Source organism: Sphingobacterium sp. JUb20 (assembly GCF_004342035.1).
Classification (GTDB): domain Bacteria; phylum Bacteroidota; class Bacteroidia; order Sphingobacteriales; family Sphingobacteriaceae; genus Sphingobacterium; species Sphingobacterium anhuiense.
On sequence record NZ_SLYV01000002.1, the window covers coordinates 374,365 to 489,707 of the forward strand.

Sequence of the window (115,343 nt, forward strand, 5' to 3'; positions counted from 1 at the left end):
TAGTAGGAATAGTTGTATTTGCTTCAATTAATTTAGTCATCACACCACCCATTGTTTCGATACCTAATGATAAAGGAGTAACGTCTAATAATAATACGTCTTTCACTTCACCAGTTAATACACCACCTTGGATAGCAGCACCTAATGCTACAACTTCATCAGGGTTAACACCTTTAGAAGGCTCTTTTCCGAAGAATGCTTTTACTGCATCAACGATTGCAGGGATACGTGTAGAACCACCAACTAAGATGATCTCATCGATATCACCTGTACTGAATCCAGCATTTTTCAATGCAGAACGACAAGGATCAATTGTACGTTTGATCAAATCAGCAGCTAAGCTTTCAAATTTAGCACGTGATAAAGGACGAACTAAGTGTTTCGGGCCTGTTGCATCAGCAGTGATGTATGGCAAGTTGATTTCAGTAGAAGTTGTGCTTGATAATTCAATTTTAGCTTTCTCAGCAGCTTCTTTCAAACGTTGCAATGCCATTGGATCTTTTTTCAAGTCAAAGCCATTGTTTTCGTTTTTAAACTCGTCATTTAACCAGTTGATGATTACATTATCAAAGTCATCACCACCTAAGTGTGTATCACCGTCAGTAGATTTAACTTCAAATACACCATCACCTAATTCCAATACTGAAACGTCATGTGTACCACCACCACAGTCAAAAACAACAATTTTCATGTCTTTGTGTGCTTTATCTAAACCATAAGCTAAAGCAGCAGCTGTTGGCTCGTTGATGATACGTTTAACTGTTAAACCAGCGATCTCACCAGCTTCTTTAGTTGCTTGACGTTGCGCATCATTGAAGTATGCAGGAACTGTAATTACAGCTTCAGTTACTTCTTGACCTAAGAAATCTTCTGCAGTTTTCTTCATTTTTTGAAGAATCATAGCTGAAATTTCTTGAGGTGTATATTTACGGTCGTCAATTTCTACACGTGGTGTATTGTTGTCGCCTTTTACTACATTATAAGGTACATGTTGCGCTTCATTTACAGACTCATCATAAGATAAACCCATAAAGCGTTTAATAGAGTAAATAGTTTTAGTCGGGTTTGTGATCGCTTGACGTTTTGCTGGATCACCTACCTTACGCTCTCCACCTTCAACAAAAGCAACGATAGAAGGGGTTGTACGTTTACCCTCATTGTTAGCAATAACTACCGGTTCGTTACCTTCCATTACAGCAACACATGAATTGGTCGTACCTAAGTCGATTCCTATTATTTTAGACATATTATATATATTTATTTTTTACTAATCTGTTTGTTGTATACCTACCTAATCAACCCTTGTGCCAATCATTTTGTTTTGATGAAAATGAATAAAATTGACAAGTAAACGTCAGAATTGGTGACAAACTGTCATTTCTATGTTTCTTTATTTCGTCTGAATTGTGCAAATGGCAAAATTTTGTCATATTGTATCCCAAAATATAAAAGCTAATATATGCAGTTCGAAGAATACGTATCCTATTTTAAAGCTATCTTAGAAAATCCCGAGAATTATGAAGGTTATCAAGACGAAGAAATCTTTAATTACACCAAATTAAATTGGTCGAGAATGAATCGCTGGTTGAAAAAATTTGAACCCAATGCTGAAACAGCTTCATTTATGAACGGGATTGCAACCAAGCAACATTGGATCTTAATAACAGAACCATGGTGCGGTGATGCCGCTCATTCTGTCCCCATGATTTACCAGATGGTGAAGAGTAATCCATTGCTTGTTCTGGATATACAGTTACGTGATTCGGAACCTTATACAATTAACCAATATTTGACCAATGGCGGAAAGTCTATTCCTAAATTAGTGATTCGTAATGAGCAAGGTGATGACTTGGCTGTATGGGGACCGCGCCCTCAGGGCTGTACAGATCTATTTGTTATGATGAAAGGTAAAGGAGCTGAATTTAATGACATTAAAGAAGAGATTCAAAAATGGTATAATCAAGATAAAGGAGTTGCCATACAGGAGGAATTAGTTGACATACTTAGTCGATAACTGATTAGAGCAGATTCTTTAATAAAGAATCTGCTCTAATATTTGTCTTCTTTGTTGCGCATCACTGTTACCTCTTCCCCTAAACATACTGCCTGAAAGCAATTTGAAAAATTCGTTGGATGACATCTCTTTTGCTTTTTTATCTTTCCACGAACTTGAAACCTGATCAGTGGTGAATTTTACCTCAGTCGCCCAATAATTGATATGCATTTCAGGAACAACAAGTCCCAAGATCATTCCGGGCAATCCTCCTGTTAATACCGGCCCTCCTGAGACAGGAATCTCTTCTGAATAAAAAGCGATTAGATAGAGTGAATCTTTCGTCGCCCCATTTACACGTCTACATTCATACCCTGCAATTGTTCTAAACTCATCTGTGAATCGCCATGTGACATCCTGAAGACTATCTTTTATAATAATTTTTTCGTCAATTTGAAGCTGTACTTCAGAAAGCTTAGCTTTAAGGTTCTGAAAATAAGTTTTATCGCCCATTCTGTTGTTTCCTCTGCCCATGCCACGCATACCGCCACCTCCATTTGTGCCTGTTCGTTGATTTGCTCCTGCATTCCCTCGTCCTCCTCCTGAACCTCTTCCAACTCTTGTATTTGCAGGTGAGGTATTGGGTTTTGTTGGCGTTTCTTCTGCATTGGACTCCATCAATGTCTGGTTCTCATCAAACTTCAGAACAAAATTGGATGTAGAACTTTCTGGCATTTCATCAATATTTCCCATATACATCATACCGCCTCGATTGCCGCTATGTTTTGCCATCAATTCCCGCATTCTCGCTTTCGTATACACTACTTTCTCAAAATTGATGGTTCCTTTTGTTGCAAAGTAAGCATGTTGCGCAAATGCATCTGTGCCAAATAGCAAAAGAATGAAACCTATTAATAATTTAGTCATTTTTCTTTCCTAAGTTTTTGTTAAAATCCCATTTCAATCCAAGCATGAAATATTGAGTAAGCATCTGTTGTTGTGATTCCGAAAATTTACTGCTGTCAAATGAGCGATTGGTAGTATTGAATGTTTTAAAAATATCAAATGCTTTTAAGCTTAATTGTAGGTTATTGCTCATCAATTTCTTATTTAATTCCATATTCATATAAAATTGATTGATAGCTTTAGTGTATACTTTGTTCTTACCCGTATATCCGTAATTAATAACCTGCACCAGATCAAATTTAAAGGGTAGGAAGTATTTGATATCCGTATTGATATTTGCTCTCAGGCTATTACTGTTTAAATCAGGTTGTAAAAGAGTCTCCACACGATCAACACCTATATTCGTAAAGAAGTTGAAGTCAATAACCTTAGAATTTTGTTTATTTAATCCAAAACCTGCACTTGCATTGTAGTTCTTGGAATTGTTCAATACACCATTCAGAAAGTCGTAACTATTTCCATAGCTTACATTCGCATTTGGATTGAACTGAAGTAAATTATTAAATAAAGGTTTACTATAACCAGAGTATACTCTAGCGGACCAGTTTATTTTATCTCGTATGTTTTCATAATTACTGGTTGTCACCCCTTCAGAATCAAGGATTCTCTTATTTGCAATCGGATTATGTGTTGTTGTAATACCCGCATTGATATTGAAGCTCGAACTTCTTAAAATGCTAAAGGTATTAAAATTGAAATTATAAGAGTTTTCAGTGGATTTCTTTAAATCGGGGTTTCCTAATTGTACAAATAATGGATTTGTCTGTGGTTGTAAGGCTATCAATTGTCCGAACGTCGGAATTCTGTTCGATGTACCGTAGCTAAGCATCAAATTTTTGTTTAAAGACAATTTGTAATTAACATTCATATTCAGGTTATTATCCCAAAAGTTGCGATTGAGATTAATATCACGATAGCTGTCAATTAATTTTTGATTCCTATAGCTCATCGTATTTGATAGGTTAATATTGAGTTTGTCTTTAATGTTGTAGTTTAACTGAATATTTGCACCCTGATTGAAATTTTTGTTTTCTTCATTTTTAGAATATAATGAATCTAACAACGTATATTCACCCAGTCCATCGGCATTTAATGATCTATTTAGACTTTTTGAAACGTTACTGTTCATCGTATATCCTACAGTTAGGTACAAGTCTTGAAGTAATTTCTCATTTAAATTTAGAGAAGCACCGATTCGATTGTTTGTCGCTTCGTTTACACGTTTTTGATCTATAGTATCAGCTCTGTTAAGCGCGTTGTTTTTATAATAGTTTGTAATCGATTTTGTTTGACCAATAGATTCACTTTGTGATAATTGCGTATTAAACTGAACATTAATAGACCGTCCATTATTGTTTAGTCTTCTTCTATAATTAATACGGAAATCGGCATTATCATTATTTCCCTTTGAGCTGTTATTTTCATCAAAAGTGTTCGTTAGTGTAGTGTCATTAATGGTGATCCTACGGTTCGACGTACTTTTAGTATAGGTGTCTGATTTGCCTGCATTCAATTGAACGTCTAGATTTTGGATAGAATCGATTTTGAATCGTACCTGTGTTCTGACATTGTTATTTTTTGTATCGTTATCGGAGCTGTTACTTCCTATTGTTTCTTGTGTTTTGTCTTCAAATAATTCCTTAACGTTAGAAGTTCGTTCATTAGTAGCGCTGTTGTTGTTGAAATTATAACTGGAATTTAACGATAACCTTTTCTTTAGAAATACATTGTCATAATTTACGCCAATATTTTTATATTCAGGTTTACCTTGAATGCTGGCATTGGACCGGATCCTTGAATCATTTCCCCCTCCCATATTGTTCCAGTTTCCGGTTAGTCCTATGCGTTCAGAACGATTGAATTTAGCGGCAAATAAACCCGCATCAAATAAATGTTTAGTACCAATTGTAGCATTCGCATTTCCGAAAATACCTTTCCTAGCTTCTTCTTTAAGCACCACATTAACCGTTTTGATACGTACGCCATCATCCACTCCCGTTAATTCAGCTTCATCAGATTTTTTCTCGTATACCTGTACTTTGTCAATAGCATCTGCTCTAACATTGCGAATCGCAATTTTAGGATCATAACCAAAAAATTCTTCACCATCTATCAATACCTTTGAAACTGTTTTCCCCTGAGCAGTAATAGTTCCGTCCGAAGATACAGTCATACCGGGTAACCTTCGGAGAAGGTCTTCCAATTTTGCATTTTTTTCAGTTTCAAAACTACCGGCATTATATTCTATTGTGTCACCTTTAATTCTTATTGGTAGTTTTTGCGTTATAACAACCTCTTCAAGAACATTGGCTCGTGAACTTATCTTAATATCATGTAAATCAATCTTGCTATCTTCTACATTTATGATGTCACTGTATAGTTCAAATTTTGGATAAGTCACAAGTACGCGATAAGCACCTTTTTCTGGGGGTTGGATATTGAAATTACCTTCCTCGTTTGTGCGTGTAAATACTTTCAAAATAGAATCTTGTTCCGTAAGTAAGATTACTGAAGCATTGAAAAGGGGCTTGTTTTCGCCTCGATCTATAACCTTACCCTTAATAGAAGTTTGTGCGTAACTTAATGATGTGCAAAAAAATAATAGGAGGAAAAATATCCTGTTCATAATGCTATTTAGGTGAAGTTATGTGTCAAATATAGAATATTAACCGGTTCTTAATATTTGTGTAATCAGAATGTTATAAAAACAGAGCATTATTTACAATAATTAACATTTTTTGTTTTTTTATAATCTTTATCAGCAAGCTGTACATTGGGTAAAATAATAATTATTTCTTAACTTTCAGAAAAAATCCAAACATGAATATCGAAGAATTACGCGATTATTGCATAGCAAAAAATGCAGTAACTGAAGAACTTCCATTTGGTCCTGATACACTGGTTTTTAAAGTTGCTTCTAAAGTTTTTCTATTAGTTGGGTTAGATCAATTGGAGGGACTATCTTTTAATGTCAAGTGTGATCCAGAGTACGCTATTAGTTTGAGACAGGAATTTCTGCAGACAGTTTTTCCAGGATATCATATGAATAAGAAACATTGGAATACAGTTCATGCAAATCGTGAATTAACAGACCAAAAGTTATTGGAATTAATTGATCATAGTTATGATCTTGTGTTTGCATCATTGCCTAAAAAGATAAAAGAAAATCTTTAATAACAGTTGAATTTCCTTTAATTGTCAAGTTTTAGAGACAAAGGTCTTTTTTCTCCACGAAATTTAAGTTGTTACCCCAACAATCTTAACTTTGCGGATTCTAGTTGGAATGGCTTAGCAAGACATTCCTATTTATATATTCTCTCCAAATTAAATATTTGATGAAAAAAATAACTTTTTTATTCACCATGCTGTCTACTCTTTTGTTTGCCAGCTGTGTGAAAGATGAGGCTTTAAATATGGAAGCCGACATTACTGGGATTCATCTAAGTGATAATAAATTATTAAATGACGAAATCCTGCTGTTAGAACCATTAATTTCTAATAATGCTATAGTTTTATATGTGAGACCAGGTATTGACCTTACGGATTTAAAGATTGATTTTGATGTAACACCTGGAGCAACAGTTTCACTAATTACGGATTCATTACAAAAAGATCCGGAAGAAAGTGATGCAAAAAAGGCTATACTGAAGCAATATTTTGATAAAGGTGTATATTATAAAACGACTTCACAAGACGGTCAATTTTCAAAAAATTACCTCGTGAAGATGCGCCGTACTGAAGGAGGTTTGGTTCCTTTGAATTTTGGATTTGAACAGAGTGAAATAGATAAAGATAATAAGTATGTTACTTTTTATGATGTAATTGATGGTGTACCTTTTTATAATTGGGCATCTGGAAATGCAAGTTTTTCACTAACGTTAATGATTTCGCAAATTCCACCGACTCCCGAGGCCTATCCAACTAAAACTACTAAAGTCAGCCACTCAGGAGAGCAAGCAGTTTTATTAGAAACAAAAACGACGGGTTCGTTTGGAGCAATGTTTGGCAAACCCATAGCTGCAGGCAATTTATTTATAGGTTCATTTGATACAGGTCCTGTTTTAACGGATCCATTGTCTGCAACCCGTTTTGGTATGCCTTTTAATAAGATTCCTTTGTCATTAGAGGGGTATTTTAAATATACCGCTGGAGCAGTTGTAACAGATGAAAAAATGAATGTTTTGAACATGACGGATTCATGTGATATTTACGCTGTTTTATACAATAGAAAGGAACTGATAGAATCGCAAAAAGCGATAAAAAAACCATTAGATTATTTGACTGGTCACAATATTCTTAAAGATCCAAGTGTTGTCGCAATTGCTAAACTTCAAAATGGTGCACCAACCGCGGGAAATGATTTTGCCAAATTCAGTATTCCTTTCATTTATTCTGCAACAGTAGATGACGTAGCTATCGCTAGCTTGGATTATAATATTGCTATTGTGATGTCTTCAAGTAAATATGGCGATCGTTTTATAGGCGCAGTTGGAAGTAAGTTAATCATTGATGATCTAAAAGTAATTACAAAATAATGAATATGAAATATTATATAATCGCTTTAGTGGTTTCTACATTTACAATGATAGCACAAGCGGATGAAAAAGTGAAGCAGGATACTGTCGGAAATAATTTTAGTATTGATATCATTGCGGGTGGTAAAATCGGAGGAGCTGCTCCTTTATCATTACCAAAGGAAATTCGAAAAATAAATAAATATACCCCAGCAGTGCCATTTCTTTTGGGAGTTAGAGCAAATTATCAAATTGATCAAAAATGGGGAGTAATCTTAGGTTTAACATTTGAAGGTAAGGGCATGAATGCTGATGCTACCGTTAAAGGATATAAAACAACTTTTAATGCGAACGATGATCCTAATGAAAATATGCGAGGTTATTATACAGGTGATATTACCACAAAAGTGCACAACCTTTATCTTTCAATTCCAGTTTTAGCTACTTATAAATTATCTGAAAAGTGGAATGTTCAAGCAGGTCCTTATATTGCTTTTGCTGTCAAAAGAAAATTCTTTGGTGAAGCTACAAATGGCTATATGCGAAATGAGGTTCCAACAGGAGAGAAGCTAATTGTCGATGAGGCAGCATATGATTTTTCAAAAAGTGTTCGGAACATTGATGTAGGAGCGAGTTTAGGGACTTCTTATAATATCAATAAGAAATGGTTCGCTTTAGCACAGTTTGATTATGGCTTTAATAACATTATGAAAACCGGTTTTGAAAGTATTAGTTTTGGGATGCACAACATTTTTATGAATGTCGGTATTGGCTATAAATTGTAAATAATCTGAGTATTGACAAAAGATTATAGTTTTGCTATAACAAAAATAAGGCGCTACAGATTGATCTGTAGCGCCTTATTTTTGTTATAATACAATGTCTTTATTATTACATCTTCAAACCGATCTCTCTCAAACGTTCATCTAAATATTCACCTGCAGTATAATCAGGATAAGCTTTTGGATAGGTTTCGCTAATGCAAGAATCTAAACAAGCTAAGCTCATTGATGCTTTAGGGTGTAAGAAGAAAGGAATAGAAAAACGAGAATTACCCATTAATTCACGCGGTGGATTAACGACACGGTGTGTAGTTGATTTTAATTTATTATTTGTTAAGCGCTGCAACATGTCACCAACATTGATAACGATATCTTCGCCTTTAGCTTTAATAGGAAACCATTCACCGTCTTTTGTCATAACCTCAAGACCGTCAGCACTCGCTCCAATTAATAAAGTAATCAAATTGATATCTTCGTGTGCTCCGGCACGAACAGCATCAGGTGCTAATTCATCTGGATTTTGGATCGGAAAGTAATGGATTGCACGTAAAATAGAGTTACCGTTGATAACGAATTTTTCGAAATAATCTTCTTCTAGCTCCAAATAAGTTGCAATTGCTTTTAATAATTCACGACCAGTATCTTCTAGTTTTTTATATACTTCGGCGGTGATTTCACTGAATCGAGGTAATTCGGCAACTTCCGGATTATCAGGAAAATCAGTTTTACTATATTCTTCACCAACGATTGTTTGTCCTCTTTGCCAAAATTCTTTCAAATCTGGAGTTGTAGAATCTTTTGCTTTTTCGCGACCTTTTGTTGTATACCCTCTTTGTCCGGCAAGTTCAGGAAACTCATATTTCAATTTTGTTTCTGTCGGTAATGAGAAGAATGCGGGTACGATTTGATACAATTCGTCTATTAGTTCTTTTGATAGACCATGATTAGCAATAGTAACGAAACCAGTTTCGTTAAAAGCTTTTCCAATGTCTTGGATAAATTGACCGCGCTGTTCTGAATTCCCCTCAGTAAAGTTTAACAAGTCAAGTCTCGGTATATTAACTAAAGCCATACGTTTATGTTTGTTTATACAAAGGTAACCGATTTAATTTTGAATATAAAAACACAAATGTGAATAACTGTAGGGGTGTTTTACTTAAGTTGTTGGTTTGTAGTTGTTAAAAGTTTTCCACATTTTGATAATATGGCATATTGTTGATTATAATCGGTATTTTAATACCTTAGTAAGGGACTATTCATTTCCGTCAAATATTTATTAAAAATTTAATATTAACTATTTGAAATCCAAAAAAAATAAATTAGATTTGTTATGCTTGCATAGTAAATAATAAAGCAAATTATGAGTCAAAATAAAACAATCGATTATTTTTTAAAAACAGGTTGGCAGACTATTGCTAATAAGTATAACCAGATTGCGACGCAGTATGGTTTTACTCAGGCTGCTGGTTATATTTTAATTAATATCCATAAAGAGGGGACCCCCGTGTCACAGATCGCCAATTTAACAGGTGTGAAAACAACTAGTTTGTCTCGGGTGTTAAATAATTTAGAGAAGTTGGGATTTATTTATAGAGAAGCGAGTGCATCTGATAAGCGATCGGTTAAAGTGTATTTAACAGAGCTGGGTAAAGAAAAAAGAGAAATGGCAAAAAACGTCGTTCGTAATTTTAATCATTATCTCGAGGAAAATTTATCAGAGAAAGAGCGGAATCAATTGATGAAATCTTTAGCCAAATTAAATGAATTGGCGACTTCATATCAAGAAGAAAATAGTACCATCGATCAATAGTAAGCTTAGCAATTATTGATAATAAACAATTAGATAAATGAGTAGAAACATTAGAAAAGTAGCAGTATTAGGTTCTGGAGTAATGGGCTCTAGGATCGCTTGCCATTTTGCTAACATCGGTATGGAAGTATTACTTTTGGACATCGTTCCAAAAGAGCTATTGCCAGCTGAAACAGCAAAAGGACTTACTTTGGATAGTAAGTTCGTTCGCAATCGCATTGTCAACCAGTCTTTAGAAACGGCTGTAAAATCTAATCCATCTCCTATTTATAGTAAATCTTTTGTGAAAAGGATTTCAACAGGAAATTTTGATGATAATATGTCTGATATCGCATCATGTGATTGGATCATTGAAGTTGTCGTTGAACGATTGGATATCAAAAAATCTGTGTTTGAACGCGTTGAACAATACCGAAAACCAGGCACTTTGATTACTTCAAATACTTCGGGTATTCCGATACATCTTATGACGGAAGGTAGATCCGAAGATTTTAAAGATCATTTTTGTGGTACACACTTCTTTAATCCGCCACGTTATTTACAATTGTTGGAAATTATTCCTACCCCCCATACAAAAAAAGAAGTTGTTGATTTTCTGTTAGAATTTGGTGACAAGTTTTTAGGTAAAACAGTTGTTTTATGCAAGGATACACCAGCATTTATTGGCAATAGAATCGGTGTTTATTCAATGCTTGCTTTAACCCATCTCGTTGAACCGCTAGGTTTGACTGTGGAAGAAGTTGATAAGTATACCGGTCCAGCGATGGGTCATCCGAAATCGGCAACTTTCCGGACAGCTGATGTTGTTGGTTTAGATACTTTGGTAAACGTTGCTAATGGCCTCGCCCAGAATGCACCCAATGATGAAGCTAAGGGGGTATTTCAATTGCCTTCCTTTATAACTAAAATGGTTGAAAATAAGTGGCTAGGTGAAAAAACCAAAAAAGGATTTTACGAAAAAGTAAAAGATGCTTCTGGAAATTCAGAAATTCAATCTTTAAATCTGAAAACTTTAACATTTGGACCTCAAGGAAAGGTGAAATCTGCTACCCTGGAAGCTACAAAATTGGTGGAAGATATTCGCAAACGAATGAAAGTATATGAACAAGGGAAAGATAAAGCAGGAGAATTGTTCCGTGCCATGCATTATCCTTTGTTTGAATACGTATCTAATCGTGTACCTGAAATTACTGACGATTTTTTCCGTATCGATGATGCGATGCGTGCTGGCTTTGGTTGGGAGATAGGTCCTTTCGAGGTTTGGGATGCTTTAGGTGTTCGAGAGACAATAGAAAAAATTAAGAACGAAGAGAAACGTCTCCCAGGTCAACGTGGTGAAGTTTCACAATGGGTTCATGATATGTTAGACGCAGGTTGTGAGTCTTTCTATAAAATCGAAAATGGCGTTCGTCATTATTATGATATTGCATCAAAATCATACAAACCTATTCCAGGAACAGAAGATCTGATTGTTTTAGATCATATCCGTGAAAGCAAAACAATTTGGAAAAATTCCGGAGTTTCCATTATTGATCTTGGAGATGGAATTATCAATTGTGAATTCCATACCAAAATGAATACGATCGGTGGTGATGTAATTCAAGGTGTGAATAAAGCAATTGATTTAGCTGAAAAAGAATATCGTGGATTAGTAATTTCTAACGAAGGAAAAAATTTCTCCGCAGGAGCTAATATAGGTATGATATTCATGATGGCCGCTGAGCAAGACTACGATGAATTAAATATGGCGGTTCGTGCTTTCCAGAATACTTCTATGCGGATTCGCTATTCGTCCATTCCAGTAGTAGTAGCACCATTTCAAATGACATTAGGAGGAGGCTGTGAATTTTCAATGCATGCCGATTTTGTGCAGGCACATGCTGAGACATATATGGGCTTAGTTGAATTTGGAGTTGGTGTAATACCAGGTGGCGGAGGTACTAAAGAATTTGCTTTACGTGCTTCAGATGAGTATAAAGACGATCAAATTGTTCAAAATACTTTAAAAGATCGTTTTTTGACCATAGGAACAGCAAAAGTGTCAACCTCAGCTATAGAGGCCTATGAACTTGGATACCTGCAGCAAGGTAAGTATGCTATTACCATGAATAAAGCTCGACTTATAGCTGATGCAAAGGAAAAAGCTTTAGAATTAGCTAATGCAGGTTATATACAGCCCGTTCAAAGGACTGATATTAAGGTATTGGGAAAACAAGGATTAGGAATTGTCTATGTAGGAGCAAGTTCAATGCGTGCTGGAAATTATATCTCTGATCATGATAAAAAGATTTCTGAAAAATTGGGAAATGTTTTATGTGGCGGTGAATTATCGGCACCAACAGAAGTCTCAGAACAGTATTTATTGGATCTAGAACGTAAAGCTTTTCTTGGGTTATGTTCAGAACGAAAAACTTTGGAACGTATCCAATTTATGTTAACAAAAGGAAAACCGTTAAGAAATTAAATTATAGTATTTAGTACTTAGTATTTAGATATGCATCAATACAAGGAATTGAAAATATGGCAAAAAGCAATAGCTTTTGTTTCTGATATTTATAAGGTTACATCAATTTTTCCAGATAAAGAAAAGTTTAATTTAATCAGTCAGATTAATCGTGCCGCAGTTTCAATTCCTTCGAACATTGCCGAAGGAGCTGGTCGAAATTCAAAAAAAGAATTTATTCAGTTTCTTGCCATAGCACATGGATCTACCTATGAAGTCGAAACACAGTTAATTATCTCAAAAAACTTAGGTTATATATTAGAAGAAGATTTGGTAATTATTTTAGAGAAATTGAGCGAGTTGCAAAAGATGAATTATTCTTTTCAGCAAAAACTTACATCTAATTACTAACATCTAACTACTAACTACTCATATTATTATGGAAGCATACATTGTAGCAGGATATCGTACAGCAGTAGGGAAAGCACCTCGTGGAGGATTTCGTTTTATGCGTGCGGATGATTTGGCCGCTGATGTGATCAAGCATTTGGTGGCATCAGTACCCAACTTAAATAAAGAAGAAATTGACGATGTAATCGTCGGTAATGCAATGCCAGAAGCAGAGCAAGGATTGAATGTAGGACGTTTAATCTCGCTGATGGGTTTGCAAACGGATAAAGTGCCAGGAGTCACTGTAAACCGTTACTGTGCTTCTGGGTTGGAGACAATAGCCACAGCTGTAGCAAAAATAAAAGCCGGAATGGCAGATTGTATTATTGCTGGCGGAGTAGAGGTTATGTCAGGAATGCCTTTTGGAGGATGGAAAATTGTTCCAAACCCTGAAGTAGCAAAAGAAAATCCAGATTGGTATTGGGGAATGGGACTTACAGCCGAAGCTGTTGCAAAAGAATACGGCGTATCTCGAGAAGACCAAGATGCATTCTCCTTAAAATCACATCAAAAAGCTGTTGAGGCTATTAAAAATGGCCATTTAAAAGATGGCATTGTTCCGATTACAGTAAAGGAAAACTACTTAAAGGATGGCAAAAAATTAGAAACAAGAGAATATGTCGTTGACACAGACGAAGGACCAAGAGCAGATTCATCACTTGAAGCACTAGCGAAGTTGCGTCCAGTTTTTGCAGCTGATGGTGTTGTCACAGCAGGTAACTCATCACAAACTTCAGATGGAGCAGCTTTTGTTTTGATTGTTTCAGAAGAAAAAATGAAAGAATTGAACCTAAAACCGATAGCACGTCTTGTCAGTTATGCCGTGGCAGGAGTACCGCCACGTATCATGGGTATTGGACCTATTGTAGCTATACCAAAAGCTCTAAAAATGGCAGGATTAAAAAAAGAAGATATCGATTTATTCGAATTGAATGAAGCTTTTGCATCACAATCTTTAGCCGTTATTCGCGAATTGGGTCTTGATGAAGAAAAAGTTAATGTCAATGGCGGTGCCATTGCTTTAGGCCATCCATTGGGTTGTACTGGAGCCAAATTGACTGTTCAAATATTAAATGAACTGAAGCGTAGAAATAAAAAATACGGCATGGTAACCATGTGTGTCGGAACAGGACAGGGAGCAGCAGGTATTTTTGAATTACTATAGATAGCGCAAATTTTAAGACTTCGACAGGGCATATGAGATGTTCTTTATCGAAATCAAATCGCACATTTTGAGGATGACTTCAGCTTTTCATCCACATGTTTTGCAAATCGGACCATCTAAACTGATTTTTAATCGTAAAGATCAGTTAGGTGACTTATCGAGAGGTATTTGTTTTAAAAAATAGAATAATATTTAACAATAGAAGCAAAGAAATAAGGTTTTAGTCTTTATCCTTTGCACTTTAATCAGAAAAATTATGAGCAACACAATTAAAGGCGGAGAATTTGTAATTAAAGAGACATCTTATACAGATATTTTTATTCCTGAAGAATTTGATGAAGAAGCAAAGATGATTCGTCAGACCTGTATTGACTTTCTAGATACGGAAGTTCTAAACAAATTGGATCGTATTGACTCCCAGGAAGAAGGTTTGATGCCAAGTCTTATGGATAAAGCTGGAGAACTAGGAATGTTGAGTGTGTCCATACCAGAAGAATACGGGGGATTTGGTAAAAACTTCAATACATCCATGTTAGTTGCAGATGCGGTTGGGGGAGGATTCTCCTTTGCTGTGGCATTATCGGCACATACAGGCATAGGTACTTTGCCTATTTTATACTATGGAAACGCAGCTCAAAAAACAAAATACATTCCAAAATTAGCTACTGGGGAATGGAAAGCTTCTTATTGTTTAACAGAACCTAATTCAGGATCAGATGCCAACTCTGGTCGTACTGCAGCAAAATTAAATGCCGCAGGTACACACTATGTCATTAATGGACAGAAGATGTGGATTACAAATGGTGGTTTTGCTGATATCTTTATTGTTTTTGCAAAAATTGATGATGATAAGAATCTTACCGCTTTTATTGTTGAGAAAGATTTTGGAGGAATCAGCATGAACCCAGAAGAGCATAAACTGGGAATCAAAGGATCTTCAACCCGTCAGGTATTTTTCAACGATTGTGAAGTTCCTGTTGAAAATATGCTTTCTGAACGTGAAAATGGATTTAAAATAGCGGTTAATATCCTAAACATTGGTCGTATAAAATTAGGCGCTGCTACTATCGGTTCATCACGCATGGTGATTACACAAGCGATTAAATATGCCAATGAGCGAGTGCAGTTCAATTTACCTATTTCCAAATTTGGAGCCATCCGTTACAAATTAGCTGAAATGGCAACGCGATTATTTGCGACCGAATCAGCAGCATATCGTGCCGGTCAGAATATTGATGACACGTACGAATCATTAGTTGCAGGGGGGATGGATGAAGCCAAAGCAAAACTGAAATCTGTAGAACAATATGCTATCGAGTGTGCGATCATTAAAGTGTGGTGTTCAGAAATGTTAGATTATGTTGTGGATGAAGGCGTACAGATTTATGGAGGCATGGGATATTCAGCAGAAGCACCAATGGAACGCGCTTATCGAGACTCACGTATCAATCGTATTTTTGAAGGTACTAATGAAGTAAATAGACTGTTGGTCGTAGATATGCTTTTGAAACGTGCCATGAAGGGAGAGATTGATTTGATGGGACCTGCTACTGCAGTTGCATCAGAATTATTAGCTATTCCTGATTTTGGAGAAGAAGATGAAACACCATTTGCAGCAGAAAAGAAAATTATCGCTAATTTGAAAAAGGCAGGCTTATTAATTGCTGGCGCCGCAGTTCAAAAATTGATGATGTCTTTATCTAAGGAGCAGGAGATTTTGATGAATATTGCCGATATCATTGGTTATGTATACATCGCTGAGTCAGCGTTACTTCGTGCGGAGAAATTATATCATACAAAAGGAGTAGAAGCAAGTGCTGATGCAACAGATATGGCTAAAATTTATCTGTACTCAACCATTGATAAAGTGAATATTGCAGGAAAAGAAGCCCTAAATTCTTTTGCTGAAGGTGATGAGTTGAAAATGATGTTAGTGGGTTTACGTCGCTTTACAAAATCAGAACCATTTAATGTGAAAGATGCGCGTCAACGAATTGCTAAGAAGTTGATTGATGCCAATAAATATTGTTTTTAGGTTTTAAAAAGTGATTATAGGTTTAGAAGCCGAGATGAAAACATCTCGGCTTTATTATTTGGTAACTTTTTCGTTTACTAGTTGCCGGCATGGATAATATTTCTAAATTTGGGGTTTCTAAATTAAAACCTGTTTACATGTCATCTTCGAAATCATTCTCCTTAGCTGAGGATTGGGTAGTTGTTATCTTAGGATTAGGAATTGTCTTTTTAGCAATTTTTGGGGTCATTGTTCCTCAACCAAGTTTCAGCTGGAGCAATTTTTCAGAATTAGGAAACCAAGTATTTTCCATTCATAACCTGCAGGCAATAGCGACCCAATTTGGTCTAGTCTTTATTGTCGCCATTATCGGAGCTTCCTTATTAGGTAAGTCGGTTAAAAGCTTATTAATAGTTTTTCCGTCTGTCTATGTGTTAACCATGCTCGCACTCATCTTTGCTGGAAATTCACTCGTAAAAGACTATAATCTAGAAGCTGTTATTTTCAGTTTGGCGATCGGCTTGGTCATCAGTAATTTTTTCAATCTTCCTGATTGGTTTAAAAGTGCATTAAGTACAGAGTTGTATGTCAAAATTGGATTGATTCTTTTAGGAACAACAGTTATTTTTGGAGATATACTCAAAGCTGGTTCACTGGGACTTATCCAAGCATTAGTAGTGGTCATTTCAGTATGGTATTTTGCTTTTTGGGTTTGTAAAAAATTAAAGATTGATAAAGAAATGGCTTTGATGCTATCAAGCGCAGTATCTATCTGTGGGGTATCAGCAGCAATTGCAACATCTGGAGCAATTAAAGGAGATAGTAAAAAGTTATCTTACATTATTTCACTTGTATTGATCACGGCAATTCCGATGATGATTTTTATGCCTTATTTGGCGGATAAAATGGGACTGTCTCAAGAAGTAACAGGAGCATGGCTAGGAGGTTCAATAGATACATCGGGTGCTGTAGCCGCTTCAGGTAGTTTAGTTGGAGAAGAAGCCTTAAAAATCAGTACAATTGTAAAATTTTCACAAAATGTATTATTAGGAATTGCAGCATTTGCAATTAGTATTTATTGGAGCTATTCAAAGTCAGTTGATGATGAAACAAAGAAAGAGAAACCAACTTTGAAAATTATTTGGGAAAGATTTCCAAAGTTTGTCCTGGGTTTTATATTTGCATCTTTACTTTTCTCATTTTTTATTTCACCAGAAACAAATGTTGCGGTTAAAGGAAGTTTGAAATTTATTCAGGGACTTTGGTTTACCCTGGCCTTTACCTCAATCGGATTGGAAACTAATTTTAAAGACCTGTTTCAACAGGATAATAAAAAGCCATTGTATGCCTTTTTAATTGCACAAACATTTAATATTATTGTGACCTTAATTATTGCACTCTTGTTATTTCAGTAGACTTAGGAATACAATGATGGATAAGAAAGACCGATAATATATCGTCAATATCAACATTTCAAATAATAAAAAAGGATAACCAGATTTAGGTTATCCTTTTTTATTATTTCAGAATTTTCGTAACCTGATCAAATTCCTCCACAATGACAGGGGCAACAGGTTTGCTGAAAAACGAAACAATAACAATCGTTAAGAAACTCAAAATGAAACCAGGTATGATTTCATACACAGATTTGTAATCGTGAGGAATATACACCCATAAAAGTACAGTAGCACCACCCACCAACATTCCCAATAATCCTGCAGTGGCGGTTGTTTTTTTCCAAAGCAACGACAAGATGATAAGGGGACCAAAGGCAGCGCCAAAACCGGCCCAGGCATTTCCCACAAGATTTAATATGCTGTCTTTAGGGTTTAGGGAGAGCAGTAAGGCAATTATCGCTACAATAAGCACAGAAAGTCGACTTACAAGTAACATACGTTTAGGAGAAGCTGTTTTATTAAAAAAAGCTTTATAAATATCTTCTGTCATTGAGCTAGAGGTCACTAATAATTGAGAAGATATGGTACTCATGACAGCTGCTAAAATTGCGGATAAAAGAAAACCGCCAATTAAGGGATGAAATAATGCTCTCGAAAGATGGATAAAAATAGTTTCTGACAATTCCTTTGATTGATCAAATTGCAACATAGTAGCTTGATCAAACTTATATAAATAAGCTATTCCAAATAATCCCAAAAGTAATGCTCCACCAACAGTAAGAATCATCCAGCTAATGCCGATTCTTTTAGCTTTAGGGATATCTTTAACATCGCCAATAGCCATAAATCGCACTAAAATATGAGGTTGCCCAAAGTAACCTAATCCCCAAGCGAGTAAGGATACGATCGATACCGTGGTGGTACCCTTTAGTAAATCTAAATAATTAGCACCTTTATTATGTATGATATCCAATGTATTACCCAGTCCATCAAGTTGGAAAATCAGTACAATTGGAATGATGACAAGCGCGGTGACCATAATTGTTCCCTGCACAAAATCTGTTAAGCTAACAGCTAAAAATCCACCTAGGAAAGTATAAAGTACAACAACAAAAGTTGTAGCATACAATCCAGTATAGTAATCAATACCAAAAGCCGATTCAAACAATCTTCCACCCGAAACCATACCTGCAGAAGTATATAAAGTGAAAAACACTAAAATGAAAATTGAAGAGACAATTTTTAAGAGCTGGGTTTTATCTTTAAAACGATTCTCAAAAAATACAGGGAGTGTAATTGCATTTTGGGCAACTTCTGTATATACCCGAAGTCGAGGGGCTACAATAACATAATTGAAGTATGCGCCAATAGTCAGACCAATTGCAATCCATGCACTGGATAATCCTGAAAGATACATCGCACCGGGAAGTCCCATGAGTAACCAGCCGCTCATGTCTGCTGCACCTGCCGATAAAGCAGTCACAGCCGCGCCCATCTTGCGCCCACCGATCAAAAAATCATCGGAATTACTGTTTGACTTCCTCCAAGAGTAAATTCCAATTCCAATCATTAAGGCCATATATAAGCCAATAGCTATTAATTCATATTCATTCATAAGCATCTATTATTCTTTAAAATGTCATCAAATAATTGATAAAGACTATCAAGTTTTGATTGTACGAAGATACTACAATCAATTTGAAGCGATAGAATTTCAATAACTCGATATAAAAGTGAAACATAATATTAATCTTTTCTTGATTGTTTTATGGAATTATGTATCTTAAAGCATCAATTAAGCAAAGTAATATCCCGAGCATGACAGAAAAGGAATTATTAATACAATATCGAAGTACAGGAGATCTGGATCTTTTGGGTAAATTGTATGCTCCCTATATGTCATTGCTTTATGGTGTATGTTTTAAATATTTGCACGATGCCGAAAAGAGTCAGGATGCCGTCATGCAAATTTTTGAAGAATTGATTCGGAAATTGCGCATCCACGAGGTCGATAATTTTAAAAGCTGGCTTTACACATTTTCTAAAAATTTTTGCCTCATGCAGCTGAGGAAAGAAAAGGGAACGCAGTATGTTGATATTGATGAACAAGTTGCGGTTGGTCATGATTATTTAGATGAATCTGATCCCAAAGAATGGAGCGAAAGTCAATTTGAAAAATTAGAAATGTGCATGTTGACGCTAAAACCTGAACAGGAGCGTTGTATCAGGTTATTTTATTTAGAGCAAAAGTGTTATAAAGATATCGTAGCCCTTACCGGAATAGAAATGAATAAAGTGAAAAGCTATATTCAAAATGGCAAGCGAAATCTTAAAATTTGTATGGAGAGTAAGTAAAATGGAAAATAATTATCAATTATCCCGGATTCATAACTACATCAGTGGTCTGATGAATAAAGAGGAAATGTTTCAACTAGAGAAAGAAGCATTGGAAGATCCTTTTTTGCAGGATGCAATTGAAGGTTATCGTTTGCAAAAAGGAGTGGATGTACGACAATTGAGTTTGTTGCAACAGCGTTTAAACCGCCGTGTGGAGCAAACGATATCTACTCGTAATGCCCAGTTTTATACTTGGCAACGATTGGCAGTTGGATCAGCAGCAGCAGTCATTTTTGTCGTGCTTATCGCCTTTATTTATTTTAAGAATTTTAATACAAATAAAAGTAGAACGACAGAAGTCGAGCTGAGTTCCCCTGAAAATAAGATTGCGATTGAACCCCTCTTAACTGGTGGAGATGCCTCACCGATAGAAGGATGGAATGCATTTGAGCAATATCTGCAAAGAAATGTACAGGTGCGGGATTTAGGAGGTAAAATTATCCTGAATTTTGAAGTTGATAAAAATGGAAAATTAATAAATGTTAATTTTGAAGACGCACCCAATGAAGTTCTAAAAAAGGAGATATTAAGATTAATAGACAAGGGGCCCAAGTGGCATGGAAAAAAAGGTAAATTAATTATTAGCTTTCCTATAGAAAATCCTACCCAAGCTTTCAAGCCGACACATTGTTTTGGAATTGAAGAAAAAAGTAATTAAGAAAGACTATTTATTATTTTCCTGTATTGTATAATCCAAGGGGAGCATATTGCCAACTTTAGAATACCAGGCAAAAAAACCTTCCATTGACCATTGTATAGCAGGCGTATAGTTTCCTTGATAATTTATGACAATGGATGAATCGTCATCTATTTTTAAACGAGATGATTCATCATAAGCATTGTTAGAATTGAAATAATCGAGGTCTATTTTTTGGTTCCTATTTAAGATATGAATGTAATTTTGATGGTGAATTTCCTTTAATTGATTTCCCAAGCTTCCTTTTTCAAGATCAGATTCAGTTAACTGTTTTCCTAAGACGTCATAGAACTCAGGTTGCCGCATGATATTTTGATATTTAGTCACACTATCTTTGATGATTTCTGATTGCAGTATATAAAATGAGTTCCATTTACCTTCATATTTCGTATTGACCAGTGACGTTATTGTTTTTAGTTTTTCCTGGGCATCTTTTCTTTCTAGATTTTCTTTTTTAGTAAGCTCGCGGACTACATAACCATCCTCCTGCCATTTATGTTCATATAAACTTCGTATAAAGCGCATCATGGAAAGCTGGTAGGCCACTCTTCTTTGCTTCAATATACTCTTTGTAATCCGCTTATAATCTTTAAAATAGCTAAAACCTTCAAATTGAATTGTATTTTCAGAAAAGTTCGATCGAAAAGTAATGAGATCGTATGAGATCATATAACCCAGTTCTTTATTGTCTATTTGTATTGGCTCGTTCGCTATTACAGTTAATATTTTTGATGATTTATTATATCGGAATCGCAGTATATCTGGATTTAATATTTTCGTTTTTTGAGCAAACTTACTTGTTCCGATAAAGCTTTCCGTAAAATATTTACCCCACTTTGCCCACCCATCTTTTTCAAACGGGATAACACTAACTTCTTCTAGAGTAGTAATCTTACGTGTTAAATAAACCTTTACCTTTTCATAATTAGTAGTAGTAATTGTTTCAAATGCGGCCTCATATCCAATATTTGAAATGACCAGTTCTTGATTCTGAATAATTTTTTGGTGCAGTTGGAAACTACCATCCTTTGAAGTACTGGTTGCAGATGATGAATTATTGATATAAACAGTAGCTCCGTGAATAGGTTGCTTAGTTTCCCGATCCAATACAACACCTTTAATCACGCTTTGGGCGAAACTTGGAGAGAATGTATAGATTATGTATAATAAGAAGGATATGATTATTTTCATAGGCCAATTTTGGTTTAATTTACGAATATATCGTAGACTGTGAAAATAAATTTTTAAAAATTTGAGATTAAGAAGTTTAATAATAAGCTGCAATAAAAAAGGTCGACTGTTGGGTCGACCTTTTTTATTAATTAAAGAATATTTTTATTCCTCCCAACGGATTTTGTCCGCAATAGGAGATCGAATAGGTTCTCTAGCTTCTGTTTCATGGTGTCCTAAATAGAACAACCCAATGCACTTTTGATTCTCTTCTAAATTTAAGAAATTGCTTAAGTGATTGATTAATCCTGGAGTAGCCCAATAACCTCCCAATCCTAAAGAATGTGCCGCTAACCACATATTTTCAATCGCACAAGATGTTGCCGCCAGTTCTTCCCACTCAGGAACGTCACCAGTATAATTGACAATTAAAGCTATTGCAACTTTGGATTGCGTAGCCTTTTCACCCATAGTGATTTCTGTTTTTTCAAAGTATTTTTCTGGAGGAGTGACCGCTTTATAAATACGCGAAAGTTCAGTGCCTAGACGTAAAAGACCTTCGCCTTTGAAAATAGTAAAACGCCAAGGTTGCGTTCTTTTATGAGTAGGAGCAGCATTCGCCGCTTCTAAAATCGTTAAGATATCTTCTTTATTAACATCTTGATCCGTAAAATTAGCTTGAAAAACTGATCTTCGGCTCTGTATTGCTTTTAAAACTTCGTTAGATTGCATATATGTTATTTCCTTAAACGCGTTGAATATGTATGAAGTTAATGATTATTTTTCTTCCCAAAGAGATGCTACTTGCAAAATTGTTAAAACAGCTTTTTGCATATCTTGTTCAGATACCCATTCCTGTTTTCCATGGAAAGCGTGTCCACCAGCAAAAATATTAGGACAAGGTAATCCCATAAAAGATAAACGCGAACCATCAGTACCACCGCGAATACTTCTGCGTTCAGCCTTCATGCCAGCCCTTGTAATTGCTTCAATTCCAATTTCCATGATTTGAGGATATTGATCCAGAATTTCCTTCATGTTGCGGTACTGTTCCTTTACTTCGAACGTATAACTGCAGTTAGGGTATTGAGCGACTATAGATTTTGCAATAGCTTCAAGCTCAGATTCATGCTTTACTAAATTAGCTGTAAGGTGATCACGGATAATAAAATGGATTTCTGCTTTTTCCACTGTGCCCGAGATATTTGTCGGATGAACAAAACCATCTTTTTTATTTGTACTTTCTGGCGACAGGCGGTCCTGGGGTAAAGCCTCTATAATTGCACTAGCAATTTTGATAGCACTTTGCATTTTTCCTTTAGCAAATCCAGGATGAACGGAAACACCATGTATGGTTAATGTTGCACCATCTGCAGAAAAAGTTTCATCTTCTATCGTGCCCGCTTTTTCACCATCCATCGTGTATGCATAATCAGCAGCTAGGCGTTTAAGATCAGCTTTGTCAACCCCTCTTCCAATTTCTTCATCTGGCGTAAATAAGATTTTTATATCCCCATGCTTGATCTCAGGATGTTTCATTAATAATCGAGCTGCATCCATTATTTCTGCAATTCCCGCCTTATCATCGGCGCCCAATAGTGTTGTACCGCTCGCTGTAATAATATTATGACCGATTTGATTTGCCAGATCAGGATGTTCCGAATATTTGATGATAATACTGTTATCATCCGGTAATACCAGATCCTGACCTTGATAATCATGATGAACCAAAGGTTTAACATCTTTACCTGAGGAGTCAGGTGACGTGTCCATATGCGAACAGAAACAAATAGTAGGTACTTTTTTAGTACTATTGGAAGGGATAGTTGCATATACATAGCCATTTTCATCCATGGCTGCATCAGAAATTCCCAATGCCAGTAATTCCTCCACAAGAAGATTACCTAAATTTTTTTGCTTTTCTGTCGAAGGACAAGTAGGCGAACTTGCATCCGACTGTGTATCTATCTGTACATAACGTTGGAATCTTTCAGAAACTGAAAAATCACTGATGTTATTGATCTCGAACTTACTCATACTTTTTATATCATTAATGTGATTATGCCCTGCAAAATTACAAAAAATGTGAGCATTAGCGAATTTTGACTTTTATAGTTTATTATTTGTAAAACAATATTTTTTTTGTAAATTTAAAAAACTTAAAATTTGATTTCCAGTATGTTGCGTTTATTAAAAGCAATGTTTCTCCTTCTTTTTATCGCTCAGTTATTTTTACTTTTTAGTATGGATAATTCTATTAGACAATTGATCTATATTAGTCAATTTATATACCTTCTAATTCCGTTTTGGATTTTAATCAAGACAAAGAATCAACGAATCTTAAGAAAAGCATTTCAAATTTATCTGATTATTTGTGGGTTATATTATATGTTTTTCGCTTTAATACTAATGGGGAAACATGTGCAGATCACACCTTATTTTGGAGTAAATTTATTTGTGAAGTCTATCTTATTATTGATCGGACTTGCTACTATATACCAGTATAAAAATTGGTCCAGGCTATATTTTAGCCATATTAACAAAAGAAACGTAAAGGTGTAGACAGAATTAAAAATTCTGTCCAATACCTTATTTTTGATTATCAGCCCAGCCGAATACTTTTGATAGTAAATCCGTGTTTCGCGATCCACCAATATTTTCTCTGATCTTTAACTCTTGATCTGCTACTTTTACAAATAATCCATCGATAGCTTTTTGCGTAACGTAACCTGTTAAATTGGTTTCTACCTTTTTTGAAAATGGTAAATTGTTATAAGCAGTTGTTAATTGATTCCAGTAACCCGATACATTATTAGCCCCCATTGCCTTGTCTATAACAGGAGAAAATTTTGAAGTCAGTTCGGTCGAAGTATTTGTTTTAAAGAAAGTCGTTGCGGCATTTTGATTACCACTTAATAAAATATTGTAAGCATCTGTAATCGTCATTTTCGATAAAGAGTTGACAAAAACAGTCCCTGCTTCACTAACAGCTGTTTCCGCAGCTCTATTCATACTGCTGATAAACTGATCACACAAAGAACCCATACCTACTGCGCGAAGTGCTTTTTCTACTTTTTGAGCTTCAGCAGGCATTAAAATTTTGACTGCGGCATCTCCTAAAAATCCATCTTTTACAGAAAGAATATTAACACTGTTAGTCAATCCTTTAGCTAAAGCTTCTTTTATACCCGAAGTAGCTTCTTTCTTTGTAATATTTTTTACGACAGCCTGATTAGAGGGAACAACTTTACTCGTAGTAGTATCGCTATTTGTTTTATTTTGAGCAGATGTAGAATTTAAGATATCCTTTAACTTAGAAAGCCCTTTGGACTGAGCTTGAGATTGAGTTGCAAAGAATAATCCTGATGCAATAAGAGCGTATGATAAGATACTTTTCATGTCTTTTTTTTGTAAAACTACAAATTAGAACGCAAAAGGAATCTAAAGTTTAACGAAGAGTACGAATATTTACCGTATTTAGAAGGGTGAGTGGATACCCAAATGATCGTCTAACTCTTGATAAATCAAGGGAAAAGGTAGTTTAATTGCGCCGGTTTTAGACCGGCACAATATAATTCTGTTTTATAGCGATAAATCTACAATAACAGGAAAATGATCTGACGGAAATTTTCCCTGATACGTATCAGTCAATATTGCATAGTTACTTACTTTTGTTTTAGGAACAACAAAAATATGATCTATCCTTTCTTTCTGTTTAATACTTTTACCCCAGCCATTAAAAGAAGAGCTTGGTTCATAGATTCGAGGACTAACGGTATAACTATCGACCACAGTTTTGCTATTTGCTAAAGTAAAATATGCTTCATTATGTTCATCAACATTGAAATCACCTGTTAAGATTAAAGGAAGATTACCGGCTAATTCCTTTGCCTTAGTTAAGATCAATTTAGCACTTTCTTTTCTCGCTTCAACACCAACATGGTCAAAGTGCGTATTCATAAAAATAAATGATTTTCCACTTTTTTTATCCTTTAAAACTGCCCATGTGCAGATTCGTGGCAGTGCAGCATCCCAGCCTTTATTGGGTTGTTTTGTATCTGTCGCAGACAACCAGAAAGTTCCGCTTTTAATAGCGTCAAAACGGTTCTTGTTATAAAAAATTGAAGAATGTTCTCCTTTTTCTGCACCATCGTCTCGACCAACACCTATCGATTTAAAATCAGGAAGACGTTCTTGAAGATCTTTCACTTGGTCAATAAATCCTTCCTGTATACCGAAAATTTCGAAATTATGGAATTTAATCAAATTGGCTACAGCATCTCTGCGTTCATTCCACATATTACCAATATCATGATCATTTTTCTGTCTTATATTGTAGGTGGCCACTCGCATTTGCTGTGCAAGAGCACTTCCTAAACCCACAAGTAAAATAGAGAAAGCAAGAATAATTTTTTTCATTAACTTATTTTTTTATAAATGTGTTGTTCATATCTATGAACTGCTATACAAGGTTAATTATTTTTTGAGTAAAGTCTTTAAAAGCTCAGGTTCATTCGTTGTAATGTAATCAATCTTTTGACTGATCAGAGATTTCATATCATCTTCTTTATTAACTGTCCAAGCATTTGTCGTCAGCTTTAATGCTTTTGATTCTTGTAACCAGGTTGGGTTTTTCGTGAAAACACTAAGATGATAATCAATACCCGTTAAACCATCTTTTTTAATTTGATCAGGAGCAATATCGCCATTTAAATAGGCGACCTTAGCTTTAGGATCAAGTTCATGGATCTTTTTACAAGCATCATAACTGAAAGCAATATATTCAGTTACTTTTTCAGCTTTTAATTCTTTTACTAAAGCGACAGCTTTTTCAGCAGCCTCCAAGGTACGTTCAAGTCCTAGTTTATTAGTCTTCAATTCAAGAATTAATTTTAAACCTTTAAGCTTTAACCCTGCTTTGATATATTCCTCTAAAGTAGGAATTTTCTCACCATTTGGATGGCTTTTAGCCAATAACTCCTGGTAAGTAGCGGTCGCAATATCTATTCCGTAAAAATCATTATCATGATTGACAACAAGTACATTATCCTTTGTAAGATGTACATCATATTCCGAACCCCAAAGATTTAAATCCTTAGCGGCTTTTAACGAAGCAATTGAATTTTCCGGAACTTTCGTGTTTTTAAAAGCTCCACGGTGAGCAATGATTTTGGTTTGAGCATTTAATTCAGTGATTCCCATAACGGCCATAGTGGCAAGGATTACAAAAACTGTTTTTTTCATCGGATATAAATATAAAGTAGTATTCATGTTTTCTGGTATAGACGAATACTTTGTTTTACTTAGGAGTCTACGAGCTCTTTTTGTTTTAAATATAAAAAATAAGCGATCACAACCTGTTCGCATAGATTGCAATTTATTACGGGCTTAGTTTTACAGACTAAATTTAAACAAAAAAAATGGTACCTCGATAATTATCGAAAGTACCATTTTTGTGTAATTTCCGAGTTAAGGAAATATTAAGTTTTATTATTGTTATCGTTTACCTTCCCACTCAGCATAAAATTCATCTAAAAAAGAAAGCATAAATTCATGTCTTTTTTCAGCGATAGCTTGAGCTGCTTTGGTATTCATTTTATCTTTAAGCAATAAAAGCTTTTCGTGAAAATGATTAATTGTCGGTGCTTCAGAATGTTTGTAGCTTTCCTTGTCCTGATATTCTTGAACAGGGACATTCGGATTATACATTTCTCTGTTTTTATGACCGCCATAGTTGAATGCTCGAGCAACACCAATTGCACCTATTGCATCCAAACGATCAGCATCCTGAACAATCTCAAGTTCCTTAGAATGAAAAACGATTTCGCCAAGACTTGCCTTAAAAGACATGTTTAAAATAATTTTTTCAACATGTTCAATTACGTCTTTATCAACGCCTATAGAGGTTAAAAATTCACCAGCAACACGAGGGCCTATCGTTTCATCTCCATCGTGAAATTTGCTATCAGCAATATCATGTAATAAAGCGGCTAGTTCGCAAGTTTGGTAATCCGCCTCTTCCGTTTGAAGAATTAATTTTGTGTTGTTCCATACACGTTGGATATGAGACCAATCATGACCAGATTCAGCAAATTTTAATCTGTCCTGTACAAATGCAACCGTACTTTCAATAATCTTATTCATAAATTACTTTTGGTTTTTCGCGAGTTCCCTCGTATAATTCGTATTCTAATAAACGACAATCTAATTTACCGTTATAAAATTCAACTTTTCTAGAAGCCCGTAAGCCTATCTTTTTGGCAAGATCCGGATTTCCAGTAAAAATGTAACCTTTATAACCCTTGCAGTTTTGTTTTAGAAAGTCACCTACACGTTTATATGTTAATTCCAATTGACTATGATTACCAAGGCGTTCACCATATTCCGGGTTAAATATAGCAATTCCTTTTTCTTCTTGTGGTACAGTTGTGTCAGCAAAATCACAAACTTGAAAATCAATAAGCTGATCTACACCAGCAGTCTTGGCATTCATGATTGCAATATCTACCGCCTGTTGCGAAAGATCTGAAGCAATTATCTTCGGATTTGCTTTCTTATTGACCTGTTCTTTAAGATTTCTTCTTTCTTGAAAAAAGACTTCTTCATCGTAACCAATGAAATGCATAAACGAATAGTTCATGCGGTAAAGGCCAGGACGACGGTTGGTCGCGATCAATGCTGCTTCAATAGCTAAAGTACCAGAACCGCACATTGGGTTGACAAAAGATGATAGACCATCCCATTTCGTTGCAAGAATAGTACCAGCAGCAAGCGCTTCTAACATTGGTGCCTTTCCAGGGTGTTTACGATAACCGTGTTTTGCTAGCGTCTCACCGGAAGAATCGATAAAAACTTCTGCGCGGTCATCTTTCCAATACAGATGTATAACAGCTTTGTTTGCATCAGAACCCGAATTTGGGCGAATGTCCTTTTTTTCTTTGATACGATCAACTATGGCATCCTTAACTTTCAAATTCGCAAATAAAGGTGTCGTGATTGTTTCGTTATCGACATTTGAAGTCACAGAAAAATAGCCGTCAAAAGCAATAAGCTCTTCCCATGCGATGTCTTTCAGTTCATCGTATAGTTCCTGAGGGTTGGACGCTTTAAATTCTTTTATCGAATAAAGAATCTGAGAAGCAGTGCGCAAATTCAAATTTAACTTAATCGTTTCATTCAAAGTGTTAAATAATTCTACACCAGTAGAGAAAGAACGTTTGATCTCGAAGCCAAGTTCTTCGACTTCTTGTTGCAAATAAGGAGAAAGTCGCTTATTGCAAGTGATGATGATTTTATTGGGGGTGTTGAAAACTTCCATAATATTTGTACAAAGTTAGTTAATCTCTTACTCAAAAAATGCTTATTTTTACGGTTTAATATTTTTGATTATGGAAATTAGAGGAAAAGTACACGAAATAGGTGCTACGCAACAAGTAACAGAGTCATTTAAGAAGCGTGATATAATCGTGGCTTACGCTGAAAATCCGCAGTTTGTTGAATATATTCGCTTTGAAGCTACTCAAGACAGAACATCAATTTTTGATGGTTTGACTGTAGGTGAAGAAATTGAAGTTTCTTTCAATTTACGTGGTCGTCCTTGGACAAATAAAGAAGGTGTAACAACATACTTCAATTCATTAGTTGCTTGGAGAGTTACTAAATTAGCAAATACTGCTGCCTCAGCTCCTGCTCCAGGTTATGCTGAAATGCCAGCTCCAGTTGATTTATCAGGATCAAATGACGACGACGATTTACCTTTCTAGTCTTACGCGAATCTCAAATATAAAAAAGCTTCAATTAGCCCTGCGCTTATTGAAGCTTTTTTATTAACCAGAAATGTATTTGCCAAAAGGAATTTTACGAATACCGTATATAAGCATAATACTGATGGCAAGTGTAACAAAAGTTGCTAAAGGAATCTTTAAAAATGTGCCCACGGGTAATATCGGATGTACATAATTTAAAATCAGGATATGGCAGAGATATATTCCAAAACTATATTGATCGATCCATAATGCCCACTGGGGAAGTTTTAGATCACGCGATATTTTTTTGATGAATATAAATATACCGGTAGCAATCAGGACTGTATTCGGTGACAAATAACCGTATAAAAGTGGACGAAATTCATGTGCGCTTAAACTCATTTCATAAGTAAAATAAGCTGTTCCCAATGCAGCCATGATAAATAAAAACAAACACCACCATTTTATCTCCCTAAAATCTTTCACCTTCAAATAATAGCCTAAGATCAAGTACCCTGTATAACTCGAAAAAAATGTAAGATCGAATTTTGGTAGATAGGTTGAAAAGTTTTTGTTGAATATAAACAGCGTTATAAACCATAAAACTAAAAAAATCTCCAGTTCTCTCATAGATGAATGCTTTACGATCTTTTGAAGAAAAGGAATAGCAAGGTATAGACCCATGATCATATAGAGATACCAAAGATGTGCGTTCGCACCGTTTTTGAGTCTATAGACCAATGTAGAGATCAATTGGTCTATATTTAATTCCAGCACATTCGTGTTATAAAAAAAGTAAATAATAGTCCAAAAAAGAAAGGGATAAAAAATCTTAAGGAGTCTTTTTTTATAAAACTGTCCTGTATGTTCTTCTTTCGTCAGCAGGAGAGCCCCAGAAAGCATCACAAATATGGGGACAGAGAATCGAGTGAAACTATTTATCAGATTTGCATATTTCCAGTCAAACCCAGCTATATCAGTACTATTTAAGTAACCAGAAGATGCGTGTATCGCGATAACTGCAATGGTAGCAATAATTCGAAGGACACTGATATAGCTAAGTTTTTCGGTCATATTATCTGTTAATCTGCACTTGGGATTCTGTTCTTTTGTACAAATTGAACCAAGAATACACAAGCAAGTAAAGCGCCTATAGTGGCCATACCAACACCTACTAAAGAAGGAGTATTATACATTAAGCCATATGTAATGGGTATACCTCCTAAATAAGCTCCTAAAGTATTACCCAAGTTGAATGCTGCCTGACCACCCGCTGCAGCCAAAGTTTCAGCACCTTTAGCAGTCCGGATCAACATCATCTGTGTAGGTGGACCTATTGTAAAAGAAACCAAACCCGTAATAAAGGCCATAATGTATGCTGACCATTGAAATGGTGAAACAAAATAAACAAAGACTAAACATATCGCCATAGCACTAAAACTAGCAATGGCCGCTTTTGTCGGAGAGATGGTATCAGCCATTTTTCCACCCAATAAATTTCCAAAAAACATACCTATACCGATTAAAATCATAATAATAGGCACACGATTAGGGTCAAGTCCAGATACATTTGTAACCAATGGAGCAATATAGCTGATCCAGGCAAAAAGACCTCCAGTTCCGATTGCAATAATTGCCATCAGTAGCCATGCTTCTTGCTTTTTGAAAAAACTTACCTGTGCTATAATATTGTTTTGTTTAGAAGATTCAATTTTTGGTAACCAAAGATAAATCATTAAAAATGTTAGGAGGCCTAGTACACTGATGACACCATAGGTAATGCGCCAAGAGTAATGATGTCCGATATATGTTCCTAAAGGCACACCTGCTAAATTAGCAATCGTCATACCTGTAAACATAATCGATATTGCCTGCGCCTCTTTACCTTTAGGAGCTAATCTAGCTGCAACAACAGAACCTACACCAAAGAAAGCTCCATGTGGCAAACCGGACATAAATCTTGAAAGTTGCATGGTAAAATGGGTAGGAGATATAGCAAATAATCCATTAAAAATGAAAAATAGAACCATTAAAAAAAGTAAAACGTTTTTAGGAGGGTATTTTCCAGATAATAGTACTAATGTAGGGGCACCAACAACAACACCGATAGCATAAAGTGCTATTAAATGGGCAGCTGTTGGAATATCGATATTTAAGTCTTTTGCGATGTCTGGTAAGATTCCCATCATAGAAAATTCTGTCATTCCTATAGCGAGACCTCCAAATGCCAATGCAATAATTCCTTTATTCATATTTTTTTGCTCAGATAGTGACGAGCGTGTCGTTAATGATAGAAAAAGCCATTTAAAAAATTAAATGGCTACACGTTTATTCTTTTTTATTGCCAGCGTTTCTGCGGGACACAAATTACATCCTTTGTTTTACGTAATATGATAGGGCGCTGATCATATTTATTTTCTAATACTAGAGAATCTTTAGAGTGGAAAGCAACTTTAAACCTTGGTAAATATTGACCTTGGCGATAGCACCCAGATACTTTTTGTTTGCCATTTTCTTTGACGTATATACCATCGACAATGACACTGTCACCACGTACAACATAAATACCTTTAGCATATTCGATCCAAGACCCATTATTATAACAGCTATCTGATATCTGCTTTGTTTTAGCATGGACATACATGCGTGCATAAATGGAGTCACAGGTAAAACGGAAATGTGTGAGCGTATATTGTAACATTTGATCTTGGTCGGCAATACTGTCTTGTTTCCATTCCCCTTGCAAATAACCAGCACCCTCAGATTGCATTTCCGAATTGAATTTGCAACTTCCAAATAGCAAAAGCATACCCATTGCTAAAAATAGGTATGCTTTGATATTTTTTAATTTATTTAAAAATGGAATCATAGCCTTATTTTAAGCTACCTACCATTTCTTCAGGTTTTACCCACTCGTCAAATTCTGCAGCAGTTACATATCCTAATGCAATAGCCGTTTCTTTTAATGTCGAGTTATTTTTATGTGCTGTCTGTGCAATTTCTGCCGATTTGTAGTAGCCTATTTTAGTATTCAAAGCCGTTACCAACATCAAAGAGTTATCAACTAATTCTTTAATACGAGCATAATTTGGTTCAATACCACTTGCACAGTGCTCTTCAAATGATACACAAGCATCTCCGATTAATCGAGCTGATTGTAAAAAGTTAGACGCCATTAAAGGTTTGAATACATTCAATTCATAGTGACCTTGAGTACCACCGATAGTAATAGCTACATCATTACCCATTACCTGAGCAGCAACCATTGTTAAAGCCTCACATTGAGTAGGGTTAACTTTTCCAGGCATGATCGAAGAACCAGGTTCATTTTCAGGAATAATAATTTCACCAATACCAGAGCGAGGACCAGAAGCCAACATGCGGATATCGTTAGCAATTTTATTTAACGAAACTGCTAATTGTTTTAATGATCCGTGTGATTCAACAATGGCATCATGCGCAGCTAAAGCTTCGAATTTATTCTCAGCAGTAATGAAAGGATGACCAGTAAATTCAGCGATATATTTTGCTACCAGAACATCATATCCAGCAGGTGTATTTAATCCCGTACCAACTGCAGTACCACCTAATGCTACTTCTGCCAAATGCGCTAAAGTATTTTTAACAGCTTTGATACCATAATTCAACTGTGCTACATAGCCTGATAATTCTTGACCCAATGTTAAAGGAGTTGCATCCATTAAGTGAGTACGGCCAATTTTAACAACATTCATGAATTCAGCAGATTTTTTTGCTAATGTATCACGTAGTTTTTCAACACCAGGAATTGTTACTTCAACAACTGCTTTATAGGCCGCTATGTGCATTCCAGTAGGGTAGGTGTCATTAGAAGATTGTGATTTGTTCACATCATCATTCGCTTTTAACACAGGCTCACCTTCTCCAATTTTGAAACCAGCTAATACCTGAGCACGGTTTGCAATTACTTCATTTAAATTCATGTTAGATTGAGTTCCCGAACCTGTTTGCCAGATTACCAATGGAAATTGATCGTCCAATTTACCAGCTAAGATCTCATCACAAACTGCAGCAATAGCATCACGTTTCTCAATAGGTAATACACCTAATTCAGCATTTGCATAAGCAGCAGCTTTTTTCAAGTAAGCAAAACCTTCGATAATTTCATGTGGCATAGATGCAGCAGGACCAATTTTGAAATTATTGCGTGAACGTTCTGTTTGAGCACCCCAGTATTTATCTGCAGGTACTTGAACTTCACCCATGGTATCTTTTTCTATTCTAAATGACATAGCGTTTGATTTTTTTAATATAACAAAGTTAAGTAAAAATATAGAGAACAGGCATTCAAACACTTCATCTTAGTAAAATTTGAATGTCATAGTATCTTCAAATGTTGTTAACCATTCAGTCGTTTGGTTAATTGTTCATTGATATGATGGAAAACTTGAATTGGTTTTAAGGTACGCCAAGAAAGATCATTGAGGTTTCCTCCAAAATTGATATAATAATCAATATTATTTTGCATAAATTCTGTGATGACATGTGTCCTAAAATTAACAGCAGCTATCCAACCATCATCAATATCTTGAAACCATTCTTCATAATAAGTATCATCTGAAGCATGAAAATTAAGAATATTTTCACCAATTAATATAAAATGATTAATACCCGAAGCGATCATCAGATCAATCACTTCACGCTTCAGGATCATAATGTCATTATCAATGGCATCATTCCATTCCCCGATCAGTTCGATGATGCAAAATTGCTTGTCATAGTCTACAAATAGGACTTTCAAATATAAAGTATGTGAACCAAAGTCGTCCCACTGGGGGTGTAAAAGGAAATTATAAATCTGTTTATTGTATTCAAATTCATTATATATCGTTCCGTAAAAAGGAGACTGTTCATCTTCCGATGCGATATAATCATGTCTCCAATTGTAAAAAGGTTCAATTTCGTGCATTTTGGCAGATTATTTGATTGTTACAAACACAAAGTTGAGAAAACTTTCACATATTAACCACTTTTAACGACTTTTGTTTTAATCCAAAAATCAACTCATATATTGTGGTTTTAATGGATAAAACTTAGTATTTTTGAAGCATCTTTTCATATGCAAGGAAGTATAAAACGGAATATTTTTGTGGCAGCAACATACGCAGGGGTTTTACTCGTGGGGCTATTGCTTGGGCAAAAATATGCCGATGAACAAGGTAATAAACAATCAACTTCTATTCTAGCAGGGGGACTGACCGGTAATTCTGAAAAAGTTCAATATCTGGTTAATTTAATATCGGACAATTACGTTGATAAAGTAAGTTTAGATACGATTCAGGATGAAGCCATTCAGCATATCATTACCCGATTAGATCCTTTTTCAACCTATTTAAAACCCAATGAACGTTTAGCACAAGCAGAGGCTCTGGAAGGAACTTTTGATGGTATTGGTGTTGAGTACTTTAATCTTAACGATACCTTGCTTGTTGTCGGAATGATCTCAGCCGGTCCTGCAGAAAAGTCTGGAATGAAGATTGGAGATCGATTGGTCAAAATTGCGAATCGAAATATAGCTGGCGTACGTGTGACAGAAAATGAAGTAGACAAGTTGATTCGAGGTAAAAAAGGATCTACAGTAGACATCATTGTGAAACGAAATAACGAAATTTTGACAACTCCGCTCAAAGTTGTTCGCGATCAAGTATCTGTGAGTACATTGGATGCATCCTATATGATAGCTCCTAAAGTAGCTTACGTAAAAATAAGACGCTTTGGGCATCAGACTTCTGAAGATTTTAAAATCAAATTGCGCGATCTTCGAAAAAGTGGAGCGCAAGATTTAATTTTAGATTTGAGAGGCAATGGCGGCGGTTATGTACATACAGCTATTGAAATAGCCAGTATGTTTTTTAAAGATAAGCGTTTACTGATGTATACTGAAGGAGCCAATGAATTGCGAAGGGATTATTTCTCAAAAGAAGCAGGTGATTTTAGTGAAGGTCGCATCGTAATACTTATTAATGAAGATTCAGCTTCCGCAAGCGAGATCGTGACAGGTGCGCTACAGGATTTAGATAGAGGTACAGTAGTCGGTCGTCGTTCCTATGGCAAAGGATTAGTTCAAGAACAATTTGACTTTGCCGATGGCTCTGCCGTTAACCTGACAGTAGCACGTTATTACACCCCTTTGGGCAGATGTATTCAGCGCAAATATACGCGCGCAAATTACGATCAGTCTAAGTATATGACCACATTTGACCTATGGACGTTGGATACCGAATTTAATCCGCATGATTTATATACCACCAGTAAGGGGAAAATGCTATTTGGGGGAGGTGGAATTCAGCCCGACGTTCTCATTCCAATAGATTCCAATGAAATCAGTGCTAAATATAGAGAGATATATCATTCCAATAGTATACAAGAATTTGTTTATGATAGGTTTACAAAAAAATTGCCAGCTTATTCCATAGAAAATTTCTTGAGTGGTTACAATTTGCCTGACTCCGAGTTTAATGATTTCATTTCCTTTTTATTAAAAAAAGGAATAGCTGTGAACAAACTTGAAGCAGATCGTCTGCATCAAATTATTCAGTCAGATATTGAGGCACTAGTAGGACGTTATTATTTTGGTAGAGAAGCTTACTTTAAGATAAAAAATAGAAAAGATCATTTTGTTGCAGGAGCATTTCGTGCATTGGGAATTCAGATGCACTAAAGGTGCTTCAATTTCAAATCGCTCCAGATAGGGTAGTGGTCTGATAATTTTCTTTTAACCACATGATAATTTAAGATATCAAAATTGGAACTGGCAAAAATATAATCAATTTGAAAGATCGGCAATAATTCATAATGCGTCACTCCCCAACCCGATCCTTTTTCTTTAAATGCATTGTGGAGCCCCTTACTCACCCGATTTACTGAATAGCTCATAGGAGTATCATTAAAGTCACCCATTACGATAAAAGGGAAAGGACAAGCGTCCATATGTTTTTTTAAAGAACTCGCCTGTTCACTTCTAAATTCAAAAGCATTTTTAAGTTTTCGTCCAATGCGACGTGTAGCGGCATTATCAGTCTCCTTTTTGGATGATGGATTTTGAAAAAATTCCTTTTCATCATTTTGAAGAGCAAAAGATCTGAGATGAACATTGTAGACGCGGATAGTACTATCATTTTTTTCAATATCTGCGTACGAAATGCGGTTGATACCATAGTCATTATCTAAGATATTACCAGAATTTATAATCGGATATTTGGAGAATATGGTCATTCCATAAGCCTCATAATCATTTTTGGCACTTTCTGCAAAATAATGATAGTCATAGCCTAGTTTGCTCTTAAACTCATTAGAGATGACATATTTCCCTTTTATTTTACTGTAATATTCTTGGAAACAGACAATGTCAGGTTTAATACTGTCCAATATCTTTATCGCATCATTTTTGAAGTTTTTCTTTGAGTCGTTGATATCTTTAAAAAGATGGGCATTGAAGCTAAGTACGCGGATCTGATCAGATGCTTTTTGAGTTATTGGAGAGCTCGAACGTAAATTCCAATGTTTTGTTAGCAGTGGCCAGCCAAGTAAGATCGTTGCTAAAGAAAATACAATCATTTTAGGTTTTCTTAACAACCAATAAGCGATAAAACCAATATTGACAAGTAATATCGGTAAATAACCTAAACCAAAAAATGCAATAGGCCAAACTGTCTTAGGATTGATGAAAGAAGCAGAATAGCTAATCAATAAAGCAACAATAGCAAGAATGTTAAAAATGAAAACGGTCCTGCTTAAATAGCCCAATTTTTTTTTTAACAATACACGCTTAACCATCGATCTTATTATTATTGCTTGCTTTGAAAAGAATTTCTTTTTCGTGTGAACTTAGACTATCATAGCCTGTTAAGGATATCTTATCCAAAATTTGATCGATCTGATCCTGATTGGGCAAATCATAACGATGATGCTTTGATTGTTGTGCACCATTCCCAACGACAACTTTCATTTTTGCGGATCTTTTCTGTTTTCTTTTAAATACTTTAGACCAGTCCATGCCCGATTGCAGTGCATAAATAAATCCCATTCCAAAGAGAATGGAACAAAAATAACTGATGGCCGCAGGTCTATTCGTAAGAATAAAGAACAAAAACTGGATTGCAAAATAAATGATAGCGATAGTCTTTAATTTAACATTCCCAAACAGCAATAGTCTAAGTTCATATTTTGGAACTAAGGTAGCTGTAGCAGCTAAAATTGCAGCTAATCCAAATGCTCCAGTGCTCAATGGAGGATTAATCGTATTGGAGAAAAGAGCAAGGTGTGAGAAGACTAAAAAGATCAGTCCCGACATGATAGCGGAGACAATGTAAATGAAAAGAAACTGTTTCCTATTTAAAAAATTAAAGAAAATAGTACCTAACCAATATAGCCATAAACAATCAAAAGCAACGTTGAAAAGGCCTGTATATAGAAAGTTATACGTAATTAGAGACCACGGTTGCTGGATGAATGCCTGAAAATTTGTTGGTAAACTTAGTTTATCTACGCTCCATTGAAAAAGAGGGAAAGAAATAATCTTCAGCTCAAAAAGGAGATCAAAAAAATAAATCAGAATAAATAGGAAAACCTGTCCACCAATAATAAATGGAATGGGAGAGCCTGAACCGAAGGTTGTCCTGATAAAGTTTTTGAACGAGTTTTCCCTCATCTTATAAAGTTAATTAATATAATCCTTTTTTTATACCCCAAACCTTTAATAGTATATAACCAAATAAAGCTCCACCGACATGAGCTAAGTGTGCAACAGAATCGCCCGGTCTAGATATACTCATATAAATTTCGAGAAGAATAAATCCCCCTATCATGTATTTGGCTTTAACGGGTACTGGTATAAATAAGAATTGCAATGGTAAGTTCGGAAATAGATAAGCAAATGATAAAAGTATTCCGTAAACAGCACCTGAAGCACCTAACATTCTAGTCGTGTATATTTCTTTAACAAGGTTTGGATTGCTAGAAGCTAAATTAGAAAGATCTAAACTATGATGCAGAGGAAAAAATGAACCCGTAGCATTGTACAGTTCAATGCCCTGCACACCCGATTGTAATAACCAAGCACCCAAACCCGAAAGTAAATATAAATTTAGAAAACGTTTAGGTCCTAAAACCTGTTCAATAAGGGAGCCAAACATCACAAGTGAAAACATATTAAAAAAGATATGTGATAGATCCGCATGCATAAACATATGGGTGATGACCTGCCAAATTTTGAAAAAGGGTGAATCTGGATAAAATACTGGAAGATAATTGTACGCCATTGGACTTAGATTAGAACCAATAAAAAATACAATATTGACTATTAATAAGTTCTTGACAACAGGTGTTAATTGTGGAAACATAATTTTTATTTTCTAATTTTTACTAAACTTTTCTAATAGTTCCTGTAAGGTAATGGTAATAACGATTGGTTTCCCAAAAATAGAGATATTTGGAGACTCACAAGCGAAAAGCTGATCAATAAGTTCTGATATCGCATTATTATCCAGAAAAGTACCTGGTTTTATTGCCGCATTGCGCGCTAAGCTTTTTGCTAAATTCTCACGTTTCTCAATTTTGAAATCATTAAGATTGTTCTTATAATCTTCTAAGATCTGTTCAATAATTTTACGTTCGTCAATTCCGGTACCTAAATCTGCAGGTATTCCGTCAATGATATAGCTGTTTTTTCCAAATGAACGAATTTGAAACCCTAAACTTTGAATATCTTCCAATAAATCTTGCATCAATTCATTATCTGAAGGATTTAAATCAATACTTTGAGGAAACAGACTCTGTTGACTCAAACCTTTATGTTGATCAAGCTGTGATTTGAACTGTTCAAATAAGATGCGTTCATGAGCAGCTTGTTGATCGATCAGCATCACACCAGAATGAATTTGTGAAACAATGAATCGATTATGGATCTGAAAAAATTGTTTCGTTGTCGCTTGACTTTTTATACCTTGTATCTGATGAATTGGACGGTCTTGTTGTTCGTGCTCTAAAGGCAGTTGCATCGATTCATCCTGTTCAGTAATTTGATATAAAGTATCCCAATTTTGAGGAATGGCCGTTTTCTTTTCAAAACCTGCGAGATAATTATCTGATCGCGAAAATGTCGTCTTTGTAATCTGATCAGGTTCAAACGGATTAAAATCAGGATTAAAATTCACCGTAGGTACAATGATCTCGTCCAAAGGTTTTGGCGTGATCATGTTTGAGAAACCTGTTTCTTGTTCAAAATCCAAAGAAGGCGCGATATTATATCGTCCCAAAGACCTTTTAACAGCAGATCGGATGATCGCGTAAATTGCCTTTTCATCTTCGTATTTAATTTCCGTTTTCGTTGGGTGTACATTGATATCAATCTTTGAAGGATCGATGTCAATGAAAAGTACATATAAAGGAAATGTTTCTGCTGGCAGAATTTCTTCAAAAGCATTCATCACAGCATGATTCAAGTAATGGTCTCTGATAAATCGCTTATTAACAAAGAAGAATTGTTCCCCTCTTGTTTTTTTAGCAAACTGAGGCTTTCCTACAAAACCATTTACTTTTATGATCGTGGTATCCTCTTCTACAGGTACTAATCGCTGATTATACGTGTTGCCAAATAGATGAACAATACGTTGTTTCAATGTTTCCGCAGGTAAATGAAACATTTCATTACCATCACTATGTAACGTCAAAAAGATTTCAGGATTAGCTAATGCTATCCGTTGGAACTCTTCAATAATATGACGCATCTCGACCGAATTGCTTTTTAAAAAGTTTCGGCGTGCAGGTATATTGTAAAATAGATTTTTAATGGAAATATTGGTGCCAGCAGCGACAGCTTCTGGTGCTTGATTGATGATTTTAGAGCCCTCTATCTCTACGACAGTACCCAATTCATCCTCAAAACGACGTGTTTTTAATGTCACATGTGCAATGGCAGCGATGGAAGCCATTGCTTCACCTCGAAATCCCATTGTACGAATGGCAAACAAATCTTCTGCTTTACGAATTTTGGAAGTAGCATGTCGTTCAAAACAAAGACGTGCATCCGTCACGCTCATTCCACAACCATTATCAATCACTTGAATTAATGATTTTCCAGCATCTTTGATGATCAATTGTATCTTGTCAGCCCCAGCATCAATAGCATTTTCAATCAATTCTTTGATCGCCGCGGCAGGTCTTTGTACGACTTCACCCGCTGCAATTTGATTGGCAACATTATCTGGTAATAATTGAATAATATCCGACATATGACGCGAAGTTACGAAATTAATGAGGAATGCTTTTAATTCCGTTAGAAAGTTGTCGTATAAATTACATTACTTATTAACTTTCATGAGTTAGATTTGATACGTAATACTTACGTATCAAATCTAACTGTTCGTTATTGCATTTCCAGTTTAAGGAATCGAGCCGTTTCGCTCTTTTTATTTTTGATTAACTCTTCAGGCACACCTGCAAATAAGACATTACCGCCTTCTTTACCACCTTCAGGACCAATGTCAATCACCCAATCAGCACATTTAATAACATCGAGATTATGTTCGATGATTAAGATCGTGTTACCACGGTCAACTAATCGGTTGATTACGCCCATCAATACATTAACATCCTCAAAATGCAAACCCGTTGTCGGTTCATCTAAGATATAAAATGTATTTCCGGTGTCTTTCTTGGAAAGCTCTGTCGCCAATTTAATCCGTTGTGCTTCCCCGCCCGATAATGTTGTTGAAGACTGTCCCAATGTAATATAACCCAAGCCAACATCCTGTAATGTTTTAATCTTACGATAGATGGAAGGAATATTTTCAAAGAAAATGACTGCCTCATCAACACTCATATCCAGGATATCTGAGATGGATTTACTTCTGAAGCGAACCTCCAAAGTTTCTCTGTTATAACGTTTTCCATGACATGTTTCACAAGGAACCTGGACATCAGGAAGGAAATTCATTTCCACAACCTTCATTCCACCACCTTGACAAGTTTCACAACGACCGCCTTTCACATTAAATGAAAAACGTCCCGGTTTATAACCCCTTATTTTCGCTTCAGGAAGTTGGACAAATAAAGTTCTGATATCTGAAAATACACCCGTATAAGTAGAAGGGTTTGATCTTGGCGTACGACCGATCGGACTTTGGTCTATTTCAATGACCTTATCGACATGCTCCAGACCTTCGATACTTTTGTAAGGAAGTGGAATACCTTTTGCACGGAAAAAATGTTTATTTAGAATCGGATATACCGTACCGGTAATCAAACTTGATTTACCAGAACCCGAAACACCCGAGACAAGAATTAATTTTCCAAGTGGAAAATCAACAGAAACATTTTTTAAGTTATTTCCTGTTGCACCTTTTAAAGATAATGTTTTTCCGTTTCCAGCTCTTCGTTCTGAAGGAATAGCAACCTCTTTTTTCCCATTTAAATAAGCTGCAGTTAGTGATTTTGATTTCAGGATATCTTTCGGTTTTCCTTCAGCAACCACTTGACCACCATTGACACCCGCGGCAGGTCCCATATCAATAACATAGTCTGCATTTAAGATCATGTCTTTATCATGTTCAACAACCAGCACTGAATTGCCGATATCACGTAAATTTTTTAAAGAATTGATCAGACGCTCATTATCTCTCTGATGGAGACCGATGCTCGGCTCATCCAAGATGTATAGAACATTGACAAGTTGGGAACCTATTTGTGTCGCAAGTCGTATACGTTGCGCTTCACCACCAGATAGCGATTTAGAAGAACGATCTATAGTCAGGTAATTTAAGCCTACATCCAGTAGGAAACCTAAACGCGATTGTATTTCTTTTAATATTTCGGTAGCAATGATCTGTTGACGTTCATCTAAAGAAGCGTTTACATTTGAGAACCATTCATATAGCGATTTAATATCCATATGTGCCAGTTCATAAATGTTTTTACCGGCAAATTTAAAATGTAGTGATTCCTTTTTAAGCCTTGCACCTTCACAAGTTGGACATACAATCTTTGATCTGAAATCATCTAAAGAAGACATATCATCACTAGATTTACCAGACTGCTCCTCTAGCATTTTGAAAATACCAGAAAACTCAATGCGGTAATCACGTACATCGTAACTGCCGTAGGAAACAGCAACTGAAATAGGCTCCTCAGCACCAAATAGTAACGTGTCGATTTGCTCTTCTGTCAACTTCTCTAGCGGTGTTGTCAAAGAAAAATCAAGTTTTTTAGCCACAGCTTTCAACACTTGGAAGTTCCAGGTCTCCTTTGCAGGTCCTAAGGGAGCTAAGCCTCCTTTTTGAATGCTTAATTTTCCATCAGGGATAACTGTGTTTTTGTCAATTTCAAAAATATATCCTAGGCCATCACATTTTGGACAGGCACCGTATGGGGAGTTAAATGAAAAGGTATTAGGCTGCGGTTCATCGTAAGAAATACCTGATTCGGCATCCATGAGATAGCGGCTGAAAAATTGCTCCACATTTTCTTGATTGGCTACCTTAATAATTCCTTTTGCTGTCTTCATCGCTTGCATAACAGATGTTTGCAACCTTTTTTTATCGTCGGCAGTAACCTTTAGGCGGTCGATCACAATTTCAATATCGTGTATTTTATAGCGGTCTACCTGCATTTTAGGCGTTAAATCTACGATTTCTCCATCTACACGGACTTTAACATAACCCTGTTTACGGATTTGCTCAAACAACTCACGGTAATGACCTTTACGCCCTTTGATCACGGGAGCTAAAATATTCAAAGCCTGTCCATCAAAATCGGTTAAAATACGATCAACAATCTGGTCGTCAGACATGCGTTGCATGCGATTGCCTGTAACATAAGAAAATGCTTCACTTGCGCGAGCAAATAGCAAACGCATAAAATCATACACCTCAGTGATGGTGCCGACAGTAGAACGCGGATTTTTGCTTGTTGTTTTTTGTTCAATAGAAATCACAGGACTCAAACCAGAAATTTTATCTACATCCGGTCGTTCCATACCACCTAAAAACTGACGGCTATAAGCGCTGAATGTTTCCATGTAACGCCTTTGGCCTTCCGCGTATATGGTGTCAAAAGCTAATGACGATTTACCACTGCCACTTAATCCTGTAATAACAACCAATTCGTTTCGAGGAAATGAAATGTCAATATTTTTGAGGTTATGTACACGTGCTCCAAATACTTGAACTTCACTTTGTTCACCTAAATCAGGTGTGATTTTCTTTGTCATGTAACCGCTGTTTTCTTCCAAACGCAGATGAATTTCTGCAAACATGCAAAATTACTTATTTTTAATGAACTTTAAGAGTGCTCATCTCTTTATTATTGTCACGCTATTGCAAATCTATACCCTAAGTAAAAGGTATAATTTGTATTTTGCCACCACAAAAGTTATATGAAGAAATTAGACGTTACTAAACAAGAAAAAGAATCCTTAGAAGAAGCAATACAATTTTGGGAAAAGGAAAATGTAATTGATGCATCGACAGCAAAAGCTATGGTCGATAGCATTGACGTCAAAAGCTTTGATTGGAAGCGCCTAGCACGGTATGCATTTTGGGTTGCCTTAGCATCTTTGGTATTTGCAGTTTTTTCTTTAATGACTGATACTGCATTTCTCAAATTTGTAGATACACTGTACGAAGCGCCCAATATTTTATTCTGTCTCTTTTTTGGTGCTTTAGCTGTATTGTTTTATACCCTCGGCTTTCGTTACAAAACAAAATTTCCTAATAAAAATCTTTCTATTGAAACCATGATGTTGATAGGTGTTTTTTCGACAGCAGCATGCATCGGATTTTTAGGAAAGGTATTGGATAAGAATAGTATGCACTATTCTTTACTGTTTCTATTATCAGTCCTCATATACGGATATCTCGCGAACCGCTTAAAATCTAAGCTCATATGGGTATTTATGCTTGTTGCATTAGGAATCTGGTTTGCGACCGAAACAGCATATCATAGTGATTGGGGATTTAAGTTCTGGGGAATGAATTACCCACTACGTTTTACTATTTTTGGATTAATGCTGACATTAATTGCTATTTATGTGCAGCCACGGTTCAAAAAACTAGTAGAATTTCAACCGCTAAGCTACCTCATTGGCTTACTATACTTAATGATTTCATTGTGGTCTCTTTCTATTTTTGGTAATTATTCAGATTTCTATGAATGGACTTTAGTAAGACAGTACCACATCTTTTATTGGGGTCTGTTGTCGACAGCAGTAGCCGCAGGTCTCGTTATCTATGGACTGAAGATGAAAGACAATACTACAAGAGAAATTGGTTTTGTATTTTTTGTATTGAATGTCTACACAAGATATGTAGAATACCTTTGGGATAATATCAATCGTGCAATCTTTTTTCTTATTTTGGCAGTATCATTTTGGTTTGTTGGTCGTTGGGCAGAAAAATTATGGCAAAAAAGAGAAGATAGTTTAGATACCTAATATCACGATATAAGTACCAAGCGCGCATATTAAAAGGAAATGTTAAAGCCTACACCTCTTGAAGAAGTAATGTGTAGATTTAAATCATGTTTGAGGTACTTGCGTAATCTCGTAATGAAAACATCCATGCTGCGGCCATTAAAAAAGTCACTGTTACCCCAGACTTGCTGTAAGATTTCTTCCCTTGTCACAAGAGATCCATTGCGTTGACATAGAAACTGTAAGAGCTTCGCTTCTCTTTCTGTTAGTTTAAATTGTTCCAGTGGGTGAGTGAGGAGTAATCGCTGAGGGAAAAATTGATAACTACCAAGTGTAATTGATGTGATCTGATCAGTTTTTTTATTACGCTTTAGGATATTTTGGATTCTTAATACTAATTCCTCTGGATCACAGGGTTTTGTAAGGTAATCGTCAGCGCCAATTTTTAAACCTGTTATTTTATCTATTTTTTGTTCTTTGGCGGTTAGGAAAATAAAAGGGACTTCAGGATAGTATTCTTTGATCTCCTGTGCTAATGTGAAACCGCTTTTAACGGGTAACATTACATCCAAAATTAACAGATCGTAAGGAAGTATATTTTCAGCAAGCAGTAATTCCGCTGGGCTTTGCATCCAGTGCACATCATATCCGGAAAGCTGTAAATAATGCTGCAACATAAATCCGAAATCAGCATCGTCTTCAATTAACAAAAGTTTATTCATGGGGAATTATAATATTAAAAGTAGTTCCTATATTGATTTTGCTAGTAACGTCTATTTTGCCTTGATGACGCCCTACAATCGTATTGACCAGATATAATCCTAGTCCTAAACCCTTGCTATCATGGATATTATTTTTTTGTATGCGGTAGAATTTCTCAAAGATATGAGGAATTTCTTTTAAAGCCATTCCTATCCCATTATCACGTACTTGGATTTCAAATAAATTCTTGTTCGTGGAAATTGATACACTCAGATGAGTAGCACCATACTTGATGCTGTTATTCATAAGATTGACAATAATGGTCGTAAAATCGGATTCGTTAATTGGTATTTCGATTGTTGAAAACTCATTTATATCAAATTTTATATGAGGATGAGCAAGTTTAAAATCAGCAAGTATCATTTTCACTTGATCAAAGGTAATGGGAATGTCTGCATCTTTTTTGTCACTTTCATGCAAAGGTTGTAAAGTGTTTTCAAGACGTTCCACTTGACGTTCCATAACGGCTAGAATGGTAGGATCAGGTTGTTTTTGAATTGTTTTTAAAGCTACTTTAAGCGTTGCAATGGGCGTTTTTAGTTCATGCGAAATATTGTCAACGGCATCATGCAACTGACTAATCTTTTTCTGTTGCTGTTTTAAATTCTGATATGTTCGATAAAATAAGAATAATAAAGCCAATAGAATCAATGTTGAATTGAAGAGTAGGAATGCTAACTCCTTAAAAACAATCCAGTTGATATTGACCACCTCAAACGTTGATCTTCGAAGAACAAGAAAACTGTACTGTTTATCTTCCTGCTCAGCAGTGATTGTTGACTGTTCTTTCGTTAACTGTTTAACAGTTTTTTCAGTAGACCAGGTTCCAGAAGATAACTCCAATGGATGCGTCATTTCACCACTTGTTTTATAGACAATTATTGGCTTTTTGATCAGTTTTTCTTGAGCGTTTTGAAAGGTGATTTGTAGAATCTCTTTTTGTAATCTTACCTGAAAACCTAATGGGGAAAAAAGACTATCTACATAATGTGTCAACGCTTTCTCAGTTTTATTTACTTTATCAGCATAACTGCTTTCCAGCGTTGCAAGCGTAATTTTTTTCTGAGCTAGTTGTATGTAGTAAGAAGTTGCGTCTTGATTATTAAGGAGATCATTGTCGAATAGAGCGTCAGTCTCATCTATTTTTCCTAGTTTCTCTTTTGTTAGCGAATATATCTCCCTTTTCTTCAATTGAAAAGAATTCAAGAGCAAATAGGATTGAATGCCAATAAGGATAACAAAGAGGATTGTGAAAAAATAAATATAGTTTTTAGACTTAAGTTCCATATACAAATATAGGTTGCGATTTTGAATAAATAGAACCTTAACCTACCATTAACTCTTTATTAACCATCGCTCTCCACTACTTGAGGCAACTTTGTAGCAGCAATTTAATCAAGTATGAAGTATCTAATTATTCTATTATTATTATTATTATTATTATTATTACCTTTTCTTGGACAGGCTCAAGGGAAGCGTTTATCCGGTGGTGTCTGCGATCAAAACGAAATTCCTTTGAAAGGAGCAACTGTCATTTTATTGGACAGTATAAGTAAACCCATCCACACATTAAGACTCGACACTGCCGGTAGGTTTGATTTTGTAATAGAAGACAACTGGCTATACCGTATGGCAATATCCCATTTAAATTATCAGAGCCGAGAATTGAATTTTCGATCAGATACCTTACAAGTTCCATTATTAATAAAGTTAAGTCCTAATGAGTCGAAACTGGAAGAAGCACAAGTAACCGGTAAAAGACCAAGGGTTACTCGAAAAATTGATCGTTTAGAGTTTAATGTGCAAGGAAGTAACCTATCCGGATTGAACAGTTGGGATATTTTGAAACGGACACCTATGGTTATGGTAAGTGGAAGTAGTATAGCTGTACGTGGAGACAAAAAAGTAGTTGTCATGATTAATGAAAGAAAACTGATGATGAGCGGGGAAGAACTAAAAACGTTACTCGAAAATACAGCAGGATCGGATGTTCAATCTATTGAGGTCATTACAAGTCCACCTGCAAAATATGAAGCGGAGGGAAGTACTATTATTAATATAAAACTCAATAAATCGCAACTATTTGGGTACAGAGGTACGCTACTGGCATTGGCAGAGCAAAGTAATTATGGTAAGCAACTATTTGGACTGACCCAATACTATAAAAATGAAAAAGTTAATGTTCGCGCCACTTATAATTTTGGAAGAGGGACATATGCGCGCTATGGAACCGATTTTGTCTACTATCCGAATGATCAAACTTCCTGGGAAAGTGTTATGACCCGTATCGATAAAAATAATAGCCAAAACAGTTACGTGTTTTCCTTTGACTATACGCCCGATACAACCTGGAATATCGCCATAGGCTTGAATGGGTATTATGGGCCAAAATCAACTGGATTATATGAAGTGCCGACCTCCATTTACAATAAGGAAGGGCTAATGGAGTCCTATTATTTGACGAAGAACGATCATATAGAATCGCGTAAAACCAATAATTTTTATCTGCAGGTCAATAAAAAAATAAATTCCAACTGGAATGCAAATTGGTCTTCCTATTTTACAACAAATCGTAAATCTAATCTACAGGATGTATGGACAGATCTACAATTTAAGAATCAAGATCCTAAAAGTACGCGCTTTCTGAGTGACAATGCTACACAGAACCAATTATTCACAACACAGCTCGATCTTTCTGTAAATATGAATAATATTGCCATTGAGTTTGGAGGTAAGTTTAGTGCTGTGAAAACGAAAAGTACCTTAATGTTTTCAGATGATGCTTCAGGAAGTTTTGAGCCTCGATCAGATAAGAGTAATATTTTTGATTACGATGAACAACAGGCAGCTGTATATGGATCAATAGCATATAAATGGCGAAAATGGAGCTGGAAAGGAGGTTTGCGTCTTGAAAATACGGCATTGGAAGGAGTCGTCTCAGAACCGGAAGACCGGAATAATCAAAATTATTGGGTACTCTTTCCAACCTTCTATGCTCAGTACCAAACAGATCAGGAATACCAATGGGGGTTTTCTTACGGTAAGCGTATCAGCAGACCTGCTTATTCGTGGTTAAACCCGGCGAAGTCCTATTATAATCTTTTTTCTTATTTTCAAGGGGATCCGCGGTTGAAGGCTACAATTATTCATAATCTCAATATTACGTTAACGAAAAAAGAATGGAATGTAGATTTATTTTATCGATATGAGCAATGGCCGTCCATGGAGATTGCTATTCAAGATAATATAAATCATCAATTGATCTATCATTACACGAATATTCGAAACGGGCAGGGAGCAGGTGTAGATTTGGGTAAAAGTTTTCAATTATTGAAAAATTGGAGTTTAAACGCACAACTGGAGGGGATGTACAATGTCAATAATTATCAAGGTAGCGATATGCAATTGTATCGTAATCGAGTGTGGATGGCCAATGGAAATTTTAGTTCAATTTTCGTGCTGAATAAAGAAAGCGACTGGAACCTTGAGCTTGGAAACACCTTCGAGTCGCCTACCATACAGGGACCTTTTAAGATCACAGGTTATTCTAGTACCTATCTGATCACGAGCCGTAAGTTTTTTCGTAAACGGTTTGAAGTCAATCTTTCTTTTATGGATATTTTTAAATCGGAAAGACAAAGGGTATCTTCAAAATATGCGGACCAAAATAATTACTATAACGATTATCGAGATACACGCAAAGTCAATATAACATTACGCTATCATTTTGGCAATCAGAAGATAAAGAATAATTCCAGTATGCCTAAAAAGACGGAAGAGCAGGGAAGATTATAAGATTTAAGTATAAAGCGCCCTTTATTAAAAAAAAGGGGAATCTCCCCAAGTACAAAAAAACCAGATATCAATAGTTATCTGGTTTTTGTATGTTTTTATTTTACAATGCGTAAGTTCAGATTATGAGCTAAGCATTCCACTATTATTAATTGATTTTGAGTGAATAGGTGATATTGATACCACCTGCGGCAAGCATATCATGTACCGAACAGTATTTTTTGACCGCCAATTCTGCTGCCTTTTGAGCTTTAATTTCATCAATAGCACCTTTTAGATAAAAGCTAATGTGGATATCTGTAAAGATATTTGGAATTTCCTCGCGGCGTTTTCCCTCAACCTCAACTTGTATATCTTCAATTTCCTGACGCTGTTTCGTCAAAATAGAAGAAAGATCAAATACACTACATGAGCCTAGTGCCATTAAGACTAATTCCATCGGGCGAACTCCTTTGCCTTCTCCACCAATAGCTTCTGAACCATCAATATTTACTTTTACATTGGATAGTTCACTTGCTGCTTCAAAGTGAACTGCTTTATTTTGACGATTTAGTGTTACTTTCATGATTGAATCTCCTTGTATATACAAATTTAATGAAATTTGCTTTCATTAACAATATAATTGCGCTGACACGTAAATAACATCACTTGTTATTACTTTTTTCTTACAAAGCGGTTATATACATAATAAGATATACTTATTACCCTAAACACATCTAATTGAGGATAAACAATAAAAAGGGTGATCATAATTATGATACACCCCTTTACCAAACCATTTATTAATATTCTTATGGAAGTTTTACACCTCTATAATCAGATATATTTAACCTCGGAACTTGAGCACCGTACGTTTTATTGATGGCTTCAATAAATACATTTGCCATTAAAGCATTTCCAATAGGTGTCAAATGAATACCGTCTAGCGAAAATCCATTTCCGGTGATATATTTAGCACTTACCGATAGACCATCGATGCGGATGCCATTTTTAACAGCTGTTAAAAATGCATTGACATCTGCGACAGCTAAGCCTTTTGACGCGGCGACCGATTTAATTGCGTTATTGAAATCATTGACACGCGCTACCACTTCTGCCGCTTCTTTTGTATCCAAAACATATTGATCTGCAACAGGATTCAGCGGGTGTAATCCGTAAGGTATTTTGTTTTCATTAGGTACACCTAATAGTCCTGCCGATGAAAAAGGGAGGACAAAGAAATCTTGATCCGTAGCAGCACGCGGGCCCGTCTTAGTTGCGATGTAAATATCAGTCACTTTGGTTGAGCTTGCCGCATTTACTGCAGCTAAGAGGGCTTGACGTGTTACTGTTGTAAAATATGGAACTGCTGTTACATCAGGAATCGTTGCTAACACACCTTTTTGTTTTCCTTTTGTAAGTTCGGTCACATATTTGTTTAAGAGACCTGTAAATGTTGAAACTTCTGTTAACACAGTTGTAGGGTCTACTTTTCCTGTTATCGGATTAATTTTTACAACACCACCATTTGTTGCCCAACCTAAGGCGTCATTATTTCCCAGAGAAAAAGTAAAGAACGTGTGGTTTTGCGTTGTAGAATACGTGTAATAATCCATTGTTGGTGGAGTGCCTTCTGGCAATAGACGTTCGAAGTACATATTTCCAGCTGCTGTTCCTATGCCAGGTGCAAAAGCCATATCCATACGCATACCCGGTACCCCTAAATTATTGATCGGATCAGTAAATTTCGTTAATAATTTTGGACTAGCTGAGCGGTAAGCTAATTTGTCTGTAACCTGTTCTGTTACTGGTTGGCCATTGACCAATGCTTTAAGACGAATATAGCCCGATCCATTGGACTGCTCCTCGCTAAAAAATGGAGATTTGAACTCGCCTCCGCCTACTTTTTGAAGTTGTTCTGAGATGAGCAATGGAAAAGCTACTTTTTGGCCATCAAGATATAGTCCCCCATCAGCGAATCCTGCAGAAAGAGAATTTCCAATGGCAATATATTTACTAAAGTCAGCTTTTGTTCCTGCTGAAGGTGTGAATTCGTCGAGAGATGGTTTACATGCTGTGATACTCAGTATCGCCAATGCAACTCCTATATATAAATTTCTTCTGTTCATGATAATAACATTTTTAATATAAATGCTTAAAATTTGTACGTCAATCCAATACCTGGTGCGTAAATATTCGTCGTATACGTTCCTGATAAATGGCTGTCTACATTATTTGCTTCGCGAGGTAATATTCTCTGGTATGCAAAAGAGCCTGTTAGATCAAACTTCTGATTCATTTTGTATGTGAAACCACCAGCAATCAGTACACGGTTGTTATCAGGAGTTTCTGGATAGACATAATCTTTACTCACAGGTGTTGCGATATAACCACCACCTATACGGAGTTGTAATTTCTCTGATGGCAAGTATTCGATACCCGCTTTAATAGAACCTGCTTTTGTATAATTCTTAGGGGAATGCGTGTCAGGAGTATTTGCACCACTATAATCAAAGTTTAGTTCTTTATAAATATCGTAATTGATCACCGTTCCATCCACAGCCATTTTCACTTTGTCACTGATCGGGAATGTTACACCAACAGCAAAAGTAGATGGTAGAGGAAGTTCGGCGCTAAATTTACTATCTGGTGGAAATGTTCCTTGCGCCGCTTCAGGTACTGTGAATTTAGCATCTCCATCTTTTAATTTCGTAACAACTTTAGATCGGTAGCTCATGGAAATGGCAAATTCTTCATTTAAGTTGTAGTGAACACCGACATTATATCCCGTTCCAGTACCGGTTCCTTTTAATTCAGCCAACCCTGATGACCCATCTTGGAAATAAACGGGAACAGCACTTTGTAAATCCACAGAACCAATGTTATACACAAAACCCCCACCGATACTGAAGTTATCCGTTAATTTGACACTGACGGTAGGTTGGATGTATATAGCGCGTAACGACAAACTAACTAAACTGTATTTACCTGTCCATTCAGTGCCCCAGTCTACGGCACCTCCATAAGGTGTATATATTCCTATACCCGCTTTCCACCACGTATTTTTAGGTCCTACTGTGGCAAAAACAGAAAAAGGTGGCGTTATCTGATTTTTAGTATGATCCACCACAGAACTTCCTGTTGCTTGAAAAGCAGATTTAAACATAACACCATTTCCGTTTACAGAAACCGCATTGTGGCTCATTTTTGAAAGTGCTCCTGGGCTATAAAAGATGGAAGATTCATCTATAAAGTAGGCAGAACCTGCACCACCCATACCGACAGATTTTGGACTCTGAAGATTGACTTGAGATCCCTGTGCTAAAAGTAAAGACGGCGATACACAAAGCAAGGTAATTAGTAACTTCTTCATATACATCAAATTTGGTTTATCGTTTGTGTTTGAATTACAATGCTAACATAGTAAATTTTTGTGGCTTTTCGATATTATTTTGGCGAAAATTGATAAATATTTATTTTGAAAGAATGTGTATTAATAAATGTGATTTTTGTAGTAAGATTAACAGGAAATCATTAAATTGCTAAAAAAAATAATTATGGCAACAGTAGCATTCAAAGGTGGAGCAGTTAATACGGTTGGAAATTTACCAGCAGTAGGAAATCAAGCTCCAGATTTTAAATTGACAGCAGGTGATTTATCTGATAAATCATTAGCAGATTATAAAGGAAAGAAAGTAGTTTTAAATATTTTCCCAAGTGTAGATACAGGTACCTGTGCAGCATCTGTTCGTGCTTTCAATAAAGCAGCGTCAGGATTAGAAAATACAGTGGTGTTATGTATTTCCAAAGATTTACCATTTGCTCAAGGACGTTTTTGTGCAGCGGAAGGTTTGAATAATGTGGTTACATTGTCGGAATATAAAGACAGTAATTTTTCAGATGCATATCAATTGCGTTTTTCCGATGGCCCTTTAGCGGGTTTATTGAGCCGTGTAGTCATTACATTGGATGAAAATGGTAAAGTTTTATATGAAGAGCAAGTTGCGGAAGTGACAGAAGAGCCAAATTACGAAGCTGCATTGGCATCTTTGAAATAAGCAGATCATAAATAAAGAATAGAGCCATCTTCTTGGAGATGGCTCTATTTTTTTTATTTAGTTTTTTCCAATGCCTGTAAGATATCCTGGATAATATCTTCCTGATCTTCTAAACCAACCGATAGACGCACACTACCCGGTTGAATACCAAGGTTTAGACGTTCATCCTCTGTTAATTTCGAATGCGTTGTAGAAGCAGGATGGGTAGCGATTGATCTTGCATCCCCTAAATTAGAAGTATATAAAATCATATTTAATTCGTCTAAGAAACGGAAAGCTCGCTCTTTTCCACCTTTAACAACAAAAGTGACAATACCACCACCGCCCTTCATCTGTTTTTTTGCAAGCTCATATTGCGGATGGGAAGGAAGAAATGGATATTTAACATCTTCAATTTCTTCGTTTGTTTCCAAAACTGTTGCTAATGCTAATGCGTTGCTGCAATGTCTATCCATACGTAAGCCCAGTGTATCTAAGCTTTTAGAGATGACCCAAGCATTAAAAGGAGATAAGGAAGGACCAGTATGGCGAATGAAAAACATTAATTTGTCAATCAATTCCTGTTTCCCTACAACTAATCCACCGAGGACACGACCCTGACCGTCCATATATTTTGTAGCAGAATGAATTGACAAATCAAAACCATACTTTAATGGTTTTTGAAGATAAGGTGTTGCAAAGCAGTTGTCAATGGCTAAAATAATATTTGGATATTTTTTCTTTAAAGAACCTAACCATTCTAGATCTACTAATTCCAGACCAGGGTTAGAAGGTGATTCCAGGAAAATAATTTTTGTATTCGGCTGAATGGCTTTTTCCCATTCTTCGGGATCGACCGCATCAACATACGTTGTTGTTACTCCCCAACGAGGGAATAGTTGCGTAAATAGTTGGTGAGTTGAACCAAAAATAGCGCGTGACGAAACGATATGGTCACCACTTTCAACAATACCTGCAAAAGAGGCAAAGACTGCTGCCATACCCGAAGAGAAGGACAGCCCAGCTTCTGCTTCCTCTAGGATACAAACTTTGTTAATAAGCTCTGAAGTATTTGGATTGGCATAGCGGGAGTATATCATTCCTTGCTCTTCATCAGCAAAAATAGCTCTTCCCTGTTCTGCGCTATCAAAGATAAAACTAGAAGTAAGATATAGGGGCACCGAATGCTCACGTGTTGCAGAACGATCGGCTTGTTCGCGGATGATTTTAGATTGATCTTTGTTCATGATGAGGTAAAGGTACAAGTTGTAAATTTTATTTTTTATATTTTATCAAATAATTTTGCGTAAAAAATAATCAGTAGAACAACTTAGGTTTTGTAAATTTATAGGATTCCAATCTCAAATAACAGCCTATCATACAGTTAAATCGGTTGCAGCGCTATTCATTCACTTTTGTCAATATTTATTGAATCTTAAATAAGTACTATTAAAAAGCTAGGATAAGTGTGGTATAGGTAGATGTGAAGCTTTAAATTTTGATAATTATCATAGTTTATGATGTATTATGAAGGTATAAAAAGAGCGGAAGTGTATGGGTACATTTCCGCTCTTTTTATTATTGCCGAATGATTTTTTATTTTTGAGGCATATGTTTCGCCATTTCATCCATAGAGAATCCTAATCCTTTAGCAACTCCTAGTCCTAAATTCATGTCGGCTCTAAACCAATGGCACAATTGACGCATAACAATTTCATCTCGTTTTGGTCCTTCAATTCCAGACATAGCACCTACTATATTTTGAATGAGATGTTCTTTCTGTTCAGCATCCAATAAACGGTATAAATCACCAGGTTGTGTATAATGATCATCCTCACCAGGAGCGTTGCGGTCATAATTATCAGCCACTAGACTATCTACTTGCAATGCAGGTTCCTTGTAGGATTGATCTTCGTAATGACCATCAAAACTATTTGGATAATAATTTGGTGCTGCCCCTTGATTCCCATTGACAGTCATCTGACCATCACGTTGATAATTATTAGTCATAAAAGGACATCTGTTCACAGGAATCTGTTCATAATTTCCCCCTAGTCGATAACGTTGAGCATCAGGGTAAGATAATATACGTCCCTGTAGCATTTTATCTGGTGAGAATCCAATTCCATCTACAATATGTGCCGGAGCAAAGGCCACTTGTTCTACATGAGCGAAGTAATTATCTGGGTTTTGATTTAATTCCATTTCACCAACCTCGATGAGAGGATATTCTTTCTGTGACCATACTTTTGTTAAGTCAAATGGATTCCAACGGAATGTTTTAGTCTCCGATTCTGTCATGACTTGGATATAAAGCTTCCATTTCGGAAAATCACCATTCGCAATTGCTGTATGTAAATCACGTTGTGCATAATCCATATCTTTAGCGCGCATTTCATCAGCTTCTGCACCTGTCAAATTTTTTATTCCTTGTTGTGTTCTGAAGTGGTATTTGATATAGACACGTTCATTTTGCGCGTTGATCATAGAGTACGTATGACTTCCATAACCGTGCATATGTCTGAATCCAAATGGCGTTCCACGATCGGACATCAAAGTCGTTACCTGGTGCAACGATTCGGGATTGAGTGACCAGAAGTCCCAGACCATGGTTGGCGATTTACAGTTTGTATGAGGATCTCTCTTTTGAGTGTGAATAAAATCAGGAAATTTTTTAGCATCCTTGATAAAGAAGACTGGCGTGTTATTACCGACCAAGTCGTAGTTTCCATCTTCGGTATAAAATTTAACAGCAAACCCACGTGGATCACGTTCGGAATCTGCCGAACCTCTTTCTCCTCCGACGGTTGAAAAGCGAATGAATAATTTTGTTTGCTTTCCAATGCCGTTAAAGAGTTTTGCTCTTGTGTATTTCGAAATATCATTGGTTACGGTGAAAGTACCATAGGCGCCAGAACCCTTAGCATGTACAATACGTTCCGGAATACGTTCTCGGTTGAAATGAGCCAGTTTTTCATGGAGGAAATAATCTTGTAATAGCACCGGACCTCTTGGGCCTATTGTCATCGTATCTTCGTAGTTTACAACAGGAGCACCCGATGCTGTTGTAATTTTTTTGTTTCTATTGTCTTCCATTTTTAAAAATTTATGAGTTTTCCCCTATTGTTCTACAACAAATTTAAATGAAATGAATGAGCTTATCTTATTGATAATCTTGATGCCTTATCAAGATTAGTGATGACTATTTTGTATATGTAATATAAATATAATCAATCGATTGCTTGAGGAAAATGATTTTGTTAGATTTTTAATACCCTAAAATTAAACTATATTTAAAACTTAAAACCTTTATCTAATTATATGTTTACTTTTCTATTCTCTAGTCTTCTCTGGGTAAATGGTAGTTTTTTGCTATCTGAACCGGTAAATCCACCAAAACCTTATGGAGCACTTCCTTCCGAACGGCAGTTGAAATGGCATGAAATGGATATGTATTGTTTAATACATTATACACCAACTACCTTCCAAAATAAGGAGTGGGGATATGGTGATGCAGATCCTGCCATCTTTAATCCTTCGAATTTTGATGCCAATCAAATTGCTAAGGCAGCGGCTTCTGGGGGCTTTAAAGGGCTCATCTCTGTTGCAAAACATCATGATGGCTTTTGTTTATGGCCTACGGCAACGACAACATATAGTGTAACGTCATCTCCTTGGAAACAAGGAAAAGGGGATATGGTTAAAGATTTCATGACTGCGACGCATGCAAACAACATGAAATTTGGTGTTTATCTTTCTGCCTGGGATCGAAACGATACCAGATACGGGACAGTTGCCTATGCAGATGCATACCGGGCACAATTGACCGAGTTAATGTCCAATTATGGTGAATTGTTTACTTCTTGGCATGATGGCGCCAATGGTGGAGATGGTTATTATGGTGGTTTAAAAGAGAAAAGGACGATCGACCGCAATACCTATTATGCGTGGGAGGAGAAAACTTGGCCAATCGTTCGTAAACTTCAACCGATGGCCATGATTTTTAGTGATGTCGGTCCAGATATGCGTTGGGTAGGAAATGAAAGTGGATTTGCGGGAGAAACCTCATGGGCTACTTTTACGCCGGAAGGCCTAGATGGGAAAAAAGCAGTTCCTGGATTGGTAAATGAAAAAACACTGACTTCAGGAGTCAGAAATGGGAAATACTGGATTCCTGCGGAATGTGATGTACCACAACGACCAGGGTGGTTTTATCATGCCGAGCAGAATGCGAAAGTAAAAACACCAACTGAACTGTTTGAGATCTATCTGAAATCTGTAGGTCGTGGTGCAAATATGAATCTTGGATTGGCACCGATGCCATCAGGACAACTGCATGAAAATGATGTGAAATCACTTGAAGCTTTCGGAAGAAAGGTGAAAAAAACGTTTGAAAATAATTTAGCAAAAGATGCGCAGATTACGGCAACAACTACTCGCGATCATGAAACTGGAGAATACGGGACGAAATATATTATCGATAATGACCGCTATAGCTATTGGGCAACCAATGATGATGAGCATCAAGCTGCTCTGGAAATTAAATTGAAATCAGCGCAAACATTTGATATTATCCAGATCAGAGAAAATATTAAATTAGGACAACGTCTGGATAGTGTTTTAGTTGAGCAGAAAGTGAATGGGCAATGGACCTTGCTCACTAAAGCTACCAGTATCGGAGCAAATCGATTAATGAAACTGGCGAAGCCCATTACAACGGATGAACTACGAATTCAATTATTTGCACCTGTAGCGATTACAGTAAGCGATTTTGGTTTATTTAAAGAATTTGATGAACCTTTTGAATTTGAGGATACTGGATTCAAAAAATTAAGTGCAAGGCAGTTTACGGCAGCAGCTTTTACGGAATCGGCAAAAGCAATAGATAATAATGCGGAAACTTTTGCAACAGTCACTGCTTATGAAAAAGGATTTGTTTTTGAATTGAAAGAAGCGATTAACGGTTTTGGATACTTACCTCGTCAAGATGGTAAAACAATCGGTACAGCTACGAAGTACAAAATTTACAGCAGTCAAAATAAACAGCAATGGGAACTTTTGAAGGAAGGTGAATTTTCAAATATCAAAGCAAATCCGATTTTACAGCAAATCATTTTTGACGATGTTGTAAAAGTAAAATACATCAAATTTGTTCCAACGGAAACGTTAACCAAAAATGTATTCACAGTAGCATCCTTTGAATTATATTCTAAGTAAGAAATGAAAGGTATAACAAAATCAACATTATTTGCGCTTGCAGCCATCACTTGCTTGCAGGCGCAAGCGCAAAAAAGAGACGCTTTAACCATGTGGTATGACAAACCTGCCAACCGCTGGGAAGAAACGCTTCCTTTAGGCAATGGGTTAATCGGAATGATGCCTGATGGGGGTATTCAGTCTGAATCATTGGTATTAAATGAAATTTCCATGTGGTCGGGTTCTGCCGAAGACCCTAATAATTATAACGCATATAAGAGTGTCAGTGAAATTCAGAAGTTATTGATAGCTGGAAAGAACAAAGAAGCAGAAGAACTGGTCAATAAGAATTTTGTCTGTAATGGCCAAGGATCTGCTTTCGGAACCGGAGCCAATGCACCTTTTGGTTGTTATCAGAATTTTGGATTTCTAAAATTCAATTTTAAACTAAGTGCTGAAGGTGTTTCAAATTATGAAAGATCCTTAAATATTGGAAATGCAACCGCGCAGACTTCTTTTACTGTAGGAGGAGTGGATTATAAGAGGACTTATTATACTTCTTTTGATCAAAATGTAGGTGTTGTACACTTAACTGCTTCAAAGAAAAAAAATATCAGTTTTGCTATTGCCTTAGAAAGAACTGAAAATATTGATTCTTATCAAGTTCAAAATGGGGAGATTATTTTGCAGGGTTCTTTGCCAGACGGTAAAGGTGGCAAAAACTTACAGTTTGCGAGTAAAGTGAAGATTAGATTTAAGGGCGGAAAACTAACGGATGATGGTAAGCAATTGATCTTGACAGGTGCCGACGAAGCTACTGTTCTTTTTGCAGCGAGTACGAATTACTATGGAACTGATCCACAACAGGTGATCAGCCAGAATATCGCTACTGCTGAAAAAATAGCACAAGAAAAGCTCTATAGCAATCATAAAAAAGCATTTGCAAACAAATTTGATCGTGTTGCTTTAACCATCGCAGATGATCAGACTAAGGTGAATATTCCGACTGGAAAACGTTTACAGCAATTTTTTGAAAATCCAGCCTTAGATAATGGATTGGCCGCATTATATTTTCAATTTGGCCGCTACTTGAGTATTTCAAGCACAGCTCCCGAACACAAGAATGCATTACCTCCAAATTTGCAGGGATTATGGGCACATCAGATTCAAACACCTTGGAATGGGGATTATCACTTAAACATCAATGCACAAATGAATCACTGGGGAGTGGAAGTAAGTAATCTATCTGAATACCATACCCCTTTTATTGCCCTGATCAAGCGTATTGCAAAGACAGGTGAAAAAACGGCTAAAGCTTATTACAATGCGCCAGGATGGGTCGTTTATATGATGACAAATGTTTGGGGTTTCTCAGCACCCGGAGAAAATGCATCTTGGGGGGCGAGTACAGCTTCAGGATGGTTATGTAATCACCTGTGGGAGCATTATCAATTTACTCAGGATAAAGCCTATTTAAAAGAAGTTTATCCTGTATTAAAAGGAGCAGCAGAGTTTTACGATTATATTTTAGTTAAGGATCCTAAGACCGGCTGGTTGGTTACTTCACCTTCAGTTTCTCCAGAAAATGGATTTCGTCTTCCAAATGGTGAAGTCGCTTCAGTAGTGATGGGACCTACGATTGATAATCAAATTGTTAGAGAACTTTATGGGAACTTGATTCAGGCGGATAGTCTTCTGCAATTAAACGATCCTTTTATTCAAAAGTTAAAAGATAAGTTGACACAGATTCCACCAGCAGTAGTGGTAAGTAAAAGCGGCCGTGTGCAAGAATGGTTGGAAGATTATACTGAAATAGAACCAAAACATAGACACGTTTCACATTTATATGGATTATATCCGGCTCATTTCATCTCACCACAACAAAATAAAGAGTGGGCAGAGGCCGCGCGTAAAACATTAGAAGTAAGAGGAGATGAGGGTACAGGCTGGTCTCGGGCATGGAAGATTCTTTTCTGGGCAAGGTTGCAAGATGGTGACCATTCTTTAGAAATTTTAAGACAATTGCTCAAACCAGCTTTTGTGAATGAAACGACCTACCAAGGAGTCGAAGCAGGTACTTACCCTAATCTATTCTGTGCACATCCGCCATTTCAGATAGATGGTAATTTTGGCGGTTCTGCTGGAATTGCGGAAATGCTTCTTCAAAGCCATTCCGGATTTATTCACCTACTGCCGGCATTGCCAAAAGCATGGAAAGATGGCGCCGTAAAAGGATTGAAAGCTAGAGGAAATTATACGGTTGATATGACTTGGAAGAATGGGCAGATCATCGATTATAAAATAACGGGACCAAATAAAACTGTTGTTAAAGTATTAAATGGATCGACATACGAAAATTATAAAATAAAATAATTTATAAATAAAATTCTGTAAATTGGTTGTAAATTCATGATGAGTTTACAACCAATTTTTTTATGAACCAACCACTTTACTATTGTCTGATATGTTTCGTCTTTTTTATAAGTTCATGTCAGTCCAATCCAGAAAAAAAGCAGGATAAAAAAGGAACACCAATTGTCTATAAAATTACGGGGTCTTTAAATCCCGAAGTAAATGGTACCGTTTATTTGCAAGATCACGATAATTCCATGCAGCAGTTTCGTCGAGCTAAAGTAGAACAAGGCAAGTTCGTTTTAGAAGGCGAGTTGGTCATTGATGCATTTTATGATCTGATCATCAGGTCCGATTCGGGAGCTGTGAAATCCTTTAATTATAGCACGCCCCTTTATGTGGAAGCTGATGCTGATTATGATGTTGCTATCAAGGAAAAAGGCGATCATTTTAGTCTTGAGGTAAAAACAAATTCATTGACGACAAATGAACTGATAGCATTCAATAAAAACAAAGAAAAAGTACAGCACGAATTAGATGAACAGCTTGCCAAATACAGCGACGAAACTGCTGCTTTGAATGCTAAACTCATGACCTTTAGCAGAGGACAAGAGTCTGTCTATAATCAAACCATAGATAGACTTGAAGAAATAACAAAACAGTCGAATGAAATTCGGGCCAGCAAAGATGATAAAAGATTTTACGAAGAATATGTTTTGAATAGCAAACAAAAAGCATCATTTCTGATTCCCTATTCCTTTAAGTACATCAGCCTGAATAAGGAGAATTATAAAGATTATGATCAAATTTTAGCACATTTAGATCCTGCGATTCAGAAACACCCACTTGTTAAAGCAGCTGTTGCAAAAGTAGATGAAGTCAAGAATTATTATGATAATATGCCTGTTTTTCCGGCTATTACTTCTCGTAATCTAAAAGGTGATTCTTTGAAGTTTGACCAGCTAGTAGATAAGAAAATGATAATTGTTGCGATTTGGTCAAGTAAAGGCAAAAATTCAAAAATGGATTTACCGGTTTTAGTACGCAAAGAAGCCGAATTGAAAAAAATGGGTGTTGAAGTTGTGTATTTGACCGATGATGAAGATTATGAACGTTGGAGGGCAAGCAATCGACAAATCGGATTAGGAATGAACAGTTATTTGTTAAACGTAACCGATCGTGATTTTATCGAAAATAGCTATAATGTTATTGGAACCCCAAGGTATTTATGGCTGGATCCAAAATCAAGAACTGTTATTGAATTGGCAGGTGCAGATCCAACGTTACCAGATTTTATTAAAAATGTCAAGAATAAATTATAATACAATTTACGTTTATTGTCCGCTATAATGTTTAAATTTGAATAATTAAACAATATCTGTTTTTTTTGTAGCTATTTGTAAGAATGAAAATTGTTCAGTTTACCGTTCCTGTTCCCAATCAAGGTTCCGTTTGTGTACAAGAAGATCTGTTGGTTGAATTTTACAGCAACTATCATCGACATAAAGAAATCCAACTGACATACATTCTAAAGGGGGAAGGTACTTTTTTGATTGGCAATTTTACACATCAATTCAAACAAGATGAAATTTATATTGTAGATGCCGATGAACCGCATATGTTTCAACGATCTGAGCTAGTTCCTGATCCTGATTTAAAAGAGCAGATCCATGCGATTCATATATTCTTTGATTACGCCCGGTTTAAAGATTTCTTACAATTGCCGGAATTGACAGAAGTCCGTTCATTTCTAGAAAATATTAATGTAAGTAAAAAACTGGACGCTGCTTCAAATCCAGGGATCAAACGTAAGTTTTTACAGATTAATGAGACGGATGGGTTAGATCGTTTAACGGCATTTATGGGGCTTGTCGATTATTTAGCTGAAAAAGTAGATCTATGGACTTCACTTTATACAGGGATTCCTCAAAAAAAGTATTCTGACGCAGAAGGGATTCGCATTAATGATATTTTTCAGTATACATTTAAGCATTTTGAGAAAAAGATAGCCTTGGAAGATATCGCGGCAATTGCCCACATGACACCGCATGCTTTCTGTAAATACTTTAAAAAACACACCCGAAAAACTTATATTACTTTCCTCAATGAAATTCGCATTGAGCAAGCTTGTAAAATGCTGATACATGGTCTTTCTGAGAATGTATCGGATATCGCTTTTAAAACCGGCTTTAATAATGTGGTGAATTTTAATCGTGTATTTAAAAAAATCACGAAGGTATCTCCCAGTGAATACCTGATGCAGCACAAAATTAAAGACATGAACTAATACCTAATCAATACCTATCGTAATGAATATCAGATTACAGCATTTCCTTTTTAGTTTTATATTTTTATTTCTCCTGTTTCCCAATTGTTTTGCACAGCGTTATGCGATCGATACGTTGCAATATCAAGGTACTGATCAAAAGGTTGTTAATCTTGTGATCCTGGGCGACGGTTACACACAGGCGCAGTTGCTGGATTTTGAAGAAGATGCTAAACGTTTCACTGCTTACTTTTTTCAAACAGAGCCCTTTCGTCAGTACAGTAATTACTTTAATGTATTTGCGATTAAAACACCGTCTCTAGAATCTGGAGCTGTACATGCTTGTGCTGCCAGTGACTGTGTACACGGCAATACGGATTTGAGTCAATATCCAGCCCGCTTTAATAAGTTTACAAAAAAATATCCAGTTCCTATTGCATCACCTAATACCATCTTTGGAAGCAGTTTCGATAACGGAGGACTGCACCGGCTGGTGGTACCACAAAAGTATCAGGTTATAGAGCAGGTATTAAAGGAGCATATTCCCAATTATACACAAGTTGTGATTTTGGTAAATTCTCCCTTTTACGGTGGTTCAGGTGGTAAGTATGCGACAGCAACCGTTAACTTTATGAGTAATGATATTGCTGTTCATGAGATCGGTCATTCTTTCTCTATTTTAGCCGACGAATATTGGGCAGGTAATCAATATGCAATTGAAGGTCCTAATCGTAGTCAGGAGTCTGATCCGACAAAGGTTCCATGGAAGCATTGGGTCGGGACACAAGGTGTTGGTGTATATTCTTACGGAGGATCAGGATCAAAGTCGACTTGGTTTAGACCGCATGAATTTTGTAAAATGCAATACTTGGTGGCTCCTTTTTGTGCTGTTTGTCAAGAAGTTTTTGTAGAGACCATACATCATAAGACAAATCCAATTCTAGCTACCCTGCCAGTCGCGAGTAAACCCCTAGATGCAGATAGCATGTCTGTTTTCTCTTTAAAATTGTTAAAACCATCCCCCAATACACTTGAAGTGAAATGGTATCTTAATAATCGGTTAATTGATCAAAATATTGACTCTATTTATTTGAATATGGGTATGCTTGAAGTGGGGGTAAATGAATTAAAAGCGATTGTGAAAGATACAACTTCATTAGTTCGTATCCATTCTCATCAACAGCATGTTTATGAAACGGTATGGTCTATTAACAATAAAATGGACCGCGCACTCGCAATGCCAGTTTCAAATTGGGGCGATACGCTCGAGACCTGTTATAATGGCGGACAGGTACTATCCATAAAACATGCAAGTCGTGGATTGACTTACAATTGGTATAGCGAACATCAATTAACAGTTCCTTTCGCTACTGGAACGAATGTGAGTGTCAATAATATCCATGAATCTACTGTTTATTTCGTGGAAAGTATGTGGCAGGGCAAAAAATCTGAAAAAAAGAGAATATTAGTTAAAGTTTTTGATAAAGTTGAAAAGCCAAAAGGTGCGAAAGTACGATTCGATAAGAAGTTGAATAAAATTCGTGTTACTTTGAACGAAAAGATTGATGATCGTTACAATTACTTGTGGTGTAACGAAAATGGTACATTATTATATGAATGGGATGAGTTTAATGGCGAATATGTTTCTCCAAAAGGAAATAACAATGAATTACTGTTAAATAAATCGAATTCAAATTCAAAAATATATGTGCTAAAAGTTAATAAAACAACAACGTGCCGTAGTGAAAAGTTAGAGATTTTAATTTCAAAGTTTTAATACTTTACTTAAGTAGGTATCTTTAAGGTTATTTATATATTATAAACCATAGATATTTTATGAAAAAGAATGTTAAATTTAATTTTAACATATTTTCTCTCGTATTCATCTTTTTATTAGCCGTTGCTTCATCATGTCAAAAGAACAAGAAAATTTCAGATGAATTAGACGAAAATGTGTTCTCAGTAAAGTTCAAAATTAAAGATTTTGAAAGTATTGTATCGCCGCTTCAAAAGGCAAATGGCACTAGGAAATTAGTTTCTTCAAAAGCTTCTGTTAATTCTAAGGAAGAAACTTTATTTAAATGGGACTTCGATCTTGGAAATGCAGATCCTATTATTGCATTTAATCCGTTACCTGTTATTGATTATAATAATGGGAAAGTTGATTACGGTTTTACCGCAGGATGGCCTACTACAGGCAAATCAATTAGTTTTAGAGGGGTGGAGTCAATCCTTTTTAAACTTCCCGTACAGCAGATCGAATTGCTCAGTAATCTGAGTCTAGATGTGAATAGTTCTGGGACAGGTCCACGTGCCTTATTGATCGATTATTCGACCGATAGGGGTTCAAACTTTTCGAAATTGTCGGATACGATTCACTATCCACTGGATTTAACAAGCACCGGTATATCAAAGCTCCCAATCTCTCAATCTCTGAATGCGATACCGGTTATGGGTAAAGAGGCCGTTTGGATACGTATACGTTTGTATTCCGGTAAACGCCCGCCTGGAAGCATTTATAATCCGACCAGCAGTACATTTAAACTTGATAATGTTTTGATTACTGGAGTTGTGAACGATACAGCATTACAAAACAAATTATATTATCATATTTATAATGCTTCAGGTAATGAACTGGTCAAACAGGGCGGTATCTCAGCAGCGGAAACTTTTGCGGTTGATCTGCCATTGGGGACATATTATTTGAGTGTACTGACAAAAAATTCCAATAGTCCTATCGTGTTTGCTAATAGTACCAATCGCAATGGATTTTATATCAGTAATTCATTTATGGAGAAGGAAGCCGAGATTTATGCCGTTCGAGATACCTTTGAGGTTAAACAGTCTATAGAAAGGACATTGCTATTAAAACGTTTATACAGTGAGGTGAAAGTAGAGTTTACCGATATAGTTGATTTAAGTCATATTGATAGTATCCGAATACAGCAAAAGCATCCCAGCTTTTATTATTATCCCTTTAGTAACAGCAGCAACAGTCAGTTGGATGCGACTTTCTTGAAGATCGAACCCAATTTTACAGAGAATAATAAAAGTTTCTTTTTTAATCAATTTATGGGGTTTCATGATACAAATAAAACCATCAAGTATGAACTCACCGTTTACGAAAAGGGATCTGTTATTCGATCATTTGAATTAAAAAGTGAAGTTAAGAATAATATGCAGGTTCTTTTTAAGGGTTTATTATTAGAAGAAATCAATCCTGGACAAGGATTTATAATACGGAAGAATGAAAAATGGGATGGAAACGTCGATGTTGATTTTTAAAGTTAAACATCGACAACCTACGTTATTTAATTAAATTTCGAAACAAAAAAAGAGCTTGCTGTTCAACAGCAAGCTCTTTTTTTATTTATTTAAGAGATTACAATACTTTTTTCAAAAGTGTGTTCCAACCAACTAGATCAGCAACAAATTTCTCTAAGTCTGCAATTGCTACACGTTCCTGTTGCATGGAGTCACGGTGACGGATCGTAACCATATTGTCTTCTAATGACTGATGGTCTACTGTGATACAGATTGGCGTACCGATTGCATCTTGACGACGGTATCGTTTACCAATTGAATCTTTTTCATCATACTGTACATTGTAATCCAATTTTAATACAGCCATAATCTCACGTGCTTTTTCTGGAAGACCATCTTTTTTTGTTAAAGGTAAGATGGCCGCTTTAACAGGTGCAATTGCAGGAGGGAATTTCAATACGACACGTGAATCTTGCTTTTCAGGTGTTGAAAGATCTTCTTGAACCAATGAATTACATAGAACTGTTAAGAACAGACGATCTAAACCGATAGAAGTTTCGACTACGTAAGGGATATAGTTCTGATTGATCTCTGTATCAAAATATTGCATTTTTTTACCAGAGAATTCTTGGTGTTGTTTTAAATCAAAATCAGTTCTGGAGTGGATACCTTCAACCTCTTTAAATCCAAATGGGAAATTGAATTCAATATCTACTGCCGCATTCGCATAATGAGCTAATTTATCGTGATTGTGGTAACGGTAGTTATCAGGGTTGAAACCTAAAGCTAAATGCCATTTAAGACGGGTTTCTTTCCATTTATTGTACCATTCCATTTCTGTACCTGGGCGAACAAAAAATTGTAATTCCATTTGTTCAAATTCACGCATACGCATAATGAATTGACGAGCAATAACTTCGTTACGGAATGCTTTACCAATTTGAGCAATTCCGAAAGGAATTTTCATGCGGCCAGTTTTTTGAACATTTAAGAAGTTAACAAAAATACCTTGAGCAGTTTCGGGACGTAAGTATACTTGTTCAGCACCATCTGCCATAGCACCCATTTGGGTAGCAAACATCAAGTTGAACTGACGTACATCAGTCCAGTTTTTAGTTCCAGAAACAGGACAAACGATATTGTGATCTTCAATAATAGTTTTTAAACCAGCAAGATCATCAGCATTCAAGGCAACGTTCAATGCTTCTAATAGCGCAGCCGCTTTATCAGTTTTACCATCTGCTTCGTAACGCGCTATTTTATCTTCGATCAATTGATCGGCACGGTAACGTTTCTTAGAATCTTTGTTGTCGATCATGGGATCATTAAACCCGTCCACGTGGCCTGAAGCTTTCCAGGTCGTTGGGTGCATAAAGATCGCAGCATCGATACCGACAATGTTTTCATGCAATTGCACCATGGATTTCCACCAATAGGTCTTTAAATTATTTTTTAATTCAGAACCTAATTGACCGTAATCATAGACAGCACTTAAGCCATCATATATTTCACTTGATTGGAATACAAAACCATATTCCTTTGAGTGGGATACTATACTTTTAAAGAAGTCGTCTGTTTGTTTGCTCATAAGTAGCAAATATAAATATTAGTATTTAGATTTTAGATAGTCGTACTTAGATAATGATAATCGTGTGCAGGCCATGTATATAAATGCAAGTCCGCTAACTCTTTTATCATGATTCTAGTACTGTTAAGTATTATTTTATAAGATCGCGAATTTGTTGAGACGCATTCTTATTGTCCACCTTTTTAATGATGTGAGCAATATTTCCTTGTTCATCAATAACAAATGTTGTGCGTGCAGTTCCCATATACTTTTTACCGTACATGTTTTTTTCTACCCAAACACCATAATCATTGACAATTTTCTGATCTTCATCAACCAGTAATTGGAAGGGAAGTTCATGTTTGTTGATGAACTTTTGATGAGAAGCTTCTCCATCGATACTTACCCCGACAATTTCAAATCCATCTTTCTTTAAGGATTGGTAATTATCTCTAAAATTGCAAGCCTCTGTTGTGCAACCTGGTGTATTATCTTTTGGGTAGAAATATAAAATCACCTTCGTTCCAATAAAATCTGACAAAGAAATACTTTCTCCATTTTGGTTCTTAGCCGTTATTGCAGGCGCTTTCTGTCCTATTTCTAATGTAGCCATATGTGTTATTAATTAATCTAATGAACAAGATACTGATTATCTGGTGAAACTTGCTTCATAAACTCTGACATTATCTTTCCAGTCTTTTACCTCGAGCTTAAAGCTATGTTTTCCGGATCCTAAAGTGGATTCGAAGTTATGCCAGATATGACGATTTTTTGGGTCATATTTCATCAGCACCCATTCGCCATCAATATATGCATTAAATGACTGTATACCGGATAGGTTGTCTGAAATGGTAAAGTCAATTTGCTTTTGTGCACCGACATTTTTATTGTTAACGAGATTGCGGGCTGTGATGGTTGGAGCTATCGTATCAACGGCTACATAGAAGTCACCAAAACTGCGTACCGATGCTGTTATTAAACCATTTTCATATTTTCCACCCTGTGCACCACCATCTGTTGAAACGAGAAGAGCCTTACTGTACAGTTCTTTCGTCAGGTCGGCAGTTGGCCTAATACTTAATGTGTAAGAGCCAAATACAGGCGTAAATTTATTATGGACGCGATGTAATTGAGAATAACCGTTGGCTGGTTTTTGACCTTCACTATAAGTAAAGTTTAAATTGTCATATAGCGTATTTTTGGGTATGGTTACTTTAACATTGTCTGCTTGGTAAATGTTGTCCAGTAGGAAGTTGAAGTATTTACCAGCGTTTGACGGATTGTTTTTGACTACATAGTTTGCATTTCGTTGCACTTCGAAATTTATTTCTGTGGCATTGCCCTGAACATCTTTGACAACATAACGAACCTGATGTACTTTATCATCTTTAAGTTCCATAACACCGCTGTTGTCCAATTGTGCATAGATATCGATTGGATTTCCGGGTTGCTTAAAACTCTTTTGTACACGTACATTTGATTTTTTCCAATAAGGATAATCGATATAGGAATGGATAGCACGGGTCTTATCAAAAGGAATAGCTTCGAAGAGTACTGTACTGATATTTTTATTATCTAAAAATAATTCTATTGAATATACACCGTAAGTAAAGGAGATTCCTTTACGTCTATCTACGGTATTGATACCTAAACCAAATTTACCATTAACAGGAATCGGTAAACTACCGGCAAGACTATAATTTCCATTGGCCAATGCTTTTACCGTCTGATGCCTACGGGGTGTATTTTCATCGAAAATTGGATTGTCCAGATCATACAGCGTTACACCTCGTATGATAGGTTTAATACCATCTGGAAATGTAAGTCCAAAAAGCTGTGTGTTGAAAGGAAGCTGCTGTTTTGTATCGCGAATTTCAAAATGAAGATGTGGACCTGCAGATCCTCCTGTATTTCCTGAGTTTGCCAGAAGTTGTCCTTTCTTCAAATTGAACTGACCAGGTTTTAGAAATAGGTCGACGTCAAAACGTTTTTGTTTATACTGCTCTGCTTTTATAAAAGCATTGAGCTCATTATTGAAGCTTTCTAAATGTAGGTATACAGAAGTATAACCATTGGGATGATCGAGGTAAATGGAATTCCCTCCACCACCGATCTGTACACGGATACGCGAAACAAAACCGTCTGCAACGGCATATACAGGTATGTTTATTTTTTGTTGCGTCCGATAGTCGTCACCGCCATGGAAATGTGTTGCTCTCAATTCTCCGAATGAACCCGAGGCTTGCGGAGCAATATCCATAGGCGGTCTAAAATAATTTTGAGGGTATTGACGATGTTTGATGATATCCTGTGCATGGAGTGTGTTGGAAACAAGCGCAAACATCCCGATTATTGCTATTAATTTTTTCATAGACCTTACTTTATGGTGCAACTAAACATTTGTTTCTCACCAATAAAACCAACTAAAGTATCACCGATTACAACGGGACCAACTCCTGCAGGAGTACCTGTGTAAATAAGATCTCCCTTTCGTAAAGTAATGAACTTGGAGATATAAACGATCAAATCGTCATAAGAAAAAATCATATCTTTTGTATTTCCCTGTTGTACGGTTTCTTTGTTTTTCAATAGGGAAAAATCAAGATTTTTAAGATCATCAATCTCTTCCTTTGGAATTAATGGACTGATGACTGCTGAGCCATCAAAAGATTTTGCTAACTCCCAGGGAAGACCCTTCTCTTTGTGTTTTTGTTGTATGTCTCGCGCTGTGAAGTCAATACCGAGTCCGATGGCATCAAAATATGTGTTTGCGAATTTTTGGCTTACATGTTTTCCTTCTTTACAGATGCGTAATACGATTTCCGCTTCGTAGTGAATATCGTTCGAAAACTGTGGATAATAAAAGTCTTTGTTATCCTTCAATAAAGCGGTGTCGGGTTTCATGAATACAACGGGCTCTTGTGGGATAGGGTTGTTCAGTTCTTTAGCGTGGTCGACATAGTTACGGCCTATAGCAATGACTTTCATCTTGATCTTTCTTAAAGTAAAGCACCTGGATATATGCGTTGATGGTGCGGAATGTACAAACTTAGCAAATGTAGAAAGTAATTCAAATTGATTCGGATCAAATTGGGAAAGTGTTATAATTTAATAGGGTATTAAAAGGGAGTTAATAGGGGGATAATAGGGGGGTAATAGGGGTATGGCCCTACTAACTCCCTATTAAAACTGACTAAAGAATGTTTTATACCTAAATTAATGTATAATTTTGTATATATTTGGTATTGAGGAGTGTAAGAGGATTTGAAAACCAAATAACTATTTAAACCAATGGCAATTCAAGAGAACGGTCCTAATGGACCTTTTAAAGGTAAAGTAGGTTCAGTATATGGCTATAAGCTCAATGGTCAAAATATTATAAGAGGTGCTCGAAATAAAAATAGAAAGCCTCCAACCGAAGCTATGTTAATGAATCAGCAGAAGATGAAGGTTGCGAATAATTTTATTGTATCTGTAAAAGCTTTAATGCAGTATGGCTATCGTCATCTAGCTCCAAAGGGAAGTATAGTCGGACCATTTCAGACAGCGCAACAACATATCTTAAAGGACACGATGGAGCTGGATGCTGATTGCCAATATTATGTTAATGTTGAAAAAGTTTTTGTATTTAGAGGTCCGCTTTCTCCTCCGAAAGGTTGTTCTGTTGAAAGGCATGGCAAAATGTTGCATATGAAATGGATCTTTAATACCGATTATAAGGATAAAATGTACAAAATGAGCTTCGCATTATTTAACACAAAAGAATTTATGCAACTTGACATCGGTGTCGCTGAGGTTAATCAAGGCTCTTGTACAGTACCATTAATTGGATCTTTTGACGAGAAAACTCCCATTCACGTATATTTTGGAATATGGGATTCGTACCTTGATTTAAATTCCGATTCGGTGTATTGCGGTATAGTTGAGTAGGAATTGCTCTTTGGTTTGACTATTTTTAAAACATGAAAGATTTAAAAGCCGTATTTTTTGATTTTGATGGGACCTTGGTGGATTCTGAACGTTTTTATTTTGAAGCATGGAAGCCAATTCTTAAGTATCATTTTTCAATTGATTTAGATTTTGAGACTTGGATTCAACATTTTGCAGGACATACTTTAGCGCGTAATCTATTGACGATGAAAGAGCTCTGGGACGTAGAGGTAAAGGAAGAATTTATGTGGAAAACCACCAGGGAAAATTATGCGCAACAAGATATGCTGAGTATACCCCTAATGCCCCATGCAAGAGAATTGATTCATTTTTTGGTTGAACAGGATATTCAGATCGGATTAGTGACTTCTAATTTTAGGCCAACTGTAGATCGCATGTTGACACATTATGATTTACATGAGCATTTTTCCTGGTTTGTAACACGTGAAGATGATGTTAATCCAAAACCTAATCCATCTTGTTATGAAAAAGCATTACAGTTATCGGGCTTTAGTAGGGAAGAGGTCGTTGCTATAGAAGATACTGCAACAGGAGCGAGAGCGGCAATCGATGCCGGATTGAAGTGCATTGCTGTCACCAAACAAAAAGCTGAGCGTGATCGTCTGGATTTTGCAACCTATCTTTTTTCAGACTTAAAAGAGGTTAATGCTATCCTGAGGTAGCTTTTTGCATTTTTGTTACAAAAAATTAATCGTTTTAGCTTTGTTATTTTTAATATTATCTTTAATATTACAGCAGTAAGAACACCTTATTATGATGAATCGAAGAACCCTTGTTAAGCAATTGTTTATTATTGCGGGAGGAATTGCTCTATTGCCATCCTGCCTTCGTGAACAAGGAGGGGCATCTATTGTGCTCCAAAATATTAAGTTATCTGCAACAGATGAAGATTTCCTAGCAAAATTAGCTGAAATACTGATCCCTAAGACCGACTCGCCTGGTGGATTAGAGCTGAACTTACATCTGTTTGTAATGAAAATGGTTGATGATTGTGAAAGTCCAGAAAACCAAAAGGTATTTGTAAAGGGCATGCAGGTATTAAAGGACAATTCCGAATCGCAGACTCCAGAGGAGCTTTTAACCTCGATAACAACTTTGGAGGGTCAAAAGGAGGGAGATGAAGTTGCTTTTTTTAAGATATTCAAAAATCGGGCTATTCAAGGATATTTAAATTCTGAATACGTGATGAAAAACAAGTTGATATACAAATTGATTCCTGGGCCTTATCAAGCCGCGGTAAAATTGAAAGCGTAAATGGCAAATATTAATATAGACAGTCAAAAAGATAGAACCTACGATGCAATTGTGATTGGATCGGGGATTAGCGGTGGTTGGTCTGCGAAAGAATTGTGTGAAAAGGGATTAAAAACTTTGGTATTGGAGCGTGGCCGTGATGTCAAGCATATCAAAGATTATCCGACAACCAATATGAATCCCTGGGAATTTGAACATCGTAATGAGATGCCTTATGCGATCAAAAAGGAGAATCCGATCGTTAGTAAATGTTATGCTTTTCATGAAGATGCTGCTCATTTTTTTGTAAAAGATAAAGAGCATCCTTATGTGCAAGACAAACCTTTTGATTGGATTCGTGGTTACCAGGTAGGTGGCAAATCGTTGTTATGGGCAAGACAGACACAGCGTTGGTCAGACTTTGATTTTGAAGGCCCAGCCCGCGATGGTTTTGCTGTTGATTGGCCGATTCGATATGCCGATTTAAAGCCATGGTACGATTACGTTGAGAAATTTGCTGGGATTGCAGGAGATAAGGATGGATTACCGGAATTGCCTGATGGCGAATTTTTACCGGGCTATCCACTTAATATGGTTGAAAAATATTTCAAACAATCCGTTGCATCCAAATATCCTGAGCGGAAAGTAATTTCGGCACGGTGTGCACATCTTTCGAAGCCTAATCAGATTCATTTTGATCAGGGACGTGTGCAGTGCCAAAACCGTACATTATGTCAGCGTGGCTGTCCTTTTGGAGGCTACTTTAGTTCCAATGCGGTGACATTGCCATGGGCAGCAAAAACGGGTAATATGACCTTGCGTCCTTTTTCAGTTGTACATTCTATTTTATATGATGAGCAAAAAGGGAAAGCTGTTGGCGTTCGTGTTATAGACACCAATACGAAGGAAGAAATCGATTTCTATGCGCGCGTTATTTTTGTTAATGCGGCAGCAATTAATACAAATTTGATTTTATTGAATTCTAAATCAAATCGTTTCCCGAATGGATTGGGTAATGACTCTGGTGTATTGGGCAAATATGTTGCTTTCCATAATTATAGTGCCCGGATTTATGCGGAGTATGAAGGATTGCAGGACTATACAACGGAAGGACGAAATCCTGCGGGCGGTGGTTATATTCCACGGTTTAGAAACTTGCATAAGCAGGAAACAGATTATCTCCGCGGATATGCCGCAGGTTTTGGAGCATATCGGGGTAAAGACAGTGACCGAAGCGGAGCAGGTGAATCGTTAAAAAATAACTTACTGAATCCAAAGCTTGGAAATTGGCAGGTTGGCTCTCACATGATGGGCGAAACTATACCAAAAGAGTCTGGACAGGTAACCTTGGATACAAAGAAAATGGATGATTGGGGAATTCCTCTACTCCATATTGCTGTCGATTATGATGATAACGATGCAAAGATGAAGAAGGATTATCTCGATACAATGGAGGATATGTTCCAGACTGCTGGGTTTAAAAATATCCGACGTGATGACGGTAGCCAGGCTCCAGGTCTTGATATTCATGAGATGGGTGGAGCACGAATGGGATTGGATCCTAAAACATCGATGCTGAATAAATGGAATCAAGTTCATTCTGTACCCAATGTATTTGTTACAGACGGTGCAGCAATGACTTCAACTTCTACACAAAATCCTTCTCTAACATATATGGCTTTTTCGGCCCGTGCGGTGGATTATGCTGTAAATGAGATGAAAAAAGGAAATATATAAAAAATTTTAAAGATTAAGTTTTTTGAAAAAAAAACTTAATCTTTAAAATTAAAGCACTAATTTAAACCAATCTTAATTATCACAAATTAAGATAAACCAAACCAAATATCTTCACATCCGGTTTATGATACGGCTTAAGGAATGATATTTACAATTTATTTGCTAAAACGATTAAACAAATTATGATATGATGACCAATTTATGTTCGATACTAAAATGAAAAACTGAATACCCTTTTATCCATTATAATTAACAAACTGAAGTAATAATTTTGTCTGAGTGTCTTTGAAAGGGAATTCTAGTACAATAAATTTTTACTCTAAATAGCTAAAACGATTAAACTATTATCAAGCTAAGGATACCTATGCTTGAAATTTTAGATGTACTGGCTATATACGTTGTATAATTAAAAACCAATAAACAAACATGTTTCTTCTTTTAAACGGTTGAAACAAATAAATAAATCTAAAATCACTTTAAAAATTATGAACAAATTTGACGCAAGAACATTTTTGCAGTTGAAGAAAAATTCTAAATTGTTTTTTTCTTTAGCTGTTATTGCTGGATCTATGCAACAGGTAAATGCCTCGTCCGCTACTTTGTCGGGGTATGCGCATGTATCAAAAGCAAAAGAACTTGTTACTAAGCAAGGACAGGTTAGTGGTAAAATTGTGGACAGTAGCGGAAACCCAGTTTCGGGTGTAACGGTTTCTGTTAAAGGAACTTCTGTAGGTACCCAGACTTCTGAGACCGGTAGCTTTAGTATTAATGCGAAAGTAGGGGATATGCTGGTCATATCTTCAGTTGGATTTAAGACCGCGGAGACAAGAGTAAGTAGTACCTCAGGTTTAACCATTCGATTGGAATCTGCCGCAGATGTGCTGGATGAAGTCGTGGTAGTCGGTTATGGTACTATGCGTAAATCGGATGTGACAGGATCTATTGCAATGGTGAAAGGTGCTGATATGATCAAAGATCAAAACTTTAGTCCATTGGACAATTTAAGAGGGAAAGCATCGGGGGTGAATATTTTCTCTAATTCCAGTCAACCTGGTGCTTATGGCAATAAAGTAATTATTCGTGGTATGGGTACTATCAATTCTTCATCAAATCCACTTTATGTAGTGGACGGCGTGGTGATGGAAGATTTTCAATTGCTAAACCCCAACGATATCGAAAGTATTGAAGTATTAAAAGATGCTTCCTCTGCCGCAATTTATGGTGCTCGTGGTGCCAATGGGGTAATTTTAGTAACTACTAAGCGTGGAAATAAAGATGGAAGACGCACTATTAGTTACCAGGGATCAACCAGTGTTAGTTCTCCACAGCGTTATATGGATCTTCTGAATGCGCAGGAGTGGACAGATGCCTTTATGATTGGATTAGAGAATGAGAATAAATATCAGGCTAAATTTTTAACAGAGAAGAATCCAAACTGGAAACCTTGGTCTTTAGATAGAAAAGACTGGTTTAATGATCCCGATTATTTTGATGCCAATGGTAATCCGCTTTATGATACCGATTGGCAAAGAGAGGCAACTCGAACTGCGATCTCTCAAAATCATCAGTTGAGTATGCAACAAGGTGATGAAAAATCTTCTGTAGGTGCTTTTTTAAATTATACGGATCAACAAGGTATCGTTAATAATACATTCAGTAAGCGTTTGAATGGTAAGATGGCTTACGATTCAAAGCCAACTTCATGGTTATCAACTGCGGTGAATTTAAGTGTGAATCATACTTGGGGTCGATATACGCCTGAAGATGGAGGAGGCCAAGATGCCCGTCGTACCATGATTGAGATGCTTCCTTGGCTTCCTGTACGGGATAAATTGGGTGTGTATACAAATTCGGCTTCTTCTAAAATTGCTGATGTACTGGGTTTCGAAGGTATGGCTAATCCTGTTTCAATCTTAGAACTGCAAAAGCGTACACGTTACAATACACAGATTTTTGGTAATGCAGCCTTGACATTTCATTTGGCAGAAGGATTGGACTTGAAAACACAATTTGGTGTTGATAGCCATCAGAAAAGATATCAGGGATATTCATCGATTACTTTGAATAATATTTCTAGACCGAATGGATGGGCAGAAAGAGAGCATACGAATACTTTTTATTGGCAAGAAGAAACGTATTTAACCTATAATAAGCAGTTTGATAAGCATCGTATCAATGCCATGGCTGGTTTATCTTGGCAAGCAAGAACCTATGATTTTGATAACTCAAGAACAGAAGGATTTTTTGATGATTTTTATGAAACAAATAATATGGGAATCGGAATTTTACCGGCTCCTCCAGGATCAAATTGGAACAAGTGGGCAATGAATTCTTATTTCTTAAGAGCCTCCTATTCTTACGATAACCGTTATTCAGCGACTGTTACAAGTCGTTATGATGGTTCTTCTAAATTTGGTAAAAATAATAAATATGCCTTCTTTCCATCAGCTGGTTTAGCCTGGAACGTATCCAATGAGGATTTCTTGAAAGGGAACGAATCAATTAGTAATTTGAAATTGCATACGAGTTACGGATTGACTGGTAACTCAGAAATTGATCCATATAAATCTTTAGCTATTGTTGAGGCTGGAACAATTTTACTCAACAATAATAGAGCGCCATATTCTTTTGTGAGTACCATCGCTAATCCGGATTTAAAATGGGAGAAAACAGCCCAATATGATATTGGAGTGGAGTTGGGCTTGTTTCAAAATCGTTTAAATTTTGATGTGTCTTATTACCATAAAAAGACTACGGATCTATTGCTAGATGCACCTGTTCCAACAGCTTCAGGATTTAGTACGGTTATGAAAAATATTGGCTCAGTACAAAATCAAGGTTTAGATATAATGATCTCGGGAACTGTAGTTTCCAATGAAAACTTCAGCTGGAAATCTTCGCTCAACATGAATTATAATAAAAATAAGGTGTTGAAATTGGGTGAGAATAATGCCGATATCTTAATGAACAGTTGGGTTGGTGGTCCTAATAGCGTAATTCGAGTTGGAGAAAATTTAAATAGTTTTTATGGTTACCGTAGATTGGGTGTGTACACTCAAGAGGATATCAATAATGGTACTGCTACCCTAGGTCAGTTCGGAAGACCAAAGCGTACGACAGAAAAAGAGATTATTGGAAAAGGATTACCAGATTGGACAGGTAGTTTCATCAATAATTTGAAGTACAAAAACTTTGATTTTACGTTAGATCTTCAGTTTGTAAAAGGAGTAGAAGTAATGCAACAGTTTTATCATTCTACTTATGATCGTTTTGGAATTACCAATGGTTTAAAAGAGATCTTGACAGATGCGTATAACGGTACAAATCCCAATACGATGGAGCAGGCGATTTATTTAAGTAATGGAGGACATGCTGATCAGGATACGAATGTCGACGATTCGTGGGTAGCGGATGGTTCGTATATCAGAGTTAATCTCATCCAACTTGGATATACCTTTAATCCGGATGTATTGAAACGTGTAGGGATGTCTAATTTAAGAATATATGCAAATGCTAATAATCCATTCTTATTCACATCCAGTGATTTCAAAGGATATGACCCAGAAAGTACTTCTCAAGGAACTGGTAATTTTGGTCAAAATATGACATTTTTTGCTTATCCAAGAGCGAAGACTTTCTCTTTAGGTGTGAATGTAACTTTTTAAATCGTAGAACTTATCAAAATGAAAAATAAATTAGTAATGTTGTTATTGGCCGGAGTGACTTTGACAACTTCCTGTAATAAATTTTTGGAAGAGAATCCACAATCAAATTTATCATTAGAATATTATTATCAAAATGCTGGACAGGCGGAGGGAACAGTAAATTCTCTTTATCGTCGTGGAGCTCCCCAACGTATCTCTTATGCAAGCAGTGCTTATATCGGCCCTACCGCATCAGTGAGTACAATGTTGACCGGATACTTTACCAATAGCTATGAGGGCCAAGAACGAATTTGTTTGTTTTCAAGGGAATTGACGCGTCAGAATAATACAAACTTGATTTCTGGTACGATGAATACCATTTGGGATGACAGTTATAAGGCTATTAATATTGCTAATGCGGGTCTAAAGTATATTCCTAATATTAACATGGCAGACGCCGCAAAAAATCGTCTGATTGGAGAAGTTAAGTTCTTTAGAGCTTTTAATTACTTCTATTTAGTAAAAACATTCGGTGCAATACCTTTATCTATTACTGCTAATGAGACTTTAAAGGATGATCTTTATTTAGAACGCACACCAGCGGCGAAAGTGTATGAATTAATTGAAGCGGATCTTAAAGAAGCTGTTGAGGTATTACCTGCGGCTAAATTTGCTCAAAATGGCCATAGAATCACGAAGTATGTTGCAGCAATGACTTTGGCGAATGTATATTTACAGCAAGGAAAATTTGCAGATGCTGCTACAGCAGCTAAAATTGTTGTTAATTCAGGCCATAGCATGACTGTCAATACCGATCTAGGTATGAGTAGTGCCTATAATCGTTTGCGTAGTACGGATGACTTGGATGAAGTGATCTACGCTCAGGAATATGACGCAAATATAAATAGTGGAAGTTGGTGGCCAACTTATGCCTTTAACTCTTCCGCAGTATCGGTATTAGATAAATATTCGATCTTTGAACGTGTTTTTGGTCCAACAAAACAATTTTTGAATGTGTATGATACAAAAGATCTTCGTATTCAACCCAATCAATTTTTTCACTGGAAATATACAAATCCAATTAATGGTAAAGTTTGGGAATCTACTGATGCAGGTATTTGGTATTATTTTGATGAACAAGCGTTATTAACTACTGGTAAAGCAACAAAAGATTGGAACTTTTATCGTTACCCTGAAGCTTTATTGATTGCCGCTGAAGCAATTGCTAAAAGTGGTAGTGTGACTGCTGAAGCAGCGGGCTACTTAGCGCAGGTTAAAGCTCGTGCAAATACAGAAGGTAAAACTGTTGCTCAATTTACTTCTGATTTACAAGGTTTATCTGTTGATCTTTTTGTGAAAGAATGTTGGATTGAACGCTTGAGAGAATTTCCATTAGAGTTCAAGATGTGGGATGATATTGTAAGGACGAAGATGTTTCCTGTTATCTCAACTACTGATGCTGGTAAAATAGATTTTGTACCCCTTATTGGTGCTAAAAATGCATCAGGTGCAGTATTTAAAGAGTCTGATCTTTTGTGGCCTATATCGCCGGATGAAATTCAAAGAAATAATAAACTAACGCAAAACGAAGGTTATAAATAGTATAATGAGGCTGTCCAATCAAATTGGACAGCCTTTTTTAAGGATCTAATTATGAGAATATTTAGTTTTTACCTACTTTTTAGTATTACACTTTTGGCGAATGGTTTACAGGCACAGGAAAAAGTACACTTTGATGTTGCAGCCGCGCAGACTATGAAACAGATTTATCATTTATTTGGAAATGTTGAAAACCAGCTTCTATTGGAAAGGTTTCCTTTTGATGAGGGTTTTAAAGCCGATTATTTGAATAACACCGAACAAGCATCGCAGCAAAAGAAATATGCTTATCTATGGCCTTTTTCGGGTAGTTTTTCAGCTGTTAATGCTTTGATGGAGTTGCCCAAGAAAAAAAGAGAATTTCAGAATATACTCGATCAAAAAGTATTGGTCGGCCTTGCGGGGTATCGTGATCAAAAACGCCTTCCTGTGGGATATGCATCATACTTAAATAACGCTCCTGTTTCCGATCGCTTTTATGATGATAATATCTGGCTCGGTATTGATTTTACGGATAGTTATTTGTCGACGAAAAAACAAGATTATCTTACTAAAGCGAAGGAAGTGTGGGCGTTTGTGATGAGCGGTGAAGATGACCTACTTGGTGGTGGTATCTACTGGTGTGAACAAAAAAAAGAATCTAAAAATGCATGTTCTAATGCCCCTGCGAGTGTATTTGCGCTTAAGATGTATGAAGCAACGAACGATAACCATTATTTGGAAGAGGGCAGGAGACTTTACCATTGGACCAAAGAAAAATTAGAAGATCCTAATGATGGCCTTTTTTGGGATAATATGAGCTTAAATGGACATATAGATAAAGCAAAATACTCTTATAATTCGGGTCAGATGTTGCAAGCAGCGGCTTTATTGTACCGGTTGACTCAGGAGAAGCAATATTTGATGGATGCTCAAAAGGTCGGAGAAGCCTGTTATTCTTATTTTTTTCAAGATGTCACAGGACAAGAATTTAAATTGTTAAAAAACAGCAATCTATGGTTTCATGCTGTGATGATGCGGGGATTTATCAGTCTATTTGAACAAGATCATAATCCTAAGTATTTGGCAGTTTTTGCTAATAATCTGCAATATGCCTGGAACCATATGCGGGATGAAAAAGGTTTGTTCTATACGGACTGGACACTTAAAGATAGGAAGGAAACGAAAGGGTTGCTAGATCAGTGTGCATTTGTAGAGATGTATGCGCGACTGGCAAAACTTGGATACTAATAAAAAAATAGGCTGATATAATCAGCCTATTTTTTTATTAAATTATAATACATTGATTCTTTTTCCATCCCATCCCACAGCCTTGACCTGTGTTGTACCTTTTGGAGTATGAACGGTTGTGCTGGAGACGTCATTAGACCCAGCTCCTACAAATGCAATTTTTACAAGTTTATCACCTGCATAGGTTTCAAATGCTACAGCATTTTTCCAAGCGCTGTTTTGAACAATGATTTTATCTTCTTTTTTCTCGAAACCAGAACCTTCGATCCCGTTTAAGGGCAGTCTATTTTTATAAATTGAAGTGCTGTTTGCAGTAATATAATGTAATACCGGTGTGGAAGGTTTCTTATACTTAGATGCATACTGTTTTACGGCTGCAATATCAGCTGCTGTGATGGTCATCTGTGCGCAGGTATAATCATCTACCCAAAGGTCAATAGGGATAAGCATTCCAGACTGTTCAAAGAAATCTGTGAGATCTAATTTTGATGCATCACATGCGTTTTTGATAAACTCGAGTTGGTAGTATGCGTCTTGTTTAGTTGCTGTTGCTGGAGCATTAATTGCTTTCGTGAAGATATCACCATAAAAGTTTTTGTTCTCCCATGAATTTCCTTTTCCTGCGACATTGAAGTACAGCTGTAATTGCCAAAGTGGAACTAGTTTTACGAAGTGATCGCCGCCCCAATCACGTGGACGTTGGCGATCCCACCTGTCTGGACCGGCTTGTGTTAACCAGGGTTGACGGTGTACAAATGCAGATTCCATATAAGCAGTGATACGGCCTCCAATTTTAGGCTCATCATAGTCTTTTAAGCGTTCTCGTTCTAATTTGGGACTATGGCTGTTATACGTATATTGTGTCCATACGGAATAGATGTTATTGGTTACCTCTGTTGTACCTACCCATTTCATATTAGGCCTTACTTGGTTGACATGACCAAACTCATGCGCTACTCCCCAAGAATTTTTCCTAAGATTAGCCACATTTGCGACATCTTTCATGGTATTATCGTGAAATGCAGCGCCGATACCATCAGCATGCATAAATCCTTGCCAGATAACACGGCCAAACATTCTGTTCTTCGGAACTCTTTTTGTTTGTGTCAACCCCATGATTTGGTGCTGGATACCAATTATAGAATCATAAAGTTGGATCAGTTCTACGCCTTGATGGGGGGCATTTTCTTGTAATGATTTTACCGAATATGCAAGTTGTACTTGTTTTCCTACAATATCTAAGATGGGTCCAGAAGCATTTGCTAGCATACGATCCCAATCTTTATTGGTATGCTTACCTCGTTCAAATACATCATTCACTTTTCCACCAAGTATGTGAATGTTGATCTTTTTTGAAGATACTTTGTCTTCTGTGAAATATTGAATGTAAGCATTTCCTTTATTTTCAATTTTCAAAGCATTATAGCCTTCTTTTAGATTGTAGTCTTTTTGTTTGAAGTTTTTATCATCCCAGTTTGTTACGCGTAGCGCAATAGGGCTTCCATTGGTTTTTCCAACCCATACAATAGCTTCATCTCCTGCTGTGAAATAAATACCAGTAGGATTTTCATATTGGGAGTAAGGGCTTGTTTTAAGTCGCTTGCTTAGGCTATTGGGAGATTGATAATTTGTATAAGCGCGTAAACGTTTTTGAATGGGGTAAGATCCTTCTTTTAATTGTCTAGCAGCCTGCTTTAATATCAAATTATTGATATTTTCAATGTCCTGATCTCTGGCATTCTTTTTTACTTGACTGTAATCGTCTTTTGCAAATACTTGGCTATACTGTTGCTGAGCGTAAGACTGTACAGTTATTACAGTTATCAATAAAAAAGTAAATAGTTTATTCATCGTTATTGAATTGGTTTGAAGGTAATTTCAAATATAATCCAAAAGATAGCTTTATTTATGACCTTCATTTAAGACAAACGATTGTGTAATATAGGTTTTACTATTTATAATTTTTTCCATATTTCTTCGGTTACCCACACGGAGTTTGGAAGTTGATATTTCACTCTTATCTGGTGGTCTTTTTCTGTTTTGGAATAAAATAAGATATTGGTTATCCCTTGCAGTGATTTATCATATGAATAATCGATGTCTTCATATATCTGATTATTTAATGCTGTAAATCTACCTGATAATTGTTTGGATCCATTTGAACTGGTAAATATGAAGGATCGATCTGCGTTATACTCTTTTATATTGCCAAAAGAAGTTTTTCTCTTGGTACTGTGCTCTGTCCCATCGGATAGAATCCGAATGTTAGCGATTTCAAGAAGTTTCCATTTACCGACTAAAAGTTTATCAAATCCTGCTGAAACAATGACTTCTTCCAGTTGGTTGGCGGGCCGTGGGATTAATTTTAAAGTTGTTATCTCGTGAGTAAGATCGCTGGTTTTTATAGTGAGCATGTTATAATTGAGATGCGATATTCGTATATTTTTACTTTGTGTATTTCCTAGACCTGCAATTCCATTTTCATCCGAAACGGTTCCATTATTTTCCTCTTCTAAAAATATACTTGCTTTGGGTATGGGGTTTGATGTTGTGGCATCAAGCAGAATAATTTTTTTTAATTGGGCTTGGCACAGATGGGTGCAACATAAGTATATAATTAAAAAGCTTAGAAATACAAGTGTGCCTGAAGGCTGTTTTTGCAATGTGGTCATAATCGTCAGGTTTAGGTTATCTACCTGTATGACTACGACGGATTCAATTAGTTTAAAATAAAAATTCCCTTTACATAATCTGTAAAGGGAATCGCTATAATGGAATTTAGATAGTTATACGTTGACCGTAGCATCCATTTTAAAATCGTCATCTTTCAAGTGTACGATTTCCATTGATTTTTCGTAGTTTGTTGATTTCTTCGAGAAGAAGTCATGTTGCGTTGTTTCTGTATTTAGGCCATTTAAAACAATTGGGTTCACCTGCTTCACTTCAAAGATCGGATCAAATCCAAGATTCATTAATGCCTTATTACCGTTGTAACGAACATATTCTTTTACCTCTGCTGTTAAACCAACTTCGGTATAGATTTCCTCTGTATATTTCATCTCGTTATCGAACAATTCGTTCAATAAATTGATGAATTTCTGTTTCACTTCTTCTTGATTTTTTAGTTTTTTGAAGACTTCTTGTGCCATTAATCCAACGAAAACACCGTGGATAGACTCATCGGCAATAATTTTTTTGATGATATCTGCTGAAGCAACCATTTGTCCTTGACCACATAACCACAATGGTAAGAAGAAACCTGAATAAAATAGAAATGACTCAAGAAGCACTGAAGCTGCCAGTGTCATAAATAATTCTTCATTTGTTGGATTCTTTTTGTCTAATACATGGTAATAAGAGTCAATGGTGGATGCTTTGAATTGCAAAAATTTATTTTGTTCAACCCAACCAAAAATATCATTGATTTCGTTTGTAGTAGATACCGTTGTAAAAATAGTCGAATATGATTTTGCGTGGATCGCCTCCATCATACACATATACGATAATACAGCCTTATTTTGTAACGATTCTGTATGTTCGATGATTTTTGGCATTCCTGTATGGCTCTGTAAAGTATCTAACAAAGTCAATCCGCCCAATGCTTTTTTGTAGCATTCTTTCATTTCCCAGCTTAATCCTTTCCAACTATCAATATCTTTTGAAGGGATATATTCGGTATCAATCCAGAATTGTCTAATATTTTGCTCCCAAAACATCAAGGCATAATCATTATCTGGCGTATTCCAGTTTACAGCAGTATATTGTTTACTCATTATTTTACAGCGAGAATTATTGAATGTATATGTTAATAGCGCTATTCAAAAGTTTTAATAACTTTTGAATAGCTTATGGGTTTTATTTTAAATGAAGTTTATGCTGAACAAGAAACACAATCTTCAATAGATGACTTACGTGTACGCGTATAATACAATGATTTTAATCCTAATTTATGTGCATAAATGTAGTATCTAGATAGATCACGTGTATTATCTTTAGAATTTGTATGTAAAATAGTACTTACTCCTTGATCAATGTGACGTTGGATTACAGATACTAATTTAAGTACCTTGAATTGATCCATGTCGTATGCCGATTTGAAGTAGAAGTAATTATCATTTGTCAAATAAGGCATTGGGTAATAGGTTGTACTATCTCCATATTCGCGAACTTCGATGATATCCACAATCGGCATAACAGAAGCGGTTGCGTTCATGATATAAGATGTAGATTGGTTCGGTGCAATAGCCAAACGATAAGCATGATAAATACCGTGCTCTTGAACTTCTGCTTTCAATTTTTCCCAATCTTCAATTGTTGGAATATGTACTCCTTCAAATAATTCTTTAACCTTATCTGTTTTTGGCAAATAATCGCGTTCTGTATATGTGTTGAAATATGATCCATCTGCATAAGCTGACTTTTCAAATCCTACAAATGTTCTTTGACGGTCACGTGCGATTTCCATCGATGCTTCCAAAGAGTAGAAGTTCATCATCATAAAGAATGCATTGGCAAAGTCTAATGCTTCCTCCGATTCGTACATAATAAAGCTTTTCGCTAAATAACCATGTAGATTCATAGCTCCAAGTCCTACTGAATGTAATTCTTTATTTGCTTTGGCGATAGAAGGAACCATTTTGATATCTGTTACATCAGATACCATTGTTAAAGCACGCATTGCTAATTTAACAGATTCTTTAACACGCTTATTATCCATTACGGTAGCAATATTCAAGGAACCTAAGTTACACGAGATACCATATTTGATTTGATCTTCTTCTCCGTAGATATTTATTTCTGAAACTTCAGACACCTGCATGATCTCAGTACATAAGTTTGAGAATTTTACTTTACCAATGCCATTCAATGCATGAGCACGGTTGGTGTTTTCTTTGTAGAAGATATAAGGATAGCCGGACTCTTTTTGTGTCTGTGCAACCTTTACTAACATGTGACGGGCGTTGATTTTCTTTTTCTTGATATTCGGATTGGTAATCAACTCTTCGTACATCTTGTCCATATCCATTTCATCCAATGGAATGCCGTATTCCAGCATCACAGTATGTGGATATATTAAGTAACAGGCTTCATCTTTTTCAGCTAATTCCATGAATTTATCAGGAATAATGATACCTATAGAAAGGGATTTGATACGTACTTTCTCATCCACATTGATTTTTTTACAGTCTAAGAACTCTTCAATGTCAGCATGAAAAATGTTTAAGTATACAGCTCCAGCACCAGGACGCTGACCCAGTTGGTTGGCATATGAGAAAGTATCTTCCATGATTTTCATGATTGGAAGAACACCTCCTGCGCGACCTTCAACTCCTTTGATGGCTTCGCCACGAGCACGAATTTTCGAGATATTGAATGAAACTCCGCCTCCGATGGAAGATAATTTCATTGCTGAATCAACCGCATAGCCGATACCATTTAAATTGTCACCAATTTCATCTAAGAAACAAGAAACCAATTCTCCAGAACGTTTTTTACCTGCATTTAAGAATGTTGGTGTTGCTGGTTGATATTCTTGATTGATGAATAATTCGGCATAAGCAATTGCTTTTTCTACACCTTCGTGACGCGCTAAAAATAAAGCTACTGCTACGACACGGTCTTCATAACGTTCTAAGAACTTTTCTCCAGAATCGTCTCTTAACGCATAGCTTTGGAAAAATTTAAACGCAGCCATGAAAGAGGCAAAGCGGAATTTTTTTGCGAAAACAAAATTATAGACCGTTTCCATTTCTTCGTATGTAAACCATTCGTAGAAATTGATATAGTAATTTTGCTCAATTAAGTAATCGATTTTTTCTTTTAAAGTATAAAAGAACACCGTGTTCTTATTTACATACTCTAAAAAATAGGCACGTACGGCCTCTTTATCTTTATGTAAGCTAAACTCGTCATCATGTTTAATCATGATTTCGTTGTTAAGCAATATCCAGTTTTTTGCTACCTCGTTTGCTACCATCGCAGTTGTTCTTTATGATGTCAATAAATTGGTTAATATCCTCCATTGTACCAGACAATTCAAATTTGAAAGCCAATGGGATGTCAAAGTCAGCTGAAATTTTATCCGCGGCAAGTCCAAAGTTCTGTCCCCAGTTGCGGTTCCCGCTCGAAGTGACCGAATATATTTTAGACGCGTTTGCTGTCATAAATATGCGGGTCGTTTCGGGCATTTGTCCGAAATTAGTTGTGAACGTTACGAGATGCCCCGATTCTTCAGCAATAAGATCTGCGGTTATTTTATGAGCATGCCAGCCTGTGATTTGGGTAAGCTTGTCCATAAAACGTTGCACATTTCCAGTTTTGCTATCGTAATAAATATGTATCATGGATTATAAAAATTTGATACCAGATTATTATTATAATGCGATCGCTCCTAATTCTTCAGGCTTAAATCCAATGATACGGTGTTGAATTTCGTCATTTTCCAAAACGATTACGGTCGGAACTGTGCGAACTTTAAATTTTGCAGCTAAATCTGGTTGGTCAAATGGGTTGATAGACTCATATTTGATACCTTTTTGATCTAGATATGCAGATACTTGCGCACAAGGTGCACAATCGTTTTTCTCGAATTTGATGATTCTTGCCATGATTATACTTAAATTTAAAAATCGCGCTTCCTAAAAGAAGGCGAGTTGAGTTGAATGATTTTAACAAGTTTGAGAAGCCTAATTTCCCAACTCTAACAAATATCATAAATTTAATTTGAAGCTGTAATTTGACTTTTCCACATTGGTGGAAAAAAATGATCGATATAGGGCTTTGCGCATGCGGAATATTTGTATTCGCTTGGTTATCAATATTAATTTAATGTTGATAACTTTAGAAGATAGAAAATATCTGTATTTTAAGAATGTTTTTTTAGTCTAATATTTATGTCATAAAGTGACTACACTTTCTTGGTTTAATCTAATTATTTACTATATTTTGACAGCTTATTATATTAAAATATATATATGAAAAAATTACTTTGCGGTTTACTATTTTTATTATCTCTGGAAGCCTCCGCTCAAGAGAATGTCACTTTCCAAAAACCTTCTTCCGAAATTTTAGCCTTAGCTGATTTTATACGCCCTCCACAGATACGAATATCAAATGATCATAATTGGATCTTATTTTTATATCGACCTACTTATAAGTCTTTGGCAGAATTGGGGCAGGAAGAGATGAAGCTGGCCGGTCTTCGTATCAATCCGGCAACAAATGTTGAAAGTGCAGAAACCTTCTTTAATAAATTTTCTTTAAAGAAAATTGCTGATGATAAGGAGATTACAGATTTTAGAGGCATGCCTGCTAATCCTTCATTGGCAAATTTAACGTTTTCACCAGATAATACGAAATTAGCTTTTACCAATACAAATACTACCGGTACGGCTTTATTTATATTAGATTTAAAATCATTGCAGGTCAAACAATTGACATCATATGTGTTGAATACGTTATTAGATGCACCTTATAAATGGTTCCGTAATTCTGAACGTTTGTTGATTTCAACACTACCAGTAAATAGAATAAAATTAATTGACCAAACAAAAGATTTGCCGACCGGACCAGTTGTTTCGACAAGTGATGGACAGGTGTCGCAATTGAGAACATATCAGGATTTGTTGAAAAATCCACAGGATGAGACTAATTTTGAAACATTGGTTCAGTCTGAATTACAAATTGTAGATCTAGAAGGTGCAGTTCAAAAGTTTAGTGATAAAGCAATTTTTGCCGGGACCTCTTTTTCTCCAAATGGCGAATATATTTTAGTGAATACGATTAAAAAGCCTTATTCTTATATTGTACCTTATTCTAGATTTCCCCAGGAAACAGCTATTTACGACCTGACAGGGAAATTAATTACGAAGGTGAATGATGTTCCTTTGATAGAAGTTATGCCTAAGGGTTTTTCTGCTACACGTACAGGCCGTCGGAATTTGCATTGGAGAGATGATAAACCGGCAACTTTAGCCTATGTTGAGGCTTTGGACGGTGGTGATCCTGGGAAGAATGTTGAATTCCGTGATGCTTTATATACATTGGACTTTCCTTTTACCTCATCCCCTAAATTGATCACCAAAACCAAAGATCGCTTTGCTGGTGTCATCTGGGGAAATGATGAATATGCAATGGTCAGTTCGCAATGGTATGATACCCGTAATGTGAAAACATTTTTGATTAATCCAAGTTCTGGAGCGTCAAAATTGATTAATGACCGCAATAGCCAAGATATCTACAATGATCCTGGGGATGTGTTTAAGGCACGTAATAACTTTGGAACGTATCCGATGTCAATTCAAAATGATAAAGTGTTTTTAATAGGGAAGGGATTTACAAAGGAAGGGGAATTTCCTTTTGTGGATGAGCTGGATCTAAAGAGTTTAAAGAAAAAAAGACTTTACACCGCTAAAAAATCAGATCTTCAAGAACGTATTATTCAGCTTATTGATCCGAAAACGGGAGACATGATGGTTTCTCTGCAATCTGCTTCGATGTTCCCAAATTATTTCAAAAAGAATATTAAAACAGGAAAACAAAAGGCATTGACACAGTTGGAAAATCCATTTACTAATTTAGAAAAAGTACACAAAGAGATCTTGAATTATAAACGTAAAGATGGTGTTGATCTTTCAGGTACGTTATACCTGCCTGCAGGTTACGATTTTAAGAATAAGGAAAAACTTCCTTTGTTGATCTGGGCTTATCCAAGAGAATATAAAGATAAAAATACAGCTGGCCAAAGTACTGCAAACCCGAAAGAATTTACCTATCCGAGTTATGGATCATTTATTTATTGGGTGTCTAAAGGGTATGCCGTATTGGATAATGCCGCATTCCCAATTGTTGGCGAGGGTACTCAGGAACCAAATGATACTTTTATTGAACAGCTTGTTGCGAATGGTGCAGCGGCAATCGATGCGGTCGATAGTTTAGGCTATATTGATAGAAAGAAAGTGGCTGTTGGAGGACATTCTTACGGTGCTTTTATGACCGCACATCTTTTATCTAATTCAAATTTATTTGCTGCCGGAATAGCAAGATCTGGTGCTTATAATCGTACGTTAACTCCTTTTGGATTTCAAAGCGAACAACGTAACTTTTGGGATGACCCACAACTGTATATGACCATGTCTCCATTTGTAAGTGCTGATAAGATGAAAACTCCTTTATTACTTGTACATGGGGGGGCAGATAATAATCCGGGTACCTTTACATTACAGACGGAGCGTTATTTCCAAGCATTGAAAAATCTTGGAGCTCCTGTTCGTATGGTTATTTTACCGCGTGAGGCACATGGTTATGTTGCAAAGGAGAATATTTTCCACCTATTGTGGGAACAGGATAAGTTTTTAGAAAAATATCTAAAAAACAAATAACCCTTAGTAAAAAGCCAGATAAAAATTATCTGGCTTTTTTAATACTTATGCGTTTTTAACGCATGTCAAATGTTATTTTACAGTTTGATCTCTTTTGAAATTCTTAATTAGCGTGCAGCTTTGACTTGTACTGGTAGTAAATGATCGCCCCATATTAATGCAATTTTACCAGATTTATCCACATCAATTTTAAATTGTTCCTGTGGTGTAGTGCTTGTTGAATTTCTAACATTTACGCGTAATGCATCTTGTGCTTGATCATATTTTGTTCCCCATTGATTCCATGTTTTATTGAAAATAACAATTGTTTCTTGTTCACCGGGAATAGTATATAAGCTATATTTTCCTTTTGTTAATTTTTTACCTTCAATAAGGACGTCTTTATCAAATGCTACTGTTGTTGCTTCATTTGCACCCGTACGCCATATTTCTCCAACTTTGACAATATCAACACCAATTTGTCTACCTTTTAAAGATGGACGGCTGTAGTTTACATCAATGTTTACACCATCACTAGTAGTGACTTTAACACTATCAGGTGGGCTAGGTCTCTTGGTTTTATCAGTTTGTCCAAATACAGTGGTACAAATGATCGTTAACATAAATAAGATAGCTGTTGTTTTCATAATATTTTTTAATTAAATATACATAAAAATTTAAAGTAAAAAATTGATAGTAAGCTTTTTAAATTAATTTCTTGTATTTAGAGATATCGATACCACAATTTTAGTTTTGTTGATCCATAGGTAGATCGTATGGTAAAGTTTTGGTATAAATGAGGAATAGTTGTACTTGGAGAAGGCTATAAATAAATTTTAATACAAAAAGGGGAATATGTGTTTTGCATATTCCCCTTTTATTTTTTCTCATTAAGCACTTAAACGAGGTATTCAAATAAGGTTTGATCTTTATTTAATTCGATATATTCAAATTTGTTTTCCGTCATTCTTTGTAACAACGATTGGTAATCTGCCGGGTTGTTTAGTTCGATACCAATCAAGGCTGGACCACGCTCGCGTTCGGTTTTTTTGATAAATTCGAAACGGGTAATATCATCTTTGGGGCTTAATACCTCGGATACGAATAGTTTTAAAGCTCCTGGGCGATTTGGGAAACGTACAATAAAGTAATGTTTATATCCTTCATATAAGAGTGATAATTCTTGGATTTCACTCATACGGTTGATATCATTATTGCCTCCTGAAATAATACAGACAACTTTTTTTCCTTTTATTTCATCTTTATGAAACTCTAATGCCGCTACCGAAAGCGCTCCGGCAGGTTCTACGACGATTGCATCTTTATTATATAGCTCTAATATGCAGGTACAGATTTTTCCTTCTGGGATCGATCGGATATCATCTAAATATTCGCGGCTGATCTCGAATGTAAGGTCTCCAACTTTTTGAACAGCAGCACCATCGACAAATTTATTGATCTTCTCGAGTTCGACAGGTTTTCCCGCTGTAAATGCTGCCTGCATAGAAGCTGCTCCTTGTGGCTCTACACCATAGCATTTGATATTGAGATTTTTGTTTTTTAAATAGTAGCTCGTTCCTGCAGAAAGTCCACCACCACCGATTGGAATAAAAACAGCATTAACATCTGGTAAGTCTTGTAAGATTTCTACGGCTACTGTTCCCTGTCCTTCAATAACCTTTGGATCATCAAAAGGAGGAATGAAGGTCATGTTATTTTCTTCAGTATAAATGCGAGCCGCTTTCTGACAGTCATCAAAAGTATCTCCGGTCAATATAATTTCGATATTGCCATTGCCCCACATTTCTGTTTGTGTTATTTTTTGTTTTGGTGTTGGGCCGGGCATAAAAATAACACCTTTAATATCGAGCTTTTTACAAGAGAAGGCAACTCCCTGTGCATGATTGCCAGCACTTGCACAAACGACACCACGCTGCTGCTCTTCTTGGCTCAGTGAAATTATTTTATTATATGCTCCTCTTAATTTGTATGATCTAACGATTTGCAGGTCTTCTCGTTTCAGATAGACATCTGCGCCATATTTCTCAGAAAGATAAGTGTTGTATTGCAAAGCTGTGCGATTGACGACGTCCTTGATACGATGGTAAGTGCTTTCTGAGTCGATTTGTAAATTAGAAAAATCTAAACTCATTTTGTTCTATTATGATTAGGTGATTGTTTTTTTTATTCAAATAAAAAAACGTCATTTCGACTTAGAATAAAAGTAAATAAGTTTTTTGACTTTTTACTTGCAAATTTATTCTTTGTCAAAATGACGTTTTAATAAGTTTTTGTGTTATTAAACGCTTTCTGCGAATAAACTTCTGAGATCATCGTCGCAAATATCTTTTTTGGCATCTGCTAGAATTAGGAAGCGCTCATATGTTTCTGCAAGGGCTTCTTTTTCTAAGGTGTAACCGAGACGTTCTAAGTGATGCTTTAAAGCATGACGACCGGAACGAGCGGTTAAGATAATACCTGCTTCTTCTAATCCCACATCTTCGGGACGAATAATTTCATAAGTCTCACGGTGTTTTAAGAAACCATCTTGATGAATACCGGAGCTGTGCGCGAAGGCATTACGCCCAACAATTGCTTTATTAGGTTGTACTGGCATATTCATCATTTCACTTACTTTACGTGAAAGGTAAGTGAACATCTTGCTGTCAATATTTGAAGTTAGGTTACCGAAAGACTGATTATGAACTTTTAGAATCATAGCCACTTCTTCCAAAGAGGTATTTCCAGCACGTTCGCCGATACCATTGATGGTACATTCTACCTGACGTGCACCATTTTGGATTGCAGCAATGGAATTTGCTGTTGCTAATCCTAAATCATTATGGCAATGTGCAGAAATAATCGCTTGATCAATGTTTTTAACATTTTCTTTCAAAAACTTTATTTTAGCGCCATATTGATCAGGTAAACAGTAACCGTTCGTATCTGGAATGTTGACAACAGTAGCACCTGCGGCAATAACTGCTTCGACCATTTGCGCTAAGTAAACTAAATCAGCGCGGCCGGCATCTTCTGCGTAAAACTCTACATCTTCAACATGCGATTTTGCATATTTTACTGCCGCAACAGCGCGATCTAATATTTCTTCGCGTGTGGAGTTGAATTTATACTTGATATGCATATCAGAAGCTCCGATACCCGTATGTATACGTGGTCTTTTTGCATATTTTAAGGCTTCTGCAGCAACTTTAATATCATTTTCATTGGCACGTGTCAAAGCACAGATAATAACATCATTTACGGCCTTGGATAATTCAACAACCGATTGAAAATCTCCGGGACTAGAAACTGGGAAACCAGCCTCAATAACATCGACACCCAGTTTCTCCAAATCTTTTGCAATGTCGATTTTTTCAGGAGTGGTTAATTGACATCCTGGTACCTGTTCGCCATCGCGAAGAGTGGTATCGAAGATGTATAGATGATTTGGATCGTGTAACATAGCTTTATGTTTATAATTTAGAAACTCTGTTCAGTCTATTTAATAAATTCTAATACTTTAGCACCCATTTCTTGTGTGCCTAATATTTTGTCTGCAGGTGTATTTACATTTGCAATATCACCTGTTCTCCAGCCAGCTTTTAATGTTGCTGCAACTGCTTCCGTTACTTCTTTAGCTTCTGCTTGTAAACCAAAACTAATATCTAACATTAATGCAACAGATAAAATCGATGCCAATGGATTGGCTTTATTCTGTCCTGCAATATCGTGCGCTGAACCATGGATAGGTTCAAAAAAACCTGTACCGTCACCAATAGATGCAGAAGCTAGCATGCCCATAGAACCAGCAATCTGTGAAGCTTCGTCTGTTAAAATGTCACCAAATAAGTTGGCGGTTAGTACCACATCAAATTTCTTTGGATTTTTCACCAATTGCATCGCAGCATTGTCAATAAACATATGTTCAGTTTCGACATCTGGATATTCTGTTGCAATCTCTTGCACGACTTCTCTCCAAAGACGGGATGTTTCTAATACGTTTGCTTTATCTACCGAACATAATTTCTTAGAACGTGTACGGGCAGCTTCATAAGCTTTACGTGCTATACGTTCTACTTCATAGCGGTTATAATTCATTAGATCTGAAGCGAAATTATTATCTTCAGAACGATTTTTCTCACCGAAGTATACGTCTCCTGTTAACTCGCGGAAGAAAAGGATATCTGTTCCTTTTAATACTTCTGGTTTTAGGCTAGATGCGTCTAATAGTTCATCAAATAACAAGATGGGACGTAAGTTTGCATAAAGACCTAATTCTTTACGGATTTTTAATAATCCTTGTTCCGGACGTACTTTAGCAGATGGATCATTATCGTATTTAGCATGTCCAATGGCACCGAATAGGATTGCATCACTTGATTTTGCTTTCTCTAAGGTTTCATCTGGCAATGGGTTTCCGGTAGCTTCAATAGCAACGTGACCCATGATCGCTTCATCAAAACTGAATTCATGACCATATTTTTGTCCGATTTTTTCTAGAACTTTTTTACCCCAAATAGTTACTTCTTGTCCTATTCCGTCACCAGGAATAACGAGTATATTTTTTTTCATCAGATTAATTATTTTGAGTGTATGTTTTTCAATTGGATAATCGACTCCATTTCACTCGTTTTTATGTTTTATGATGAAACTATCATGCGCATATCTACTGTATGTTGTGAGTAGCGTGGGCATGATAGTTTCCTGTTATGCGTACTGTAAAATATCTTCAATGGTTTTAACCATTCCTTTTTCTAATATGATTTTCTTTTCAAGGCATGTTGGTAGCTGTGTCTCAAAATGGCCAACATAAATTAATGTTTTTCCATAGGTGCATAGTTCATCTACAACTGCATTGAAATGTTGTGTTTGTTCGTAATCAAGACCCTGGCAGGGTTCGTCCAAAATTAATAATTCAGGATTCTTAATCACTGTTCTTGCTAGCAAAGCTAAACGTTGTTTGCCTAAGGGTAGTGTATTTAATAATTTATTTTTATCTTCTTTCAAATCAAAGAAATCCAATACTTGATCGAGGAATTGTTGGTTTTCAAAGCTGAGATTACGGAATAGTCCAACGGAATCAAAAAAACCTGAAGCAACACTTTGCCAAACTTTCGCTGACTGATCAAAGTACCAATGCATTTCAGGTGAAATAATTCCTAAATGAGCTTTGATGTCCCATATACTTTCTCCAGATCCTCTTTGTTTACCGAAAAGAACAATATCATTGGCATAGGCCTGAGGGTGATCTCCATTGATTAAACTTAATAACGTAGACTTTCCAGATCCATTATGCCCCTGCAATAACCATTTTTCACCTGCTTTTACTTCCCAACTAATTTTTTTTAGTACCTCTTTTTCACCATACCTTACATCCACATTGGACATTTTTACCATGGTTTGGGAAGTAATACGTGGAGATTTCTGTAAAAAATGTGGAAGTGGTTTTCTTGCGCGCTCTTTTTCTCTTGAGAATGCTGCTTGTGAAGAAACTTCAAGTAACTGACCTCCTTGTATTTCTGCAAAATGATTGATACAGGTTGGCACTGTTTGATCATTACTGATTAATATCAAAGTCACTCCAGCGTGTGCTAAATCATCGAACGCTTGATTAAGTTCTTGGCGAGATTGACGATCCAGACCTGTATAGGGTTGGTCAATAATCAGTACTTGTGGCTTTAGCCATAACGCTTTAATTAACTGCAGTTTTTTATGTTCACCACTTGACAATTCTATAAGCTGTGTGTTTTGAACATCTTCAAACCCAAAAGTTTGGAAGTATGGTTTTACCTCTTCAAATTGCAAATGTTTTTCTTTTGCAAAATGTAGAAATTCGGCCTGTACTGTTAACGTATCGTTGGTTTGATGTTTGTTGTAACGTTGCTGGTAATAGAAGTTTTTATCGCCTTCTAAATTGGTGAATTGATACCAATTTGAAACATATAAAACTTCTGCAGGAAGAGGGGAGCTGCTGTTAAAGTTAATTTTTAAAAGTCCACTGTATGGAATATGGCCTGCAATTGCTTGTGCCAAAGTAGTCTTTCCCGTACCGCTTCTACCACCGATTAACCAGTGCTGACCTGGTTCAATTTGCCAATTCAAGTCCTGCAGTACCACATGATATTGGTGCTGGACAGTTAAATTGGCAATATGGACGACAGGTTCTATCATTATCTTGTTTGTTCGAAAGTTTCGATTGCACTTTTGTTATTTAGGATGAAATCAATATCATCATATCCGTTAATAAGACATGATTTTTTGTAAGGATTAATTTCAAAAGATTGTTGTGCACCTGTTTCAGATAATGTAACGGTTTGATTTTCTAGATCCACGATAATTTCTGTGTTCGGGTTTTTAAATACGGTATCAAAAATAGTTTCTAAAAACTCGTCTGTTACCTGAATCGGCAATACGCCATTATTCAAGGCATTGCCTTTGAAGATATCTGCGAAGAAACTACTGATCACAACATCAAAACCATAATCCTGGATAGCCCAAGCGGCATGCTCACGACTGGAACCACAGCCAAAGTTTTTACCTGCTACAAGAACTTTTCCTGCATAAGTAGGGTTGTTCATTACAAAATCAGACTTGGGTTGATTGTCGCTATCATAACGCCAGTCGCGGAATAAATTGTCACCAAATCCATCCCGTGTAGTAGCTTTTAAAAAGCGTGCTGGGATAATCTGATCGGTATCTATATTTTCAATCGGTAAAGGAACTACCGTTGTTGTTATTGTTTCAAATTTTTTCATCTAAATAATTTGTTATTTAATGGTGATGAAGCTATCATGAGAAGAGTATCTATCTCTTTTTTGAGCCACTTTTGCCTCATGATGGTTTCATCTAAATAATTATTTACGAGTGTCTGTTTTTAACTGTATCAATGAACTCGTTTCACTTTATATGTGAGCTGTTTCAAGCTCTTGATATTTTTCGTGTTATGTTGCTGTCAGTGCAATGTTTTATTTTAAAACTGCTCTAACTTCTCTAAGCTTCATAGTCATGCTGACGGCTAAATTATCAGCCCAATTGTTGTAATCTTTAATAGCATCTAAACGTTCTTGATCGCTCACATATCCTTCTTCTACCATTTGTTTTGAGTTGGCTACCTGCGACCATATTTTTAATTTGTCTAGGTGTAATGGGTTGTTGCGCTCATAATGTTCATCGGCGTTAAAGACTTCGATTTGACCAAAACCATGTTCTTCAAAAATGTCATCCAGATCGTATCCGATCCTATTGTTCATACCAGCGTCATTTCGCCACATCAAAAACATGTGATAATAATGTTCCATACTTCTGGGTATTTTTGGAGTCCAATCGATGGCTTCATGATTATAATCTAATATCGATACTTGCCCATTGGGTTTTAATAACGTTTTCAATTTATCAATCGCTTTATCAAGTGTTGAAATCCATTGAAAAGTACGTGCTGAAACGATCAGGTCAAATTTTTCGATGCTGTCAAAATCTAGTAAATCACAATGAATCAATTCTAGATTCTGGATACTACCAAATAGATTTTTTCCTTCCGTAATAAAAGACTCTGTATTATCAATTCCAACAACAGCACCTGATGGGCCGACTATGGCTGCGATATCTTTTGTGATCGCACCTGTTCCACAACCGATATCCAAAACTCTTAATCCTGGTTTTAGAGCAGATTTCAATGTATGATAATCTTTTTCCAACGTTCTTTGATTAAAGATTGCGTTTGCACTTTGCTCTTCACGTTGAATCACTTTATTTTCGGTGACTGCGACTGTCTGACAAATTTGGCACATTTGTAAAAGTTATTTAAGAACAGCTACTATTAGCAATTAGATTATATCAACTCCCTAACATCGGTAATTTTACCTGTTACAGCTGCCGCTGCAGCAGTTAAAGGTGATACCAGCATCGTGCGGGCATCAGGTCCTTGACGTCCTTCAAAATTTCTATTTGATGTCGAAACACAGTATTTTCCTGCAGGAATTTTATCTTCATTCATGCCTAGACATGCTGAACAGCCTGGTTCACGTAATTGAAATCCTGCCGCTTCGAAAATTTTATCTAATCCTTCTTCGATTGCCTGTTTTTCAACTTGTTTTGAGCCGGGAACGATCCAAACTTCTACTTGTTCTGCTTTTTGTTTTCCTTGAACAAATGCAGCAACTTCACGTAAATCTTCGATACGGGAGTTTGTACAGCTTCCAATAAAGACATAATCTACTGGTTTTCCTAAAATTGGAGCATCATCAGCAAAGCCCATATAGTTGAGTGCTTTTTGATAAGATGGTTGTTCTGATTCAGGTTGTGACTGTGTAGCTGGAATGCTTTCTGTAATGCCCATGCCCATTCCTGGATTAGTACCATAGGTGATCATCGGTGCGATATCTGCTGCATCAAATTCTAATACAGCATCAAATTGTGCGTCATCATCAGAATATAATGTTTTCCAATATGCTAATGCTTTATCCCATTCCTCTCCTTTAGGAGCGAATTCACGTCCTTTTACATAATCGAAAGTAGTTTGATCGGGAGCAATTAAGCCTCCACGAGCTCCCATTTCAATACTCATATTACAAATGGTCATTCTAGCTTCCATACTTAATGAACGGATTGCCGAACCAGCGTATTCAATAAAATAGCCTGTACCACCTGCTGCAGAGATTTTTGCAATGATGTATAAGATAATATCTTTTGCGCCTACTCCTTTTTGCAAATCACCATTTACTTCGATTTTCATCGTTTTTGGTTTTTGTTGCAGTAAGCATTGTGTTGCAAAAACTTGTTCCACTTGAGAAGTGCCTATTCCAAAAGCAATAGCACCAAATGCACCGTGTGTTGAGGTATGACTATCTCCACATACCATAGTTTTACCTGGTAATGTAATCCCTAATTCTGGCCCAATCACGTGTACAATACCTTGGTAGGGGTGACCTAAACCATATAGGTTAATACCGAATTCAGCACAGTTTTTAGTCAACATATCAACTTGGTAGCGTGATAATTCTTCTTTGATGGGAAGGTGCTGATTTAAAGTGGGGACATTATGATCTGCCGTGGCAACAGTTTGGTTGGGACGAAATACCGGTAAACCTCTTTTGCGCAGACCATCGAATGCTTGTGGGGAAGTTACCTCATGGATAAGGTGGGTGTCTATATAAATAATATCTGGAAATCCTTCTTCACGTTTGACGACATGCGCATCCCAAATTTTTTCTACTAATGTTTTTGACATTTTCTTCTCTAATGTTAATTTTTCAATTTAATTCGGTTGTTTTTTTGGAACTTCCTAAAAACAACCGAATTTTTGCAGTCTAAATTACGAAAATTTAAACAGTTTTTATAGCTTTCATTGCAGTCATTGCTTGACGTAATTTACGACCTACAATTTCGACTTCATGATTACGTAAAATATCATTAATTTCCACTAACTGAGCGTTATCTACTGAAGCGTCTTTACCAGCATTATAGTTTTTACCTACTAAATCAGTTTGTACTGTTTTCATGAAATCAGCTAATAATGGTTTACAAGCTTGATCAAATAAATAACAGCCATATTCTGCTGTATCTGAAATAACACGGTTCATTTCAAATAATTTTTTACGAGCGATTGTATTCGCGATTAAAGGAGTTTCGTGCAATGATTCGTAGTAAGCTGATTCTGGTTTAATTCCTGCTTCAACCATAGTTTCGAAAGCTAATTCAACACCAGCTCTGATGAAAGCAACCATCAAAGTATAGTTGTCAAAGTACTCTTGCTCTGCAATTTTCACATCACCTGCAGGAGTTTTTTCAAATGCTGTCTCACCAGTTTCAGCTCTCCATTTTAATAGATTTGCATCACCGTTAGCCCAGTCTTCCATCATCGTTTTACTGAATTCGCCAGAGATAATGTCATCTTGGTGTTTTTGGAATAGCGGACGCATGATATCTTTCAATTCTTCTGATAATTCAAAAGCTTTGATTTTAGCAGGATTGCTTAAACGATCCATCATACCACTTACACCACCGTGCTTTAATGCTTCAGTAATAACTTCCACACCATATTGAACTAGTTTAGATGCATATCCAGCGTCAATTCCTTGTTCAACCATTTTATCGAACGATAAAATAGAACCTGTTTGCAATAAACCACATAGGATGGTTTGCTCGCCCATTAAATCAGATTTTACTTCAGCAACAAATGATGATTTCAATACACCAGCTCTGTGACCACCTGTACCTACACAATATGCTTTTGCTTCAGCCCATCCTTTTCCTTGTGGATCGTTTTCTGGGTGAACAGCAATTAAAGTAGGAACACCAAAACCACGTACATATTCAGCACGTACTTCAGATCCTGGACATTTAGGTGCTACCATGATAACAGTAATGTCTTTACGGATTTGCATGCCTTCTTCTACGATGTTGAAACCGTGTGAATAGGACAATGTAGCACCTTCTTTCATTAATGGCATTACAGCATTGATCACAGCAGTATGTTGTTTATCTGGTGTTAAGTTAATTACTAGATCTGCAGTAGGAATTAATTCTTCATAAGTTCCTACTGTAAAATTGTTATCTGTAGCATTTTTCCAAGAATCTCTTTTTTGCTCAATAGCTTCTTTACGTAAAGTATATGATACGTCTAAACCACTATCTCTCAAATTTAGACCTTGGTTTAAACCTTGTGCACCACAGCCTACGATTACGATTTTTTTACCCTTTAAAGCATCTACACCGTCAGCGAATTGACTGTTGTCCATAAAATCTGCTTGACCTAATTGATGTAATTGATCTCTAAGTGGTAGTGTGTTGAAATAATTTGCCATTGTTGTTGTTAATTTCTTTATTGATGGTTTGTTGATTATTTTATTTACTGTTTCTAATTGCTTTGCGTTGTGCTAAGGCATATCCCCAATGCAAATTGTCGTGCGATAGGGTTGCGATTAGTACTTCTTCGATTGTTTTCATCTCAGCACCATAGGTTGCTGTAGCGTAAGGAGTGATAGTCGTAAAAATACCTTTCTCATAGTCGCTTTGAATCTGATCGATGGTTGTTAGCGCTAATGCTTTCAATTCATCTACTTCTTCCTGTGTCACGTTACGTGTCGGTTTAGTATCTTTTTTATAGTCTTCATTGTACTTTACTGATGACGTATCTGCTAAGATACCGGTGCGAACATAACTCAACGTTTGTGTTGAAACGACGATATGCGCAAAATTCCAGAAGATATTATTATTGAATCCTTCCGGTATAAGATTTAATTCGTCTAATGTCAAATCATCTAGTAATCTTACAAATCCTTTACGGCTACTGATAATAAATTCAAATATGTGTTGTGTCATTTTTTACTTTTTTAATCGAAATTTTTAATGAGGCAATGATTTTACAGGACATTGCCTCATTTTTGAAAGTTAAGAAATGTTGCCATTACATGGTGAAAACATCATCTCCTTTTTCGAGATATTCGTTTTCAACGACATCTTCAGAAGGTTCTCTGCGTTCAAATTCTTTTAATTTAGCATGAAATCCAGCACTTTCTTTAATGATAGCGATACGTGCACCACGTACAAATTCGATTAAATTATACTTGGTCAACTCTTCTGTTAACTTATCAATTTCCTCACGATGACCAGCGGTTTCGAAGACGGTGTAGTCTTTGCGGATAACAACTGCAGATGCGCCATATTGACGTAACAGTCTTTCTACGTACACCTTTTCTGTAATGACTTCTGTTGGAACTTTGTATAAAGCCTGTTCTTGCCAGATTACTTCATCGTTAGTATTGTAGTATGCTTTGAGTACTTCTACCTGTTTTTCGATTTGACGGCATAATTTGCGTACTACTTCTTCTATTTCAGTAATTAAAATCGTAAAGCGATGAATCCCTTCTACTTCGGAAGGAGAAGTGTTTAAACTTTCGATATTAATTTTTCTTCTTGAGAATATGGTTGATATTCTACCGATCATGCCGATAGAATTTTCTGTATAAATCGTGATTGTATATTCTTGTTTTTCCATTTTACTTCAATCTAATTTCTGAAACACTAGTTCCCTGTGCAACCATTGGGAACACATTGTTTTCTTTTCCAACCATTACTTCTAAAAGGTAGGCGCTATCGTGTTCCAACATGGTTTTTAAAGCTGTTTTCAACTGATCTCTTTCTGAAACTTTTTGTCCCTCTATATAGTATGATTTTGCTAAAGCAACAAAATCTGGACTAGTAATATTCACGAAAGAATAGCGTTTTTCATTGAAAAGCTGTTGCCATTGGCGAACCATTCCTAAGAATTGATTGTTTAGAATCAGGATTTTTACTTTAGCACCAAATTGCATGATAGTACCCAATTCTTGGAGTGTCATCTGGAATCCCCCATCGCCAATAATAGCAATAACATCGCGATGTGGTGCGCCATACCAGGCACCTATTGCTGCAGGTAGACCAAATCCCATGGTTCCTAATCCTCCTGAAGTAACATTAGATTTTGATTGATTGAATTTTGCATAACGGCATGCTACCATTTGATGTTGTCCAACATCGGTCGTGATAATCGCATTTCCCTCAGTCAGTTCATTTAAAAGATTGATCACTTCGCCCATTGTTAGTACATCACCTGTTGGATGAAGCTCATTTTGGATGACCTCTTTAATTTCTTCTTTTTCTAAGGTTCTGAACTGTTCTAACCAATCGGTATGTTCTTTTTTGTCGATCAATTCAGTCAGTTGCGGTAAAGTTTCTTTACAATCTCCCCAAACAGGAACTGTTGTTTGAACATTTTTGTCAATTTCGGCAGGGTCAATATCTAAATGTACTACTTTTGCCTGTTTTGCATATTTGTCAAGACGTCCTGTTACACGGTCATCAAAACGCATACCGATAGCGATTAAAACATCACATTCGTTAGTCATCACATTAGGTGCATAGTTACCATGCATTCCAAGCATACCAACATGTTGTGGATGATCTGTTTCGAGTGCACTAAGGCCCATTACTGTGGCTGCAGCAGGTATGCCTGATTTTTCTAAGAAATCTTTAAACTCCTGCTCAGCTTTACCTAAAATAATACCTTGACCAAATAAGATAAATGGTTTTTGTGCACTATTGATTAGAGCAGCAGCTTCCTGTACATACTCTTTTCTTACAATAGGAGATGGACGGTACGAGCGGATGTGCGTACATTTTTCATAACCTTGATAATCGAATAATTCCATTTGTGCATTTTTCGTAATATCGATCAATACGGGGCCAGGTCGACCTGTACTAGCGATATGAAATGCTTTTGCTAATGCCATCGGAATTTCGGATGCTTCTGTTACTTGGTAACTCCATTTTGTGACAGGAGCGGTAATATTAATAACGTCTGTTTCTTGAAAGGCGTCTGTACCCAATAAACTTGCGAATACCTGTCCAGTGACGCAGACGATAGGGTTGCTATCGATCATAGCATCGGCTAAACCAGTAACTAAATTTGTTGCTCCAGGACCAGAAGTTGCAAATACAACACCAGGGCGGCCAGAGGTTCTTGCATACCCTTGTGCAGCATGGATACCACCTTGCTCGTGACGGACCAAAATATGAGTTAATTTTTCATTATAATCATATAATGCATCATAGATCGGCATGATCGCTCCTCCAGGATATCCAAATACGGTATCAACACCTTCACATAGTAAGGCTTCTAATACCGCCTGCGAACCTGTTAATTGACTAACGGGTTGAGGTTGCTTTGTACATTCCTTGCTTTCAGTTTTTTCCAGCGTACTCATTATTTTCAATTTATTCGATTTGTAATTCTTTTGTTTGTGTTGATTATTCGGTCTTGCTTTTATAAGTCTGTTACACAGCCTTCTGAAGCGTCAGCAACAGTTTTGGCATATTTGTAAAGGACTCCTTTTGTTACTTTCAATGCTGGTTGTTTCCATCTTGCACGTCTAGCAGCAATTGTTGCTTCGTCGACTTTTAAGTTTAGTGTATTGTTGACCGAGTCGATTTCAATGATATCTTCATCTTCTACTAATCCGATCAAACCTCCTTTATACGCTTCAGGGGTAATGTGTCCCACGACAAAACCATGCGTACCTCCAGAGAATCTTCCGTCTGTGATTAATGCGACAGATTTTCCTAATCCTGCACCAATAATAGCTGAAGTAGGTTTTAGCATCTCTGGCATTCCAGGTGCTCCAACTGGTCCCTCGTTTTTGATCACCACTACATCTCCTTTTTTGACACGACCTGAAGAAATCCCTGCGATTAAATCTTGCTCTCCATCAAATACACGTGCGGGCCCGACAAATTTCTCTCCTTCTTTTCCTGAAATTTTTGCGACAGAACCTTTCTCGGCTAAGTTTCCATATAGAATCTGTAAATGGCCATTTGCTTTAATAGGATCGGCTAGTTTATGAATGATCTTTTGATCATAATCTATTACGGATTTCACATCTGCTAAATTCTCAGCTAATGTTTTTCCTGTTACAGTCAAACAGTCACCATGTAGTAATCCCTCGTTTAATAAATATTTTAAAACTGCAGGGATTCCACCGTATTGATGTAAATCTTGCATTAAGTATTTACCTGATGGTTTAAAATCAGCTAAAACCGGTGTTTCATCCGACATACGTTGGAAATCATCCTGTGTGATATCTACACCTACTGATTTACCAATTGCAATAAAGTGTAATACGGCATTTGTACTTCCTCCTAGTATGATGATCGCACGGATGGCATTTTCAAATGCTTTGCGTGTCATGATATCTGAAGGTTTAATATCTTTTTCTAATAAGATGCGGATATATTTACCAGCTTCTAAACATTCATCTTTTTTATCTTGTGATACGGCAGGATTGGATGATGAATAAGGTAAGCTCATTCCTAATGCTTCGATGGCAGCGGCCATTGTATTGGCTGTGTACATTCCTCCGCAGGCACCTGCTCCGGGACATGTATTACGGATTACACCATCGTAATCTTCGTCGGAAATATTACCACATATTTTTTGCCCTAAAGCCTCAAATGCGGAAACAATATTTAGATCTTCTCCTTTATAATGACCGGGTGCAATTGTTCCACCGTAAACCATTATTGCTGGGCGATCTAAACGGCCCATTGCGATTACAGCACCAGGCATATTTTTATCACATCCAGGTATTGCAATCAATCCATCATAATATTGCCCACCACAGATTGTCTCAATGCTATCTGCTATGACATCTCTACTGACTAATGAATAACGCATACCTTCTGTACCATTACTCATACCATCACTGACCCCAATTGTTCCGAAGGTTAAACCAACTAAATCACTTGCCCATACGCCCTTTTTAACAACTTGCGCAAGATCATTTAAATGCATGTTACAGGTATTTCCATCATAACCCATACTCGCAATACCTACTTGAGCTTTTTCCATGTCCGCATCTGTAAGACCAATACCATATAGCATTGCTTTTGCTGCGGGTTGTGTTTCGTCTTGTGTGAATGTACGGCTGTATTTATTCAAGATTTGTTCTTTATCAGATGATGACTTCATAGTTCTCGTTCTCTAATACTAAATTTTTATATCGTCTTTGTATAGAAGCACCTATTGTATGCTCCCAATCTTCTTTATAAATAATGTGATCGACTTGTTTTATTCCTATTATTTCTGCTGCCGTTCCTGATAGAAAAGCTGAATCTGCTTCGTGGATATCTTGGACTGTCAACCTTTTCTCAATTAATTCAATTCCTAATTTTTTACAGATCAGAATGACGTTTTTTCGGGTTATGCCAGGAAAAATATTCTGAATAGGCGGTGTATACAGTTTGAAATCTTTTTCAATAAATAAGTTTTCACTTGATGCTTGTGCTACATAACCATCCTGATCTAACAACAGTGCTTCGTCATATCCATTTTTTATTGCTTTACTGCTTGCTAAAATGGAGTTGATGTATTGGCCTGATATTTTTGAGGAAATCGGAAATGCTTTCGAACTTGGTCGCTGAATATCCGATATTTCAACCTTTAATAGATTTTGTCCTAAATAAGGTCCCCATTCCCATGCAGCCATCATGATCCGAGCTTCAGTTGATGAAGTGAGGTGCATGTTGGATCCAGAGAATACCAATGGACGAATGTAGGCTGAACGTAGATTGTTGATGGATAATAATTCATAAGCACGGTCAATCAACTCCCTATTATCCCATGTATATGGTATATTGATTGCATCACATGACTTCTCTAGACGCTCAAAGTGTTCCAGTGCTTTAAAAATACGAGGTCCATTGTGGGTGTTATATGCCCTAAGACCCTCAAACGCACCATATCCATAATGCAAAGCTTGAGTATACAGGTCAAGACCTGTAGCAAAAGCTTTGACGTACGATCCGTCTAAGTAAATTAATGTGTTCTCGTCGTAATATTTCATAACCTTGTTATCTACCCTCCCTATTAGTAATAATTAGAAAATGACCTGTTTTTGTTTCCCTTGGGTAAATGTAATTTAAGCGTAAACTTTACTGCTGAAATTATTTCTTTAAGTTACTCCGAATAAAAATAATTGGCAATAGCCTTATCTAACTTTTTTGATTAAGTATATAATTTTGATTATTTGTTTTTTGCAAAATTAAATTTTTATATTTTCAATATTAGTGATATTTTAGAATGCAGTAAGTAGACCGTATTTAAAATCGGTCTACTTGGCTCAAAAACTTTTTTTTCATTTTGACCTCAAATTCTTCTTAAAAATTGATAATTCCTTATTCTTTTTATTTTTTTGAGTATTATTTCTTTGAAGTTATCCTCCGTTTTTTTTGATTCATGAGACTATTGTTAATGAACAATATGTGGGAAAAATTTTAAATGGGATGATGGGGGAGAGGTTGTAAAAACTGGGGAAATGGGAACCGATAAGTTACCTAGTTTTTAAACAAATTGTTGCTAGCTTTCAGATTGCTTGGTGTTAGATTGATGTGTCTTGTGGATCTGTGTAGGGAAATGTCAAGAATGGGTCAGAACGTTCTTATTATGATGGAATTTAAGAGTCTTCTAAAGTGTTTGTATGAGATGATTTTCTTGTCTTAGTATAAGGAGAAAAACTAATCTTGATGCATATGCACTATTTTGTCAACTTATCCACATTGTGGACAAATGATGTTTATTTTAGGTTGAAGGATATGCGACTATTCTATTGACATGTTAAGAGGGAAATCATTTTCAGGTTTTATATTATTTTTTCAACAATTTGTTTAGAATGTGTTGAAAAAATAAAAGCCTCTTATTTTTTAATAAGAGGCTTTTGAGATCATCGTATGATGATTATGCTTCAATAATTCCTTCGGCCAAAATGGTAACGACATTATTCTTAGCTTCTACAACACCACCTTTGATGTTTAAGATCTGCTCGTCTTTACCTTGCTGAACAATTACTTTTCCGTCTTCCAAAGTCGAAATGATAGCCGCGTGATCTTTCAATATTTGAAAAGATCCTGAAGTTCCTGGAACAGTTACCGCAGTTGCATCACCTTCAAATACTATTTTGTCTGGAGTGATTATAGATAATTTCATTATTTTTAGATATAAGATTTGAGATTTGAAATTTGAGAACTTGAGGTCTTCAAATAGATATGAGATAATAGCGTCTGCATTACCTCATATCTAATGTCTAATATCTAATTAAACTGCTTCAGCTAATAATTTTTTACCTTTTTCGATTGCTTCTTCGATGCTACCTACTAAGTTGAAAGCTGCTTCAGGATATTCATCAACTGCACCATCAAGAATCATGTTGAATCCTTTGATTGTATCTTTGATGTCTACTAATACACCTTTTAAACCTGTAAATTGCTCCGCAACGTGGAAAGGTTGAGATAAGAAACGTTGAACACGACGTGCGCGCTGTACTGTTAATTTATCTTCTTCAGATAACTCATCCATACCTAAGATAGCGATGATATCTTGTAATTCTTTATAACGTTGTAAGATTTCTTTAACACGCTGTGCTGTATCGTAATGCTCGTTACCTAAAACTGCAGGGCTTAAGATACGAGATGTCGAATCTAATGGATCTACCGCAGGGTAAATACCTAACTCAGCAATTTTACGAGACAATACTGTTGTTGCATCTAAGTGAGCGAATGTTGTCGCTGGTGCAGGGTCAGTTAAATCATCGGCAGGTACATATACCGCTTGAACTGATGTAATTGATCCATTTTTAGTAGATGTGATACGCTCTTGCATTAAACCCATCTCTGTTGCCAAAGTTGGTTGGTAACCTACTGCAGAAGGCATACGGCCTAATAAAGCAGATACTTCAGAACCAGCTTGTGTAAAACGGAAGATATTATCAATAAAGAATAATACGTCTTTACCTTTACCATCTTCTTCACCATCACGGAAATATTCAGCGATTGTTAAACCTGATAAAGCAACACGTGCACGCGCACCTGGAGGCTCATTCATTTGACCGAATACGAAAGTACATTTTGATTCTTTCATTAATTCAGTATCGATAGCATCTAAAGGCCATTGACCTTTTTCCATCTCTTCCATGAAATGCTCACCGTATTTGATAATGCCTGATTCCAACATCTCACGTAGTAAGTCATTACCTTCACGTGTACGTTCTCCAACACCAGCAAATACAGATAAACCACCGTGTCCTTTTGCGATATTATTGATTAATTCTTGGATTAATACAGTTTTACCTACACCGGCACCACCAAATAATCCAATTTTACCACCTTTAGAATAAGGCTCTAATAAATCGATTACTTTAATACCTGTAAAAAGTACTTCAGTTTCAGTCGATAAATCTTCAAATTTAGGTGGAACATTATGGATCGAACGACCATTTGTTTTATCTAAATTTTTGATCCCGTCAATGGCATCACCCACAACGTTGAATACACGACCTTTAATTTCTTCACCAATAGGCATTTTGATTGGAGCACCTGTGTCGACAACTTTCATTCCACGAACCAAACCTTCGGTTGCATCCATAGAAATTGTACGAACACGTTCCTCACCTAAGTGTTGTTGAACCTCTAAAACGACACGCTGACCATTTTCTCTTTCGATAATCAAGGCATCGTAAATTCTAGGTAGATTTTCATTGTCGGCGAAGTTGACGTCAACCACTGGGCCGATAATCTGCGCTATTTTACCAATATTGGGCATATTATAGGGACTAAATATTTATTAATCAATTTTATAAAGGCAATAAAAACCGCCTCTTTTTGGTCAGCAAAAATAAGCTTATTGTCGCTGAAAAACAAATAGAAATTTCAATTAAATTCTTTTTTATTTAAATATGTCAATTTGTTATTCATTCTAATTGACTGGGTTCGCTGAAAAATTCATCTTTGGCTCCATAATACGTGTCTATGCTTCTTAATGGCATTTTTTCTGGATCTTTTATTTTTAGCTATACAGCCTGAGGAGATCAAGAAATCTTTATTTTTGACAATTCATGATAGCTGATATGATCATAATTATTGTTAATCAGGTGATTTTAATTTTCGAAAGTTGATGATTGGGAGAAAAAACCTCCTTGTATTTTTTATTTCTATAATCGTTTTGATCTATCATCCAATAAAATAGGGGCAATTCACATCATGCGAATTGCCCCTATTTATCTATCTTAGAATCTTATGATTTCTTATTTAACTCGTCTTGAAGTTGACGTTTTAGAGCTTGTTCTTTTTCAAGTGCTTTTTTACGGAATAACGCAAGCTCTTCTTGTGCTTGATCTGCTGTTTTTTGATATTCATCAGTATTCACCTTAGCCTTGCGGTAAGAGAATAAAAATGTAACGGTACTGATTAAAAGTACAGCAATAATTATCCACACGATACTGCTATAAGCTGACTTTGTCGTATTGATACCTAAAAATGAAAAACTATCTACTTTTTCTTGCTCTTGTGCTAATTGATCTTTTAAAATTTGAACACTATCTTGTAAACCTTTTGTTGTTGATCCATAATTAGAACTAGCAGACTTTAAGGTGTTAATTTCTTTCTGAAGTTTACTTACAGTATCTACTACATTTTTTTTGATAATTTCAAGATTTGTTTTGCGCACCATCTTGAAATCATAATTATTTTTTGATATGTAGTTCAAATGGTCAAACTGATTTGCAAGACTACCTTTACTCAAACCTTCTGGGCCAAACTTATTAGCACTCGCTGTTGTTGGTTGAGCTACTGGAGCTTGAGCCGATGCGAATTGCTGTTGCGCACATAGAAGAGATACAGTGATAATTAATGATTTTAAAATATGCATATATAAATTGATGTTACAGATTTTTACAAAAGTAATGATTGCTTCTAATATATACTAAAAAGTTAAGATTTGAGGCTTTAAATTTTAAATTTATTATAAATTGCATATTCATGTGGTCTGTTTATAATAAATTAAAGAGATCTTTTAGTCTAATGCGATCGGAATTATCCTAAAAGGTTGTTTGTGAATTTAAATTTTATACCTAATTGAAAATTACTAATAGTTTTAAAAATTTCTTTTAATGTTGCTTTTTCTATTTTCGTTAGACTGTCAATTCGGATGTAATTATCGGGATTTGATTTTATTGTTATAATTTGATTTGCTTGATTTTTTAATCTAAGAGCCATTAAATAATAATAGGATTGACTAAGTTCTTCATATTGGGATTGTGTGAAAACTCCTATTTCTACTAACTTCTTAAGTCTAACTCCGGTATTTTCTTCATAGATTCGGTTTTTTAATGCATATACCCGTACGAGATCTACAATCGGATTCATTGCTTTTTTGATATTTAGAAATTCTGAAGTGCCAATAGTCTGTGTTTTGATGGCATTGAAGAAGGTTAGCGGTGGTTCATATTGCAAAGCATTTTTCGCTATAAAAGAAAAAAAACGTTCGTTGGGTTTTTGTAATTCGTGGTTGAGAAAAGATTTAAGTTCATCAATGATTCCCTGGTCACCATACAGTCTTCTACAATCAAAGAAGGTGGAAAATTTAATAGCATTTTCTGGTATGGTATCTTCGATCCAACTTTTGTAATTATTTTTCCAGTGTGATAATGAATGTGTCCATGCGGGATTACTGGCCATATATCCTCCTGTACAGTAGACAAATCCAATTTTATTTAAGTCATCTGAAACTTGGTTGGCGAATTTGAGGAAGTAGTCTCTCACATACTCACGTTGCTCATTGGCTTTATCTTCATAAATAATGGCGTTGTCCTGATCGGTTTTTAAGGTCTGCTCTTTTCTGCCCTCACTTCCTGTTACCATAAATACGAACTTAGCTGGGGGAGGTCCCATATTGTGAATCGTTTTCTCAATCACTTTTATTGCAATGGTATCAGCAATCATTGTAATAACCTGGTTTGCAACAGCGGCATTGACACCTCGGCAGAGTAATTGGTTGATGATTTTCGGTACATTATCCCACTTATCCTTAAGCTCGGTTAATGACTCCGCGAGCTTTACGGATTGTATAAAAACTAAAGGTGATTGTCCCTGTTCGCTTAATAAGCGGTTACGGCTCAAGAAGCCAACGTACTCTCCATCTTTTTCAACTAATAAATACTTCGTTTTTGTTCTAAACATCATCAATACCGCTTCGTATAGAATTGCCTGGTTAGAAATACTAACGATAGGATTATCCATAACGGTTCCAATAGCTTTATCAGCCTGGATTTGTTTTGCAATAACGTTATCTCGGAGTGTTATATCTGTTGCATACCCAACAATTTTGTCTTTCTCCATAATAAAAATGCAACTCACTTTATTGGATGACATTATTTTTGCAGCTTCATAAATGGGTGTATTGTAATCTGTTGAGACGATATCTTTATAAATGATATTATCAATCTTACGGGAGTAGAGTTGATCTGCTGCGTAATAACTTTCTTCAAATGATGCAGGGGATTTTACAAAATGTGAAAATTCTTCTTCCAGCATTTTACGGCCAAAAGCATTTGTGAAGAAATGAAAGAACTCCTCATTGGCGTTGCAAAGTTCAAAAAAATCTTTACGAGGCAATCGATATATGATTGTCCCCTTTTTTACCATTACTGATTTTAATGCTTTTTTGCGATTTAAAAGCACTGAAATTCCGCCAAAACAATAAGGATTTTCGTGGATTTCGATTGATCGTTTATTCTCCATGTTATCGAGAAAGAATGTTTCGTACTGTCCCTTGTAAATGAGATCTACTCCATCTATATCTGTTATTCCTTGTCGGTAAATAAGTTCTTCCTTTGAAAATGTGCATTTTGTCATCAGATCCACTAAACTTTTTTGTACAGATTCTTGCAGTACATGGAAAGGGGCTGTAGTTTTTAATAGGGATAAAATAATTTCAGAATTATGCATAGGTTCAAAATTAGATTTGAAATAAATTAAAGAAACGGGCCTGTTGATTTTCAATATCTTCGGACGTCAGTTCATTTCTGTTAGCCATCTCAAAATAACATTTTGCAGTTATTTCGGCGTCCGTTACTGCATTATGTAAAGACTGAGGTATGGTCGAGAATAACATCTCATGGAGCAGTGAAAGATTCAGGTGAACTCTATGGGGATTTCTGACATACTTTTTACTATGCCATAGTGTGCAAAAATAAATTAAATGGTTAAATGGCATGTTGAGTTTAGTTCTGACAAATTCAGCAGCAAGGACTTGTAAATCGAATGATAAAAAGTGTCCAACAATTAAGGGATTGTATTTTTTTAAATCATAAGCTAATTTACGTAATACATCTTTTTTGTTGACACCATTTTCTCTTAAAAACTGTGGTGTTATACCATGAATTTTCTCAGATTCTCGGCTGATAAAAATAAAGGGTTCATAAATATATTTGTTTGTGCGTGTAATTTCATTAAAATCTGAATCATAGATTATCCATGCAACTTGAAGTACACGGGGCCAATTTTGTGTATTGTTATATTTTTTATCCCATTTTTCGGGTAACCCTGAGGTTTCTGTATCAAGAAATAATATGTATTTTTTCAAAAAGTATTTTGCTATTTATTATTAAAAATAAGTAAATTATCGATGATATGGATAGTTAAAAGATGAAAAAGACAGTTTGATCAAATATGTTGTGCAGTTGTATTTTTTTGAAACTCAGTAGGAGTTATCCCAAATGATGCCTTGAAGCAAGTTGCAAAGTATCTTGGGTCAGAGAAACCTGTCGCGAATGCCACTTCACTAACTGTAATTGATTTATCTTTTTCCATCATTTGACATGCATGCTTAAGGCGAATATTCTTTATAAATTCACTTGGAGATAAATCTAGCAAAACTTTGGTTTTACGATACAAAGTTGATTTGGATAGTGCCAGAATCTCACCGAGCTTGATAATATCAAATTGATCATCACTTAAATTTTCTTCAACAACTTTGATCATCCGTTGTAAAAACTGTTCATCAACAGGCGTATAATCCAAAGTAGCGATATTAATTTGTGTGTTGTTGTTGAAGTTGATTTGCTTCGTCCGTTTATTGATGATAAAACTCTGTATTTTGGCTTCTAAAACTTGAATGTCAAAAGGTTTACTGATGTAACCTTCAGCTCCAGCTTGATAGCATTCTATACGATCTTCCATACTATTTTTGGCAGTTAGCAACAATATTGGAATATGATTGATTTCCATATTTTGTTTGACAGCTCTGCACAGAGAAAGCCCATCCATTTCAGGCATCATGATATCACTAACAATGATATCAATTTCATTTTTATTTAAAAGATCGAGTCCTTGCTTACCGTCAGAGGCAACGTGAACATGATATTTTTTTGATAAAATGCTAAACATGGTTTGTTGAAGATCTTCATTGTCTTCTACTAATAGAATATGTAGTTGTTTTGAATTTTCATTCGTATCTTCAATGATAGCTGTTGTGAATTTGTCTGCTTCGTAAGTAATTTCGTCTTTTTTAGCAAAAGATTCGTTCCATATCTGAATACCATTTTTGACATAAAATTCCTGATCAACTGGTAATATGATTTGGAAGCAGGTTCCTTGATCAGGAACACTTTCAACAGTAATTTTACCAAAATGAATATCAACTAACTCCTTTGTTACTGAGAGACCAATCCCATTGCTTTCTTGATTTACAAATGACTTATTGTTATAAAATGGTTTAAATATTTTATCTAACTCATTTTTATCGATTCCAATGCCATTATCACGTACAAAAAGATAGAGCAGTTTTTGTTTTTTATCTTCTTTAATATAGTATGACAAGGTGATTTTACCACCTCTAGGTGTGTATTTAAAGGCATTCGAGAGTAAATTGAAAAGAATCTTATCCATTTTATCTGCGTCATAGTAGATATCTGTTGTACACTCTCCATGATTGATTTCAAATTCAATATTTTTTCGAATGGCTAACGGGTTAAAAAACACATGGCTCAATTGATTTATAAATGTGGGCAGATATTCTTGACTAAC

At 36.1% G+C, this 115,343-nt stretch carries 91 protein-coding genes (2 of these 91 only partly in view); 31 read left to right on the forward strand and 60 right to left on the reverse strand.

The genetic code is table 11. From position 1 onward, the window contains the following. Window positions 1-1,246, reverse strand: the 5' portion of a protein-coding gene (dnaK, locus tag EDF66_RS04815) for a molecular chaperone DnaK (RefSeq protein WP_132769309.1). The gene continues 659 nt to the left of window position 1, outside the view; only the first 1,246 of its 1,905 coding nucleotides appear in the window; it begins with the start codon at window positions 1,244-1,246; its stop codon lies beyond the left edge, outside the window. Between the two features lie 213 nt (window positions 1,247-1,459). On the opposite strand from dnaK, the gene EDF66_RS04820 reads away from it, so the two are divergent. After that, a complete protein-coding gene (locus EDF66_RS04820) occupies window positions 1,460-2,014 on the forward strand; it encodes a thioredoxin family protein (protein WP_132840986.1) in 555 nt (184 codons plus the stop codon). 18 nt (window positions 2,015-2,032) lie between these two features. On the opposite strand, the gene EDF66_RS04825 is transcribed toward EDF66_RS04820, so the two are convergent. Both EDF66_RS04825 and EDF66_RS04830 read right to left on the reverse strand, forming a co-directional pair. Further along, a complete protein-coding gene (locus EDF66_RS04825) occupies window positions 2,033-2,920 on the reverse strand; it encodes a GLPGLI family protein (protein ID WP_132840988.1) in 888 nt (295 codons plus the stop codon). Further along, window positions 2,913-5,585 (reverse strand): TonB-dependent receptor domain-containing protein, encoded by a 2,673-nt coding sequence (locus tag EDF66_RS04830; protein ID WP_132840990.1) that lies wholly within the window; start codon window positions 5,583-5,585, stop codon window positions 2,913-2,915. Before EDF66_RS04830 ends, EDF66_RS04825 begins: the two co-directional genes overlap by 8 nt. A gap of 194 nt (window positions 5,586-5,779) precedes the next feature. On the opposite strand from EDF66_RS04830, the gene EDF66_RS04835 reads away from it, so the two are divergent. From EDF66_RS04835 to EDF66_RS04845, 3 genes are all read left to right on the forward strand, one after another. Then, window positions 5,780-6,133 carry an MmcQ/YjbR family DNA-binding protein gene (locus EDF66_RS04835; RefSeq protein ID WP_021190148.1) on the forward strand — a complete coding sequence of 118 codons (354 nt, stop codon included), beginning with the start codon at window positions 5,780-5,782 and terminating at the stop codon, window positions 6,131-6,133. Between the two features lie 161 nt (window positions 6,134-6,294). Beyond that, the gene (locus EDF66_RS04840) at window positions 6,295-7,494 is read left to right on the forward strand and encodes a PCMD domain-containing protein (protein ID WP_132840991.1); all 1,200 of its coding nucleotides are present in this window, start codon (window positions 6,295-6,297) and stop codon (window positions 7,492-7,494) included. Between the two features lie 5 nt (window positions 7,495-7,499). After that, complete coding sequence (locus tag EDF66_RS04845) at window positions 7,500-8,258, forward strand: porin family protein (RefSeq protein ID WP_243655992.1); 759 nt, start codon at window positions 7,500-7,502, stop codon at window positions 8,256-8,258. 106 nt (window positions 8,259-8,364) lie between these two features. On the opposite strand, the gene EDF66_RS04850 is transcribed toward EDF66_RS04845, so the two are convergent. After that, the gene (locus EDF66_RS04850; RefSeq protein ID WP_045752411.1) at window positions 8,365-9,327 is read right to left on the reverse strand and encodes an isopenicillin N synthase family dioxygenase; all 963 of its coding nucleotides are present in this window, start codon (window positions 9,325-9,327) and stop codon (window positions 8,365-8,367) included. A 288-nt stretch (window positions 9,328-9,615) separates the two neighbouring features. Here EDF66_RS04850 and EDF66_RS04855 point away from each other — a divergent pair, with 288 nt between their 5' ends. From EDF66_RS04855 to EDF66_RS04880, 6 genes are all read left to right on the forward strand, one after another. Next, window positions 9,616-10,065, forward strand: a complete 450-nt coding sequence (locus EDF66_RS04855) for a MarR family winged helix-turn-helix transcriptional regulator (RefSeq protein WP_021187929.1) — start codon at window positions 9,616-9,618, stop codon at window positions 10,063-10,065. Window positions 10,066-10,102: 37 nt separating this feature from the next. Then, window positions 10,103-12,529, forward strand: a complete 2,427-nt coding sequence (locus EDF66_RS04860; RefSeq protein ID WP_132840995.1) for a 3-hydroxyacyl-CoA dehydrogenase/enoyl-CoA hydratase family protein — start codon at window positions 10,103-10,105, stop codon at window positions 12,527-12,529. 30 nt (window positions 12,530-12,559) lie between these two features. Beyond that, window positions 12,560-12,919, forward strand: coding sequence for a four helix bundle protein (locus EDF66_RS04865; RefSeq protein WP_132840997.1), 360 nt, complete (start codon window positions 12,560-12,562; stop codon window positions 12,917-12,919). Window positions 12,920-12,947: 28 nt separating this feature from the next. Continuing rightward, window positions 12,948-14,123 (forward strand): acetyl-CoA C-acyltransferase, encoded by a 1,176-nt coding sequence (locus EDF66_RS04870; RefSeq protein WP_132769295.1) that lies wholly within the window; start codon window positions 12,948-12,950, stop codon window positions 14,121-14,123. A gap of 256 nt (window positions 14,124-14,379) precedes the next feature. Beyond that, window positions 14,380-16,158: an acyl-CoA dehydrogenase family protein gene (locus tag EDF66_RS04875; RefSeq protein ID WP_132840998.1), complete on the forward strand. Its 1,779-nt coding sequence runs from the start codon at window positions 14,380-14,382 to the stop codon at window positions 16,156-16,158. Between the two features lie 137 nt (window positions 16,159-16,295). Beyond that, the gene (locus EDF66_RS04880) at window positions 16,296-17,552 is read left to right on the forward strand and encodes a YeiH family protein (protein WP_031286926.1); all 1,257 of its coding nucleotides are present in this window, start codon (window positions 16,296-16,298) and stop codon (window positions 17,550-17,552) included. Window positions 17,553-17,655: 103 nt separating this feature from the next. On the opposite strand, the gene putP is transcribed toward EDF66_RS04880, so the two are convergent. Further along, a complete protein-coding gene (putP, locus tag EDF66_RS04885) occupies window positions 17,656-19,149 on the reverse strand; it encodes a sodium/proline symporter PutP (RefSeq protein ID WP_132841000.1) in 1,494 nt (497 codons plus the stop codon). Between the two features lie 203 nt (window positions 19,150-19,352). On the opposite strand from putP, the gene EDF66_RS04890 reads away from it, so the two are divergent. Then, complete coding sequence (locus tag EDF66_RS04890; RefSeq protein ID WP_132841283.1) at window positions 19,353-19,889, forward strand: RNA polymerase sigma factor; 537 nt, start codon at window positions 19,353-19,355, stop codon at window positions 19,887-19,889. Continuing rightward, window positions 19,849-20,589, forward strand: a complete 741-nt coding sequence (locus tag EDF66_RS04895) for a hypothetical protein (RefSeq protein WP_183917451.1) — start codon at window positions 19,849-19,851, stop codon at window positions 20,587-20,589. Before EDF66_RS04890 ends, EDF66_RS04895 begins: the two co-directional genes overlap by 41 nt. A 6-nt stretch (window positions 20,590-20,595) precedes the next feature. Here the strand turns inward: EDF66_RS04895 and EDF66_RS04900 are convergent, their stop codons facing one another. The 8 genes from EDF66_RS04900 to EDF66_RS04935 form a co-directional block, all read right to left on the reverse strand. Beyond that, window positions 20,596-21,819: a carboxypeptidase-like regulatory domain-containing protein gene (locus EDF66_RS04900; RefSeq protein ID WP_132841002.1), complete on the reverse strand. Its 1,224-nt coding sequence runs from the start codon at window positions 21,817-21,819 to the stop codon at window positions 20,596-20,598. 144 nt (window positions 21,820-21,963) lie between these two features. Then, the gene (locus EDF66_RS04905; protein WP_132841003.1) at window positions 21,964-22,530 is read right to left on the reverse strand and encodes a nitroreductase; all 567 of its coding nucleotides are present in this window, start codon (window positions 22,528-22,530) and stop codon (window positions 21,964-21,966) included. Between the two features lie 45 nt (window positions 22,531-22,575). Then, window positions 22,576-23,835 carry a peptidase T gene (pepT, locus tag EDF66_RS04910; RefSeq protein WP_132841005.1) on the reverse strand — a complete coding sequence of 420 codons (1,260 nt, stop codon included), beginning with the start codon at window positions 23,833-23,835 and terminating at the stop codon, window positions 22,576-22,578. Between the two features lie 552 nt (window positions 23,836-24,387). Then, the gene (locus EDF66_RS04915; protein WP_021187920.1) at window positions 24,388-25,197 is read right to left on the reverse strand and encodes a DUF4197 domain-containing protein; all 810 of its coding nucleotides are present in this window, start codon (window positions 25,195-25,197) and stop codon (window positions 24,388-24,390) included. Between the two features lie 183 nt (window positions 25,198-25,380). After that, entirely contained in the window at window positions 25,381-26,217 is an 837-nt protein-coding gene (locus EDF66_RS04920) for an endonuclease/exonuclease/phosphatase family protein (protein WP_132841007.1), read from the reverse strand. 57 nt (window positions 26,218-26,274) lie between these two features. Further along, window positions 26,275-27,042: a glycerophosphodiester phosphodiesterase gene (locus EDF66_RS04925; RefSeq protein ID WP_132841008.1), complete on the reverse strand. Its 768-nt coding sequence runs from the start codon at window positions 27,040-27,042 to the stop codon at window positions 26,275-26,277. A gap of 252 nt (window positions 27,043-27,294) precedes the next feature. Further along, window positions 27,295-27,942 (reverse strand): HD domain-containing protein, encoded by a 648-nt coding sequence (locus tag EDF66_RS04930; protein ID WP_132841010.1) that lies wholly within the window; start codon window positions 27,940-27,942, stop codon window positions 27,295-27,297. Next, entirely contained in the window at window positions 27,935-29,116 is a 1,182-nt protein-coding gene (locus tag EDF66_RS04935) for a class I SAM-dependent RNA methyltransferase (protein ID WP_021187917.1), read from the reverse strand. The genes EDF66_RS04930 and EDF66_RS04935 overlap by 8 nt, the downstream gene beginning before the upstream one ends. A gap of 70 nt (window positions 29,117-29,186) precedes the next feature. Between EDF66_RS04935 and EDF66_RS04940 the strand changes: the two genes are divergently transcribed. Further along, window positions 29,187-29,561 (forward strand): DUF3127 domain-containing protein, encoded by a 375-nt coding sequence (locus tag EDF66_RS04940; RefSeq protein WP_021187916.1) that lies wholly within the window; start codon window positions 29,187-29,189, stop codon window positions 29,559-29,561. A 63-nt stretch (window positions 29,562-29,624) separates the two neighbouring features. On the opposite strand, the gene EDF66_RS04945 is transcribed toward EDF66_RS04940, so the two are convergent. From EDF66_RS04945 to EDF66_RS04965, 5 genes are all read right to left on the reverse strand, one after another. Continuing rightward, window positions 29,625-30,617, reverse strand: coding sequence for an acyltransferase (locus EDF66_RS04945; RefSeq protein ID WP_132841012.1), 993 nt, complete (start codon window positions 30,615-30,617; stop codon window positions 29,625-29,627). An 8-nt stretch (window positions 30,618-30,625) separates the two neighbouring features. Beyond that, complete coding sequence (locus tag EDF66_RS04950; RefSeq protein ID WP_132769279.1) at window positions 30,626-31,795, reverse strand: MFS transporter; 1,170 nt, start codon at window positions 31,793-31,795, stop codon at window positions 30,626-30,628. A gap of 86 nt (window positions 31,796-31,881) precedes the next feature. Next, entirely contained in the window at window positions 31,882-32,412 is a 531-nt protein-coding gene (locus EDF66_RS04955; RefSeq protein ID WP_132841013.1) for a fumarate hydratase, read from the reverse strand. Window positions 32,413-32,416: 4 nt separating this feature from the next. Next, on the reverse strand, window positions 32,417-33,814 hold the full coding sequence (fumC, locus tag EDF66_RS04960) for a class II fumarate hydratase (protein ID WP_021188024.1): 1,398 nt from the start codon (window positions 33,812-33,814) through the stop codon (window positions 32,417-32,419). 107 nt (window positions 33,815-33,921) lie between these two features. Next, the gene (locus tag EDF66_RS04965) at window positions 33,922-34,491 is read right to left on the reverse strand and encodes a hypothetical protein (RefSeq protein WP_132841015.1); all 570 of its coding nucleotides are present in this window, start codon (window positions 34,489-34,491) and stop codon (window positions 33,922-33,924) included. Window positions 34,492-34,671: 180 nt separating this feature from the next. Between EDF66_RS04965 and EDF66_RS04970 the strand changes: the two genes are divergently transcribed. Next, window positions 34,672-36,243, forward strand: coding sequence for a S41 family peptidase (locus EDF66_RS04970; RefSeq protein ID WP_243655993.1), 1,572 nt, complete (start codon window positions 34,672-34,674; stop codon window positions 36,241-36,243). Here EDF66_RS04970 and EDF66_RS04975 read toward each other — a convergent pair. The 5 genes from EDF66_RS04975 to uvrA all read right to left on the reverse strand — a co-directional run bounded on the left by EDF66_RS04975 (window position 36,240) and on the right by uvrA (window position 43,788). Beyond that, window positions 36,240-37,358 carry an endonuclease/exonuclease/phosphatase family protein gene (locus tag EDF66_RS04975; protein WP_132841019.1) on the reverse strand — a complete coding sequence of 373 codons (1,119 nt, stop codon included), beginning with the start codon at window positions 37,356-37,358 and terminating at the stop codon, window positions 36,240-36,242. The genes EDF66_RS04970 and EDF66_RS04975 overlap by 4 nt on opposite strands. Continuing rightward, window positions 37,351-38,232, reverse strand: coding sequence for a rhomboid family intramembrane serine protease (locus tag EDF66_RS04980; RefSeq protein WP_132841021.1), 882 nt, complete (start codon window positions 38,230-38,232; stop codon window positions 37,351-37,353). The genes EDF66_RS04975 and EDF66_RS04980 overlap by 8 nt, the downstream gene beginning before the upstream one ends. Window positions 38,233-38,245: 13 nt before the next feature. Continuing rightward, window positions 38,246-38,923, reverse strand: coding sequence for a rhomboid family intramembrane serine protease (locus EDF66_RS04985; protein ID WP_132841022.1), 678 nt, complete (start codon window positions 38,921-38,923; stop codon window positions 38,246-38,248). Window positions 38,924-38,935: 12 nt separating this feature from the next. Beyond that, window positions 38,936-40,813 carry a DNA mismatch repair endonuclease MutL gene (gene mutL / locus EDF66_RS04990; RefSeq protein WP_132769269.1) on the reverse strand — a complete coding sequence of 626 codons (1,878 nt, stop codon included), beginning with the start codon at window positions 40,811-40,813 and terminating at the stop codon, window positions 38,936-38,938. A gap of 134 nt (window positions 40,814-40,947) precedes the next feature. Next, a complete protein-coding gene (gene uvrA / locus EDF66_RS04995; protein ID WP_132841285.1) occupies window positions 40,948-43,788 on the reverse strand; it encodes an excinuclease ABC subunit UvrA in 2,841 nt (946 codons plus the stop codon). 165 nt (window positions 43,789-43,953) lie between these two features. Here uvrA and EDF66_RS05000 point away from each other — a divergent pair, with 165 nt between their 5' ends. Further along, entirely contained in the window at window positions 43,954-45,009 is a 1,056-nt protein-coding gene (locus EDF66_RS05000; protein ID WP_132841024.1) for a DUF2157 domain-containing protein, read from the forward strand. 29 nt (window positions 45,010-45,038) lie between these two features. Here EDF66_RS05000 and EDF66_RS05005 read toward each other — a convergent pair whose 3' ends face one another. Then, window positions 45,039-45,710, reverse strand: a complete 672-nt coding sequence (locus EDF66_RS05005) for a response regulator transcription factor (RefSeq protein WP_132769265.1) — start codon at window positions 45,708-45,710, stop codon at window positions 45,039-45,041. After that, window positions 45,703-46,941 (reverse strand): sensor histidine kinase, encoded by a 1,239-nt coding sequence (locus EDF66_RS05010; RefSeq protein ID WP_165902369.1) that lies wholly within the window; start codon window positions 46,939-46,941, stop codon window positions 45,703-45,705. Before EDF66_RS05010 ends, EDF66_RS05005 begins: the two co-directional genes overlap by 8 nt. A 210-nt stretch (window positions 46,942-47,151) precedes the next feature. Here EDF66_RS05010 and EDF66_RS05015 point away from each other — a divergent pair, with 210 nt between their 5' ends. Beyond that, window positions 47,152-49,545 (forward strand): outer membrane beta-barrel family protein, encoded by a 2,394-nt coding sequence (locus EDF66_RS05015; protein ID WP_132841028.1) that lies wholly within the window; start codon window positions 47,152-47,154, stop codon window positions 49,543-49,545. Between the two features lie 145 nt (window positions 49,546-49,690). Here EDF66_RS05015 and EDF66_RS05020 read toward each other — a convergent pair whose 3' ends face one another. The 3 genes from EDF66_RS05020 to EDF66_RS05030 form a co-directional block, all read right to left on the reverse strand. Beyond that, complete coding sequence (locus EDF66_RS05020; protein ID WP_031287012.1) at window positions 49,691-50,107, reverse strand: OsmC family protein; 417 nt, start codon at window positions 50,105-50,107, stop codon at window positions 49,691-49,693. A 226-nt stretch (window positions 50,108-50,333) separates the two neighbouring features. Continuing rightward, window positions 50,334-51,650: a G-D-S-L family lipolytic protein gene (locus EDF66_RS05025; protein WP_132841030.1), complete on the reverse strand. Its 1,317-nt coding sequence runs from the start codon at window positions 51,648-51,650 to the stop codon at window positions 50,334-50,336. 26 nt (window positions 51,651-51,676) lie between these two features. Beyond that, window positions 51,677-52,894, reverse strand: a complete 1,218-nt coding sequence (locus EDF66_RS05030) for an OmpP1/FadL family transporter (protein ID WP_132841032.1) — start codon at window positions 52,892-52,894, stop codon at window positions 51,677-51,679. Between the two features lie 184 nt (window positions 52,895-53,078). On the opposite strand from EDF66_RS05030, the gene tpx reads away from it, so the two are divergent. Continuing rightward, window positions 53,079-53,579 carry a thiol peroxidase gene (tpx, locus tag EDF66_RS05035; RefSeq protein WP_132769257.1) on the forward strand — a complete coding sequence of 167 codons (501 nt, stop codon included), beginning with the start codon at window positions 53,079-53,081 and terminating at the stop codon, window positions 53,577-53,579. A 53-nt stretch (window positions 53,580-53,632) separates the two neighbouring features. Here tpx and EDF66_RS05040 read toward each other — a convergent pair whose 3' ends face one another. Together EDF66_RS05040 and EDF66_RS05045 are read right to left on the reverse strand one after the other, a co-directional pair. Beyond that, window positions 53,633-54,805 (reverse strand): trans-sulfuration enzyme family protein, encoded by a 1,173-nt coding sequence (locus EDF66_RS05040; protein WP_132841034.1) that lies wholly within the window; start codon window positions 54,803-54,805, stop codon window positions 53,633-53,635. 349 nt (window positions 54,806-55,154) lie between these two features. Then, window positions 55,155-56,654: a catalase gene (locus tag EDF66_RS05045; protein WP_132841036.1), complete on the reverse strand. Its 1,500-nt coding sequence runs from the start codon at window positions 56,652-56,654 to the stop codon at window positions 55,155-55,157. 225 nt (window positions 56,655-56,879) lie between these two features. Between EDF66_RS05045 and EDF66_RS05050 the strand changes: the two genes are divergently transcribed. The 6 genes from EDF66_RS05050 (at window position 56,880) to EDF66_RS05075 (ending at window position 66,657) form a co-directional block, all read left to right on the forward strand. Further along, on the forward strand, window positions 56,880-58,775 hold the full coding sequence (locus EDF66_RS05050) for an alpha-L-fucosidase (RefSeq protein ID WP_132841037.1): 1,896 nt from the start codon (window positions 56,880-56,882) through the stop codon (window positions 58,773-58,775). Window positions 58,776-58,778: 3 nt separating this feature from the next. Further along, entirely contained in the window at window positions 58,779-61,127 is a 2,349-nt protein-coding gene (locus EDF66_RS05055; protein ID WP_132841039.1) for a glycosyl hydrolase family 95 catalytic domain-containing protein, read from the forward strand. Between the two features lie 62 nt (window positions 61,128-61,189). Further along, window positions 61,190-62,428, forward strand: coding sequence for a hypothetical protein (locus EDF66_RS05060; protein ID WP_132841041.1), 1,239 nt, complete (start codon window positions 61,190-61,192; stop codon window positions 62,426-62,428). 83 nt (window positions 62,429-62,511) lie between these two features. Continuing rightward, window positions 62,512-63,393, forward strand: a complete 882-nt coding sequence (locus tag EDF66_RS05065; protein WP_132769247.1) for an AraC family transcriptional regulator — start codon at window positions 62,512-62,514, stop codon at window positions 63,391-63,393. 22 nt (window positions 63,394-63,415) lie between these two features. Continuing rightward, on the forward strand, window positions 63,416-65,149 hold the full coding sequence (locus EDF66_RS05070; protein ID WP_132841043.1) for a M64 family metallopeptidase: 1,734 nt from the start codon (window positions 63,416-63,418) through the stop codon (window positions 65,147-65,149). A 59-nt stretch (window positions 65,150-65,208) separates the two neighbouring features. Next, the gene (locus EDF66_RS05075; protein ID WP_132841044.1) at window positions 65,209-66,657 is read left to right on the forward strand and encodes a hypothetical protein; all 1,449 of its coding nucleotides are present in this window, start codon (window positions 65,209-65,211) and stop codon (window positions 66,655-66,657) included. 97 nt (window positions 66,658-66,754) lie between these two features. On the opposite strand, the gene EDF66_RS05080 is transcribed toward EDF66_RS05075, so the two are convergent. From EDF66_RS05080 to EDF66_RS05095, 4 genes are all read right to left on the reverse strand, one after another. Next, a complete protein-coding gene (locus tag EDF66_RS05080) occupies window positions 66,755-68,224 on the reverse strand; it encodes a glycine--tRNA ligase (RefSeq protein ID WP_132841046.1) in 1,470 nt (489 codons plus the stop codon). Window positions 68,225-68,354: 130 nt separating this feature from the next. Further along, window positions 68,355-68,816 carry a thioredoxin-dependent thiol peroxidase gene (gene bcp / locus EDF66_RS05085; protein WP_132841048.1) on the reverse strand — a complete coding sequence of 154 codons (462 nt, stop codon included), beginning with the start codon at window positions 68,814-68,816 and terminating at the stop codon, window positions 68,355-68,357. A 36-nt stretch (window positions 68,817-68,852) separates the two neighbouring features. Beyond that, complete coding sequence (locus EDF66_RS05090) at window positions 68,853-70,574, reverse strand: M23 family metallopeptidase (RefSeq protein ID WP_132841049.1); 1,722 nt, start codon at window positions 70,572-70,574, stop codon at window positions 68,853-68,855. A gap of 5 nt (window positions 70,575-70,579) precedes the next feature. Further along, window positions 70,580-71,191 carry a fumarylacetoacetate hydrolase family protein gene (locus tag EDF66_RS05095; RefSeq protein WP_132841051.1) on the reverse strand — a complete coding sequence of 204 codons (612 nt, stop codon included), beginning with the start codon at window positions 71,189-71,191 and terminating at the stop codon, window positions 70,580-70,582. A 303-nt stretch (window positions 71,192-71,494) separates the two neighbouring features. Between EDF66_RS05095 and EDF66_RS05100 the strand changes: the two genes are divergently transcribed. From EDF66_RS05100 to EDF66_RS05130, 7 genes are all read left to right on the forward strand, one after another. Then, window positions 71,495-72,133, forward strand: coding sequence for a DUF6266 family protein (locus EDF66_RS05100; protein WP_132841052.1), 639 nt, complete (start codon window positions 71,495-71,497; stop codon window positions 72,131-72,133). A 32-nt stretch (window positions 72,134-72,165) separates the two neighbouring features. Then, complete coding sequence (locus EDF66_RS05105) at window positions 72,166-72,816, forward strand: HAD family hydrolase (protein WP_132841054.1); 651 nt, start codon at window positions 72,166-72,168, stop codon at window positions 72,814-72,816. A 91-nt stretch (window positions 72,817-72,907) separates the two neighbouring features. Beyond that, window positions 72,908-73,408, forward strand: coding sequence for a gluconate 2-dehydrogenase subunit 3 family protein (locus EDF66_RS05110; RefSeq protein ID WP_243655994.1), 501 nt, complete (start codon window positions 72,908-72,910; stop codon window positions 73,406-73,408). Then, window positions 73,409-75,124, forward strand: coding sequence for a GMC oxidoreductase (locus EDF66_RS05115; protein ID WP_132841055.1), 1,716 nt, complete (start codon window positions 73,409-73,411; stop codon window positions 75,122-75,124). It abuts the gene before it with no gap. A 485-nt stretch (window positions 75,125-75,609) separates the two neighbouring features. After that, complete coding sequence (locus tag EDF66_RS05120) at window positions 75,610-78,789, forward strand: SusC/RagA family TonB-linked outer membrane protein (protein WP_207898462.1); 3,180 nt, start codon at window positions 75,610-75,612, stop codon at window positions 78,787-78,789. An 18-nt stretch (window positions 78,790-78,807) separates the two neighbouring features. Beyond that, a complete protein-coding gene (locus EDF66_RS05125) occupies window positions 78,808-80,370 on the forward strand; it encodes a RagB/SusD family nutrient uptake outer membrane protein (protein ID WP_132841056.1) in 1,563 nt (520 codons plus the stop codon). 51 nt (window positions 80,371-80,421) lie between these two features. Then, entirely contained in the window at window positions 80,422-81,597 is a 1,176-nt protein-coding gene (locus tag EDF66_RS05130; protein WP_132841058.1) for a glycoside hydrolase family 76 protein, read from the forward strand. A gap of 42 nt (window positions 81,598-81,639) precedes the next feature. Here EDF66_RS05130 and EDF66_RS05135 read toward each other — a convergent pair whose 3' ends face one another. The 6 genes from EDF66_RS05135 to EDF66_RS05160 form a co-directional block, all read right to left on the reverse strand. Continuing rightward, window positions 81,640-83,448: a M60 family metallopeptidase gene (locus EDF66_RS05135; RefSeq protein ID WP_132841059.1), complete on the reverse strand. Its 1,809-nt coding sequence runs from the start codon at window positions 83,446-83,448 to the stop codon at window positions 81,640-81,642. Between the two features lie 104 nt (window positions 83,449-83,552). Beyond that, window positions 83,553-84,269, reverse strand: coding sequence for a carboxypeptidase-like regulatory domain-containing protein (locus tag EDF66_RS05140; protein WP_132841060.1), 717 nt, complete (start codon window positions 84,267-84,269; stop codon window positions 83,553-83,555). A gap of 114 nt (window positions 84,270-84,383) precedes the next feature. After that, window positions 84,384-85,370, reverse strand: a complete 987-nt coding sequence (gene nrdF, locus EDF66_RS05145; RefSeq protein ID WP_021191849.1) for a class 1b ribonucleoside-diphosphate reductase subunit beta — start codon at window positions 85,368-85,370, stop codon at window positions 84,384-84,386. Window positions 85,371-85,468: 98 nt separating this feature from the next. Then, window positions 85,469-87,574, reverse strand: a complete 2,106-nt coding sequence (nrdE, locus tag EDF66_RS05150) for a class 1b ribonucleoside-diphosphate reductase subunit alpha (RefSeq protein WP_132841062.1) — start codon at window positions 87,572-87,574, stop codon at window positions 85,469-85,471. Further along, the gene (gene nrdI / locus EDF66_RS05155) at window positions 87,534-87,941 is read right to left on the reverse strand and encodes a class Ib ribonucleoside-diphosphate reductase assembly flavoprotein NrdI (protein ID WP_132769222.1); all 408 of its coding nucleotides are present in this window, start codon (window positions 87,939-87,941) and stop codon (window positions 87,534-87,536) included. Before nrdI ends, nrdE begins: the two co-directional genes overlap by 41 nt. A 30-nt stretch (window positions 87,942-87,971) precedes the next feature. Further along, window positions 87,972-88,205, reverse strand: coding sequence for a thioredoxin family protein (locus EDF66_RS05160; RefSeq protein ID WP_021191847.1), 234 nt, complete (start codon window positions 88,203-88,205; stop codon window positions 87,972-87,974). A gap of 366 nt (window positions 88,206-88,571) precedes the next feature. Here EDF66_RS05160 and EDF66_RS05165 point away from each other — a divergent pair, with 366 nt between their 5' ends. Continuing rightward, complete coding sequence (locus EDF66_RS05165) at window positions 88,572-90,977, forward strand: prolyl oligopeptidase family serine peptidase (RefSeq protein ID WP_132841063.1); 2,406 nt, start codon at window positions 88,572-88,574, stop codon at window positions 90,975-90,977. Between the two features lie 107 nt (window positions 90,978-91,084). Here EDF66_RS05165 and EDF66_RS05170 read toward each other — a convergent pair whose 3' ends face one another. The 20 genes from EDF66_RS05170 to EDF66_RS05265 all read right to left on the reverse strand — a co-directional run. After that, on the reverse strand, window positions 91,085-91,603 hold the full coding sequence (locus EDF66_RS05170) for a DUF2911 domain-containing protein (RefSeq protein WP_132841064.1): 519 nt from the start codon (window positions 91,601-91,603) through the stop codon (window positions 91,085-91,087). A gap of 251 nt (window positions 91,604-91,854) precedes the next feature. Next, entirely contained in the window at window positions 91,855-93,108 is a 1,254-nt protein-coding gene (ilvA, locus tag EDF66_RS05175) for a threonine ammonia-lyase IlvA (protein ID WP_132841066.1), read from the reverse strand. A gap of 147 nt (window positions 93,109-93,255) precedes the next feature. Beyond that, on the reverse strand, window positions 93,256-94,419 hold the full coding sequence (locus EDF66_RS05180; RefSeq protein ID WP_021191844.1) for a 2-isopropylmalate synthase: 1,164 nt from the start codon (window positions 94,417-94,419) through the stop codon (window positions 93,256-93,258). Between the two features lie 35 nt (window positions 94,420-94,454). After that, on the reverse strand, window positions 94,455-95,528 hold the full coding sequence (gene leuB / locus EDF66_RS05185) for a 3-isopropylmalate dehydrogenase (RefSeq protein WP_132769216.1): 1,074 nt from the start codon (window positions 95,526-95,528) through the stop codon (window positions 94,455-94,457). A gap of 135 nt (window positions 95,529-95,663) precedes the next feature. Then, the gene (locus EDF66_RS05190) at window positions 95,664-97,127 is read right to left on the reverse strand and encodes an ATP-binding cassette domain-containing protein (protein WP_207898468.1); all 1,464 of its coding nucleotides are present in this window, start codon (window positions 97,125-97,127) and stop codon (window positions 95,664-95,666) included. Further along, complete coding sequence (gene leuD, locus EDF66_RS05195; RefSeq protein WP_132841068.1) at window positions 97,127-97,711, reverse strand: 3-isopropylmalate dehydratase small subunit; 585 nt, start codon at window positions 97,709-97,711, stop codon at window positions 97,127-97,129. Before leuD ends, EDF66_RS05190 begins: the two co-directional genes overlap by 1 nt. A 210-nt stretch (window positions 97,712-97,921) precedes the next feature. Further along, on the reverse strand, window positions 97,922-98,743 hold the full coding sequence (locus tag EDF66_RS05200) for a methyltransferase domain-containing protein (protein WP_021191842.1): 822 nt from the start codon (window positions 98,741-98,743) through the stop codon (window positions 97,922-97,924). A gap of 41 nt (window positions 98,744-98,784) precedes the next feature. Beyond that, window positions 98,785-100,182, reverse strand: coding sequence for a 3-isopropylmalate dehydratase large subunit (gene leuC, locus EDF66_RS05205; RefSeq protein ID WP_021191841.1), 1,398 nt, complete (start codon window positions 100,180-100,182; stop codon window positions 98,785-98,787). Window positions 100,183-100,276: 94 nt separating this feature from the next. Then, the gene (ilvC, locus tag EDF66_RS05210; protein ID WP_021191840.1) at window positions 100,277-101,758 is read right to left on the reverse strand and encodes a ketol-acid reductoisomerase; all 1,482 of its coding nucleotides are present in this window, start codon (window positions 101,756-101,758) and stop codon (window positions 100,277-100,279) included. 40 nt (window positions 101,759-101,798) lie between these two features. Next, window positions 101,799-102,275: a DinB family protein gene (locus EDF66_RS05215; RefSeq protein ID WP_132841070.1), complete on the reverse strand. Its 477-nt coding sequence runs from the start codon at window positions 102,273-102,275 to the stop codon at window positions 101,799-101,801. Between the two features lie 85 nt (window positions 102,276-102,360). Further along, window positions 102,361-102,951, reverse strand: a complete 591-nt coding sequence (ilvN, locus tag EDF66_RS05220) for an acetolactate synthase small subunit (protein WP_021191838.1) — start codon at window positions 102,949-102,951, stop codon at window positions 102,361-102,363. Window position 102,952: 1 nt separating this feature from the next. Then, on the reverse strand, window positions 102,953-104,698 hold the full coding sequence (ilvB, locus tag EDF66_RS05225; RefSeq protein WP_132841071.1) for a biosynthetic-type acetolactate synthase large subunit: 1,746 nt from the start codon (window positions 104,696-104,698) through the stop codon (window positions 102,953-102,955). A gap of 59 nt (window positions 104,699-104,757) precedes the next feature. After that, window positions 104,758-106,458 (reverse strand): dihydroxy-acid dehydratase, encoded by a 1,701-nt coding sequence (gene ilvD, locus EDF66_RS05230; RefSeq protein WP_132841073.1) that lies wholly within the window; start codon window positions 106,456-106,458, stop codon window positions 104,758-104,760. Continuing rightward, complete coding sequence (ilvE, locus tag EDF66_RS05235; RefSeq protein ID WP_132841074.1) at window positions 106,442-107,332, reverse strand: branched-chain-amino-acid transaminase; 891 nt, start codon at window positions 107,330-107,332, stop codon at window positions 106,442-106,444. Before ilvE ends, ilvD begins: the two co-directional genes overlap by 17 nt. An 890-nt stretch (window positions 107,333-108,222) precedes the next feature. Next, window positions 108,223-108,471, reverse strand: a complete 249-nt coding sequence (gene atpC, locus EDF66_RS05240) for an ATP synthase F1 subunit epsilon (RefSeq protein ID WP_132769200.1) — start codon at window positions 108,469-108,471, stop codon at window positions 108,223-108,225. Window positions 108,472-108,579: 108 nt separating this feature from the next. Beyond that, window positions 108,580-110,082: a F0F1 ATP synthase subunit beta gene (gene atpD, locus EDF66_RS05245; RefSeq protein ID WP_132841076.1), complete on the reverse strand. Its 1,503-nt coding sequence runs from the start codon at window positions 110,080-110,082 to the stop codon at window positions 108,580-108,582. A 471-nt stretch (window positions 110,083-110,553) separates the two neighbouring features. Beyond that, the gene (locus EDF66_RS05250) at window positions 110,554-111,186 is read right to left on the reverse strand and encodes a hypothetical protein (protein ID WP_021191834.1); all 633 of its coding nucleotides are present in this window, start codon (window positions 111,184-111,186) and stop codon (window positions 110,554-110,556) included. A gap of 164 nt (window positions 111,187-111,350) precedes the next feature. Beyond that, window positions 111,351-113,264, reverse strand: coding sequence for a DUF294 nucleotidyltransferase-like domain-containing protein (locus EDF66_RS05255; RefSeq protein ID WP_132841077.1), 1,914 nt, complete (start codon window positions 113,262-113,264; stop codon window positions 111,351-111,353). 10 nt (window positions 113,265-113,274) lie between these two features. Next, the gene (locus EDF66_RS05260; RefSeq protein ID WP_165902370.1) at window positions 113,275-113,901 is read right to left on the reverse strand and encodes a 3'-5' exonuclease; all 627 of its coding nucleotides are present in this window, start codon (window positions 113,899-113,901) and stop codon (window positions 113,275-113,277) included. An 80-nt stretch (window positions 113,902-113,981) separates the two neighbouring features. Continuing rightward, window positions 113,982-115,343 carry the end of a two-component regulator propeller domain-containing protein gene (locus tag EDF66_RS05265; protein ID WP_165902371.1) on the reverse strand. Its footprint extends 2,691 nt past the window's final position, so the window shows 1,362 of its 4,053 coding nt (coding positions 2,692-4,053); the start codon falls outside the window, past its right edge; the stop codon is at window positions 113,982-113,984.

Coding starts and splice junctions, on each gene's coding strand:
- EDF66_RS04820 (WP_132840986.1), top strand. CDS start 1,460: ATGCAGTTCGAAGAATACGTATCCTATTTTAAAGCTATCTTAGAAAAT.
- EDF66_RS04825 (WP_132840988.1), bottom strand. CDS start 2,920: ATGACTAAATTATTAATAGGTTTCATTCTTTTGCTATTTGGCACAGAT.
- EDF66_RS04830 (WP_132840990.1), bottom strand. CDS start 5,585: ATGAACAGGATATTTTTCCTCCTATTATTTTTTTGCACATCATTAAGT.
- EDF66_RS04835 (WP_021190148.1), top strand. CDS start 5,780: ATGAATATCGAAGAATTACGCGATTATTGCATAGCAAAAAATGCAGTA.
- EDF66_RS04840 (WP_132840991.1), top strand. CDS start 6,295: ATGAAAAAAATAACTTTTTTATTCACCATGCTGTCTACTCTTTTGTTT.
- EDF66_RS04845 (WP_243655992.1), top strand. CDS start 7,500: ATGAAATATTATATAATCGCTTTAGTGGTTTCTACATTTACAATGATA.
- EDF66_RS04850 (WP_045752411.1), bottom strand. CDS start 9,327: ATGGCTTTAGTTAATATACCGAGACTTGACTTGTTAAACTTTACTGAG.
- EDF66_RS04855 (WP_021187929.1), top strand. CDS start 9,616: ATGAGTCAAAATAAAACAATCGATTATTTTTTAAAAACAGGTTGGCAG.
- EDF66_RS04860 (WP_132840995.1), top strand. CDS start 10,103: ATGAGTAGAAACATTAGAAAAGTAGCAGTATTAGGTTCTGGAGTAATG.
- EDF66_RS04865 (WP_132840997.1), top strand. CDS start 12,560: ATGCATCAATACAAGGAATTGAAAATATGGCAAAAAGCAATAGCTTTT.
- EDF66_RS04870 (WP_132769295.1), top strand. CDS start 12,948: ATGGAAGCATACATTGTAGCAGGATATCGTACAGCAGTAGGGAAAGCA.
- EDF66_RS04875 (WP_132840998.1), top strand. CDS start 14,380: ATGAGCAACACAATTAAAGGCGGAGAATTTGTAATTAAAGAGACATCT.
- EDF66_RS04880 (WP_031286926.1), top strand. CDS start 16,296: ATGTCATCTTCGAAATCATTCTCCTTAGCTGAGGATTGGGTAGTTGTT.
- putP (WP_132841000.1), bottom strand. CDS start 19,149: ATGAATGAATATGAATTAATAGCTATTGGCTTATATATGGCCTTAATG.
- EDF66_RS04890 (WP_132841283.1), top strand. CDS start 19,353: ATGACAGAAAAGGAATTATTAATACAATATCGAAGTACAGGAGATCTG.
- EDF66_RS04895 (WP_183917451.1), top strand. CDS start 19,849: ATGGCAAGCGAAATCTTAAAATTTGTATGGAGAGTAAGTAAAATGGAA.
- EDF66_RS04900 (WP_132841002.1), bottom strand. CDS start 21,819: ATGAAAATAATCATATCCTTCTTATTATACATAATCTATACATTCTCT.
- EDF66_RS04905 (WP_132841003.1), bottom strand. CDS start 22,530: ATGCAATCTAACGAAGTTTTAAAAGCAATACAGAGCCGAAGATCAGTT.
- pepT (WP_132841005.1), bottom strand. CDS start 23,835: ATGAGTAAGTTCGAGATCAATAACATCAGTGATTTTTCAGTTTCTGAA.
- EDF66_RS04915 (WP_021187920.1), bottom strand. CDS start 25,197: ATGAAAAGTATCTTATCATACGCTCTTATTGCATCAGGATTATTCTTT.
- EDF66_RS04920 (WP_132841007.1), bottom strand. CDS start 26,217: ATGAAAAAAATTATTCTTGCTTTCTCTATTTTACTTGTGGGTTTAGGA.
- EDF66_RS04925 (WP_132841008.1), bottom strand. CDS start 27,042: ATGAAAAAAACAGTTTTTGTAATCCTTGCCACTATGGCCGTTATGGGA.
- EDF66_RS04930 (WP_132841010.1), bottom strand. CDS start 27,942: ATGAATAAGATTATTGAAAGTACGGTTGCATTTGTACAGGACAGATTA.
- EDF66_RS04935 (WP_021187917.1), bottom strand. CDS start 29,116: ATGGAAGTTTTCAACACCCCCAATAAAATCATCATCACTTGCAATAAG.
- EDF66_RS04940 (WP_021187916.1), top strand. CDS start 29,187: ATGGAAATTAGAGGAAAAGTACACGAAATAGGTGCTACGCAACAAGTA.
- EDF66_RS04945 (WP_132841012.1), bottom strand. CDS start 30,617: ATGACCGAAAAACTTAGCTATATCAGTGTCCTTCGAATTATTGCTACC.
- EDF66_RS04950 (WP_132769279.1), bottom strand. CDS start 31,795: ATGAATAAAGGAATTATTGCATTGGCATTTGGAGGTCTCGCTATAGGA.
- EDF66_RS04955 (WP_132841013.1), bottom strand. CDS start 32,412: ATGATTCCATTTTTAAATAAATTAAAAAATATCAAAGCATACCTATTT.
- fumC (WP_021188024.1), bottom strand. CDS start 33,814: ATGTCATTTAGAATAGAAAAAGATACCATGGGTGAAGTTCAAGTACCT.
- EDF66_RS04965 (WP_132841015.1), bottom strand. CDS start 34,491: ATGCACGAAATTGAACCTTTTTACAATTGGAGACATGATTATATCGCA.
- EDF66_RS04975 (WP_132841019.1), bottom strand. CDS start 37,358: ATGGTTAAGCGTGTATTGTTAAAAAAAAAATTGGGCTATTTAAGCAGG.
- EDF66_RS04980 (WP_132841021.1), bottom strand. CDS start 38,232: ATGAGGGAAAACTCGTTCAAAAACTTTATCAGGACAACCTTCGGTTCA.
- EDF66_RS04985 (WP_132841022.1), bottom strand. CDS start 38,923: ATGTTTCCACAATTAACACCTGTTGTCAAGAACTTATTAATAGTCAAT.
- mutL (WP_132769269.1), bottom strand. CDS start 40,813: ATGTCGGATATTATTCAATTATTACCAGATAATGTTGCCAATCAAATT.
- uvrA (WP_132841285.1), bottom strand. CDS start 43,788: ATGACAAAGAAAATCACACCTGATTTAGGTGAACAAAGTGAAGTTCAA.
- EDF66_RS05000 (WP_132841024.1), top strand. CDS start 43,954: ATGAAGAAATTAGACGTTACTAAACAAGAAAAAGAATCCTTAGAAGAA.
- EDF66_RS05005 (WP_132769265.1), bottom strand. CDS start 45,710: ATGAATAAACTTTTGTTAATTGAAGACGATGCTGATTTCGGATTTATG.
- EDF66_RS05015 (WP_132841028.1), top strand. CDS start 47,152: ATGAAGTATCTAATTATTCTATTATTATTATTATTATTATTATTATTA.
- EDF66_RS05020 (WP_031287012.1), bottom strand. CDS start 50,107: ATGAAAGTAACACTAAATCGTCAAAATAAAGCAGTTCACTTTGAAGCA.
- EDF66_RS05025 (WP_132841030.1), bottom strand. CDS start 51,650: ATGAACAGAAGAAATTTATATATAGGAGTTGCATTGGCGATACTGAGT.
- EDF66_RS05030 (WP_132841032.1), bottom strand. CDS start 52,894: ATGAAGAAGTTACTAATTACCTTGCTTTGTGTATCGCCGTCTTTACTT.
- tpx (WP_132769257.1), top strand. CDS start 53,079: ATGGCAACAGTAGCATTCAAAGGTGGAGCAGTTAATACGGTTGGAAAT.
- EDF66_RS05040 (WP_132841034.1), bottom strand. CDS start 54,805: ATGAACAAAGATCAATCTAAAATCATCCGCGAACAAGCCGATCGTTCT.
- EDF66_RS05045 (WP_132841036.1), bottom strand. CDS start 56,654: ATGGAAGACAATAGAAACAAAAAAATTACAACAGCATCGGGTGCTCCT.
- EDF66_RS05050 (WP_132841037.1), top strand. CDS start 56,880: ATGTTTACTTTTCTATTCTCTAGTCTTCTCTGGGTAAATGGTAGTTTT.
- EDF66_RS05055 (WP_132841039.1), top strand. CDS start 58,779: ATGAAAGGTATAACAAAATCAACATTATTTGCGCTTGCAGCCATCACT.
- EDF66_RS05060 (WP_132841041.1), top strand. CDS start 61,190: ATGAACCAACCACTTTACTATTGTCTGATATGTTTCGTCTTTTTTATA.
- EDF66_RS05065 (WP_132769247.1), top strand. CDS start 62,512: ATGAAAATTGTTCAGTTTACCGTTCCTGTTCCCAATCAAGGTTCCGTT.
- EDF66_RS05070 (WP_132841043.1), top strand. CDS start 63,416: ATGAATATCAGATTACAGCATTTCCTTTTTAGTTTTATATTTTTATTT.
- EDF66_RS05075 (WP_132841044.1), top strand. CDS start 65,209: ATGAAAAAGAATGTTAAATTTAATTTTAACATATTTTCTCTCGTATTC.
- EDF66_RS05080 (WP_132841046.1), bottom strand. CDS start 68,224: ATGAGCAAACAAACAGACGACTTCTTTAAAAGTATAGTATCCCACTCA.
- bcp (WP_132841048.1), bottom strand. CDS start 68,816: ATGGCTACATTAGAAATAGGACAGAAAGCGCCTGCAATAACGGCTAAG.
- EDF66_RS05090 (WP_132841049.1), bottom strand. CDS start 70,574: ATGAAAAAATTAATAGCAATAATCGGGATGTTTGCGCTTGTTTCCAAC.
- EDF66_RS05095 (WP_132841051.1), bottom strand. CDS start 71,191: ATGAAAGTCATTGCTATAGGCCGTAACTATGTCGACCACGCTAAAGAA.
- EDF66_RS05100 (WP_132841052.1), top strand. CDS start 71,495: ATGGCAATTCAAGAGAACGGTCCTAATGGACCTTTTAAAGGTAAAGTA.
- EDF66_RS05105 (WP_132841054.1), top strand. CDS start 72,166: ATGAAAGATTTAAAAGCCGTATTTTTTGATTTTGATGGGACCTTGGTG.
- EDF66_RS05110 (WP_243655994.1), top strand. CDS start 72,908: ATGATGAATCGAAGAACCCTTGTTAAGCAATTGTTTATTATTGCGGGA.
- EDF66_RS05115 (WP_132841055.1), top strand. CDS start 73,409: ATGGCAAATATTAATATAGACAGTCAAAAAGATAGAACCTACGATGCA.
- EDF66_RS05120 (WP_207898462.1), top strand. CDS start 75,610: ATGAACAAATTTGACGCAAGAACATTTTTGCAGTTGAAGAAAAATTCT.
- EDF66_RS05125 (WP_132841056.1), top strand. CDS start 78,808: ATGAAAAATAAATTAGTAATGTTGTTATTGGCCGGAGTGACTTTGACA.
- EDF66_RS05130 (WP_132841058.1), top strand. CDS start 80,422: ATGAGAATATTTAGTTTTTACCTACTTTTTAGTATTACACTTTTGGCG.
- EDF66_RS05135 (WP_132841059.1), bottom strand. CDS start 83,448: ATGAATAAACTATTTACTTTTTTATTGATAACTGTAATAACTGTACAG.
- EDF66_RS05140 (WP_132841060.1), bottom strand. CDS start 84,269: ATGACCACATTGCAAAAACAGCCTTCAGGCACACTTGTATTTCTAAGC.
- nrdF (WP_021191849.1), bottom strand. CDS start 85,370: ATGAGTAAACAATATACTGCTGTAAACTGGAATACGCCAGATAATGAT.
- nrdE (WP_132841062.1), bottom strand. CDS start 87,574: ATGGTAGCAAACGAGGTAGCAAAAAACTGGATATTGCTTAACAACGAA.
- nrdI (WP_132769222.1), bottom strand. CDS start 87,941: ATGATACATATTTATTACGATAGCAAAACTGGAAATGTGCAACGTTTT.
- EDF66_RS05160 (WP_021191847.1), bottom strand. CDS start 88,205: ATGGCAAGAATCATCAAATTCGAGAAAAACGATTGTGCACCTTGTGCG.
- EDF66_RS05165 (WP_132841063.1), top strand. CDS start 88,572: ATGAAAAAATTACTTTGCGGTTTACTATTTTTATTATCTCTGGAAGCC.
- EDF66_RS05170 (WP_132841064.1), bottom strand. CDS start 91,603: ATGAAAACAACAGCTATCTTATTTATGTTAACGATCATTTGTACCACT.
- ilvA (WP_132841066.1), bottom strand. CDS start 93,108: ATGAGTTTAGATTTTTCTAATTTACAAATCGACTCAGAAAGCACTTAC.
- EDF66_RS05180 (WP_021191844.1), bottom strand. CDS start 94,419: ATGTTACACGATCCAAATCATCTATACATCTTCGATACCACTCTTCGC.
- leuB (WP_132769216.1), bottom strand. CDS start 95,528: ATGAAAAAAAATATACTCGTTATTCCTGGTGACGGAATAGGACAAGAA.
- EDF66_RS05190 (WP_207898468.1), bottom strand. CDS start 97,127: ATGATAGAACCTGTCGTCCATATTGCCAATTTAACTGTCCAGCACCAA.
- leuD (WP_132841068.1), bottom strand. CDS start 97,711: ATGAAAAAATTTGAAACAATAACAACAACGGTAGTTCCTTTACCGATT.
- EDF66_RS05200 (WP_021191842.1), bottom strand. CDS start 98,743: ATGTGCCAAATTTGTCAGACAGTCGCAGTCACCGAAAATAAAGTGATT.
- leuC (WP_021191841.1), bottom strand. CDS start 100,182: ATGTCAAAAACATTAGTAGAAAAAATTTGGGATGCGCATGTCGTCAAA.
- ilvC (WP_021191840.1), bottom strand. CDS start 101,758: ATGGCAAATTATTTCAACACACTACCACTTAGAGATCAATTACATCAA.
- EDF66_RS05215 (WP_132841070.1), bottom strand. CDS start 102,275: ATGACACAACACATATTTGAATTTATTATCAGTAGCCGTAAAGGATTT.
- ilvN (WP_021191838.1), bottom strand. CDS start 102,951: ATGGAAAAACAAGAATATACAATCACGATTTATACAGAAAATTCTATC.
- ilvB (WP_132841071.1), bottom strand. CDS start 104,698: ATGAGTACGCTGGAAAAAACTGAAAGCAAGGAATGTACAAAGCAACCT.
- ilvD (WP_132841073.1), bottom strand. CDS start 106,458: ATGAAGTCATCATCTGATAAAGAACAAATCTTGAATAAATACAGCCGT.
- ilvE (WP_132841074.1), bottom strand. CDS start 107,332: ATGAAATATTACGACGAGAACACATTAATTTACTTAGACGGATCGTAC.
- atpC (WP_132769200.1), bottom strand. CDS start 108,471: ATGAAATTATCTATAATCACTCCAGACAAAATAGTATTTGAAGGTGAT.
- atpD (WP_132841076.1), bottom strand. CDS start 110,082: ATGCCCAATATTGGTAAAATAGCGCAGATTATCGGCCCAGTGGTTGAC.
- EDF66_RS05250 (WP_021191834.1), bottom strand. CDS start 111,186: ATGCATATTTTAAAATCATTAATTATCACTGTATCTCTTCTATGTGCG.
- EDF66_RS05255 (WP_132841077.1), bottom strand. CDS start 113,264: ATGCATAATTCTGAAATTATTTTATCCCTATTAAAAACTACAGCCCCT.